Here is a 113,523-nt window from a genome sequence, read left to right on the forward strand (position 1 = left end):
GGATCGCGTGCAAAGCCGGCCGGTGGATGGTTCCGCGAAGCAGTCCGTGGCGATCATTCAGCACCCGGACGTGCGCCGCATGCTGTCGACGATGCGCGGCCTCACGGAAGCATCACGCGCGTTGGCGTATGTCGCCGCGGCTCACTGCGACATCGCGCATCGTCATCCCGACGAAGCCAAACGCGCCGAACACCAGGCGATCTACGAATACCTCGTGCCGATCGTGAAGGGCTGGAGCACGGAGCTGTCGATCGACGTGACGAGCCTTGGCGTGCAGGTGCACGGCGGCATGGGCTTCATCGAAGAAACCGGCGCCGCGCAGTACTATCGCGACGCGCGCATTCTGCCGATCTACGAGGGCACGACCGCGATCCAGGCGAATGACCTGATCGGCCGCAAGACCGTGCGCGACGGCGGCAAGGTCGCGAAGTCGCTGCTGGCCGGCGTGGCTGAAACGATCGAAGCTCTGGGCGCGCAGCAAGGCGCGGCGTTCGATTCGATGAAGAAGTATCTGGCGCAAGGCCATCAGTCGCTGAGCGCTGCTGTTGATTTCGTTGTCGCTAACACGAGGTCCGATCCGAACGCGGTGTTCGCCGGCAGCGTGCCGTATCTGAAGCTGGCGGGCATCGTGTTGGGCGGCTGGCAGATGGCGCGTGCGTTGCTTGTGGCGGCTGAAAAGCGCGCCGAAGATCCGTCGTTCTACGGCGCCAAGATCGCGACGGCTCAGTTCTATGCCGAGCACGTGCTGCCGCTGGCGTCGGCGCTGGAAGCGTCGATCGTCAGCGCGAAGGGCGGTGAGGGTGTGCTGGCTTTGTCGGAAGATCAGTTCTGATGCTTCACTTGGCTCGAGCCATGTAGCGAAAGCTCGTGCATAAAAAACGAACGGCGCCTTATGAGGCGCCGTTCGTTTTTGTCAGGCCGGACCGCTGTAACAGACCGGCGCAACCGCTCGCGAAGCGTTAAGCCAAAACGTTATGCATAAGCCGGACGATGCGCTTCGCCGGTCTCGCCGAGATAGCGATGCACCGACAGATCGTTCGACTGAATCGCCGGCTGCTTGCCCGACATCACGTCGGCCAGCAATTGGCCCGAGCCGCACGACATCGTCCAGCCCAGCGTGCCGTGACCCGTATTCAGGAACAGGTTCGGCACGGGAGTGCGGCCGACGATCGGCGTGCCGTCCGGCGTCATCGGACGCAGGCCGGTCCAGAAAGTGGCCTTCGACGTATCGCCGCCGCCCGGGAACAGATCGTTCACGCACAGTTCCAGCGTTTCGCGGCGCGCCTGGCGCAACGATTTGTCGAAGCCGACGATCTCCGCCATGCCGCCGACGCGAATCCGGTCGTCGAAGCGCGTGATCGCGATCTTGTAGGTTTCGTCGAGCACGGTCGAAATCGGCGCGGACGCTTCGTTGACGATCGGTGCGGTGATCGAATAACCCTTGAGCGGGTAGACCGGAATCTTCACGAGGCCGGACAGGAATTTCGTCGAGTACGAGCCAAGCGCCACGACGAACGAGTCGGCGCGCACCAGTTCATCGCCGCATTGCACGCCGGCGATGCGGTCGCCCGCCATGGCGAGTGCGTCGATCGGCGTGTTGTAGCGGAATTTGACGCCCAGTTGCTCGGCCAGCGCGGCAAGGCGCGTGGTGAACATCTGGCAGTCGCCGGTTTCGTCGCCCGGCAGGCGCAGACCGCCCGTCAGCTTGTGCGAGACCGCGGCGAGCGCCGGTTCGGCTTGCGCGAGCTCGGCCGGAGACAGCAGTTCATACGGCACGTTGGCTTCCTGCAGCACGGCGATATCTTTCGCGGCGCCGTCGAACTGCTGTTGCGTGCGGAATACCTGCAGCGTGCCGCCGGTGCGGCCTTCGTACTGGATGCCGGTTTCGGCGCGCAGCGCTTGCAAACAATCGCGGCTGTATTCGGCGAGGCGGACCATGCGGCCCTTGTTCACCGCATAACGCGACGACGTGCAGTTCTGCAGCATCTGCCACATCCATTGCAACTGGAATTGCGTGCCGTCGAGGCGGATTGCCAGCGGCGCATGCTTCTGGAACATCCACTTGACGGCCTTCAGCGGCACGCCCGGCGCCGCCCACGGCGACGCGTAGCCCGGCGAGATCTGGCCGGCATTGGCAAAGCTGGTTTCGAGCGCCGGACCGGCCTCGCGATCGATCACCGTGACTTCGTGACCGGCGCGTGCCAGGTAATAAGCACTCGTCACTCCGACAACGCCACTGCCCAAAACGACGACTCGCATAGCTGCTCCAGGATATTCAATAAGAGATCTGAGGGCGGCTCGCTCGTCGATTCGTTGGAATTCGTTCGATTAACGAGGTGTAACGCGGATCGCCCAGTGTTAACCGCTATACTATTAACAGTCAGGTAGGTTTTGTTATTGTATTTTCAAGATTTTCAGCAAAAACACTATGCGTACACAGCGCCAACCGGTCCGGGCCCTCGACAAACTCGACCACAAGATCCTGCGGCTCCTGCAACAGGACGGCCGGATGGCGATGAAAGACCTCGCCGAACAGGTCGGGCTGTCGGTTACGCCTTGCATCGAGCGCGTCAAGCGGATGGAGCGCGACGGCGTGATCACCGGCTATCACGCACGTGTGAACCCGGCTGAGTTGGGCGCCGCGCTGCTGGTGTTCGTCGAGATCACGCTCGATCACAAGAGCGGCAACATGTTCGACCAGTTCCGCCGCGAGGTGCAGAAGATCCCAGAGGTGCTGGAGTGCCACCTCGTGTCGGGCGATTTCGACTATCTGATCAAGGCGCGTATCGGCGAAATGGCTGACTACCGCAAACTGCTGGGGGACATCCTGCTGCAACTGCCCGGCGCGGTGCAGTCCAAGAGCTACGTGGTGATGGAAGAGATCAAGGAAACGCTGACGATTGCGGTTGGCGATTAGTTCGCGGGGAAGGTGCGTAGCTGGACTCGACAAACGGCGTAAACACTGTATATTTATACAGGTGTTTTGCGCCGTTTTGTTTTTACGTGCTCCAGCCGTGACCGATTCCGACATCCACTCCGCTAACGAATTTCCGATCGCTCCGCCTGCGCCTCGCAAGGGGCGCGGGGCGGTGACGAACCTGCAAGGCCGTTACGAAGTCGACCAGCGCGAAGTGGTGGACGACGGCTGGCTTTCGTCGCCGGAGGAAGATGGCGAGCCCAAGGTCTTACGCACGCAGGTTTTCGAAGAGCGGGCCAAGACCATTCTCACGCGCAATGCGTCGCCGGATATTCCGTTCAGCGTGTCGCTGAACCCATATCGGGGCTGCGAACATGGCTGTATCTACTGCTTTGCGCGGCCTACACATAGCTATCTGGGGCTGTCGCCCGGTCTCGACTTCGAGAGCCGCATCTACGCGAAGATCAATGCGCCGGAATTGCTCGAGCGAGAGTTGTCGAAGAAGTCCTATGTGCCCGAGCCGATTGCCCTGGGTGTCAATACCGACGCCTGGCAGCCCGCCGAGCGCGATTTGCGGCTTACGCGGCGGGTGATTGAAGTGCTCAGCGAGCGGGGCCATCCATTCGCGGCGATCACCAAATCGTCGCTGATCGAGCGCGATCTCGATCTGCTCGCGCCTATGGCCGCACGCGGGCAGTTCATGGCGGCCATCACGATCACCACGCTGGATGCAGATATCGCGCGCACGCTTGAGCCGCGTGCGGCTACGCCGTCGCGTCGATTGCGCACGATCCGTACGTTGAGCGAGGCGGGCATTCCCGTTGGCGTGAGCATCGCGCCGGTGATTCCGTTCGTCACCGAACCGGACATGGAGCGCGTGCTGGAAGCCTGTGCGGAGGCCGGCGCATGCAATGCGAGCTACATCGTGCTGCGCTTGCCGTGGGAAGTGGCGCCGCTTTTCAAGGATTGGCTCGCGGCGCATTTTCCCGATCGGGCTGACCGGGTGATGAGTCGCGTGCGCGATATGCGGGGCGGGAAGGACTACGACTCGAACTTCTCGACTCGAATGAAGGGAGAAGGATTGTGGGCGGACCTGCTGAAGCAGCGGTTCCAGAAGGCCGTGCGCCGGCTCGGGTTAAATCGGCGCGATCGCGGCATTCTGGATATGTCGCACTTTCGCCGGGTCGAGTCGGTGCGGGCTGAACCGTCGCTGCGCGACAATCCACAGTTGAGGCTTTTTTAGCGCGGCGCGCGGAAGGTCATTGCGACAGCGCTTTGGCGGCTTGGACCTGACCTTCGAAGTAAGTCTGGAACGAGATCGCGAGGCCCGTCATCAGCAGGAACGCACCGATCAGCAGTGAAAAGATCACGATGAAAATGACGGTCCAGCCAGAGCGGCTTTTGCGCTGGCTTTGCGCGTTGAACTGCGCATCCCATTTGTCATCCGGACGCAGGCCATAGACGATCGCAGCCAGAAAGGCGGAGAGCAGCGAAACGGCACCGAAAAACGCCAGCACCCAACCGAGCATCGAGGCGCGCTCGCTTGCCACCACCAGCATGGCACCCGGAATCCCGATCAGCGTGCCGAGCAGATGAGCCCAGCCGTAGATGTCGCGCATGCCATACAGATAGAACCGGTGGGCGCCGAGGCTGCCGAAGAAGAATGCCAGCGCGGCGGTAATTGTCTTGGATCTGAAATGCGAGGAAGTCGAAGCAAGAGTGGACATGTAGGCGAGAACAGAGTGACAAGCGGTCGAAAGGAGCGGGGCGCCGGTGGGCACGGACCGACGCGCATTCTACGCCACGCTGTGTAGAGGCGGTCACGTGATGGGCGAGCGCGGTGGTCGCGCAGGCGGATTGCTGGCGGCGCGAGTCATGCAGCGTAGCGCCGCTTCGGGAACGTGGGCAATGCCGGACGGCGCTGGTCACGCGCCCCCCGCGGCTACGGCTAAGGGTACGGCTACGGCTACGGCGCTGAGTAAGTCACGCGGTAGACCGCGCCGGCATAGTCGTCGCTGATCAGGAGCGAACCATCAGGCATCGGTTGCACGTCGGCTGGGCGGCCCCATACCGCTTCGCCCGGTTGGAGCCAGCCTTCGGCAAAGACTTCCTGACGCGCGTTGCTGCCGTCAGGATTGGTGATCACCCGCACGACGCGGTAACCGACCTTTTTGCTGCGATTCCACGAACCGTGTTCGGCGATAAAAATATTGTCTCGATAGGCGGCCGGAAACATCGAGCCGTTGTAAAAGCGCATGCCGAGCGAGGCAACGTGCGCACCGAGTTTGACAACCGGCGGCGTGAAGGCGCTGCACGGATGGTCTCTGCCGAACTCGGGGTCGGGCGTGTCGCCGCCATGGCAGTACGGAAAGCCGAAGTCCATGCCGACGCGCGGCGCGCGGTTGAGCTTGTCGTCCGGCACGTCGTCGCCCATCAGGTCGCGGCCGTTGTCGGTGAACCACAGCTCATGCGTCACCGGGTGCCACGCGAAGCCGACCGAGTTGCGAATGCCGCGCGCCACGACTTCATAATGGCTGCCGTCCGGGTCCATGCGGCCGATCAGGCCAAAGCGGTCGCGGTCTTTCAGGCAGACGTTGCAGGGCGCGCCCTGTGGCACGTACAGCTTGCCATCCGGCCCGAAAGCGATGAATTTCCAGCCATGATGAGTCTCCGTCGGCAGTGTGTCGGTGACGACGGCCGGCTTGGGCGGATCGTTCAGATGGGTGTCGATCGCGTCGAAGCGTAGAATTTTCGACACTGCGGACACATACAGCGCGCCATCCCGCCACGCCACGCCCGCCGGTGTCTCCAATCCGGAGGCGATCACGTGGCGAGCCGTCACGCGCCCATTCTGCAATTCCAGCGCGTAGACGTGGCCGTCGAGGCTGCCTACATAAAGAATGCCTTTCGGCGAGAGCGCCATGGCTCGCGCGCTGGGTACCGCGTCCGACAGGATCGCGATATGGAAGCCCGGAGGCAGTGTGATGCGCTCGACCGGCAGCGCGGCCAGCGCCGGCAGGGCAGTGGCGGCGAGCAACAACGTTGCGCCAGCGCGCAGGGCCTGAACGCGGATGGTGCTCGAAAAGCTGGCAAGCAGCGCAAAGCCGGCGAATGAAACGAAAAAAAACGCAGGCGTCGGCAGAAGTTTCACGGGCGCTCCGTCAGGTAATTCGGGCGTTTCGGCGTGGTCTGGGCCCCCCGCCTGTATGGCCGGCGCAACCCGGTCACTCAGTTTATCCCGGTAAGTGTTTGTTATGGCGTCGGTTTCCCGCTATAATCGCGTGTTTCAGTCGTTCCGAACCCCGGTTTTCAAGGATTCTAGTATGGTCATCATCCGCTTGGCTCGTGGCGGCTCCAAGAAGCGCCCGTTCTACAACATCGTCGCAACCGATTCGCGTAACCGTCGTGACGGCCGCTTCATCGAACGCGTTGGCTTCTACAACCCGGTCGCTACGAAGGGTGAGTCGCTGCGTATCGCTCAAGACCGCCTGACGTACTGGCAAGGCGTTGGCGCACAACTGTCGCCGACCGTCGAGCGTCTCGTGAAAGAAGCGCAAAAGGCGCAGCCGGCTGCTTAATGGTAGCTAGCATGCGTATCGTCGTCGGTTCGGCCGGCGGCTCGCGCAGCTTGCGTGAGCAGTCCGATGCGCGAGTTTTGCTGAAGCAGACGTCGAAGTTGGCAGCGAGGTTCTCTTATGTCTGGGCGTGATTCCGGTGGTTCTGATCGCGTAAAGGCAAAAGCAGCCGCCCCGCGCGCGAAGACGTCTGGTCAGGCGCCGTTCGGTGCATTCGTCCGCAAGCCGGTCGAGCGGGCCGAAGGCAACGCGAAAGCTGAAGTTGCAAGCGCCGGTTCCAACGCAGCAGGAATGCGCGCGGAAACGGCGGAAAGCTGGCCGGCCGATGCGGTCGAGGTCGGCGCGATCGTCGACGCTTACGGCCTCAAAGGCTGGGTCAAGGTAGCCGCGCACGCGGATGCCGGGCACGGCGGAGACGCGTTGCTAAGCGCGAAGCGCTGGTGGTTGCTGAAAGGCCACGAGCGCAAGTCGGCGCCGTCATTGCAGGCAAAAACGCATAGCGACAGTGTCGTTGCCCATCTGGGCGGCGTAACTGACCGCGATGTGGCACTGGCGCTGCGTGGCACACGCATTTATATCAGCCGCAGCGAATTTCCGGCACTCGAAGCCGATGAATTCTACTGGGTCGACCTGCTCGGCCTGGATGTGGTGAACGTTGCCGGGGTCAACCTCGGCAAGGTTGCAGACATGATCGACAACGGTGCGCACTCGGTGTTGCGCATCGAATACCTGGATACCGACAAAAACGGTAAGCCGGTGACCGGGGAGCGCTTGATCCCGTTCGTCGGCGTCTTTGTCAAAACGGTGGATCAGGCGGCGAAGCAGATCATCGTCGACTGGGAAGCCGATTACTAAATAACTCGCTGACTGGAGAGAGCGATGCAGTTCGATGTCGTGACGCTCTTTCCTGACATGTTTCGTGCGCTGACCGACTGGGGTATCACCAGCCGTGCGGCAAAGCAGGAGCGCTACGGGTTGCGTACGTGGAATCCACGCGATTTCACCACGGACAACTACCGCACAATCGACGATCGTCCCTACGGCGGCGGCCCCGGCATGGTCATGCTGGCCAAGCCTCTGGAAGACGCGATCGGCGCGGCGAAAGCGGCGCAGGCGGAGCAGGGCATCGGCGCGTCGCGCGTCGTGATGATGTCGCCGCAAGGCGCCACGCTGAATCACGATCGCGTTATGCAGTTCGCGGCCGAACCTGGTCTGATTCTGTTGTGCGGGCGCTATGAAGCGATCGATCAGCGTTTGCTCGACCGTGTCGTCGACGAAGAAGTCAGCCTCGGCGACTTCGTGCTGTCCGGCGGCGAATTGCCGGCGATGGCGTTGATGGATGCCGTGGTGCGTCAGTTGCCCGGCGTGCTGAATGACTCGCAATCGGCGGTGCAGGACAGTTTCGTCGACGTACTGTTGGATTGTCCGCATTACACGCGTCCGGAGGAATACAACGGCGTGCGTGTGCCTGATGTGCTGCTCGGCGGCCATCATGCGGAAATCGAAGCGTGGCGTCGGCGTGAGGCCTTGCGCAATACCTTGAACAAGCGGCCCGATCTGATCGTGAAGGCCAGAAAGAATAAGATGTTGAGCCGTGCCGACGAGGCATGGCTTACGAGTCTCGCAAAGGAAGCGTCGAAGGCGTAAAGCCTCGGTCTTTCGAGCGGACATAGGCGGCGCCGCACATGCGTGTACGGCGCCAGATGTGAACCCATCCTCTATCGGGGCCGTAGCCGCGCGCACTAGGCAAACCCTACGCGAGGCAGGTACGAACGCCGACAAGATGGACTTAGGAGTCAGTGATGAATCTGATTGCAATACTCGAGCAGGAAGAAATCGGCCGCGCCCTCGGCGAGAAGACCATCCCCGAATTCGCCCCCGGCGATACGGTGATCGTCAGCGTGAACGTGGTTGAAGGTACGCGTAAGCGTGTTCAGGCTTACGAAGGCGTCGTGATCGCCAAGCGTAACCGTGGCCTGAATTCGTCGTTCATCGTCCGCAAGATTTCGTCGGGCGAAGGCGTCGAGCGTACGTTCCAGACGTACTCGCCGCTGCTGGCAAGCATCGTCGTGAAGCGTCGTGGCGATGTGCGTCGTGCGAAGCTGTACTACCTGCGCGACCGTTCGGGCAAGTCGGCTCGGATCAAGGAAAAGCTGGTCGCAAAGAAAGACCGCGCTGCTCCGGAAGCGTAAAAGCTGTAAGAAAAAGCACCCCTCGCGGGTGCTTTTTTGTTTGCCAGGTCAAAATAGCGGAATGTCCCCTATCCGCTCATTACGAGAGACCCGTTGATCCGCCCCGCCTTTGAGCCTGAAACTCTGCCTGTCGAAGCGACGGGCGCCGATCTGCCACCGGTGGTTGCCGCGCGCCTGACGCCGGATGGTCTGCGTGCGCGTTTCGAGCAGCGTTTGAGTTGGACGCCTGAGCCGATTATCGAAGCACCGTGGCGCGATGCGCACGTCGATCCGCGCGTTGCTGCCGTGCTGGTGCCGCTGGTCGTACGCGACAACGGCCTCACCGTGCTGCTGACCCAACGTGCCGACCATCTGAACGATCACGCCGGCCAGGTGAGCTTTCCCGGCGGCCGTCACGAACCATTCGACGCAGATGCGACCGCCACGGCATTGCGCGAGGCGCAGGAAGAAGTCGGTCTCGATCCGTCGCGCGTTGAAATTCTCGGTGCGTTGCCCGACTATCTGACGGGCACCGGGTTTCGCGTGACGCCCGTGATCGGTCTCGTGCATCCGCCATTCACGTTGAAAGTGGATGCACTTGAAGTCGCCGAAGTCTTCGAAGTGCCGCTTGCTTTTCTGATGGATCCCGCGCATCACGAGGAGCGCGTGTTTCGTTACGAAGGCGGCGAGCGCCGCTTCTTCGCCATGCCCTATCCGCGGGCCGCGTCGGCTGAAGCTGAAGACCGCGAGAGCCAGGTGGGCGGCCATTATTTCATCTGGGGCGCGACGGCGGCGATGCTGCGCAACTTCTATCGCTTTCTCGCAGCGTGAGTCGCGTCGGTCTGTGCACTTGTTGGGTGTTTGTCAACGTCTGCGCTCAGTCGCATCCGACCCTGTGCTATCGTTATAAAACAATCGTAAAAACTCGAAAAGCACGGCGCACCGCATGACTTTTTTCTCCGTATTGCTGGCTCTGATCATTGAACAGGTACGCGCGCTATCGCCGAATAATCCGGTGTCCGCGCTGCTTCAATACCATGCGGAGTCGGCGGCGCACGGATTCGATGCCGGCAAACCCAAGCATGGCCTGCTCGCGTGGCTCGTGGTGGTGGTGCCTTGGACGCTGGCCGTCGCGCTCATCTACTACGTCCTTTATCACATTCACTTTGCGCTGGCTTTCCTGTGGAACGTCGCGGTGCTGTACTTCACGCTCGGCTTCCGGCAGTTCAGCCATTACTTCACCGACATCCACCTCGCGTTGAACAACGACGATGTGCCGCGCGCGCGTGAAATCCTGAATGAATGGACTGGGCTCGACACCGTCGACATGCCCGTCAGCGAGATCGTGCGTCATACGCTGATTCACGCGGTGGTCGCCTCGCATCGGCATGTGTTCGGCGTGTTTTTCTGGTTCCTGATTCCGGTCGGACCGGCTGGCGCGGTGCTGTATCGGATTGCCGAGTATCTGGCGCGCGCGTGGGCTCGGCCGGTGGACGATCGCACCGCGGCGTTTTCGAGCTTCGCGCAGCGTGCCTTCTTCGTGATCGACTGGGTGCCGGCGCGGCTTACGTCGCTGGGCTTTGCGATCGTCGGTAATTTCGAAGACGCGATTTATGCGTGGCGCAACCACGCTCGTCAGTGGCCGGACGCGAACGACGGCGTGTTGCTGGCCGCGGGCAGTGGGGCGCTGGGTGCGCGTCTGAGTGGGCCGCTCGCCGAGCCGTCGAGCCTCGACGCGCTCGCCACGGGCGACGGTGGCCCGATGCAGGTCGGCGACGACTGCACACCGCGCACGCTGCAGTCGGCGGTGGGTCTCGTGTGGCGCGCGGTGGTGCTGTGGATGATTCTGCTGTTGATGCTGACGATTGCCGTCTGGCTCGCCTGATGCAGTTCGCTTAAGTCAGCGCGCGACTAACGCAACGCAGAGAAAAGCCGGGCATTGAACCCGGCTTTTTTATTGCCCACGCCGCGGCGGCTTCGCCGCTTAGCATCTGAGTCCGAGCCACTTCACTGCCTATCAGCCGCACTCGAACCGCCGCACCGTTTGTCGCCCGCGCCCGCTCGCTTCACCGTTCACCTGCACCTCAACCGCTTCACCCATCCCGCGGATCCCGCGCCGTCCCACACTGCCAGCACACCGTGAACTGCGCCTCGAGCGTCTCCCCGCACTGGCGACATTGCCACGAAGGCGAGCCTGCCGCCGGTCCATGCGAAGCCGCATCGATCAGGCGCCGCGCCATCACTTCGTCGCGTTCATCGACGAGCCATAGCTCCGGCGCGCACTGATCCGCCGGAATATCGCCGAGCGCGCCGTTCAGATAACGGTTATGCAACTCGCAAGCGATGCCTGCCGTCTCCAGCACATTGACCCAATGCTGTCCGATGATCAGATTCGGCGCGCGCATCAATTTCATCGTGAGTCCATGGGTTGAAAGCGACGCGCGTTAGCGCACGATCTGGCTGGCTTCGTGCACCAGTTGCGCATACAGGGCATGCCGTTCGCGCCGGATGCGACCATCGGCAACCGCTTCGAGAATCGCGCAGCCCGGCTCCTGCAAATGATGGCAGTTATAGAAGCGGCAGTTCGGCAGCAACGGCCGGAACTCGGGAAACGCGCGCTCGAGCCGGCCCTCGGTCAGATGATGCAGACCGAATTCCTGGAAGCCAGGCGAATCGATCAACGCACCGCCGTCGGCACCAGGCAAAGGGTAGAGTCGCGTGAAGGTCGTGGTATGCCGCCCGCTGTTCAGCGCGGTCGAGATCTCACGTGTGGCGACTTCGGCATTCGGAATCAACAGATTCACCAACGTCGATTTGCCCATGCCGGACTGGCCGAGCAGCAGCGTCGAGTGACCTTGCAGATGCTCGATCAAAGCGGTACGCGCGGCGTCAGGCTGCATCTTGATCGACACTTCGACCACGGTGTAGCCGAGTGCGCGATACGATTCGAGCCGCTTGCGCGCGCCCTCCAGCGCGCCGCTCACGTCGATCTTGTTCAGCACGATCAACGGTTTCAGTTCGTGTGCCTCTGCGGCAACCAGCGCCCGTCCCAGCAGGTCCTCGCTGAAGTGCGGCTCGGTCGCGAGCACGACCAGCAACTGATCGAGGTTCGCGGCAAAGAGTTTCGACTTGTACTGATCCGAGCGATACAGCAGATTGCGCCGCTCGCCGATCTCGACGATCACGCCCTGATCCGCCGAAGTCGGTTCGTAAATCACGCGATCGCCGACCGCCACTTCGCTGCGCTTACCGCGCGGGAAGCACTGGAGCATCGGGCTGCCGTCTTCCGGTGCCACCATGTAGTGGCGCCCATGGGCGGCGATCACAAGCCCGCCTACGCGGGTGCTGGACGGCGCGCGCGGCGCTTTCGGGGAGCGGCCGCTCATGCGTGCCGCAGCAGACGGTCGATCCGCTGCGACGCCGGCGGATGCGAGTAATAGAACGCGGTGTAGAGCGGATCGGGCGTCAAGGTCGACGCGTTGTCCTCATACAGCTTGACGAGCGCATTGACGAGGTCTTGCGCATCGGTCTGCGTGGCGGCGAACGCGTCGGCTTCGAACTCGTGCTTGCGCGAACTGAGGCTGCCGAGCGGCGTGACGAAGAACAGGAACACCGGCAGCGCGAGGAAGAACAGCACCAGCGCGAGGCCGCTATTGCCGCCGATCAGCGACGGCCGCACGCCCAGTCCTTCATAGAACCACACGCATTGCGTCAGCCAGCCGAGCAGGGCGAGCATCACGAGGCTGATTGCGAACGTGACGACCATTCGCTTGATCACGTGACGGCGCTTGAAGTGGCCGAGTTCGTGCGCGAGCACGGCTTCGATCTCGTTGCCCGACAGGCGCGCGAGCAGCGTATCGAAGAACACGATCCGCTTGGCTGCCCCGAAGCCGGTGAAATAGGCGTTGCCGTGCGCCGAACGGCGGCTGCCGTCCATCACAAACAGGCCCTTCGCGGCGAAACCGCAGCGCTGCATCAGCGCTTCGATGCGGCTTTTCAGCGCTTCGTCCTTGAGAGGCTCGAACTTGTTGAAGAGCGGCGCGATAAACGACGGATACAGCACCAGCACGAGCATTTGGAACGCGACCCAGACGACCCACGTCCACAGCCACCACAGGCTGCCGGCCTGGTTCATCAGCCACAGCACGACGAACAGCAGCGGCAAGCCGAACGCAGCGCCGAGCAGCACGCCCTTGAGACGGTCGAGGAAGAAAATACCCTTGCTCATCCGGTTGAAGCCGAAGCGTTGCTCGACCACGAACTGCCGGTAGTACTCGAACGGTAGATCGATCACGCTGGTGATCGCGATCACCGCGGCGACCAGCGCGATCTGGCCGGCATAGCCGCGGCCGAGCCAATCGGAAATCGCCAGATCGAGCGCCTGAACGCCGCCCAGCAGCGTCAGCCCGATCAGGACGGCGGCGCCGACGACAATCTCGATCATCGTCAGCCGTGTGCGCTCGACGGTGTAGTCCGCGGCGCGCTGGTGCGCGGTGAGCGCGATGGTGCCGGCAAACTGGCTCGGCACCTGCTCGCGATGGCCGGCGACGAAGCGGATCTGCCGCGACGCGAGCCACAGTTTGGTGCCGACCATCGCCACGACGGCGACGACGAACAGAACGGTGAAGTACAAGGTAGGCATCCGGGGATTCCGTGGTATCTATGCGAGAATTATATGTTTCTTCCCGCCTGAGGGCGGGGCGATAAGCCGAAACCCGGCCGAAACCCGGCCCAAACCGGCTCAACCCGGCTCAAACCGATCTCATACGAACAATCGCCGCGGCAAGCCTGCTTCCAGCGAAGCCGTTTGCCCGGCCATCAGGGTTGCCTTCATGACTGACATCCTCGCATCCACCGAACAGCCGCCGCTCGTGCGCAGCGACATGAATCTCGTCTGGCTGGACATGGAAATGACCGGGCTCGAACCGGACACCGACCGCATCATCGAAATCGCGGTGGTGGTGACGAATTCGACGCTCGACCGGTTGGTCGAAGGGCCGGTGCTGGCGATTCATCAGAGCGACGAGACGCTCGCCAAAATGGATCAGTGGAACCAGAACACGCATGGCCGCTCGGGCCTGATCGACCGTGTGAAGGCGTCGACGGTGAGCGAAGCCGATGCCACCGAACAGATTCGCGACTTTCTTAGCGCTTATGTGCCGCCGGGCAAATCGCCGATGTGTGGCAATTCGATCTGCCAGGACCGGCGCTTCATGGCGCGCTGGATGCCGGATCTGGAGCGCTTCTTCCACTACCGCAATCTCGACGTCAGCACGCTGAAAGAACTGTGCCGCCGCTGGCAGCCGGCGATCTACAAGGGTTTCCAGAAGCGCGCCATGCATACGGCACTGGCGGACATCCATGAATCGATCGACGAGCTGAAGTATTACCGCGAGCAGTTCCTGATTCCGGCGGCCTCGCAGGTCCCGGAAGCGCCCGCTGCGGAATAACCCGTAAGCGGCCGGTTTAGTTTCAACCCTGCCGAGGCGCGCGCTGCGCGTTCTTCGGCCGGAACGCCTTCACCACGTCGGCGTTCGTCTCCACATACGGGCCGCCGATCAGGTCGATGCAATAGGGTACTGCGGCGAAAATGCCCGGCACTTTCACGGCGCCGCCCGCTTCGGCGTCGCGCAAACCTTCCAGTGTTTCCTTGATCGACTTCGGCTGGCCGGGCAGGTTGATGATCAGCGCCGCGTATTCCGTGGTTTCGCGGATCACCGCTACCTGGCGCGACAGAATCGCGGTCGGCACGAAATTCAGGCTGATTTGCCGCATCTGCTCGCCGAAGCCCGGCATTTCCTTCGTCGCTACCGCGAGAGTCGCTTCCGGCGTCACGTCACGGCGCGACGGGCCGGTGCCGCCGGTGGTCAGCACCAGATCACAGCCGACTTCGTCGACCAGTTCGATCAGCGTCGCGGAAATGGTGGGCGCTTCGTCCTGAATCAGGCGCGTGACCACCTGAAACGGCGACGTCAAGGCGGCGCCGAGCCATTCCTGCAGCGCGGGAATGCCTTTGTCCTCATACACGCCGGTGGATGCACGGTCGCTGATCGACACGAGGCCGATCACGATTTCATCCGGATGCTGACGTGTCACCTTACGCGTCGCGGTCGTCATCGTCGTCTTCCAGAGCGTCTTGCGCATCGGAATCAGTGCCGGCGGACGGACCGTCGGCATTTTTGATCCACTGGAACAGCTCGCGGAAGTAGCGTGGCGGCTTGCTTTGCTGCGCTTCCTTGCGGGCGTTGCGGATTAGCGTGCGGCCCTGCTGTGGATCGGCGTTCGGGTGCTGGCGGATGAAGTCGGTCAGCGCGGCGTCGTCGGCGAGCAGTTTCTCGCGGGTGCGCTCGATCCAGTGCAGCTTGGCCGTTTCCGCCTTGTTGACGCCGTTATAGGTGTCGAGCGCGGTGCGCAGGGCGGCGGTTTCCTCGTCCAGCAGCGAGCGCATGACGCGCCCGACGTACTGCACCTGGCGGCGCTTGCCTTCGTGATCGGTGATGCGGCGCGCTTCGCGCACGGCGTCGTCGAGCTTTTCGGGCATCGGCATGCGCTTGAGCGCGTCTTTGGGCAGGGCGATCAGCGCCGAGCCCAGTTCCTGCAGCTCGTGCATTTCGCGCTTGAGCTGGGACTTGCTGGGACGGTCGTAGCCGTTCTCGTCGACTTCCGGCTCGGCGGATTCGATGGGTTGAATGCGGGTTTTGCGTGTCATACCGATATTGTAGCGTGCCGCGCACCCTGAACCGGCCGTGCTGCTGTGCACAAGGCTTCGCGCACGGGTTTTTGCAAGCGCAGCTAGCACGACAAGTCGACAAAGCTGGAACAATTCCGCGACAACGCAGGCACAACGCAGGCACAACGCAGGCACAACGCAGGCACAACGCAGGCACAACGCCGGGACAACGTCGGGACCAAGCCGGGACTAAGCCGGGACAACGCCGAGGCAAAGCCACAGACCACGCCGTGCAGGGACAACGCCACGGCAAAGCGGCCTCAGCGAATGCCAGGTGCAGCGACGCGTACCTTGCTATGATCGCGGGATGCGTTACCACGCAAATGTGCAGGCAAACTCGCACGCCAATGAGTGTGCAAAATGCGTGCACATGCGTGGCATGGGCGAACACACAGGGCCGCTCGGCCCCGAACAGGACGGCAACGACAATGGCAGCAGACATGGACGTCAAGCAGCGCTTTTTTCCGCATACCCAGGATGAACTGAAGGAAATCGCCTCGGACATCCTTCGTCACGCGAAGTCGCTCGGCGGTACCGACGCGGCGACCGAGATTTCCGAAGGCGACGGCCTGTCCGTCTCCGTGCGGCGCGGCGAAGTCGAGACGATCGAACACAACCGCGACAAGATGGTCGGCGTGACGGTGTTCATCGGCAACAAGCGCGGCAACGCGAGCACCTCGGACTTTTCTTCGCAGGCATTGAAAGATACGGTTGCAGCGGCGTACAACATCGCCCGCTTCACGGCGGAAGACGACTGCGCGGGCCTCGCCGAAGCAGACTTGCTCGAAACCGCGCCGCGCGATCTCGATCTGTATCACCCGTGGAATCTGTCGGCCGACGAAGCGGTGGAAATCGCCCGCCGCTCGGAAGACGCGGCGTTCGCAACCGATCCGCAGATCAAGAACTCGGAAGGCGCGAGCGTCTCGGCGCAGCACTCGCAATTCGTGCTGGCGACTTCACGCGGCTTTCTCGCGGGTTATCCGTATTCGCGCCACTACATCGCCTGTGCGCCGATCGCCGGCAGCGGCCGCAACATGCAGCGCGACGACTGGTACACGTCGACCCGCAGCGCGGCAGACCTCGCCGATCCGGAAGCGGTGGGCCGTTACGCCGCGCAACGGGCGCTGTCGCGCATCGGCGCGCGCGGGCTCGACACGCGCAAGGTGCCGGTGCTGTTCGAAGCGCCGCTCGCCGCCGGCATTCTCGGCGCGTTCGTGCAGGCAACGAGCGGCGGCGCGCTGTACCGTAAGACCTCATTCCTCGTCGATAGCCTCGGCAAGCCGGTGTTCGCGCCGCATGTCCAGGTGGTCGAAGATCCGCACGTCGCGCGTGCAATGGGCAGCGCGCCGTTCGACGAAGAAGGCGTGCGCACTAAACAGCGTTCGGTGGTGAAAGACGGCGTGGTGGAAGGCTACTTCCTGTCTACCTACTCGGCGCGCAAGCTCGGCATGCAGACCACCGGCAATGCCGGCGGCTCGCACAATCTGTCGCTGCGCAGCTCGAAGACGCGTCCGGAAGACGACTTCGAGGAAATGCTGAAGAAGCTCGGCACGGGCCTGTTGCTGACCGAACTGATGGGGCAGGGCGTGAACTACGTGACGGGCGATTATTCGCGCGGCGCGTCGGGCTTCTGGGTCGAGAACGGCAAGATCCAGTATCCGGTCGAGGAAATCACCGTGGCGAGCACGCTGCAGGAGATGTTCCGCCATATCGTCGCGATCGGCGCGGATACGATCACGCGCGGCACCAAGGAAACGGGCTCGGTGTTGATCGAACGGATGACGATCGCGGGGCAGTGAGCGGTTTGGCTAGGCTGCTGCGGACTGCTCGCGGATCGGTAGCCGCCGGATAAGGCGACAAGCGGCAAACGGGCAGCAAGCCGTAAACAGAAACGCCACGCAAGCAACTGCGTGGCGTTTTTTCTTAGTGCGAGCGTTGTGGGCTGGTTGCCAATGTTCGACGCTTTGGATAGAAACATGAAGCCCGAACCCAAAGCCCGAAGGGCAAAGCCCAAGCCGCCGCGCCCTCAAGCGCAGCGCAAAACCTCAACTACCCTTGCGCCTATAAGTCACGAACGCATAGTCGAAGTCATTTGGCGCGTCCGCGCGATGCGTTTCGTGCGCAACTTCTTCCCACTCGTTTTCATCGAGTTCAGGGAACGTGGCGTCGCCGTCGAAGTCGGCGGAAATTTCGGTGATGATCAGCTTGTCCGCCTGACGCAATCCTTCCGCATACAGTTGGGCGCCGCCGATCAGAAACGCCTCCGGCGCCTGATCCTGGGCGGCGAGCTTTAGCGCGTCTTCGAGGGTAGTGGCCGCGTCGCAGCCCTGAAAGCGCCGCGTGGCATCCCGTGTCACGACAATGTTGCGGCGTCCCGGCAACGGCCGGCCGATCGATTCGTGCGTCTTGCGGCCCATGATGATGGGCGCGCCCATCGTGGTGCGCTTGAAGAACGCGAGGTCTTCGGGAAGTCGCCAGGGCAACTGGTTGTCGCGGCCGATCACGCCGTTATTGGCGCGAGCGACGATCAGGGTGAGCGTCGTCATCGAATGGAAAGGGGAACGTAACCACGCTGATTCTACCTGAGGCAGAACACGGCGCCGCTATGTCAGCCGGCGCCGCGTGTCAACGCGCCATGGCGCCGCGCCAGGCGCCCCGTCATTTGTGCGCAGGTCCATCGGCGGCGATCGGTTCAAGCGACGCTTTCTCGTCGGCCGCGCTCAGATCCCGCAACCCGTGCTGACCCATCAGCCGGTATAACGTGACGCGCGAAATATTCAGATCGATCGCCGCCTCATTCAGCCGGTGACGATGCCGCAGCAGCGCCGCTTCGATCGCGCGCTTCTCAGCGGCTTCGCGCGCCTGAGAGAGGCTCATGGTCTGTTGCTCGGTGAACTGGGCGAGGTCGAGGTCGTCGGCGGAAATCAGCTTGTTTTCCGCCATCACGATCGCGCGGCGCACCCGGTTGATCAGTTCGCGCACATTGCCGGGCCAGTTGTAGTTGTACATCGCCTCGATCGCCGACGGCGTAAAGCCACGGATCTTGCGCGCGCTGTCGGTCTTGAACTTATGCATGATGTGATGCGCAAGAATCTCGATGTCCTTGCCGCGGGCGCGCAGCGGCGGCTCGTCGACACGCAGCACGCACAGGCGGTGGAACAGGTCGGCGCGGAAGCGTCCTTCGCGCATCGCGATCTCGAGATCCACATGGGTCGCCGAGATGATTCGCACATCCACCGGGATCGATTCGCGGCCGCCGAGCCGGTCGATTTTGCCTTCCTGCAAGAAGCGCAGCAGGCTCGCCTGGCTTTCCATCGGCAGGTCGCCGATTTCGTCGAGCAGTAAGGTGCCGCCGTCCGCGGCCTCGACCCGGCCGATCTTGCGCTGGTTCGCACCGGTGAACGCGCCGCGTTCGTAACCGAATAGTTCAGACTGCAACAGATGGTGTGGAATCGCGCCACAGTTGATGGCGATGAACGGCGCCTTGCGGCGCGGCGAGCGTTCGTGAATCGCCAGCGCGGTGAGTTCCTTGCCGGTGCCGGATTCACCCGAGATGAATACGCTGGCGTCGGTATTGGCGACTTTGCGGATGGTGCGGAAGAGTTGCTGCATCGCTTCGCAGGTGCCGACCATTTCGTCGTCGTCGGCGGCGGTCGCGGCAGACGGGATCTCATCGGCATCGCACAACGTCACCATGCCGAAAGCATGACTGGCGAGGTAGTCGATCGTGGCGTTGGCCACCGGCGTCTTGACGTAGTCGAAGCAGTAGTGGCGGATCAGCCGCCGCACGCCGGAGTCGGTGAGGCGTTCCGAGGTGGCGAGCGCAATCCAGCCGATCTGCTGTTGACGCAGGCTCGCTTCGAGGCCGCCAAGGTCGCGCAACGCAAAGCTGGCCAGGTCGACGATGCCGGCGCATACCACGTCAGGCTTGAGCAGGCGCGCGACCTCATGCGCCGAGCGGGCTACCATCACGTGCCAGCCGCGGCTCTTCAGATGGGCGGTCAGCGTCTCGTCCGGCGTGCGCGCGACATACAGCAGCGCCCGTTCGGTCTGCGCGTGCGGCAGTCCGGTCTCTTTCGCGGCAGCAGAGGGCTTGTGCAAACGCTCCACAGCGGCCTCCAGAGGGTGCGCCAAAGAGACTTCCGAGGGGCGCCCCACGAGGACTTCCGTTGCTCGAGTCACAGGAACGTCCTGCGTTCGGGCAATCGACAGATGAGCGCCGGAGGGCGGTGTAACGCTGCTCAGATGGGGTGATTCGCGCACGATCAACCTCGTATCGTTGACACGTCAAAAAGTGTAGGGAAAGCGCACGCCGATCACGAAGTTCGGCGTGTCGGGCGTGAGGCCGACAGACACCGAACCGTTGATCGTCAAGTGCTTGTTCACTACGTGATTCAAGCCGAAAGTCAGTGCGGCAGCGGTGGTCTCGCTGCCCGGCACCTTCGAATAGGTTCCGCCTGGCGCCTTGGTCTGCGACTCGGGTTCCAGCGCCATGGTGTACGAAATGCTGGCGGAGTCCTTGTCCGAGAACGCCAGCGCTACGCCGCCGCCGAACTGCACGACGTCGCCGATCTTGACCGTCGCCGGTTCGGTCTGGCCGATGACCGACGAGATGTCCGAGAACGAGCGGGCAATGTTGTAGGTGTACGAGACGCTGCCGAACAGCACGACCGGATCGTAGGTTTTCAACACCGACAGACCCGCCGTGATGTTCCAGAAGCCGGTGCCGGTGGGCAGCTTGGTGGGGGCGACGAGGTTGGTGTTGTCGGCATCGACCTGTTGCAGCTTGATGCCGAACGGCGACGAACCGGTCGGCGCCTTGATGCGTAGGCTGGCGACCAGGTCCGGCAGATTGTTGGTTTCCTTCAGGAACTGGTAGTAGATGCCGAAGTTGACGTCGCCAATGTCGCTCGAATTTGCCGAGGCGTCCGACACCGTATTCGCCGCCCCGCCGGCCCCGCCGACGATGAAGTTGCTATGCCGGTAGATATAGGGCACGTCGACGTCGACGCTGATGCGGTCGGTCAGACCATAGCGCGTGTCGAGGTCGGCCATCACCTGGTGCGACTTGGTTTCGCCGAGGTTGATGTTGCCGAGGAAAATCGCATCGAGCGCGAGGAAGCCGGACAGTTGCAACTGGCGGCGGTCGTAGTAGGTATCGTTGATACCCCAGTCGAGGGTCAGCTTGTGCTCGAACAGCGGCGTGTGCTGCTGGCTCTGCACCACTGCGTCTTCCGATTGCGTGCGCACCGGTTGCGCGGCCTTCTGTGTCTGGCCGACCGCGCCGCTGCCGTCGGTCGCTGCCGGCAGGCCGCCCCCACTGCTGTTTTCAGGCACCGGCGGATTGACCGGCACGCCGGTCGCTGTGCTGCTGCCCGGCGCGGGTGTGCCCGGGTTCACCTGGGCAAGCGGCGGCAGCGGCACAGGCAGGCCGTCTGCGCCGGGTTGCTCGGCGACCGCGGCGTCGCCGCCGGTCGGCTCACCGTAACCCGGTGCGCCGCGGCCGCGCTGCGACATTTCGAGGTTCGTGACCTGCCGTTCGAGTGAAACGATCTGCTTTTGCTGCTCGCTGACGACGCGCATGAGCGTGTTCAGCCGGTCTTCGATCGATTGATCGGCGAGCGCCTGCGCGCTGGCCCCCTGCGATAGCGCAAACAGCATGACGGCAGCTGGAATAGCCGCTAGCGCCATGCGCGGCGCACCGGTCTTTGAGAATCTGATCATTTTTGTTCCCCCGGTATTCTGACTGCGCGTCGCAGGTCTCCTGGTGCGTCGCGCGGTCGTTCTGGTACTACGGTCTCCTTCATGATCGGGTGGCGGCCCGTGTTATCTCCTTACGCTGTTTTGCAGGGCTTGTAGGACGCCGATCTGGCGCAGCATCGAGGCCGACATTTGCTGCGTCTGCAAATGCAGTTGCAACTGGTTGGCGACTTGCTGGTTATTGCCTGCAATCTGCAAGAGTTGGGCAATCATGCCGGCTTGTTGCGCGCTGGCCGGCGCGATGGTTTGGGTGGCGACACCGCTCGGCGTTTGCAGTGCAATCGAAATGCCGCCGTTGGCGAGACTGACGGAGGCTGTCACCGAGCCGTTCGCATTGCTTGCGGCAGCCGACGTTGCGTTGTTATAGGTGCCTCCCGTCAGGCTGCCCGGCGACGCGTCGAAATCGATCAGCGCCTGGTTGGTGCCGAGGTTGCCGTTGCCGGCCACCTGAGTGATCTGCGAGACGCCATTGACGTTGACGTTCTGCCCGCCGCTCGCGCTGGCGTTGTGGTTGGCGCCGCTGCCTCCGGTACCGTTCGGGCCGGTCACGGAGGCCGATGAATTGAACTGGACGCTCGCCTGGTTGAGCGTATTGGTGACGATGGCGAGCGCGCCCGAGGCGACAGCGGTGGCGCCGTTCGGCAGCTGCCATTGCGACAGCAGGTTGATGACGACGCCCGAAATGATGTCTCCAGCAATACCTTTGCCGGTCTGGTTGGCGAGGATGGCGTCGTCGACGGGTTGCAGCTTGAGGGCGCTGACGTCTTCAAACACAGTCGATGGCAGCTCGGCAGCGTGCACGACTGTTGCAAGGCCGCACGTCGTGAAACACAACGCACAGCCAATGGTGAGTAAGTTTCGGTCCATGATGAGTCAGAACAACTCTGCCTTGATCAAACCGTATTCAACAAAGGGAGTCGCTGCCGTGCCGTTTTCCAGCGCACGTTGGCGCAGCTTGAGCGCGAGCGACTCGTTGCCTTGCAAGAGCGGAGAATCCTCCATAAATGGCTTGCCGACGACCGCGAACACGAGGCCGTTCCATTTCTTGACGAAGTCGTCTTCCATGACGATGCGGTTGCCGAGCGCTGGGTCGGCAATGAAGATGCGGCCGTCTTCCGCGTGCTTGACGATCACGAAGTGCTCGTAGCCGTCGCTGTTCATCAGCACGAGCACAGGAATCTGCAGGTGATAGAGCGCTTCGGCGGTGACGCGGAAACCTCGGCCGCGCAGGCCGATCGTTTCGACGAACTTCTTCATGTCAAGCATCGAGAAGCCGTTCTTCACCACCACTTCCGGTGTCGAAAACACCATCATGCGTTGGATCATTTCGGTTTCGGGAATGTCGATGCCGTAGCCGTACTTCAGCAATGTGGCCAGAGCGGCCGAGCCGCAGCTGTAGTCGTAACGCTGCGAAACGATGTGGTTGTAGCGTAGCTCGCGGATCGAACGCACGTTCACGTTGATCGGCACGCCCGCTGCGGCGTTCATGTAAAGGGCACTCTGCGCGTGACCCGTCTGCGATAGCACGAGTCCAGCGAAGAGTGCCAAAAAAAGGCCGCGTGTTTCCCTGCTCACCCCGAACATGGTCTATCCCCCCCACTGCGGAGACAGCCGGTCAGCACGAAGGCTGACCGGTGTCCTCCTGCGATACAGCTTTAATTACTGATGCGACACGCTGGCGACTGCAAGGCCGTTGTGTTGCAGGTTGCCTACACCCGACGCGATATTCACACCGATGTTGCCGTTAGCGTTGGACAGAGCACCTGCGCCGAGCAGTGACGAGCCGGTGAACTGGCCAGTGACACTTGCGTCGGCGGTCTGGCAGTTCTGGTCGCTGGCGATGACTTCGCCACCTTGCATGCTGCCGCCATTGTTACGCCCCCAGCCCGAACCGCTGCTGCTGCTGTCAGTCGTAGCCGATGCTGCCAGGCTGTTGTTTTGCACGTTGCCCACACCCGAGGCCACGTTCACGCCGATATTGCCCGTCGCATTGGCCAGCGCGTTTGCGCCGACGGAAGCAACGAAGTTGAAGTCTCCCACTTTCGCCGAGCCGCTCGACGCTTGAGTCGAGTAGATCTGAGCGCTACCGAACACGGGGCCGACATCCATGTTCGACAGGGCGGCGTCATTGGATTGGGCGTTGTCTACGCCGCTGGCGATGTTGACGCCAATGTTGCCGCTCGCGGTGCCCAGGGCGCCGTCACCGATGCCGGCGGACATCGTCGTCGGCGTTTGGGTGTTGATGTGCTGGGTGATGCTGCCGGAGACATTCACTGTGCCTGCGCTGATGTTGTCATGCGCGCTCCAGCCCCATGCGTTGGCGCTCGCGGAGACGTTGCTGCTCTTGTAGTAGCCGGAAGCGCTTTGTTCCGCAGCTTGTGCGAAGTAGCCGGACGAATGTTCTTGTCCCCATGCGGCCTGGTGGCCCGAAGACTGCTCGGCGAAGTAGCCGCCGTAGTTATCCGAGGAGTGCGTGTTCAGCGCACCGGCGAAGCCGGCCGCTACCCCGCCGAAGATCACGCCATGGCCGCCGCCGAGGCCGGCGATGAAGCCGGCTGCCAGATAGCCGTTCGCGCTGTTGTGGGTGTTGACGTGGTTGCCGCCGGCATACGACCCTTCGACGCCTTGGTTGAAGCCGCTGCTTTCGCCGAAGCTCTGGCCTTGTGCATAAGCTGCAGCCGATTGTTCTTGCGAGCCTTCAGCAAACGAGCCCGCGCTGTACGACGAGTGAACCGCGTAGTTCGAGCCGCTGCCGCTGCCGTTGAACCAGGAATTGGTCGCATCGATGGTGGTGGTCACCTTGCCACTGGTGTAGCTCTGCGGCGGCGTCTTCATGTTGACGCCACTGATGTCTACATTTTGCGTGTTGTTGACGGTGGCGCCGGAACTGCTCGACACGTCTACCTTGCCGCGCAGCGTAATGAAGCCGAATTCGCCGATGTCGGTATAGACGCTCGTTGCCGTAAAGAGCTCAGCCGGGTCGCAGCCGGCCGTGCATTCGGCGTAAGCCGAACCTGCTGCCATCGTCGACAGGACAGCCGCTGCAATGATAGTGCGCTTCATGATGACGCTCCGATAAAGAGTGTGGCTCGTTAGAAAAAGGTGCCCGCCGGGGGACGGAGCACAAAACTGTTTGAACTGACGTTACCTGAGCCGGCTGTCTGGTTGATCTGGACGATCCCACTGACGTTTTTGAGCGCGTCCGTACCGATGGACACCTCGCGTGCGTCGTGGTTACCGCTAGAACTTCCCAGACCGCCGCCCTTGGCGGTCGTAGCGGATAGCACCCCATCCGCTACGATCTCCGCTTCAATCGGCCCAGAACCAATTACGGCGCTGTTCCGCTGAAGATTCCCTACACCCGCCGACTGATTCACTTCGATAAGGCCAGAGGTGTTTGAAAATGCATTACTGCCGATCGTGCTCTTCGCGGCCGCCGCCTTGGCGTTCGTGGCCGCGCCCTGCATGCTGCCGATCAGGTTGAAAGGCGTTTGTCCGTTGGTGATCACGCCTTGATTCGCTTGGGCGTTATCGAGGCCGGAGGTCTCGTTGATGGCCACGACCCCCGTGGCGCCGTTCACCGCGCCGGTACCGATCAGCGACTCGGCGTCGACCAGGGCAGGCAGCGTTTGAGCGTGGGCCGCAAAGCTCGCACAGCCGAGCAATGCCCAGGCGAGCAGGGGCCAGCGCGATTGTTTGCGTGACGGAAGGCGCCTGGCCGGTGCGCGTGAGGTTGTCATTTCATGGCTCCTAGAGCAGCGCCCAAGGGGGCGAGGGCACCGTTGACTGACTGGGCAATCGAGCTGCCGATTCCACCGGCGCCGCCGAAGCTGGCACCCGCGCCGACCGGAACGCTGTTGCCGTTGCCTGCCAGCATGTGTTCGATACTGTTGGCGCCGACCAGCGATGGCATAAAGCCGTTGCCGGTGATGCCGGTGGTGCCGTGCGCGCTGTTCAGGTCGAGATCGCTCGCCATCGAGCCGATCGAGCCATCGAAGGTCGCGGTCGGGAAGGTTTGGACCTGGACCGAGATCGGGTCCTGGTTCTTCGGCACCGGCACGAACGCGTCGCGTGGCGTGATGTCGCGCTCAATGATCAGGTTGCCGCGTTCCGTGTTCGACTGTGCGGCTGCGCCCGTCACGGCGCCGGCAGCGAGCACGCCGAGCAGCGCGGACAGCAGGGCTGCGCAAGGGCGGCGGCTGCTCGGCTTCTGGGTTGTGGCGTTCATGTCAGTTCCTTGCGAGCGGACGATCGGTCGGTGCGGTCTTGAGCAGCGAGCAGTCGTTGCGCTAATTTCTCTGGTAGCTCGTGACGTTGCCTTGTGCGGAGCGGGCGACGTCGACGGGAACCGGCAACTGCGACGGCGGGGCGATTTCGTCCCACAGCGTCACGCCGTTGCCGCCGTTATTGAAGCCGCGCATCATCTGCGGCGTGGCAGCGACCATCAACATGCCGCTGAAGCCGCCGCGCTGGCGGGACAGCGCCTGATCGTCCAGCACGAGATCGTCCACAGGCGCGGCGTCGGCGGGAATGCTCAGCGCGTTGCCGGCCAGATCGCTGCGGGACGTGGCGCTGTCGTTCGTGCTGGCCGCCGTGTTGTCCACCGCAGCGGTGCTCGCCGTATCAGTGGCCGTCGTGTTCGGCGAGGCCACCACTGCGAACGTCGAGCTCGCGAGGGTGGCGGAGCCGGCATCGGCGGTTTCGGCCATCGTGGCGGATTGAGGCAGTGCGAATTCCTGTGCATTGACGCCAGCGGGCAGCACGATCAAAAGCACCGCGGCGGCGCATAGTGCGGCGCAAGGTGCAATGCTGCTCGGGGCGATGCGGAAAAAGAGTCGCATGATGTGTCTCCTTGGTGCACAGCATTTAGCGAAACGTGTGCCATGAGTCGCAATCCGTTGATGCGTCGGGATGTGACCCGCATACCTCGGACTAACACCTGAGAAATCAGACAAAAACGTTTCAGCGCTGAAACGGCAGGCAGAAAATACCTATAATTCGTTAAACCCGACGGTATGAACTACCTTGGGGTGAACGCTAGGAAAAGCGCTTCCACAATGCTTTTATTCATAAGTTGAATAAGTGTTGATCGGCCGCTTGGCCTTGCTGGGAAAGGGGTCCCCGATTAAATTCGCATAATTGTTTTCCAAGTGGCGCGCGTATAGTAAGCTCTCGAAAACAGCTTCAGATTTAAAAAAGCCCGCTAACGGGCCGTCTCAAACACACACGCCGCTTTCTTGGGGATCAGCTGTCCGCACGGAATGGAATGGCCGTTCGGGTTTTGCTCTTTCGCGAATCCCGAACGAGTCAGCGTGTCTGAATTTTGGTTCAGGTGCGTGCGTCATCCTTAACGTTCGTTGACGAGAGGATCTGAATAATGGAACCCGCAACGCGGCAACTGATTTACGTTTCGCGCGATCCGAGCGCGGAGCTGAATACTTGCTTCCATCAGCGCGGCTGGCATGTCGAAGTCGTGGGGTCGGCGCGCGACGTGCGCCGTGCCGTTCGCACTGGAATGGCGGCGGGCGGCTTGCTCGATCTGTCTAGCGAATTTCAGCCACACGAGATCGCCGCGTTCGAGTCCTGCCTGACCATGCCGAACGTCGGCTGGGTCGCGGCCACCACGCCTGGGCAATTGCAGGACGCAGCCTTGCGCCGGCTCGTGCGGGACTATTGTTTCGACTATGTAACGGTGCCTTACTCGGGCGACAGGATCGTCGATTCGGTCGGTCATGCGTACGGCATGATCTCGCTCGGCGAGCCGGCTTCGAACGATGCATCGCAAGGCGCCGAAGGGGAAATGGTCGGCTCGTGCGACGCGATGCTCGCACTGTTCCGTTCGATCCGCAAAGTAGCGATGACCGACGCGCCGGTGTTTATTTCAGGCGAATCGGGCACGGGCAAGGAGTTGACCGCGGTCGCGATCCACGAACGCTCGGCGCGCCGCAATGCCCCCTTTGTGCCGATCAACTGCGGCGCGATTCCGCCGCATCTGTTGCAATCCGAACTATTCGGCTATGAGCGCGGCGCGTTCACCGGCGCCAATCAGCGCAAGATCGGCCGCGTAGAAGCGGCCAACGGCGGCACGCTGTTTCTCGACGAAATCGGCGATCTGCCGCTCGAAAGCCAGGCGAGCCTGCTGCGCTTCCTGCAGGAACGCAAGGTGGAGCGGCTGGGCGGCCACGGTTCGATCGACGTCGACGTGCGCATCATCTCGGCGACTCACGTGGATATGACGGCCGCGATGATCGAAGGACGGTTCCGCTCCGACCTGTATCACCGGCTGTGCGTGCTGCAAATCGACGAACCGCCGTTGCGTGCGCGTGGTAAGGATATCGAACTGCTTGCGCGGCACATGCTGGAGCGTTTCAAGAAAGATGCAAGCCGCCGTCTGCGCGGTTTCGCGCCCGACGCCATCGCAGCGCTGCATAACTACGGCTGGCCGGGCAACGTGCGCGAGTTGATCAATCGCGTGCGGCGCGCCATCGTGATGTCGGAAGGGCGCGCGATCACGGCGCGCGATCTCGAGTTGGCCGAGTATGTAGAGATCGTGCCGGTGTCGCTCGCGCAGGCGCGCGAAGCGGCCGAACGTCAGGCAATCGAGCTTGCGCTCCTGCGTCATCGCGGCCGTCTCGGCGACGCCGCGCATGAACTCGGCATTTCGCGCGTGACGCTGTACCGCCTGCTGTGCTCACACGGCATGCGCCATATGGAAGGCGAACCGCTGGTCACGCCGCACGGCGAGTTGCCGGCCTCGGTGCCGCATCTTTGACGGGTTTTCCAGTCGCTATTTTCTCCGCCGCGCGCCCCGACCGGGCGCCGTCCGGCTGCGCTTGTTAAAATCGGGTTTTCCGCTCAATCTCCGTGGCGCATGCTCTTGACCCAAGGGCGCGCTTCGTCGAAGGAACCCGCATGAAACAATACCTCGACCTCGTCCGCACGATTCTCGACACCGGCACGTGGCAGGAGAACCGCACCGGCATCCGCACCATCAGCATGCCGGGCGCCATGTTGCGCTTCGACCTCCAGCAGGGCTTTCCCGCGGTCACCACAAAAAAGCTGGCGTTCAAGTCGGCGGTGGGCGAACTGGTCGGGTTTCTGCGCGCCTCGCGCAGCGCCGCGGATTTTCGCGATCTGGGCTGTAAGGTGTGGGACGCGAACGCCAATCAGAATCCGCAATGGCTCGCCAATCCATATCGTCAGGGGGCGGACGACCTCGGCGACGTGTACGGCGTGCAATGGCGCCAGTGGCCGGCCTACAAGGTGCTGGACGCAGGCGCGAGCGCGCAACTGGCCGACGCCACGGCGCGTGGCTTCCAGGTGGTGACGGAATTCGAGGAAGACGGCAGCCGCAAAGTGCTGCTGTACAAAGCGATCGACCAGTTGCGGCAGTGTCTCGACACGATCATGCAGAACCCCGCCGACCGGCGAATTTTGTTTCATGCCTGGAACCCCGCCGTGCTGGACCAGATCGCGCTGCCGGCTTGCCACCTGCTTTATCAGTTCCTGCCGAATGTCGCGCGCCGTGAAATTTCGCTGTGTTTGTACATTCGCAGCAACGATGTCGGCCTCGGCACGCCGTTCAATCTGACCGAAGGCGCGGCTTTGCTGCATCTTGTCGGCCGCCTGACGGGTTATACGCCGCGCTGGTTCACGTACTTCATCGGCGACGCGCACATCTACGAGAACCAGCTCGACATGCTGCAGCAACAGCTCACGCGCGAGCCGTATGAAAGCCCCGCCTTCGCGATCTCGGACCGTGTGCCGGACTATGCGAAAACCGGTGTGTATGAGCCGGAATGGCTCGAGAAAATCGAGCCCTCGGACTTCTCGCTGGTCGGCTACCGCCACCATGAGCCGCTCACCGCGCCGATGGCGGTGTGAACGCGATCTGAGCATCGGCTCGCAGCCGGCTCAAAGAAAAACCCCCGCGATGTGAATGCGGGGGTTTTTTCTTGCCGCTTTGCGGCGGTCAAGTTGCAAGCGCTCTTAGCCGGGCACGGGACCCTTAGCCTTTGTGGTGCTCGTCACGGTTGCCGCTGCTCGAATGCTGCTCGTCATGCTGCGGATGCGGTTGAGGACGCGGCTGCTGCGCCTGCTGCGGATGCGGTTCAGGGCGCGGCTGCTGCACCTGCTGCGGGCGCGGCTCAGGACGTGGCTGCTGCACCTGCTGTGGACGTGGTTCAGGGCGTGGCTGCTGTGCCTCTTGCGGACGCGGCTGCTGTGCCTGTTGCGGCTGCGGATGATATTCCTGACGCGGTTGCTGCTCCGCCTGCGGCATCGGTTGCGGCCGCGGCTCCTGCGGCTGGGCGTGTACTTCAGGCGCGCGCTGCGGCTGCGCTTCCGGCTGACGCTGAGCCTGTTGCTGCGGCTCAGGGCGGGCCTCCAGCTGTCGAGCCTGTTGCTGCGGCTCAGGGCGGGTCTCCGGCTGGCGAGTCTGCTCCTGCGGGGCGCCATGCTGCTGCGCCTGTTGGGCCATCGGCGTGTGCGGCTGCGTCCATGCAGGCTCGTGCCGTCCTTCCGCGCCCGGCTGCTGACCCGCTTGCCCCGGCGCGCCGTGCTGCTGCGCGTAAGCGTTCGGGTTGGCGCCGTTCGCTTGCGGCGGATGCGGCACCCCATTGGACGGATGACCCTCTTCGCCGGGTTGCTCGTGCAGGTTGGCCATTTGCGGTGCCATGCCTGGCCGCGCTTGCGGTTCGCCGCCACGCGGCGGTTGCGCGTTGACCGGCGCTTCGCCTGGCCGCTGACCGGCCTGCTGCATGCCGTTAGGCGTACCCGGTGCCCCTGGCGCCGCGCCCGGTGTCCGACCGGCCATATGCGACTGTACGACCCGCACGTTCTGCACCGGCATCACCCCCGGACCACCCGCCATGTGAGCCGGCACCGAGGTTCGCACGATCGGCTCGCCCGCGCCCGGCACCCGTCCGCCGCTCTGCGCAAAGCGTTGCGCGAGACTGTCGTGATACGCAGCCGGCACGGCCGGACTGCGCGTGGCGACGACCGGGCGCGCCATCACGCCGGCCGGCGGCCGGTAGTTCGCGTTACGCAGGCCAGGCCCGAAGCTTTCCTTCACTGGCGCGATCCCCGGACCGCCTGGGTTGATCTGCGCGTTGCGCCACTGTTGCGGATCGACCTTCTGCGCGAAGCGGCCGACCGATTGACCGTGCACGAAGGCCGTCGCCGGCACCGCGGTCACGCCACCCGGCGCGCGATAGTTGATGTACGTGTTGTGGATGTTGGTCACATTCACATTCGTCACGTTGACGTTGCGGTTGTAATTGTTGACGACCGTCGTGTTGTTGACGCGGTTGTAGTAACCCGGGCTCCAGTGGTCGTGACCGCCCCAGTTCGGATGCCACGGCTCGCCCGGGCCCAGCGGAAACCACGCCACACCGGCTGCGACGGCGCCGCCAATCGCCAGACTCACCCCCCAGTTGACTCCACCGCCGCCACCGCCGCCCACGAAGGCGACCAGTGCCGGCGCGTAGACGGGCGGTTCGCTGACTACAACCGGTCCAGGCACCCACGCCCACGAGTCGTCGACGTAAGCCCAGCGGCCATAGTGGTAGGGCGCAAAGCCCCACGGCGCATCGTCGACCCAGGTCCAGCCCCACGGCGCTTGCCATACCCAATGGCCGTCGTGATAAGGCGCCCAGCCGACGGGTGTCGCACGCGGCACCCACACTTCACCGTACTGCGGGCTGCTGCGCCACGTGCCGTTGGCGTCGAGATCCTGATAGCCGGGGATGTCGCGCGACACGTAGCGCGCCGACACCGAGCGGTCTTCCGCCGCGTCGCGGCTCGCCGCCCATTGATCGAAGCCGTCGAGACCGGGTGCGCCGTTATCAGCGACCTGTTGCAGGTTGGTGCCGGCGAAGCGGATCTGCTGGCCGGCCGCGACCGGCACCTGGCCGCTGTCGCCGTATACGGTCGCGCTGCCGCTGCGCACGGTGACGGTGGTGCTGCTGCCGTCCGGCGCGACGTCGACGCGATAGTCGCCGGGTCCGTTCAGGCCGAGCGCCAGATTTGGCGTGTCGATTTCATAGGAGGCGCCGGGCGTCAGCTCGCGCACCCGCGCCGACAAAGTGCCCTGCGCGACCTTCAGCTGCGCACTGTTGTCATCAAGATTGAGGATGTCGAGGCTGGTGGACTGGTCGAGGCGCACCGCGGTCGAGCCGATATGCAGTTCGGAGCGCGCGTTCTGATCGTTCCATAACTGATCGCCGGTGGTGAGCGGGCGATTGATTTGTGCGTACGACCAGTCGGTTGCGCCGGCCGGCTCGGTAGTGACTGCACCGGCTGTGTAGTTCAGACGCGCAACGCGCCCCGGCGGATCGGTGTTCTGCGAGGCGGCGCCCGGCGGCGCCTGTTCGGCTTCCTGCGCAAAGGTGGCTTGCGCCGCGAACAAAAATGCCGCAGCGGCGATCAGCGTGTAGCCGGTAATCCGGCGTTTCGAGTGTTGGGGTGTGGTCACTGTTCTCATAATTTATCTCCGACGGACGCGGCATTTTGCTGCATCCGTGGCCCACTGTACCCGCGAGGATTGTTTCAAGGTCCCCACTTTTGTAAGGCCGCCTCACCAGCGTGTAACAAAAGGTCTCGATAAGGTATTTCGTAAGCTGAATGCGCGGATTCTGTAATCACGTCAGGCGTTAGGTGCGGCTTCAAACGGCCAGAAATGCGTCGAAATGCCGATGACCTGCGGGCGTGATGCGCAAGATGCGCGGCCGCTCGGTACGCTCGACCCAGCCATGCGCCGACCACGAATCGAGCAGCGCGGCGCCGAGCGCGCCGCCTAGGTGCGGACGCCGCTCGCTCCAGTCGGGACAGGTGCAGGCGAAGCGCCGCCGACGGCTTTTCTGGGCGGACATGTCGATGCCCCAATCGGCGAAACGGGCGGCGCCGTCGGCGGTAGCTTCGAGCGACGAGCCGTGCAGCGTCAGCAGGCCGCGTTCGACCAGCCGCGCGAACACCCGCACTGATAGTTCGCCCGCCATGTGGTCATAGCAGGTGCGGGCATAGCGCATGTCGACCGGCACGGTGCGCACCGGACGCGGCACGGCCCGTTGCGGCGCGCTGACCTGCGCGACGTTGGCGAGCGCTTCGATGGATGCGGCGATATCCGCCGAGGCGATCCGGAAATAGCGGTGCCGGCCGCGTACTTCGAGCGCGAGCAAGCCGCCGTCGGTCAGGCGTGCGAGGTGGGCACTGGCTGCCGACGGCGAGAGCCCGGCGATCATCGTCAGCTCGCCGGCCGGGCGGGCGCTGCCGTCCATCAGCGCCCACAGCATCGCGGCGCGGCCGGGGTCGGCGAGCAGCGCACCGATATGGCTCAAGCCTGGGAAGTGGTTTTGTTGGTCTGCGAGGTTCATGGGCATCTGGCGTCTCCGGTTGGCGGCGCGGCAGGGCGCCATGCAGTCCACTGTATCTGGCTGATGTATTCGATGTTTCAGCTTAGCGTGAATCGTGGAATGCAGCGGCTACGAAAATCCGGCGGCCACGGCGGCTAGCGTGTGCTTCGGTGTTTCGGTGCTTCAGTGCTTCAGTGCTTCAGTGCTTCAGTGCTTCGGTGCTTCAGTGCTTCAGTGCTTCAGTGCTTCGGTGCTTCAGTGCTTCAGTGCTTCGGTGCGCAGTGCGTCGCTGCTCCGGTGCTTCGATGTCCTTGGATGCCGCTTCGGAGTCGCGCCCGCCCGCCAGGCTAGAATCGGACTCTGTCCTTGCGGGAACACGCTGTCATGAAATTTCTTCTTGTCGCCGCCGTCACGGTTCTGCTGTTCAGCGCGTGTGCGCAGGGCGGTTCCGGTTCGAGCTCGGGTGCAGGCACGGGCAGCATCACGATGTACGGGACGATCGACGAGGGCATTACGGTCCACAAATAATGCCCAAGGCGGCCGTGCTTGCCTTTTCGGGCGGGTGAGCGTGGCGGCTGGCTGGAATTGATGCATCATTGTCATTTCTGCCATCTGCGACCATGTGACGATCTGGGCATTGCCACTTTCGCCGCCCGAGGCCTACCGATGCCGTCGTCCGCTGCTTCTTCCACCGCTTCTGCCGCTTCTGCCGCTTCCACCGCCTCCACCGCCTCCACCGCTTCGTCCACCGCCCCCACAGCCCCTTCGTCTTTTGCCGCCAGTCAAACGGGCTCCGGCCATTCCGATCCCGACGGCCGGCGTGCCGCACGCGTGCTGGCGGTCTGCCAGGCGCTCTACACCTCATCTGTTTCGATTGATTTAACCTTGACCGGTCTGGTCGGCTACACGCTCGCCGACGACAAGGCGCTCGCGACGCTGCCGTTCTCGCTGATTACAGTCGCCGCCGCGCTAACCACGATCTTTGCGTCGTTCCTGATGGCGCGCATCGGCCGGCGTGCGGGCTTCGTGCTTGGCGCGGGCGTCGGCGCGCTGGGCGGGGCCGTCTCCGTCTGGGCGATCTTTCATCACAGTTTCTGGGTGTTCTGCGCCGGCACGGCGACGGTCGGTGTGTTTCAGGCGTTCGCGCAGTACTACCGGCTGGCGGCCGCGGATGCCGTCGGAATCGAAGGCAAAAGCCGCGCGATTTCGACGGTGCTCACCGGCGGCGTGGTGGCCGCTGTCTGCGGGCCGCTTCTTGCCGCATGGAGCAAGGACTGGCTCGCGCCGGTCGCGTTCGCGGGTTCCTATGCGCTTGTCACCGCCCTCGGGCTCGTATCGATTGTCATGCTGGCGCTGCTGTATCGCGACGCCGCACCGCCCGCGAGCGTGGCCGTGACTCGCGAACCGGCCCGGCCGCTCGGCGAAATCGTCCGGCAGCCGATCTTTGCCGCTGCGCTCGCCAACAATGCGCTTGGCTACGCCGTGATGATGTTCGTGATGACCGCGACGCCGATTGCGGCGGTCGCATGCGGCCACACGATTGGCGACGGCGCGGCGATCATTCAATGGCACCTGGTCGGCATGTTCGCGCCGTCACTGTTTTCCGCACGCTTGATCAAGCGCTTTGGCGTGCTGCCGGTGATCGGTGCGGGAATCGCGCTGTCGGCGCTGTGCGGTGTGTTGGCGTTGCGTTCGACCGATCTGCCGCATTTCTACGCAGCGCTCGCATGTCTTGGCGTGGGTTGGAATTTCATGTTCGTCGGTGGCTCGACGCTGCTCGCGCAATCGTACCGGCCGTCCGAGCGGGCCAAGACGCAGGCAACCAGCGAATTCACGACCTTTGCGTTTTCCGCGCTGGGCTCGCTGTTCGCCGGGCAATTGCTGGCGCGCTTCGGCTGGGCGACGATCAATGCCGCGATCTTTCCGCTGCTCGGGATGGCGGCGTTGGCCACGCTGGGGTATGCGTGGTCGAGTAAGCGGCAAGTCGCGGAGGGGGTGTGCTGATGACTGCACGTCATATCGTTTTCGCGGTCGCTCCTGATCTCGTGCTGCTCGATGCATGCGGGCCGCTCGAAGCGTTCTGGCGCGCAGAGTTGACCGTAGCCGCAGCGGCCGGCGCCGGTGGCGCCTCTGCCGCTTGTCTCGTCGCAGGCGGATTGGTCGGAGTACGCGGATCTGCTGGATCAGGCGGATCAGGCGGATCAAGCGGATCAGGCGGATCAGGCGGATCAGGCGGATCAGGCGGATCAGGCGGACCAGGCGAACCAAGCGGAGCAACCGGCTCAAACAGCAAGCCCGCCGAGCCGATCGCCTATCGCACGACCGTCGCGTCGATCGACGGTGGCGTGCTGCAAACCTTCCCGGGCCTGCCGGTCGTCACGCAACGGCTCGATTCGCTCGACGACCAGCCGATCGACACGCTGATCGTCCCCGGCGTCCCGATCGACGCACACTGCACGTTGCAGCCAGAACTCGTCGCGTGGATCAGACGCCGTGCGCCGCAGGCGCGACGCGTGTGCTCGGTCTGCACGGGCGCCTTCTATCTGGCGGCGGCGGGCCTGCTCGACGGCCGCCGCGCGACCACTCATTGGCGCGACGCGCCGCATCTCGCGCGCCGCTTTCCCAGCGTCCAGGTCGACGCTGACCCGATCTTCATCCGCGACGTAGGCAACGGTGAAGGCGAGAGCGTCGTCTGGACATCGGCGGGCGTGACGGCGGGCATCGATCTGGCGCTGGCGTTGATCGAAGAAGATGTCGGCCACGCGGTCGCGATGCAGGCGGCACGGCGGCTGGTGGTGTTCATGAAGCGACCCGGCGGCCAGTCGCAATTCAGCGCTGCGCTGGCAGCCCAGGCTTCGGCGGGCGGACCGTTCGAGGCGCTGCATAGCTGGATGGCGGCTCATTTGCGCGACGATCTGTCGGTCGAGCGGCTGGCCGAGCGCGCGCAGATGAGTCCGCGGACTTTTGCGCGGCGCTACGTCGACGAGGTCGGCCGCACGCCGGCTAAAACCGTGTCGGCACTGCGTCTGGAGGCGGCCGCGCGGGTGCTGGCGGAGTCGCGCCGGCCGCTCAAGCGGATTGCGCTCGATTGCGGCTTCGGCAGCGAGCAGAACTTGCGACGCGCGTTTGTACGGCGCTTCGGCGTGTTGCCGCTCGAGTATCGGGAGCGTTTCGAGTCCGCCGTCGCGCCGCGGCGCGAGTCGGGTTACGCGGCTACCGAGGCGAGTTGAAGGGGGCGGTTAGCCGGGCGACGGGCAGTAAAGCTAGCAAATCGCATGGACCGGAACGGCGAGTAGAGTGGCAAATCAAGCAGAGCGATCTGCCGGGTAAGGTGGCGCTCGCGATCTGAGCTGCGACCCGAAGTGGCCGATAGCGACCGATAGCGACCGATAGCGACGGAGAGGGTCACTGAGCGAAAGCTCACCGAAAGCATGGTGGCCGTCCAGGCCGAAATTCGGCAAGATAACCCCATCCGACCTGCGACGGCGTCAATATTGCGCTCGTATAATCGCCTCCTTTAAATGCATCCGTTTGACCGGAGTCAAGATGAGCACCCCTGCCTTAGCGCCGCTGGACCGTTCCGAAACCACCTTCCGTTTTCTCGCCGAGCCCAGCTCGGTCAACTTCGGCGGCAAGGTGCATGGCGGTGCCTTGATGAAGTGGATCGACGAGACCGCATACGCGTGCTCGGCGGTGTGGTCGGGGCGCTACTGCGTGACGGTTAGCGTCGGCAACATCCGCTTTCGCCGGCCGATTCTGGTCGGCAACCTGGTCGAACTGCGCGCGCGGGTCGTGGCGACGGGCCGCACCAGCATGCACATCCACGTGTCGGTGCAGGCGGGCGATCCGAAGGGCGGCGAGCTGCTGCAAACCACGGATTGTCTGGTGGTGATGGTGGCTGTCAACGAGAACGGCCACCCGGTGCCGGTGCCGGCGTTCGTGCCGGAAACGGACGAACAGAAGCGCCTCGCCAAGTACGCGATGGACGTGAAGGAAGCGCTCGACGCGATCGTCGAATTGAAGCCGGAAGAAGTGGCGCAGGGAAAGGTTTAAGAAGCGGCGTCTGGTTTTGCGCCGCTCCAGGCGGCATCGGCACGCTTTGCGGGTACGTGTCGTTGTCGCTCGTAAGTGTCATGGACAGGCCGCGCGATCATTGCGTCCGCGCGGCCCGCTATTTCAAATCACGTCAGGCAATCTGCCGAGCCGGCCAACCTCCGGCTGATCCCATCGGCGATCACCCGGCCGAATGCCCGACCATATCCTTCGGCCGCACCCATTCGTCGAACTGCTCTTCGGTGACATAGCCGAGTGCGAGCGCTGACGCCTTCAGCGTCGTGCCTTCCTTGTGCGCCTTCTTCGCGATCTTTGCGGCCTTGTCGTAGCCGATGTGCGGGTTGAGCGCCGTCACCAGCATCAGCGATTCGTTGAGCAGCGTATCGATGCGCTCGCGATTCGGCTCGATGCCCACCGCACAGTTGTCGTTGAAGCTGTGCGCGCCGTCGGCGAGCAGGCGGACCGATTGCAACACGTTGTGCGCGATCATCGGCCGGAACACGTTCAACTCGAAGTTGCCGCTCGCGCCGCCGATATTCACCGCGACGTCGTTGCCGAACACCTGTGCGCACAGCATGGTCAAGGCTTCGGACTGGGTCGGATTGACCTTGCCCGGCATGATCGAGCTGCCGGGTTCGTTCTCCGGAATCGACAGTTCGCCCAGCCCGCAACGCGGGCCGCTCGCGAGCCAGCGGATGTCGTTGGCAATCTTGTTCAGGCTCGCCGCCACCGTCTTCAACGCGCCGTGCGCGAACACCAGCGCATCAGCCCCTGCCATGACTTCGAATTTGTTCGGCGCCGAGACGAACGGCAAGCCGGTCAGCTTGCCGATCGCGGCCGCCACCTTGTCCGCGAATTGCGGGTGCGCGTTCAACCCCGTGCCGACCGCGGTGCCGCCCTGCGCGAGTTCATACAGATGCGGCAGCGCCGATTCCACGTGACGGATGCCGTGATCGAGTTGCGCGACGTAGCCTGAAAACTCCTGACCGAGCGTCAGCGGCGTGGCGTCCTGCAGGTGCGTGCGACCGATCTTGACGATGTCGGCGAAGGCTTTCGCCTTGCCGTCGAGCGTATCGCGCAGCGTCTTCAGCGCGGGCAGCAGATGCTTGACGATCGCATAGGCGGCGGCCACGTGCATGGCTGTCGGAAACACGTCGTTCGACGACTGGCCGCGATTCACGTCGTCGTTCGGATGCACCTTGCGCGCTTCGCCGCGCTCGCCGCCGAGCAGCTCGCTCGCGCGATTCGCGATCACCTCGTTGAGGTTCATGTTGGTCTGCGTGCCGGAGCCGGTTTGCCAGACCGCGAGCGGAAATTCCTCCGGGTGCTTGCCGTCGATGATCTCGTCGGCCGCTTGCATGATCGCCTTCGCCTTGTTCCCGTCGAGCACGCCCAGCCCCTCATTGACTTCGGCGGCGGCGCGCTTGATGACGGCCAGCGCGGTGATCAGTTCGGGCGATTGTTTTTCAGACGAAATGCGGAAATTCTGCAGCGAGCGCTGGGTCTGCGCGCCCCATAGACGAGCGTTCGGTACGGCGATTTCACCGAACGTGTCGCGCTCCATTCGTACGTCTTCAGTCATGGTTCAACTCCGCTTTTCAAAGTTCTGCGTTGACAGGCAATAGGGAGAATAGACCCGTAAGCGCGTTCCGGTAGAAACCCGCCTCCGGATCGAAGATATAGGTGCGGCGCGTGCCGTCTTCGACGTCGGTCCAGACGAGCGGCGAGAGGGGCGCGCCGATCGAGCGCAGATAGGCGAGTTGCGCCGGGTCGGCAAGCGTGACGTGATAGCTGACTTCTGGCGCGATGGCCCGTTCGAAGATCTGCGCGACCTGTTCGGCGAGCGGCGGACTATGGATGACCAGCGTCTGCTCGGTGTTCAGATTGGCCGAACGCGGATCGAGATTCATCGAACCGATCACCAGAATCTTGCGATCGATGACATAGGTCTTGGCGTGCAGGCTGGCTCGCGAGCGAGATCCGGTGAAACCAGCGCGCGGCACCTTCTGCTGCGGTTTGAATTCATACAACTCCACGCCCTGTTGCAGCAGCGGCACGCGGAAGGGGTTATAGCCGGCTTGCACGGCCACCGCGTCGGTTGCGGCGAGCGAGTTGGTCAGTACGGCGATGCGGACGCCCCGATGCGTCAGTTCGCCGGCCGCCTTGACCCCGGACTCGTGCGGGACGAAGTAGGGCGAAATGATCAGAAAATCTTTCTGTGCGTCGTGCATCAGCTCGGTCAGGCGCTGCATCGGCGGGCTGACGTAATCCGGCGACGGGTGCACGATTTTCTCCGGCAGATCCGCCTTGAATTCGGCTGGCGCCCACGTCAATCCGAGTTGGTCCTGAGCAATCTGCGAGGCGAGCGGTGTCGCATTCAGCGGCTTCGCGTTGTACGGATCGGCGTTGGTGCGCCAGTGCTGGCGTAAATCGTCGCGCGTCTGGTCGAGTACTTTCGCATCGAACTTCTGTTTGTTCAGCACCCGCAGCGGATAGGCGATGCTGCTGTTCCAGTAGTCGTCGAAACTGGCGGAGACGTCGGCGACGATCGGACCGGCAGCCAGCACGTCGAGGTCGCGGAACTGCAGCGTTTCGCTGGCGCTGAAATATTCGTCGCCGAGGTTGCGGCCGCCGACGATGGCCAACTGGTTGTCGGTGATCATCGACTTGTTGTGCATGCGGCGCGTGAAATGGCCGATCTGCGTGAACAGGTTCGTGGTGCGTTCGAACACGCCTTCCTGCGCGCTGCCGAACGGATTGAAGACGCGGATCTCGATGTTGTCGTGCGAGTTCAGACCCGCCATCACCTGGTCGATGTCCTTGAAGTTCAGATCGTCGACCAGCATGCGCACTTTCACACCATGGTCGGCCGCGTAGAGCGCGGCGCCGAGCAGCAGCTTGCCGGTGGTGTCCTCATTGGCGATGTAGTACTGCATGTCGAGCGTTTTCGTCGCTGCGCGCGCGAGCGCAATGCGCATCTGCAAGGCGTCGGTGCCGCTCGACAGTACCCGGAAACCGGACTCGTTCGGATGCACGGCTTCGAGCGGTGCGAGGGCCGTGTGAAGCGGTGTTATTTCAGTGACGGGGAGTGCGTGGGTGACCGGGCGGTCGAATGCGGTGGCGGGAGGCTTGGTGGCGCAAGCGGTTAAAAATGCCGCTGCGCAGCACAGCAGGAAGAAATGTCTTGTCGTCCCCCAAAGGGACTTCTTCCGGGGCGTGCTGAACGCGCACTCGCGGTGTAGTGTGGTCTGATTCTGGTTGTGATTTTGATGCCACGACACGCTGTTTCTCCCTTGTTTGCACGCTTCTCGTGACGGCAGCGCGTGTGGCTTGATCACGCTGTCTAGAGATGCATTCTAAGGGGAATCAGGCCGGTGAGCTTTCGTTCTTCCGGGGGATCGTAACGAGGGATGTCAGCGAGGATTGTGGGCCCGCGTGGCGCATTCTATCCGCACGTTAAAGGCGCGCGGATAGATGCCGCTAGTCAAAGCAAAGAGCCTGCGATCCGTGGCGTTCGACGGCTGCTTGATCGTCGCGCGATAACCGGACGATCGTCGTTCGATAGCCGCTTGAGCGTCGCTCGACCCGCCTGAGCGTCGCTCAATGGCCGCTCGAGCGACGCCCGATTACCGCTTGATGGTGATTACCCGCGTTCGGCGGTCAACGCGCGCTCGCCATCCGGATGCGTAGACCCTTTCGCGGGGCGTCCCGCCCAATAACCCGCGAGCAGCGAGCCGGACAGGTTATGCCACACCGAAAACAACGCGCCCGGCAACGCCGCGATCGGCGTGAAATACAGCTTGCCGAGCGTGGCCGCGAGTCCCGAGTTCTGCATGCCCACTTCGATAGCGAGCGTGCGGCAGACGGCTTCGTCGAAGCCGAGCAGACGGCCACCCCAGTAGCCGCCGAGCAAACCGATGCCGTTGTGCAGCACGACACCCAGCATCACCACGAGGCCCACCGACGCGATGCTCTTCTGCGTGCCACCCACCACCGCGCCGATGATCAGCAGAATCGCAACCATCGAGATCAGCGGCAAAATCGGCTCGACCTTGCGCACCGCCTTGTTGAACAACTGGTTGACGACGAGGCCGACCACGATCGGCAACGCGACGATCTGCAGGATGCTCATCAGCATGCCGTGCACGTCGACGGCGATCGATGCGTCCACATAAAGGCGCGTGAGCAGCGGCGTCGCGAACACGCCGACCAGCGTCGACAACGCGCTGATCGTCACCGACAGCGCCACGTCGCCGCGCGCCAGATAGATCATGACGTTCGACGCCGTGCCGCTTGCCACGCTGCCCACCAGCACCATGCCGGCCGTCAGATCAGGGGGCATGCGCAGTGCCTTGGCGATGGCCCACGCGGCGAGCGGCATCACGAGGTAATGCAGCACGATGCCGGCGACCACCGGCGCGGGCCGCGTGAAGACGCGCTGGAAATCGGCCACCGATAGCGTGACGCCCATTGCCAGCATGATGATCGTCAGGAGCGTGGTGACATGCGGCGCAATACTGGTGAACGAGGCGGGCGAGAAGTACGCGGCAATCGAAACGAACACGGCCCAGAGCGGAAATAAACGGGTGACGCGGGCAAGCATGACGGGTGGTCCTTGGTTATGTTTTATAGCGAGAATTGATGGTCGGTCGAGCGGCATGCCGCGAAGCGCGATGCATGCTTGGGGTGCCGCTCACGAGGAGCGGCAGGCTCAGGCGGCGGGTGTCGGGCCGTCGGGGCGGCGCAGGCCTTCGTGAGGAGCGCGAGTGGCGTCACGCGGGTGCGCGCGGTTTTGCCAAAGCACGTATTTTACCGTTCGCGGCACGTTTGCCGGGAAACGATGGTTGCACGTGCAACCAGATGACCTGACAAGGTCGAACCTGGCCGCTGCATCCAACCGCATGCCCGAAAGCGGCCGCACAAAAAAGAAACCCGCGCAGTGCGCGGGTTGAACCCTGTCAGAGGAGTGTCTAGAAGACACTGAATCCTAGCGCGTGGGCGGCGCCTCGCCAACCAATCATCTGTGATTTGCTTAGCTCATGCCGATGGAGCAGACGGCGCGCCGGGCGTGACCGGTACGCGCCGCAAACTCAGCTTGTGAAAGCGCAGCGTCATCAGCAGCGCAACGCTTGCGAGGCCGGCCGCGAGTCCCCACCACAAACCGCGCGCGCCCAGCCCGAAGTGAAAGGCCAGCACGTAACCGGTCGGAAAGCCGATGACCCAATATCCGAACGTCGCGGCGATCATCGGCACGCGTGTGTCCTTCAGACCGCGCAGGCAGCCCGAGCCGACCGTCTGCATGCCGTCGACGATCTGGAAAATGGCGGCCACGCCGAGCAGCGAACTCGCCAACGTAACCGTGGCGGCGTTGGCCGGGTCGTCGAGATGCAGATACAGGCCCACAATCCAGTGCGGCGCGGCGATCAGTACGATGCCCGACAGCGTCATGAAGCCGACGCCGAGCGCGAGCGCAACGAAACCGGCGTGGCGCGCGGCGAGCGGCTGGCCGGCGCCGGACCAGTAGCCGACCCGCACGTTGGCCGCCTGGCCGATCGCGAGCGGCACCATGAAGGCCACCGAGGCGACGTTCAACGCGATCTGATGCGCGGCCAGTTGCGACTCGCCGAGCAGGCCGACCATCAGGCCGGTAGCGAGGAACAGGGTCGACTCGACGCCGTAGGTGATCGCGACCGGCCAGCCGATGCCGAACAGCTCGCCCATCAACGGCACGTTCGGCCGTGTTGCGACGACGAAGTGTTTATAGCGTGGCCGCAGATGCAACAAGGCCATCAGCACGAGCGCGCTCAGCCAGACGGTGATCGAGGTGGCCGCCGCCGAACCGAGAAAGCCGAGGCGGGGCAATCCGTAGACGCCGTGAATCAGCCCGTAATTGAGAAAACCGTTGACGAACACGCTGACGAGCGAGACCCACAGGAGCCGCTTGGCCGCGCCGATGGCCGGCAGGAACGAGCGCATCAGGCCGACGCCGATCAGGCTGCCGAGCGAGCCCCAGCGCAGCACCGCCGCGTATTCGCCGACATTGTGCGCAAGCAGCGCGGGTTCGCCGAACGCCAGCAGGATCGGCGTGGCGAACGACAGCAGAAAGAACGCGGGCACCGACAGCAGTACCGACAGCACGAGGCCGGTCCAGTAGATATGCGGCACGCGGCCTTCGTCCTGCGCGCCGCGCGCATGCGACACGCTCACGCTGACGGAGGTGAGCACGCCCTGCAGCAGCGTGACCACGACGAAGAACAGGTTGGCGCCGAGGCCGCCGGCGGCGAGCGCGTCGGGGCCGAGCGAGCCGAGCAGGATCGTGTCGGTGACGCCCATCGCCATTTGCGACAGTTGCGCGATGGCAAGCGGGGCCGCGAGCCGGGCGGTGTCGGCGGCGTGGCGGGTCAGGGTCGGCGGCCGGGCGGCCACCCGGGTGAAGCCGGATTGAGTCATGGAGCGCTTGGAAGCAGGGGCGACAGCGTGGCGGCGGGCGCAAGCCGAACGGCTCACGGGCGTGCGCGCCGCCGGTGGCGTGATGAAATGCGGAGGCTCACCGAAAGCGTAGGGCGGCTGTCAGCCGATTGTTTGTCTGTCGAAACTGACAGCTTATTGCTTGGGCGCGGGGATGTCGATGGAGGAGGCACGATTTTGGTGCGTGCAGTCCTCCGAGTTTTCGGACTCAACGTCCCGGATGACGAGCCGTTGGCCGTTAGTCTTCGAGTTCTCGGCCGCCAGTCTCCGGTTCAGCGTTTTTTGGCTGCGAATGTGTCCCGAAACCGGCGACCCCGCGCGTCAAGCCTCGTGCACCGCGATTCGCGTATCGCCGAGCAGCACGACCTGACCCGCGCGGATTTTGCAGGTTTTACGCGTTTCGACCCGGCCATCGACGGTCACCGCGCCGTCCGCGACCATCATTTTTGCCGACCCGCCGCTGTCCGCGAGCCCCGTTATCTTCAGGAGATTGTGCAGTTCGACGTAGTCGCCGGTCAGTGTGAAATCGAGGTTGGGCATGGCGTTTGCACCTTGAAGCAAAGGGTTCGCATCATAAGCCAGAAGCTCGCCCTGAATGAAAGTCCCGTGGTGCCGGGCCTCGCTCAGGCAATTGCAAGCAAATGTTATGCAGTTGTCAGAAAGTGAAACGTTCCGTAACACTGGTCGTATGTTGAGAACTTCACTCGTAAAGTGCGGGTCTGTAGGAAAGCCTGCTGGATTTTTCTGGCAACGACAAGACCGGGCGAGGCGCGCGTGAAGCACACATCAAATGCCGCGCCGGATATGACACCCGCGTCACAACAACTTTAGAGAGGATTTAGCCATGACCCAGATTCGTACGCTCCTGATCGGTACCGCCCTGACTGCTTTTGCCGCTACCGCTGCGCTCGCGCAGACCGCACAACCGGCCGCCGGTATGAACGGCCAGGCACAGGTCCAGACCCAAGGCGCCGATGTCGCGCCCGCAGCACCGGCCGCGCAGGGTGTGCAGCCGGTGACGCCGGCGCCGACGCGTCTGACGGCATCGGGCTCGACCGATCCGCTGGTCCAGAAGCGCGACGCCAACGCTCAGGCTAATGCCGAATACAAGGCGTCGAAGAAGGCGTCCAAGGCAGAGTTGAAGGAACAGCAAAAGGCCGCCAAGTCACAGTACAAGGAGCAGGTGCGTGACGCCAAGATCAACCAGAAGGCCGACAAGCAGACCGCCAACAATGAAATGAAGATGAACATGCAAGGCCAGACAGCCGATCAGGACGACGGCGCTGACGTGAAGCATTAAGCCTGAGTTCTGCAGCACCTGACGTGGCGGCCCTCCTCGCCGCCACGCCGAAGAGAAATGGCCCGGAGCGCCCATGCGCCCGGGCCATTTTTTCTGGGCGGTACGGAAAAAAGGGTCGCTTGTCTCTGATAGTTGTATGGATATACAGTATGCGTCGCCGCGCTAACTCCATCTCAGGCCCGAATCCACTGTGCTCTCCGTCGCTGAATCTCCGCCACCGTCCGATTCCGGTACCGACACCGCCGTCTGGCTGGCAAAGCTCAACGACGCGCAACGCGAAGCCGTCGAATACGGCGCCGACAGTGCCAGCGCGCCGCCGGGCGCGCTGCTGGTGATCGCGGGGGCCGGCTCCGGCAAGACCAACACGCTGGCGCACCGGGTCGCCAATCTGGTGGTGAAGGGTGCCGATCCGCGCCGTATCCTGTTGCTGACCTTCTCACGCCGCGCCGCGCTCGAAATGACCCGCCGCGTCACGCGCATCGCCGGTGCGGCGCTCGGTACGCGGGCCGCGCTGGCGCAAGGGCTGACGTGGTCCGGGACCTTCCATAGCGTTGGCGCGCGGCTATTGCGCGAATACGCGGACCTGATCGGCCTCGCGCCCGCCTTCACGATCAACGACCGTGAGGATTCCGCCGACCTGATGAATCTCGTGCGCCACGAGCTCGGTTTGTCGGCGAAAGAGCGGCGCTTTCCAGCCAAGGGCACCTGCTTTGCGATTTACTCGCGCGTGGTGAACACCGGCGCGTCGCTCGCCGATGTGCTCAACAGCGCGTTCCCCTGGTGCCGCGAGTGGGAAGCCGATCTGCGCATGCTGTTCGCCGCGTATGTCGAAGCCAAGCAGAAACAGAGCGTGCTCGACTACGACGACCTGCTGCTCTACTGGTCGCATATGGCCGCGGAGCCGGCGATCGCGGCCGATCTGTCGGCGCGCTTCGATCACGTTCTGGTCGACGAGTATCAGGACACCAACCGCTTGCAGGCGTCGATCCTGCTCGCGCTGAAACCGGATGGCCGCGGCCTGACGGTGGTCGGCGACGACGCCCAGTCGATCTATTCGTTTCGCGGCGCTACCGTGCGCAACATTCTCGACTTCCCGGCGCACTTCAATCCGCCCGCGAGGCAGATCACGCTCGAGCGCAATTACCGCTCAACCGGGCCGATTCTGGCGGCGTCGAATGCGGTGATCGAGCTTGCCAGCGAGCGCTACACGAAGAATCTGTGGACCGACAAGGCCTCGGCGCAGCGTCCGCGTCTGGTGACGGTCGCCGACGAAGCGGATCAGGCGCGCTACATCGTCGAACAGGTGCTCGAAGCGCGCGAGCAGGGCATGAAGCTCAAGTCACAGGCGGTGCTGTTTCGCGCCGCGCATCACAGCGCCGCGCTCGAGATCGAACTGACCCGGCGCAACATTCCGTTCGTGAAGTTCGGCGGCCTGAAGTTTCTCGACTCAGTGCATGTCAAGGATGTGCTCGCTGTGCTGCGCTGGGCGGAGAATCCACGCGACCGAGTCGCTGGTTTTCGCGTTGTGCAATTACTGCCGGGCATCGGTCCCGCCACCGCCGCGAAGGTGCTGGACGAGGTCGTGGCCCGGGCGGCCGGCGGCAATCCGGCCGATATCACCCATAGCGCCGGTGGCGCGCTGGCCGCCTTTGCGCCGCCTGCTCGTGCACAGGAAGACTGGCATCCGTTCGTCAAGCTGATGTCGAGCGTGTACGGTCGCCAGACGCCGTGGCCAGCCGAGTTCGAAATGGTGCGGCGCTGGTACGAGCCGCATCTCGAGCGCAACCATGAGGACGCGGCGATTCGTCATGCGGACGTGCTGCAGATGGAAAGCATCGCGGGCACCTATGCATCGCGCGAGCGTTTCCTGACCGAGTTGACGCTCGATCCGCCCGACGCCACCAGCGACGAATCCGGCGTGCCGCTGATCGACGAGGACTACCTGATCCTGTCCACGATCCATTCGGCGAAAGGGCAGGAGTGGCGCAACGTGTTCGTGCTGAATGGCGTCGACGGTTGCATTCCGTCCGATCTCGGCACCGGCAGCGAAGAGGAAATCGACGAGGAGCGCCGCCTGTTATACGTGGCAATGACACGCGCGAAGGAAGACCTGCATATCGTCGTGCCGCAGCGCTTTTACGTGCACAACCAGACCCATACGGGTGACCGTCACGTATGGGCGTCGCGCACACGGTTCATTCCGGCGCATCTGATGCCCTTGTTCGACGCCTACGCCTGGCCGCGCGTGCCAGTGCCGAGCACGCCGACAGCGGCGGGGCTGGCCGCGGCGGCGCAGGCGAAGATCGAGATTGGGGCGAAGCTCAGGAAGATGTGGGATTGACGCGGCGATACCGGGTTCGGGCGCGATCGAGGCCGCATTTCTTTGGCCTCTTTCCTGACGCCCCGGTGAGCGTTGCGGCCACCCCCGGTTGCAGCTAGCCGCTGCCGGCTGGTTTTAGCGCGACTGCCGTTGTTGTTGCTGTTGCGGCGCCGGACGCGGTGGCACGAAGAAATTGCGCAGCCATGCGGCGAGGCGCGAGAACACGTCATACGGTTCTTCGACGAAAATTTCCGGTTTCAGCAAGCGCAGATATTCCATGATCTGCTGCGCTTCCTGCTTCTGGAACGAGCCGTGCGAAATACCCAGGCGCAACAGGCCACGCAGTTCGCCGAGCTTTTCGCGCGCGATGCTGCCCACACCTGTTTCGCACGCCACTTTGGCTTCGTAGACGCGTTGACGCAGCGATTCCACCAGACGCCAGGCCGGCGTCTGCATGATCTCCTCGAGCGCCTGAATATCCTTTGCCTCGCTCTTGATCTGCGCCGCGAGCGGATCGATCAGCGCGGTGTCGCCTTCTGCTTCCTTGACGATGGCCGCCGCCCAGTCGCGGCACTGCTTGGCGAGCTCTTCCGGCGTCCATTCCGAACGGGCCGCAAAGCCGAAACCGAATTCCCCCGCCTGCCGGATCAGAATCGCCACGACGTCCGGGAATTCCTTGTCCAGCGTACGTTTCGCCCAAGCATACTGGCCACCTTGCAACATCCGCTGAACCGCGTGTTCTGTCAGCGGCACCATGTTGTCGAGCAGCTTGGCGCGCAAAAAGTCCTCAAACGACGGCGTCGCGAACTGCGGATCGAGCTTCAGCGAAACCCGCAGAAAAGCGTCGAAATCCTTGCGCAGCGTCGCAATGGTCTCGTCTTTGAGCGTGAGGGTGATTTGACCCATGTGTTATCCCGTTTGGTCCTGCCGCGCGGCCTCGTCATGTCGCCCGATCGCACCCGGACCCTGTGAGACGCGACGCCAAATGCCGGCGCGGTTGATTCCTGCCTGTTGTCGCGTAATCAGCGGGATGTATCCCGATGAGCGGACCTCGACTTCATATCGGCGGAATTAAGGGAAACTTAAGGGTTAGTGGCTGATTGACGACCGGTTTAGAGGTGGGCGTCGGCGTCGCCCGGTTGAGCGTGGTGCGCAAGCAATACGCGCTCGGCGCCGCTAGTGCGAGGCGGTGCCGGTGCGCAGCGCCTCGCGGCACCGGAGCGACGGCGCCAGACATGCGGCCACTCCGCTGTGCCGATACCGGCCGTTTGCGCTTATTTAAGCACGACGCCTTGCCAGACAAAAAAGACCGTCAGGCCGACCGCTATGGTCAACAGCGGCCGCCGCGTCAGCGCGCTGACCGCGATAGCGGCCAGTGCCCCGACCAGTTGCGGGTTGCGCCAGGTCAATTCGGCGCTGGTGCCGTGCGGCGAGACAGCCATCGGCACGATGATCGCCGTCAGCACTGTCACGGGCACGAAGCCGAGCGCGGTGCGCACGAGCGGCGGAAACACCAGCCGGTCGCCGAGCACGAAGACGGCGGCGCGGATCACCCACGTGATGGCTGCCATGCCGAGGATCAGAACGACGTAGTTCATCGCGATGCCTCCATGGTTTCCTTCGAGATTTTCCGCGGGGCTTCCCGCAGGGGCCCTTGCGAGGCTTCGCGCGAAGCTTCTCGCGAGGATTCGCGATTTCCCCGCGCGCCTCGCCCAAACCGCGGCGACGACAGCAAGACACCGATTGCCACGCCCGCGAACACTGCGCCGAGCAGGCCGAGCTTGTATGGCCACGCCTGCCAGAAGAAGGCTAGCGTGCCCGCGGTGACGGCCGCCGCGATATAGCGCAGCGCGACGAGCTGCGGCACGACGATCGCAATGAAGGTTGCGACCATGGCGAAATCGAGCCCAAGCGACTGCAGACCCGGAAAGGCCGCACCGAACAGCAGGCCGGCGACGGTCCAGAGCTGCCAGTTCAGGTACATCGCCAGACCCGCGCCGAAGAAGTAGTGCGGGCCGACCGTACCGGGCTCCCGATGCCGGTAATGTTCCCACGCGACTGCGAAGACTTCGTCAGTGAGCAGTGCGCCGAGCGCCCAGCGCCAGCGCGCGGACAGATGCGCGACATGCGGCGCGAGCGTCGCGCTATACAGCACGTGACGCAGGTTGACGACGAGCGTGGTCGCCCAGATCACCGCAAAACTCGCGTGGCCGGCGATCAGGCCCAGCGCGATGAATTGCGCGGAGCCGGCGAACACGACAAGCGACATCAGCTGCCCGTGCCATAGATGCAGCGGGCCGGACGCAACCAGGGTGCCGAAGATCACGCCGAAGGGCGCCGCGCCGACCATCATCGGGATAATGTCGCGCGCGCCGGCGGTGAACTCTTTTAAGTGGCCTGAGCTTGAGCGCTGGCCGGGGTTGGAATGGGTCAATCTTGCCTCCTTGATTCGGCAAGCATAGCGAGGGGTGCCGAGTGGGGCTTGTACGTTCTTGCGGTGGGTGCGCAGATGCTGCGGAGGGCGGTGCCCGGTAGACCGGGTTGTTCCAATGTCCGAGGCGGATGGAGGCGTAGCGCGGGGGCCAATCGGAGCGGACCCCTGAGGAGGTCGTCCAGAGATTGCATCGCTGCGTGGGCCGGTTGTGCGGACTGCCGGTGTGGGCACGTATGCTGCGTTTGGGATGGACGAACGGCCGGCCAGGCGCCTCGATAGCGTTGCAATCACACCTCGCAGGCGCCGTCCTGTCGTCCGTGAGCCCCGCGTCAGCTGCCTTGCCAGCGTCCTGGCGGCACGCCGAACATGCGCCGGAAATGGCGCGTGAAATGGCTCTGATCCGTGAAACCGCTGGCAGCGGCGACATCCGTCACGGAGACCCCCGCACGCAACGGTGCAAGCGAGCGTTGCAGGCGCATCTGGTTGCGCCACGCGTGTGGCGGCAGGCCGGTTGCCTGGTTGAAAAGGCGTGCGGCGTGAAAGGGTGACAGTCCCGCTGCCCGCGCGACTTCGGCCAGCGTGACAGCTTCGGCGAGGTCACCGGTCAGGCGCTCCTGCATGGTCGCGACGCGGGCGTCGTCGGTGGCGAGGCGCGACGGTTCCGGCTGCGTTTGCGAATAGCGGAGCAGCAAGGTAGACAAAGCGTCGAGCATGGCGGCCTCGGCGGCAAGCGGATCGTCGCCGGCCTCCAGCAGGCAGTGCGCGCGCGCCAGTCGCTGCGCCAGATCGGGATCGCGGATCACCCCCGGCGCGAACCACGGCAATGCTTGCGGCTTGCCGGCGATTTCGCTGGCGAGATCGTGGATGAAATCCACCGGCGCATACATCACGCGATACCGCCAGCCTGCCTCGACAGCCTTAGAACCGGTGTGCAACTCGCCGGGATTGACGATCGGCACGCTGCCCGCTTCGGCGACATAGTTCGAACCGCGATACCGATACCCCTCGGCGCCCGCGACGATCACCGGAATCGTGTACGCATCGTGCCAATGCGGCGTGAACTCGTGGTCGTGATATTCGGCCGTGAGCAGGTCCGCGCCGGGCAGAAGCGGCGTGCGCCAGTAGCGCGCGGAATCCTGGAAGCGATGGGCGGTCATGGTGGAAGTGCGTGATCCGGTGGTCCGGTGGTCCGGCAATCCGGCAATCCGACGGTCCGGCTGGACCGGTCAGTGTAGCGCGCTGTGGCCGCTGCCGGTGCCGTTACTCATGCGTGCATGCCTTTGCGTAGTGAGTTTTGCCGTAGGACGCCGATTACTTGACCGGGATCGTCGTACCGGCCGGCATCGGCACGGCGCTTACGCTGTTTTTCGCGCTGCCGCTGACGACGCGGTCACTGTAGGTCAGATACACCAGCGTGTTGCGCTTAGCATCGACCACCCGCACCACATGCAATGATTTGAAGATCAGTGACATGCTTACCGAGAACACGTCGGCTTGCTGCTTGAGCGGGCCGGTGATGCGGATCGCGCCAACCTGCCGGCAGGCGATCGACGCCTCTGTTGGATCCTCGGCGATGCCGAGCGTGCCCTTGACCCCGCCCGTGCGCGCCCGCGATACATAGCAGGTCACACCCTGGACCAACGGATCGTCATAGGCTTCGACGACCACGCGGTCAGAGCCGGTAATGCGGAAATTGGTATTGACGCTGCCGACTTCTTCGCTGTGTGCCGGAGGCAGCACCAGGGCGGCAGTGACGACAAGCGCGACGCGCAACAAGATCGGTTTCATGAGATGGCCGGGAATGAGCGTTTGGGTTGGGCGCGGGAGGAGTTGCGCCGATAAAACACCATCCTATAACGGGCTGCCGTCAGAGGGTCAGTGCAAATGCCCTGGGCCATGCGCTACCTTCCGGCGGTACAAGCGATCGTCGTCCGACGCAGGCCACCTGACCCGGTGTTGAAACTGGCCAAGCCAAAACGCCAAGCCAAAACAAAAAGGCCCGCACGAATGCGGGCCTTCTAAATTTTTTGGCTCCTCGACCTGGGCTCGAACCAGGGACCTACGGATTAACAGTCCGGCGCTCTACCGACTGAGCTATCGAGGAACAGCAGTACAACTTGATCTACATAAAAAAGCCCGTATTGGTTAACGGGCTTTTGCAATTCTTGGCTCCTCGACCTGGGCTCGAACCAGGGACCTACGGATTAACAGTCCGGCGCTCTACCGACTGAGCTATCGAGGAACAGCAGTACAACTTGATCTACATAAAAAAGCCCGTATTGGTTAACGGGCTTTTGCAATTCTTGGCTCCTCGACCTGGGCTCGAACCAGGGACCTACGGATTAACAGTCCGGCGCTCTACCGACTGAGCTATCGAGGAACAGAACAACAAACAGCAGAGAAGCGAAATTGTAGGAGGTGACTAAGCGCCTGTCAATACCCTGTGTTCATCTCGATTTGATTCGAATGCAACAGCGGGAGACGGGCCGCGCTACTTAACGTACGAGCAGGGCCAGCTTTTCCTTCACGTCCTTGAATTCGTCGGCTTCCGGCAGCGGCGCCTTGGTCTTGGTGATGCTCGGCCAGTTCTTCGCCAGATCGGCATTCAGCTCGGTGAAGTGCTGCTGGTCGCCCGGCACGTCTTCTTCGGCATAAATGGCGTTCACCGGGCACTCGGCCACGCACACAGCGCAGTCGATGCATTCATCGGGGTCGATCGCGAGGAAGTTGGGACCTTCGCGAAAGCAGTCCACCGGGCACACATCGACGCAGTCGGTATAGCGGCACTTGATGCAGCTTTCGGTCACAACGTGAGTCATTCAGGCAGCTCCTGCATGCGGAATCAGGGAAGGCGAAAACGCCAAAAGCGCTATTGTAACGTAACGTCAAGAGCCGCATACGGCATCGGGCAATGCCTTTTATACGTTTTCGTGATTAGTTTATGGCGTCCGGCGCGGCCGCCCGACCGCGCGCTGAATCCAGGCGCATTCGGGTAACATGCGTCAGGTTGGCGCGCACGGGGCGCGCCGCACGCGCATGGGTTGGCGCGGTTGGTCGAGCCAAGCCTTCCGTTTTTCCTGCAGTCCAGTTCGCGCCATCATGATTATTACTTCGCTGCTCGACACCGATCTGTACAAGTTCACGATGATGCAAGTGGTGTTGCATCACTTTCCCGCGGCGAATGTCGAGTACCGGTTTCGCTGCCGCACGCCGAATGTCGACCTCGTGCCGTATATCGGCGAGATTCGCGATGAAGTGCGCAAGCTGTGCGATCTGCGCTTCACTGACGACGAGCTCGACTACCTGCGGCGCATGCGCTTCATCAAGGGCGACTTCATCGAATTTCTCGCGCTGTTCCATCTGAGCGAGAAATACATTTCGATCGAACCGTCGCCGAAAGGCAATGGCGAAATCGACATCGAGATCAAGGGGCCGTGGCTGCACACGATCCTGTTCGAGATCCCGATGCTCGCGATCGTCAACGAGGTCTACTTCCGCAACACCCAGCAAAAGCCTGATTACAGCGAAGGGCGCGGCCGTCTCGTCGAAAAGATCAAGCTGCTGGGTGCGCGCCCGGAATTCGCCGACTGCAAGATCGCCGACTACGGCACACGGCGCCGCTTCTCGAAGCAATGGCACGAAGAAGTGATCCTCACGCTGAAAGACGGCCTCGGCGAGCAATTCGCCGGCACCAGCAACGTCTTCTATGCGATGAAGCACAGCCTTACGCCGCTCGGCACGATGGCGCATGAATACCTGCAGGCATGTCAGGCGCTCGGTCCGCGGCTGCGCGATTCGCAGATCTTCGGCTTCGAGATGTGGGCGAAGGAGTATCGCGGCGACCTGGGTATTGCCCTGTCGGACGTGTACGGCATGGAGGCGTTCCTGCGCGACTTCGACATGTACTTCTGCAAGCTGTTCGACGGCGCGCGCCACGATTCCGGCGATCCGTTCGACTGGGGCGAGCGCCTGCTCAAGCACTACGAGGCAAACCGCTGCGACCCGCGCACCAAGATCCTCGTGTTCTCCGACGCGCTCGACATTCCGAAGGTGCTGCAACTGTACGAGCGTTTCCGCGGCCGCTGCAAGCTGGCATTCGGCGTAGGAACCAATCTGACAAACGACCTGGGCTACAACCCGTTGCAGATTGTCATCAAGATGGTTCGCTGCAACGGTCAGCCGGTGGCGAAGCTGTCGGATTCGCCGGGCAAGAACATGTGCGAAGACAAGGCCTATCTCGCGTATCTGCGTCAGGTATTCGGCATTGCGCAGCCCGAGGAAGACGCTGCGAAGTAATGTGGCGCCTGCGTGGCTCATGTGCGACTCAGGTGCCGATACCTCGCGGAGATCGCGCTTGCCGCGCGGCCGATACGCGGCCATAGGCCGTTCAGCCAGGGTGTTCGCGGGCAGGGTGGCCGGTATAATTCCCGCCATATCGCACGGCTGTCGACACGAGGATTTCGCATATGGATACATCGATTGCCCGCCGTAACATCCTGGCGCGCATCCGCGCAGCGCAGGGGCGCGAGCCTCAGCCGTCCGCTTCCGAGCGCGAGGCTGCTGCGGATTATCTGGCGCGCCATCCCCAAGGTCCGCGTCCGGAGATGCCGGCCGATCTGACCACGCGCTTCATTGAAGAAGCGCAGAAAATGGCGACCACTGTCGATACGGTCGAGTCACTGAGCGAGGTGCCTGCCGCCGCGCAGCGCTACCTCACCGAACATGCTTTGCCGCTGCAGGCAATTGCATGGCAAACCCTGCAAGATCTGCAATGGGCCGAAGCCGGCCTCACCGTCGAATTCCGCAAGCCTGAAGACGGCGACGTGGTCGGGCTCACCGGCTGCTTCTGTGCGACCGCGGAGACTGGCACCCTCGTTCTGTTGTCCGGGCCGCAAACCTACGCATCGGCAGGTCTGTTGCCGGAAACGCATATTGCGATCGTGCCGGCTTCGCGCATCGTCTCAGGACATGAGGAGGCGTTCGAACTGATCCGCAGCGAACGCGGTGAACTTCCGCGTGCGGTCAATTTCGTCTCCGGGCCATCGCGCACCGGCGATATCGAACAGACTATCGTGCTTGGCGCACATGGGCCGTATCGGGTGCATGTGATCGTCGTACGTGGCGCCTGAGCACGTCGCGCGTTGCTGTCTCCTCGCGGCGCGCACGGCTGCCCGCGGTAACAAGGACTTCAAAGATATGAAACGACATGCCGTATGGTCGAGCATGGTGCTCGCCGCTGCACTGACGCTGGCAGGGTGGCCTCAACTGGCATCGGCGGCTACGCTCGACGGCGCGACTTTGTCGGCGCTGTGGGGCTTGCCGTTTGCGGGCGTGTTGTTGTCGATCGCGGTGTTCCCGCTGGTCGCGCCGGCATTCTGGCATCACCATTTCGGCAAGATAGCGGCAGCGTGGGCGCTGCTGTTCCTGGTGCCGTTTGCGCTTACCTTCGGTACGGGCGTTGCATTCGGCACGCTGGTACATGCTGTGCTCGAAGAATACATTCCGTTCATCGTATTGCTAACGGCGCTCTATACGGTCGCAGGCGGCATCTGTGTGCGCGGCAATCTGCATGGCACGCCGCGGCTGAATACCGCCATTCTCGCCTTGGGCACCTTGTTGGCCAGCATCATGGGTACGACCGGCGCGGCGATGCTGTTGATCCGCCCATTGCTGCGCGCCAACGACAACCGCAAGCATGTCGTTCACGTGGTGGTGTTCTTCATCTTTCTGGTCGCAAACGCGGGTGGCTCGCTGTCGCCGCTCGGCGACCCGCCGCTCTTTCTCGGCTTCCTGCAGGGCGTCAGTTTTTTCTGGACCACCACGCATCTGGCGTTGCCGATGTTGTTCGTCTGCGTCGTGCTGCTGGCCGCGTTCTATGCATTGGACTCGTACTATTTTCATCGACGCGAAGAAGAGCGCTCGCGCTTTCTCGATCCGACGCCGGATACGCCGCCACTGGGCATCGACGGCAAGATCAACTTCGTGCTTCTCGCTGCCGTGATCGCGCTGGTTTTGATGAGCGGACTGTGGAAGTCGGACGTCGTGTTCGACGTCTTCGGTACGCACGTCGCGTTGCAAAATGCCGTGCGCGACGTCGCGCTGATCGGCGTCACCTTGCTCTCGCTGGCGCTGACGCCGCGCGCCGCACGTGCGGGCAATGACTTCAACTGGGCGCCGATCGAAGAGGTCGCCAAACTGTTTGCCGGCATCTTCGTAACGATCGCGCCGGTCATCACGATCCTGCGTGCCGGCGAGGCGGGCGCGTTTGCCGGCATCGTTCATCTGGTCAATCCGTCCGGCCAGCCGCACGACCTGATGTATTTCTGGGCGACCGGCTTGCTATCGTCGTTTCTCGACAATGCGCCGACCTACCTGGTGTTCTTCAACCTCGCCGGCGGCGACGCGCAGACGCTGATGACCACCGGCGCCAGCACGCTCGCGGCGATCTCGGCCGGCGCGGTCTTCATGGGCGCCAACACGTATATCGGCAATGCGCCGAATTTCATGGTGAAAGCGATCGCGGAGTCGCGCGGCATTCGCATGCCGAGCTTTTTCGCGTATCTCGGCTGGTCGGTGGTGGTGCTGATGCCGCTGTTTCTCGTCACCGGCTGGCTGTTTTTCTGACGGCTGGTTTCGTGCTTATCCTGACGCCGAGGCAATTGAACTCGACGTGCTATTCGGAGAATTGCAATGCAGAAGATCCTCGTCGCCCGTCCGATCTTTCCCGATGTGATCGAACGGCTCAAACAGTATTTCGACGTCGACTGGCACCAGGGCGACGTGTTGTCCGCCGAGGAGTTGACGCGCCGTCTCGCGGATAAAGACGGCGCGCTGACCGCGGGCGATCCGGTTGGCGCCGCGGCGCTCGCAGCGGCGCCGCGTCTGCGCGTGGTGTCGAACATGGCGGTGGGCTACAACAACTTCGACATGGCCGCGTTCAACGCGTCGAACGTGCTCGGCACCAATACGCCGGACGTGCTGAACGAATCGACCGCGGATTTCGGCTGGGCGCTGATGATGGCCGCGGCACGCCGCATCGCCGAATCGGAGCACTGGCTGCGCGCAGGCAAATGGCAGAAGTGGAGCTATGACGGCTTTCTCGGCACTGACATCTGCGGCGCGACGCTCGGCGTGATCGGCATGGGCCGGATTGGGCAGGCGCTGGCGCGTCGCGCGAAGGGCTTCAACATGCAGGTGATCTATCACAACCGTTCGCGCGTCGCGCCTGAGATCGAGGCGGAGTTGAACGCGGAATACGCGTCCAAGCAGGACCTGCTGAAACGTGCCGATCACGTGGTGCTCGTTTTGCCGTACACGAAGGAAAACCATCACACGATCGGCGCGGCCGAGCTCGCGCAGATGAAGCCGACCGCAACGCTCACCAACATCGCACGCGGCGGCATCGTTGACGATGCGGCGCTGGTCGAGGCGCTACGCACGAAACAGATCGCCGCAGCGGGCCTGGATGTTTACGAAGGCGAGCCGAATCTGAATCCGGCTCTGCTGAGCGTGCCGAATGTTGTACTGACGCCGCACATCGCCAGCGCGACTGAAGCAACGCGCCGCGCGATGGCGAACCTCGCCGCGGACAATCTGATCGCAGCGCTGGGTGAAGGTCCGCGCGCCGGCCGGCCGCCGAATCCGATCAATCCCGAAGTCATCGGCAAGGCGCGTTCATGACAATGATTCTGGTGGCGGCCGTTGCAGTGCTGGCGGTCGCATTGGTTATCGCGTTGGCATTGCTGATGCGCGGCAACAGTCGCGCTGACGGAAGCGAGCAGTTCGAGATTCTCAGCGAGCGTATCGACGCAGCGGCAGATGCGCAGTCGCATGCTTATGAGCGGCTCGAGCGGCAACTGCGCAATGACATCACCGAGACGGCGCGCGTTTCGCGTACCGAGCAGAGCAGCGGGTTCGCGCACTTTCAGCAAACGCTGGCATCGCAATTCAGCAGTATGACGACAGTGCAGGGCGGGAAGATCGACGGCTTCGCGCAGCAGCTCGACGCGGTGCGTCACAGCCTGCAGCAGCAGGCGCAGCAGGCACGCGATGAGCAAGGGCGCACGCTCAAGCAGTTCGGCGAAACGCTGACCTTGCAACTGGGGCAGCTCACCGAGGCGAACGACCGCCGCTTTGCCGAAGTGCGTACGACCATCGAGCAGCGGCTGAAAGACATCGAGGCGAACAACTCGACCAAGCTTGAAGAAATGCGCCGCACCGTCGACGAAAAACTGCACGCCACGCTCGAACAGCGTTTGGGCGAATCGTTCAAGCTGGTGTCGGATCGGCTGGAACAGGTGCATCGCGGTCTCGGTGAAATGCAGACGCTGGCCGCGGGCGTTGGCGATTTGAAGAAGGTGCTCACCAACGTCAAAACGCGCGGCACATGGGGCGAAGTTCAACTCGAAGCACTGCTCGAACAACTGCTCACCGCGGATCAATACGCGAAGAACGTCGCGACGGTGCCGAAGAGCGCCGATCGCGTCGAATTCGCGATCAAACTGCCGGGCCGCGCGGAGGCGGGTGGTCCTGCCACGCCGGTCTGGTTGCCGATCGACGCCAAGTTTCCGCGCGAAGACTACGAGCGGCTGATCGAGGCTCAGGAACGCGCCGATCCAGTGGCGGTGGAGGAGGCGTCGCGCGCGCTCGAAGCACGGATACGCGCCGAAGCGCGCACGATCGCGGAAAAGTATGTGTCACCGCCGCACACCACTGATTTCGCGCTGCTGTTCCTGCCGACTGAAGGCTTGTACGCGGAAGTCCTGCGTCGGCCGGGTCTGACGGACCTGCTGCAACGCGACTACCGCGTGACGATTGCCGGCCCGACCACGCTGACCGCGTTGCTCAATAGTTTGCAGATGGGTTTCCGCACGCTTGCGATTGAGAAGCGCTCGAGCGAGGTGTGGCAAGTGCTCGGCGCGGTGAAAACGGAGTTCGGGAAGTTCGGTGACGTGCTCGCAAAGACCAAGGCGCAGCTTGAAACCGTTACGCGTTCGATCGAAGCCGCGGAAACACGCACTCGCGTCATGAACCGCAAGCTGCGTGACGTCGAGGCATTGCCGGGCGAAGAGGCGAGCGGGTTGCTCGGCGATGCGCTATCGGGCGTGGATCCTGACGAGCAGTAAAGCTGGATGGGGGCAAATAGGAGACGAACCCGTATGCCGAGCCGGCTCAAACTCAGGAAGCGGCTCCTGCGGCCAATCGTTCCAGCGCGTCGCCCGTCAGGCGCACGACACGCCAATCCGGCATCACTGTCGCGCCCAACTTCTCATAGAAGCTAATGGCCTGCTTGTTCCAGTCGAGCACGGTCCATTCAAAGCGTCCGCACTGTCGCTCGACTGCCAGCGCCGCCAGCCGGGCGAGCATCGCGGCGCCTAGACCGCTGCCGCGTTGCCCTGGTTGCACGTAGACATCTTCGAGATACAGTCCGCGCTTGCCGGCGAAGCTCGAATAATTGTGGAAGAACAGCGCGTAGCCGACGATGCGTCCTTCGTTTTCCGCCACCAGCGCTTCGATTGAGGGCCGCGCGCCGAACAGGGCGTCATGCAAACCGTCTTCGGTCGCGACAAATACGTGCGTGAGGCTTTCGAATTCGGCCAGCTCGTACGTCAGCGCGAAGATTGCGCCCGTATCCTCAGGCGTCGCGACGCGGATCGTCGCGGTCATTACGCTTCTTCCGGCGCGTCGGTCAGCTGGATTTCGATGCCACCAAAGCGCGACGCCACCCAGTTGTACGCGTGGCATGCAATCCACAGCAGAATGAAGCCGAGAATCGCGTTCAGCAGCAGCGCGCTGAACACCGTGCTCAGTTCGACCGAGCCGTAGCGGATGAACGCCACCAGCACGCCGAGCAGCACGATCGGCACCGAGAATGTCAGGTACACGAGGATAAGCGCCTTAGCCGTCTGTCCCGGTGCAATGAACGAGATCTGTTTTTTCATGTAAGTCAAACCCGTGTGTCGTAGTGGTAATGGGTGAAGCTGCAAATCAGGCCACCAATGAGGCTGCAAAAAAGCCGTAACGGAAGCGATCCGTCAGGCGTCAGATGAGGCCGTCGAACAGCATGATATCGACGTGCTCGCCCTCGGCAATATCGGCTTCATCGTGCCCGAGAACGATGAAACAATTTGCTTCGCTCATCGAACTCAACACGCCGGAGCTTTGCGAGCCGGTTGGCGTGACATGCCATTGGCCGGGCGCACCGAGTACCTGCTCGGCCACGCCGCGCTGGTACTCGGTGCGCCCGGCGCGTTTGCGGATGATCTGGCGGCTGGCGGCGCGCAATAGCGGCAGTGCCTGCGGCGTTGCGCCGGACATCAGCAGCAGCGCCTCGCGCACGATCTGGTAGAACGTCACCATCACGGCCACTGGATTGCCCGGCAGGCCAAAGAATAACGCGGGCAGCCCGAGACCCGGATGGTCGCCGGACCAGACGCGGCCAAAAGCGAGCGGCCGGCCCGGACGCATCGCGAGACTCCAGAACGCGACGTCACCGAACGTCTGCAGCAATTGCTTGGTGAAATCCGCCTCGCCGACCGAGACGCCGCCCGAGGTCAACACCACGTCGGCGCTGGCTGCGGCGCTGCGCAATGCGGCTTCGAGCGCGGCGGGTTCGTCGCGCACCACGCCGAGATCGAGCGTATCCATGTTCAGGCGCCGGAGCATCGCAAACAGCGTGTAGCGATTGCTGTCGTACACCGAACCCTGGTCGAGCGGCTCGCCGAGCGAGCGCAATTCATCACCGGTCGAGAAAAATGCGACGCGCAAACGCCGCCGCACGTTGACTTCGCCAATGCCGAGCGAAGCCAGCAGACCGAGGTCCGACGCGCGCATGATGCGGCCGGCGCGCAGCGCGGCATGGCCGCGAGCGAGGTCTTCGCCGGCGCGGCGCCGGTTGGCGCCGGCCCGCACGGCGTTGGCCGCAAAACGAATGGAGGTGGAATCGGCGCTGCGCTCGACAAGCTCCTGCGGCACGACGGTGTCGCAGTCAGCCGGCATGCAGGCGCCCGTCATGACGCGCACGCATTGCGTCGTGCCGACGTGACCCGCGAACGGATGGCCGGCCAGCGCTTTGCCGACAATCGTCAAATCGACCGTAGACTCATTCGCTGCCAATGCCGCGCAATTGAACGCGTAGCCGTCCATGGCCGAGTTGTCGTGCGAAGGGACGTCGATCGGCGAGATGATGTCGGCCGCCAGTACACGGTCGAGCGCATCGCGCAAGGGCACGCGTTCGACCGCCGTGACGGGCGCGGCCCATTGACGGACGATCGACTGGGCGGCCGAAACAGGTAGCGCATGAGGATCGTACTGCGCGACGCAGCGGGAAAATTCGTTAAGCGTGGTCATTAAGGGCTGGACGTCGCGACCGGAGGCGGGCGCGGCTGCTGCCGTGCGGCCGGAGCGGGATTTCAACCGGGGCCTCAGCAACGCTCGAGGTCGGCGAGTTCTTGTAACGAATTGATATTGTAAAACGCGCGCTCGTCGGTAAAGGCGACTTCGACCGTCTTGTGGCGCGCGTACCACGCGCGGACCTTGCGCTCACCGGCTTCCAGAAAGGCTGCCAGGTCGTCTGCGAGACTCGTGCGCAGCAACGCGAACACGGGATGGAGCGAGACGTGGCCTTCGGCGTCGGTGGTCGTGACGGTGGCGATATCCGCCTGATTCGAGTCGAGTGCCTGTGTGAGCCGTTCGGCCAGTTCGGCGGGCAGTCCTGGCGTGTCGCAGGGCGCGCTCAGCAGGTACGCGGTGCCGGCCGCGCGCAGCCCGGCGAGCAGGCCCGCCAGCGGCCCGGGAAAGCCGGGCAGGGTATCGGCTAGCACCTTGGCGCCGAACGGCGCGCCGAGGGTGGTGTAGACGTCAGGATGACGATTGGCGCTGATCAGCAGGGCACCCGCTTGCGGCGCGAGCCGCTTCAGCACATGGGAGGCAAGTGGCTCGCCATGCAGCGTTTGCAGTCCCTTGTCGACGCCGCCCATGCGCATGCCGCGTCCGCCCGCGAGGACCAGACCGGTGATGTGTTCGCGGGTCGGGTTCATGGGCTCGGCCGCTTAGCCGCCGATGTACGACATTTCCACGCGGCGGCCGTCCTGTTCGCGCGGCGCGGCTGCGCTGCTGCCGCGCAATTGCGAATAACGGTCGCCGCGGCCTTGCCAGATTTCGGCGACAGCGGTGGCGATGTCGGCGTCGCTCGCACCGCTGCGCAGCAACGCGCGCAGATCGTGACCGGACGACGCGAACAGGCACAAATACAGCTTGCCCTCGGTCGACAGACGCGCGCGCGTACAACTGCCGCAAAACGCGCGTGTCACGCTCGAGATCACGCCGATCTCTCCGCCGCCGTCCACGTAACCCCAGCGCTGGGCGGTCTCGGCTGGGCTGTGCGCTTCGAGCGGCACGAGTGGGAAATGCTCGGCAATGCGTGTCACGACATCAGCGGAAGGCAGCACTTCGGTCATGTTCCAGCCGTTCGACGTGCCCACGTCCATGTACTCGATAAAGCGCAGCACCGCGCCCGAGCCTTTGAAGTGACGCGCCATTGGCACGATTTCGCTGTCGTTGGTGCCGCGCTTGACGACCATGTTGACCTTCACCGGCGCGAGCCCCACCGCGTGGGCGGCGGCGATCCCGTCCAGCACGTCGGCGACCGCGAAGTCGGCGTCGTTCATACGGCGAAACAGGGTGTCGTCGAGCGCGTCGAGACTCACCGTCACGCGGGTCAGGCCAGCGTCTTTCAGGCTGCGCGCTTTGCGCTCCAGCAGCGAGCCATTGGTGGTCAGCGTCAGATCGAGCGGGCGGCCTTCCGGTGTGGTGAGTTGCGCGAGCCGCTCGATCAGGAATTCCAGATTTTTGCGCAGGAGCGGTTCGCCACCCGTAAGACGGATTTTCTCGACGCCGTGTGCGACGAAGAGCCGCGCAACCCGTTCGATTTCTTCGAAGCTGAGCAGTGCGCTATGCGGCAAGAACGCGTAATCCTTGTCGAACACCGCGCGCGGCATGCAGTAGACGCAGCGGAAGTTGCAGCGATCCGTCACCGAGATGCGCAGATCGCGCAGCGGGCGCGCCAGCGTGTCGTGCAGCGCGCCGCTGGGCGCCTGCACGGGGCCGGAAATGACCGGCACTGCGCTGAGATCGGCAACAGGGATGATGCGTCGGGACATGAATTGCTTCGCGTGATGCTTCGGTTTGGGCTGCTCGGGTGCTGCTTAGGTGCTGCTCGGGTGCCACGATTGATGCTGCGATTGGAACCTAGATCTTCATTCTAGCGGAAATGCATCCGGCGGCTGCCGGCCCCCGGAGGCTGTCCGGGTATACGGGGAGTGGCATACAGCACGCGATCGCGCGACGCCCATAAAACAAAAAGCCCGCCGGTGAGGGCGGGCTTTTTGCATGGCAGCGGTTCGCTTACTGCGGGTGCTTACCGGTTTCCACCATTTGCATCGGCGCGGTTTCGACCGGCGGCAATGCCTTACGCTCGCGACCCACGCGAACCGGCTTGGCCGCTTGCGCAGCAGCTTCTTGCGCGGCGCGCAGCTTGTCGGCGTCGGTGTTCACCCAGACAAGACCGGCTTGTTCCAGCACCGGCTTCAGGGCTTCCGCCGACACACCGGCATTACGCGGTGCTTGCGGCGCAGCTGCAACGGGTGCCGGCTCGACTGCTGCCGGCTCGACCACCGCTTCAACTGCCGGTGCGACCGCTGCAACGACCGGTTGCGCTTCGAAGATATCGGCTTGCCGTGCCGGCTGGGCGGCCGGTGCTTCGACCACTGCCGCCGGGGCTGCGGTTTCTACCGGAGCCGGAGCAGCTTGCGCTTCAACGACCGGAGCAACTGCCGGCGTTTCGACCAGCGCTTCAACCGGGGCTTCAACGCGAGCGACCGGTTCGACGAACGAAACCGTTTCGCTTGCGGCCGGCACAGCTTGCGCTGCTTCGACCGGCGCGGCAACGGCTTGCGCCACCGGCGCTTTCACTGCTTGCTCGACCGCAACGGGGGCCACCGGCGCTTCTGCGACCGGCGCAACCGTTTCCGCCTTCGCAGCCGTCTCGACGGCGACGGCCGGCGTTTCAGTTACAGCGTGCAGTTCGCTGACCACGACGGTTTCCGTCGCAACAGCAGCGACAGCCACTTCCACCGGCTTAACGTCGGTCACTTCGTTGACTTCAGCCTTGTGCTCGACCGGTTGATGCGCGGTGCGCACCGGTGCTTCGTCGGTCACATTGGCGGTGTCGCTTTCGCCTTCCGCGACGTCCGCAGCCAGGTTGCCGTTCACGTCTTCTTCACGCTCACGACGGCCACCACGACGGCCGCGACGGCGACGACGGCGCTCTTCACCTTCACGCGCCACCGCTTCCTGATCGATCGGCGCACCGTTTTCGCCCAAGGCGATCTGGTTTTGCGCCAGTTCTTCCGCCGCTTGCGTTTCGTTTTGCGTCAGTGCATCTGCCGCTTCCGGCTGCGGCTTGCGGCGTTCGCCACGTTCAGCGCGCTCGCCACGCTCACGGCGTTCGCCGCGTTCCTGGCGCTCGCCACGTTCGGCACGCGGTGCGCCGTCGACGGTTTCCGCACGCTCGTTGCCGCGATTGTCGCGGTCACGGTTTTCGCGGCCCTCGCGACCTTCACGCGGCTCACGAGCCTCGCGCGGTTCGCGGCCTTCACGGGCCTCGCGCGGTTCACGCTGCTCACGGTTAGCACGCGGCTCGCGCGATTCACGGGCTTCACGCGGTTCACGACCTTCGCGTGCCTCACGGCCTTCACGCGGTTCGCGTTCCTCGCGACGCTGCGACGGCTGCTGACCTTGAGCCGGACGGCCGCCGGTCGTGCCTTCGGCGCGGCCCGCTGCATCACGGCCGCCTGCGCCGCCACGGCGATTGCGGTTGCGGTCGCCGCCGCGTTCGCCGGTGCGCTCACCGCGCTCCGTGCGTTCGCCGCGTTGCGGACGCGCCTGCTTGTCGGTCGTAGCTGGCGCGACAGGCGCCGGTGCGGCCGGCTGCATGCCGAACAGATTCTTCAACCAGCCGATAAAGCCGCCGCTGGCCGGGGTGACAGCCACCGGAGCCGGGGTTGCCACCGGACGGACCGGTGCACTCGGCGCCGGCTTCTCGGGCGTGATGCCCTTGACCGCCGCTTCCTGCTTCGGCTTCACGTCCTCGACGCGCTTGCTGTAACCGGTTTCCGATTCCAGTTCGCGGGCTGCTTCTTCGGCCATCTTCCACGAGGCGCGCGGCTCGTCGAGGCGTGCATCGTCGTGACGCAGGCGCTCGAGCTTGTAATGCGGCGTGTCGAGGTGCTTGTTCGGGATCAGAACGACGTTGACCTTGAAACGCGATTCGATCTTGTTGATTTCCGCGCGCTTTTCGTTCAGCAGGAAGGCGGTCACTTCGACCGGCACCTGGCAATGGATCGCCGCGGTGTTTTCCTTCATCGCTTCTTCCTGAATGATCCGCAGCACTTGCAGCGCGGACGATTCGGTATCGCGGATGTGGCCCGTGCCGTTACAGCGCGGGCACGTCACGTGGCTGCCTTCCGACAAAGCCGGGCGCAGACGTTGACGCGACAGTTCCATCAGGCCGAAGCGCGAGATCTTGCCCATCTGGACGCGCGCACGGTCGTGCTTCAGCGCGTCTTTCAGGCGTTGCTCGACTTCACGCTGGCTCTTGGCCGATTCCATGTCGATGAAGTCGATCACGATCAGGCCGCCCAGGTCGCGCAGGCGCAGCTGGCGGGCCACTTCGTCGGCAGCTTCGAGGTTGGTGCGTGCCGCCGTTTCCTCGATGTCGGCACCTTTGGTGGCGCGCGCCGAGTTCACGTCGATCGCGACCAGTGCTTCCGTGTGGTCGATCACGATGGCGCCGCCGGAGGGCAGCGGCACTGTGCGCGAGTACGCGGTTTCGATCTGGTGTTCGATCTGGAAGCGCGAGAACAGCGGCACGTCGTCGTGATACCGCTTCACTTTGCTGACATTGTCCGGCATCACAATATCCATGAAGGCGCGGGCCTGGTCATGGATTTCGGTGGTGTCGATCAGGATTTCGCCGATATCCGGCTGGAAATAGTCACGAATCGCGCGGATCACCAGACTCGATTCGAGATAAATCAGCATCGGCTGACCGCTCGAACCGCTTTGCGACGCGGCCTCGATGGCGCGCCACAGTTGCATCAGGTAGTTCAGGTCCCACTGCAGCTCTTCGGCGCTGCGGCCAATACCGGCCGTGCGTGCGATGATGCTCATGCCTTCCGGCAATTGCAGCTGCGCCATGGTTTCGCGCAGTTCCTGACGGTCGTCGCCTTCGATCCGGCGCGACACGCCGCCGCCGCGCGGGTTGTTCGGCATCAGTACCAGATACCGGCCGGCGAGCGAGATGAAGGTGGTGAGGGCTGCGCCCTTGTTGCCGCGTTCTTCCTTTTCGACCTGAACGATCAGTTCCTGACCTTCTTTCAGGGCGTCCTGGATGCGCGCGGAGCGCATGTCGACGCCGTCACGGAAATACTGACGGGCGACTTCCTTGAACGGCAAAAAGCCGTGGCGGTCTTCGCCGTAGTTGACGAAGCACGCTTCGAGCGAAGGCTCGATGCGGGTGATGATGCCCTTGTAAATATTGCCTTTGCGCTGTTCGCGCCCGGCGGTTTCGATGTCGATATCGATGAGTTTTTGCCCATCGACGATGGCAACGCGCAGTTCTTCCTGCTGCGTCGCGTTGAACAACATTCGTTTCATTGAACGGCTCCAGGCGGCTTAGCTAGCCCTCGGCTGCGCGGTTGTCAGTCGCGAGAGCCAGTAGGGCAGCGGCATGCCGCGCCTTATTGTGTTTTCACAAGCACGCTGGAGCGGGAAAAATGGCGGGAGAATTGCCTGAGAGGGCCCGGCCCATTGAAAAATGGGCACGGTGCCGCAGGGCACATGCGAACACGGCTTCAAATAACGACCCGACACGCCGCGGGTTCTGCCAGCAGACCTTCATAAGCCTTTCGTCCACTCGCGCCGGTGCGCCAACTGGGCGCGTGACCGGAGGGCCGGAGGCTGCGGTCATGCCGCAGCGGGAAGTTCGCGCAGTCGGCGCGTCTTTTCTCGCTGGGGGTGTCTCGCCTCATTTTGACGTCGCCATGTCTTGTATTTTCTACAAGACGCCTCGGGCGCACGCCGTATTTTCGCAACCGTCAGCTTCGTACAGCAGGGCGTCAGACCGCCCGATATCGAAGCTGAAAGTTAAATTCTTTTTTACCAAAATTCCGTTACCGTCGAAGCCGACCTTGACCGAACGCGCCTGTGGGCGCCGTCCCTGCCGGGCACTGACTTCGTGCGTGCAACATGTTGCATCTCATTTTCAGGGTGAGCAACCAGACCCCGGCGCAAGTAAAATAACGGTTTATCGCTTGCGCCTGCGCAATCCGCCCGAATTCCGGACACTGCGCCGGCCGCCGCAGACTGCTGGGCAAATTATATTCATAATGAAAGAGTTAGGCAAAATATCCCAGAAATCGGTCGCAAGCGACCAGGTCTCGATGATCGAGATCGACGACAGTGCGGCCGGACAGCGCATTGATAACTTCCTGTTGCGCGTCTGTAAAGGCGTGCCGAAAAGCCATATTTACCGCATCCTGCGTAGCGGGGAAGTGCGTGTCAATAAGGGCCGGATTGACGCGCAGTACCGCCTTGAGCTGGGCGATCTGGTGCGCGTGCCGCCCATTCGCGTCGCTCAACCGAACGAAGCGATCGCCCAGGCGCCGGTGCCGAGCGCCGATTTCAAAATTATTTTTGAAGACGAGCATATGCTCGTCATCGACAAGCCGGCCGGCGTGGCGGTCCACGGTGGCAGCGGTGTCGCGTTCGGCGTGATCGAACAGATGCGCGAAGCGCGGCCGCAGGCGAAATTCCTCGAATTGGTGCATCGGCTGGACCGCGAGACGTCCGGCATCCTGATGCTCGCCAAGAAGCGCTCCGCGCTGGTCAATCTGCACGAGCAGATTCGCGAGAACAAGATGGATAAGCGCTACTATGCGTGCGTCCACGGTGAATGGGCGAGCGACTGGGGCCGCCGCCGCGCGGTCAAGGAGCCGCTGCACAAGTATTTGACCGCGGACGGCGAACGGCGTGTGCGCGTCCAGGCCGATGGCCTCGCGTCGCACACGGTTTTCAATCTGATCGACCGCTGGCCGGAGTACGCGCTGCTCGAGGCGGAACTGAAGACTGGCCGCACGCATCAGATTCGCGTCCATTTGCAGCACCTGGAACTGCCGATTGTCGGCGATGCCAAATACGGCGACTTCGCGCTGAACAAGGCGCTGGCGCGCGCGAACGCGAAGCCTGGCCTGAAGCGCATGTTCCTGCACGCGTACCGTCTTAAGCTGACGCATCCGGCAACCGGCGCACCCGTGCAGTTCGAGGCGCCGCTGCCGGCCGAATGCCGCAGTTTCGTTGCGCAGCTCAATGAATTACGAAATGGGTCAAACCCGGAGACGACACCGCATGGCTAGAGAGCAATTTGACCTGATCGTCTTCGACTGGGACGGTACGCTGATGGATTCGACCGCGCACATCACGCGCAGCATTCAGTCGGCATGCCGGGATCTCGGTCTGCCGGTTCCCGCCGATGAGGCCGCCAGCTACGTGATCGGCCTTGGCTTGCGCGACGCGCTGCAAATCGCCGCGCCCACGCTCGATCCGGCCGATTACCCGCGTCTGGCGGAGCGCTACCGCTTCCACTATCTGGTTAAGGACCAGACCACCGAGCTGTTCGTCGGCGTGCGCGAGATGCTGCAGGAATTGCGCGATCAAGGCTATTTGCTGGCAGTGGCGACCGGCAAGAGCCGCGTCGGGCTGAACCGCGCACTCGATCAATCGCGGCTGACGAGCCTGTTCGACGGCACCCGCTGTGCGGACGAAACCTTCTCGAAACCGCATCCGGCCATGCTGCACGAGCTTACGCGTGAACTGGGGCAGGATCCGGCACGCACGGTGATGGTGGGTGATACGACGCACGATCTGCAAATGGCGATCAATGCGGGCGTGGCGGGCATCGGTGTCACGTACGGCGCGCATCCTGCTGGCTCGCTGACCGCGCTGTCGCCGAAATTCGTTGCGTCGAGCGTCAGCGCGCTGTCTGGCTGGTTGCGAGAGAACGCATGAGTGCGGCTATGACCGAGGCGGGAACGGAGGCTGTTCGCATTTGCGCGTCCGAAGAACTGGTCGACGGCGGCGCGGGCGTGCGGCGCGCAGCCCGCTTCGGCGGCAGCGAGGCCGTGGTATTTTTTGTTCGCTATGATGGCCGTGCATACGGCTATCTGAACCGCTGCGCCCACGTGCCGATGGAGCTCGATTGGTCCGAAGGGCAGTTCTTCGAATCGTCCGGTTTATACTTGATGTGCGCTACACATGGCGCGATTTACGCGCCTGATACGGGCAAATGCGTCGGCGGCCCGTGCCGTGGCGGCCGGTTGCGTCCCATCCAGGTTGACGAGCGGGATACCCCTGAAGGCCGTGCCGTGTTCTGGCTGCCGGACGGCGAACTACGCCCGGCCGCGCCCTGATTTTTCTCCTCTTCGACCTTTCCACTGCACCGCATGTCTGAAAATTTGACTCCCGAACCGAAGGAACCGTCCCTGACAGGCCGCCCCCGCACGCCTGCCGATGAGCCGGGCTGGGAGCGCGCCGCGCTGGAGCGCATCGCGCTTGCGGCAATTACCGAGCAACGCGCGGCACGCCGCTGGAAGATCTTCTTCCGGTTTGTATTCCTGATCGTCTTGCTGCTGGCTGTATGGGGCGCGTTCGATTTCTCCGGTGACAAGGTGACGACCACTGGCCGGCATACGGCCATGATCACGCTTGACGGCGAAATCTCCGCTGATACGAACGCGAACGCGGAAGATATCAACACTGCCCTGGAAAGTGCGTTCGACGATGCGGGTACGGCAGGCGTGATCCTCCGCTGTAATAGCCCGGGCGGCAGTCCGGTGCAGGCGGGCATCATTTATAACGAAATTCGCCGGTTGCGCGCCAAGTATCCGTCGATCCCGTTGTATGTCGTGGTCGGCGACATGTGCGCGTCGGGCGGCTATTACGCGGCCGCGGCGGCCGACAAGATTTACGTGGACAAGGCGAGCATCGTCGGTTCGATTGGCGTGCTGATGGACAGCTTCGGCTTCACGGGGCTGATGGATAAGCTGGGGATCCAGCGCCGCCTGCACACTTCGGGTGAGAACAAGGGCTTTTTTGACCCGTTCTCTCCGGAAACGCCGAAGATGGACGAACATGCGCAGGACATGCTCGATCAGATTCATGCGCAGTTCATTGACGCCGTGCGTGAGGGTCGCGGTAAGCGCCTGCACGAAACGCCGGACATGTTCTCGGGGCTCTTCTGGACCGGTCAGAAGAGTGTCGAACTGGGGCTTGCCGATGGTTTCGGTGACGCGGATTACGTCGCGCGCGACCTCTTCAAGGCGCCGGATATCGTTGACTACACGGTCAAGGAGAGCATTACGGACCGTGTGGCGCGCAAGTTCGGCGCGGCGGTCGGCAGTGGCGCCGTTCACGCGATGGCGCTTGGCGGGAAGATGAGTCTGCGGTGATTCAGTGCGAGTAAAGCCCCGTGCGGTCGCGTGTCGATCGCGCGGGGCTTTTTTGTTTTTTGCCGCTAAACCGCGATTGGCAAGTTGATCAGCTTGAAACGCGGCCGTGATCAGACGGCGAGGATCAGGAAAATTGCCGGCCGCTTGTGCAGATCGATAGCCGGCTTCTTCTTCCAGTCGGCCACGGTGCGGCTGGCGATGGTTTCCGTCTCCAGCGTCAGATCAACGGCGACACAAACTAAAGTCGAAGGCGCGCAGGTTGCCAGCAACGTGTCGAGCAAAGCGCGATTCCGATACGGCGTCTCGATAAAGATCTGCGTTTGCTTACCTTTGCGTGACTGTTGCTCCAGGTCGCGCAGACGCTTGGCCCGTTCGGTGGCGTCGACCGGCAGATAGCCGTGGAACGCAAAACTCTGGCCATTCAGGCCGGAAGCCATCAACGCGAGCAGAATTGAACTGGGTCCGACAAACGGCACAACCTTCACGCCGCGCTCGTGCGCGCGGCGCACCAGCAGGGCGCCCGGATCGGCGACCGCCGGACAGCCGGCTTCGGACACCAAGCCGGCATCCGTGCCCGCCAGCAAAGGTGCGAGCAGTTTGTCGATCTCACCTGCCGGCGTGTTGACGTTCAGTTCGCGAATCTCGATTTCCTGAATCGGCTTTTCAGTGCCGACTTTCTTCAGAAAAGCGCGGGTGGTTTTCGCGTTTTCACCGATGTAATAGTGCAGCGACGCCGCGCGCGCCCGCACCGGCGCGGGCAGGACGGCGTCGAGGGCGTCGGTATCGCCTTCGCCGAGCGTGTTCGGGATCAAATATAAGGTGCCGCTCATGATGCCCCCAGAAGTGGATAACCCACTGCGAGCAACATGCGCGACAGTGCGATCAACGGCAGCCCGACCAGCGCGGTCGGGTCGTCAGAGTGAATGGCTTCGAGCAGCGCGATGCCGAGGCCTTCGGATTTGGCGCTGCCTGCGACGTCGTATGGCGTTTCAGCGCGCAGATAAGCGTCGAGCGCGGCGTCCGGCAGGTCGCGAAATTGCACGCGGGTGATGACGTCGACGGCCTGCGACGCCCCTGAACGGCTGTCGAACAGGCAGAGTGCACTATGAAACAGCACTTCGCGGCCGCGCATTGCCTGCAGCTGGGCGAGTGCCTTGTCATGCGTGCCGGGCTTGCCGATCTGCAGGCCGTCATAGGTGGCAACCTGATCCGAGCCGATGACGAGTGCGGCTTCACCGGCGCCGAGTCCGCCGGCCACCGCACGGGCCTTTGCCTCGGCGAGGCGCAGGGCGGTCACTTCGGGTGTTTCGCCGGCGAGCGGCGTTTCGTCGATCGCCGGCACGACGACATCGAACGGAATACGCAGGCGCTCGAGCAGATCGCGACGATAGGGCGAACTCGACGCCAGGATTAGGCGTGGCGGGCGTTTGAGGGAATCTGGCATGTGCAAGCAACGGCTAGAGAGGCGGGTCGTACGGGGTTGTGCGGGTATCGCACGTGTACGGGCTTAAGTGTTTGACTCGAAAAGACAAAACGGATATGATTTCGGGCTTTTCATCGGTATGCTATTGCACAGGCGGGCCGCTTGCGTGGTAACCCGTGTGGACAACACTGGGCAGCGCATGAGTTCCGCGGGTTACTTTGAATTGCAAACCGATTTACCCCCGGCGAAATCCTTGCCGACGCAGGAGCGCACATGACTCAACATCCTGGCAACCCTGCTGGTCTGTCCGACCCGCACGATATCGATCTGTTCGAATTTGCGCGGAGTGGGCGTCAGGCCGCGGGTGTCGTGCGCGTCTCGCAACTGCCGCGCATGTTAAACGAAGTCCCGGCAGAAGCGCCAGACCGCGATACCGCGTTCACCTGGCAAGCCGAAGGGGCGACGCAGCCGGAATTGCAGGACGACGGCACCGAGGGTCCGCAGCCTTATTTGAGATTGGCGATTCACGGTGCTGCATGGCTCGAATGTCAGCGTTGCATGACGCCGTATCTGCAGGCGTTCAATGTCGATGCAACGTACCGGATCGTCAACACTGAGGCGGAAGCCGAAGAGTTTCCGCTCGACGAGGATGAAGTCGAAGTGATCGTGGGCTCGCGCCAGTTCGATCTCATCGACTTGATCGAAGAAGAGTTGCTGCTTTCCTTGCCGCTCGTGCCCAAGCACGAGGTTTGTCCCGAAGTGCACGAGAGCCTCGTCTCTGGTGTGGCTGGAGCAGAAGGCGAGGGCGACGAGGCTGCGCCGGACGAAGCTGGTGAGGGCGGTGAGCCCGAGCGGCCCAATCCGTTTGCTGCGCTCGAAAGTCTCAAGCGCGGTGAGCCGGGCGACAAGAAGCACTGAACAGTTGCATGGGAGCGCGAAGCGGGCGCATTGGCCATTCGGTCAATGGCGAACACCGGGTCGGGCTGTGTTAGAATTCGGAAAATTTTTAGGAGTTAGTCATGGCAGTTCAACAAAATAAGAAGTCGCCGTCGAAGCGCGGCATGCACCGTTCGCACGATTTCCTGACGGCAGCGCCGCTGGCCGTGGAGCCGAGCACCGGCGAAGTGCATCTGCGTCACCACGTTAGCCCGAACGGCTACTATCGCGGCAAGAAAGTCGTCAAGACGAAGAACGACTAATCGTTTCACTGCGTTGCGCCTCTTGGCGTTTCGCGTGGCGATCGGCTCGCTTGACATTTTCCCGGCTCGGCAAAAAGGCGGCATTCAACTGCCGCTTTTTTGTGTCGATTGCAGTTGGCGCTTTGGCGCTTGCTGCGGTCCCATGCAGGGCGCCTGAAATTCGTCGCACTCCATGACAGTAAAGCTCACGATAGATTGCATGGGAGGCGACCACGGCCCGTCCGTGACCGTTCCCGCTGCCGTCAACTTCGTTCGTTCGCATCCCGATGCTGAGTTGCTGCTCGTCGGCATTGAAAGTGCGATTCGTGCGCAGTTAAAGAAGTTGAAGGCTCAGGACCTGCCGGCGCTGACCGTCGTACCTGCCTCCGAGATCGTCGCCATGGACGATCCGGTCGAAGTCGCGCTGCGCAAGAAAAAAGACTCATCCATGCGCGTGGCGCTGAACCGCGTCAAGGAAGGCGAGGCGCAAGCCTGCATTTCCGCCGGCAACACTGGCGCGCTGATGGCGGTCTCGCGCTACGTGCTGAAAACGCTGTCGGGCATTGAACGCCCGGCCATTGCGTTCGCAATGCCCAATCCCACTGGCTACACGACGATGCTCGACCTGGGCGCCAACGTCGATTGCGAACCGCAGCATCTGCTGCAGTTCGCGGAGATGGGGCACGCGCTCGTGTCCGCGCTCGAGGGCAAGGAGCGGCCCACCATCGGCCTGCTCAACATCGGCGAAGAGGTCATCAAGGGCAACGACACCATCAAACGTGCCGGCGAACTGCTGCGCGCGAGTACACTTAACTTTCACGGTAACGTTGAAGGCAACGACATCTTCAAGGGTACGGTCGACGTAATCGTCTGCGACGGTTTTGTCGGCAACGTCGCGCTGAAGACGTCGGAAGGTCTCGCGCAGATGCTCTCCGATATCATCAAGGAAGAGTTCGGCCGCTCGTGGCTCACCAAGGTGATGGCGGTGCTCGCTTTGCCGGTATTGATGCGTTTCAAGAAACGGGTCGATCATCGGCAATACAACGGCGCCGCGTTGCTGGGCCTGCGTGGGCTGGTGATCAAAAGCCACGGCTCGGCGGATGCCTACGCGTTTGAGTGGGCTATCAAACGCGGGTATGATGCCGTCAAAAACGGCGTGCTGGAACGCCTTGCGCGAGCAATGGAAGAGAATGCAGGTTCTCTCGAACAGGCGGCGCGCGACGCGAGCGGTGCGGGTCAAGCAAGCCCGATCGCAGGCCAGCCGGCCGAGCCCTACGCTGCGCAATCCTCGAAGGCATAATGGCTCAATCGACAATTTATTCCCGCGTGCTGGGCACCGGCAGCTACCTGCCGCCCGGACGCGTCACCAATCAGGATCTGGCTGAACGTCTCGCCAGGCAGGGCGTCGAGACGAGCGACGAATGGATCGTTGCCCGCACGGGCATCCATGCGCGCCACTTCGCCGAACCGGATGTCACCACCAGCGATCTGGCGCTGATCGCCTCCCAGCGCGCGATCGAAGCGGCTGATATCGATCCGCAATCCATTGATCTGATCATCGTTGCGACCTCCACGCCTGACTTTGTGTTTCCGAGTACGGCGTGCCTGTTGCAGAACAAGCTCGGTATCAAGAACCACGGCGCGGCATTCGACGTGCAGGCCGTCTGTTCCGGCTTTGCTTACGCGGTGGCCACGGCTGACAGTTTTATCCGCAGCGGCCAGCATCGCACGGCGCTCGTGATCGGCGCGGAAACCTTCTCGCGCATTCTCGATTTCAAAGACCGCACCACCTGCGTGCTGTTCGGCGACGGCGCGGGCGCGGTGATCCTGCAGGCGTCCGAAGAGCCGGGCGTGCTGGCGAGCGCTTTGCACGCCGACGGCAGCCATTCGAACATTCTCTGCACGCCGGGCAATGTGAACGGCGGCGTGATCGAGGGCAGCGCGTTCCTGCACATGGACGGGCAGGCTGTGTTCAAACTCGCGGTCAATGTGCTCGAAAAGGTCGCGATCGAGGCACTCGCAAAAGCGGATCTGTCGGCCGAGCAGATTGACTGGCTGATTCCGCATCAGGCCAATATCCGCATCATGCAAAGCACCTGCCGTAAGCTCGGCTTGCCGCAGGAACGCATGGTCGTCACGGTGGGCGAGCACGGCAATACGTCGGCTGCGTCCATTCCGCTCGCATTCGACGTCGCGGTGCGCGACGGCCGCATCAAGCGCGGCCAGAACGTGCTGATCGAAGGCGTCGGCGGCGGCTTCACCTGGGGCGCGTCGGTTATCCGCTACTGATAGCGGCGACGTTATGGCGAGCGCTCTTTGCAGCGCTCGACTACGCTTGAGCGCGCTTGCCATCAACCGGGCGCGCCACCCACATCTGACAACATCGATTTTGGGGACGATATGAAATTTGCGTTCGTTTTTCCTGGGCAGGGCTCGCAGTCGGTCGGCATGCTCAACGCATTCGCCGACCACGCGGTCGTGCGTGAGACGGTTCAGGAAGCCTCCGATGCGCTCAATCAGGACCTCGGCAAGCTGATCGCCGAAGGCCCCGTCGACGATCTGAACCTCACCACCAATACCCAGCCGGTCATGCTGACCGCCGCGTATGCGATTTACCGCGCGTGGCAGCAGGCGGGCGGCCCGAAGCCGGCCATCGTCGCCGGTCATAGCCTCGGCGAATACACCGCGCTGGTCGCGGCAGGCGCGATCGCGTTTCGCGATGCTGTGCCGCTCGTGCGTTTTCGCGCGCAAGCTATGCAAACAGCAGTGCCGGTCGGCGTTGGCGGCATGGCGGCGATTCTCGGCCTCGATGACGACACGGTGCGTGCGGTTTGCGCCGAAGCGTCGGTCGCGGGCGTCGTCGAAGCGGTGAATTTCAATGCGCCGGCGCAAGTCGTGATCGCCGGTCACAAGGCGGCAGTCGAAAAGGCTTGCGAAGTCGCGAAGGCGAAGGGCGCAAAGCGTGCGTTGCCGCTGCCGGTGTCGGCGCCGTTCCATTCGTCGCTGCTCAAGCCGGCGTCGGATCAATTGCGCGAGTATCTGGCGAGCGTCGACGTGCAGGTGCCGTCGATTCCGGTCATCAACAACGTCGACGTCGCGGCGGTCAACGAGCCGGCGAAGATCAAGGACGCGCTGGTGCGTCAGGCAGCAGGTCCGGTGCGTTGGGTCGAAAGCGTGCAGGCGATGGCGGCGCAAGGCGTCACGCATGTGATCGAATGCGGTCCTGGCAAGGTCCTCGCGGGTTTGACGAAGCGCATCGACGGCGATCTGGTTGGCGCCTCGGTGTTCGATCCGGCTTCGCTCGAAGAAACGCTCAAGCTCGTGACGGCGGGCTGAGCGCCGCTTCATAGGGCGCAAGCAGGGCGCAAGCTGGACATCAAGAATCAATCAGCCCTCCGAAAGGGCATCCGGACTGACAGATGGAAAAGACTCTCGACAAGCAAATCGCAATTGTGACGGGCGCGTCGCGCGGCATTGGCCGTGCGATCGCGATGGAACTGGCGCGCCAGGGCGCGACGGTGATCGGCACGGCAACCAGCGAAAGCGGCGCGGCAGCGATCAGCGAAGCCTTTAACGCGGCTGGCGTGAACGGCCGCGGCACAGTACTCAACGTGAACGACGCTGCGGCAGCCGAAGCGCTGATCGACGGCACCGTGAAGGAATTCGGCGCGCTGCACGTGCTGGTGAACAACGCCGGTATCACGCAAGACCAGCTCGCGATGCGCATGAAGGACGACGACTGGGACGCGGTGATCGACACCAATCTCAAGTCGGTTTTCCGTCTATCACGGGCGGTGCTGCGTCCGATGATGAAGGCGAAGGGCGGCCGTATCATCAACATCACGTCCGTAGTCGGCTCGGCCGGCAACCCGGGGCAGGTCAACTATGCAGCCGCGAAAGCGGGCGTAGCAGGCATGACGCGCGCACTGGCACGCGAGATCGGCAGCCGCGGTATCACCGTGAATTGCGTCGCGCCGGGCTTCATCGATACCGACATGACCAAGACCTTGCCGGAAGAGCAGCAAACCGCACTGAAGACGCAGATTCCGCTTGGCCGTCTCGGCAGCCCGGACGATATCGCGCACGCTGTAGCTTTCCTGGCGTCACCTCAAGCAGGCTATATCACCGGCACGACATTGCATGTGAACGGTGGGATGTACATGTCGTAACCAATTTCGGGTACTATCCGCGCCTTGATGCGTTTGCAAAAGCGTAAGGCGCATGCCTTGACAGGAACCCGATGCGCCGCTTTTTTGCCGGGTCAAACCTGATAAAATGCGCGCACCTGTATTTTTGAACTTCTTTTCCCTTGGAGGGGTAATGGACAATATCGAACAGCGCGTTAAGAAGATCGTCGCAGAACAACTGGGCGTTGCAGAAGCTGAGATCAAGAACGAAGCTTCGTTCGTGAACGACCTCGGCGCCGACTCGCTCGACACCGTTGAACTCGTGATGGCCCTCGAAGACGAATTCGGCATGGAAATTCCGGATGAAGAAGCCGAGAAGATCACCACCGTTCAGCAAGCGATCGACTACGCTCGCGCGAACGTCAAGGCCTAAAGTCATTCGCGCCTGCGTTTCTGCGTTGGCGGCGTATGACGCCCTGCCGTGTCGGTTTCCGACGCCAGCAGGGCTGGCGCTTTTTGCCGTGCAGGAGCCAGCGATGTTGACAGCGCAATTTTTCGCGCGATTGCCGACTTTCAAGAAAACGCCGGGCCGCCCCAAGTTTTCTTGCCCCCCTCGGGGGGGCCTGGTGCGTAGCACCGGGTGTAGGGGCGGTTAACAGCCACAGGGCATACAGGGCAGGTTCCTGTGGCTGCTGTGGCTTTTGCTTTTGTCATCTATGAAAAAGGGGTTACCGTGAGCCGCCGTCGTGTTGTTGTTACAGGCCTGGGGCTGATTTCGCCTGTTGGCAATAATGTTGCCGACGGCTGGGCCAATCTGGTCGCCGGCAAGTCGGGTATTGCCAATATCACGAAGTTCGATGCGTCGAACTTTTCGACTCGTTTCGCCGGTGAGGTGAAGGGCTTCAATATCGAGGACTACATCCCCGGTAAGGAAGCGCGCCACATGGATACGTTCATCCATTACGGCGTCGCGGCCGGCATCCAGGCGATGCAGGACAGCGGCCTCGAAGTCACCGATGAGAATTCGGAGCGCATCGGCGTGGTGGTCGGTTCGGGCATCGGCGGCTTGCCGATGATCGAGGCGACGCAAACCGAGCTGCTCAATCGCGGCCCGCGTCGTATTTCGCCGTTCTTCGTGCCGGCATCGATCATCAACATGATCTCCGGCCATCTGTCGATCAAGTTCGGCATCAAGGGTCCGAATCTCGCCATCGTTACCGCGTGTACGACGGGTTTGCACTGTATCGGCGAGGCTTCGCGCCTGATCGAATACGGCGACGCCGACGTGATGATCGCCGGCGGTGCCGAATCGACCGTGTCGCCGCTCGGCGTCGGCGGCTTTGCGGCGGCGCGTGCGCTGTCGCAACGCAATGACGATCCGGCAACGGCGAGCCGTCCGTGGGACAAGGACCGCGACGGTTTCGTGCTGGGCGAGGGCGCCGGCGTGATGGTGCTCGAAGAGTACGAACACGCGAAGGCACGCGGCGCGAAGATTTACGCCGAAATCAGCGGTTACGGGATGAGCGGGGACGCCTATCACATGACCGCTCCGCTGGAAGATGGCGACGGCGCGCGCCGCTGCATGCTGGCCGCCATGAAGAACGCGGGCATCAATTCGGATCAGGTGAATTACCTGAATGCGCACGGCACGTCCACGCCGCTCGGCGACCTGGCTGAAACCACCGGCATCAAGCGCGCTTTCGGCGACCACGCCAAAGACATGGTCGTGAATTCGACCAAGTCAATGACAGGTCACCTGTTGGGCGGTGCCGGCGGTCTGGAGTCCGTGTTCACCGTGCTCGCCGTGCATCATCAGGTGTCGCCGCCGACGATCAACATCTTCAATCAGGATCCGGCCTGCGATCTTGATTACTGCGCCAACACCGCGCGGGAGATGAAGATCGACGTCGCGCTGAAGAACTCGTTCGGGTTCGGCGGCACGAACGGCACGCTGGTCTTCAAGCGCGCCTGATCCCCTGATCGTTTGGTGATACGCCAGTCGAAAACGCCGGCTTGTCCGGCGGTTTCCCTCGAATCGGCAACGCCCGGCGGAGCGCCGCAACGGATTACGTTGCGGCGCTCCGCCGCCATGCGCGCCGCTTCGGGGGTGTTCATCCTGATTGCGACGTTGGCCGCCTATGCCTGTTTCGCGTCGCATCTGGGCACCTGGCAGGCGGCTCCGTTGACGCTTGGCGTGTGGGCGCTGCTGACACTCTGTGCGTTAAAACATGAGCATGCGCAGCCCGTCGCGCTGAAAATCGACCCGGACGGATTGTCTGCCTGGAACCGGGCGGGCGGTTTGCTGGCGCAGGGCCGCATTGCCGGCTGTTCGCAATGGAGCGGTCGCCTGCTCGTTCTGGCGCTGGTGCCGGACCATGGGCGCTCCCGCACGCTACTTCTTGCCGCTGACGCGCTTCCAGCGCCCGTTTTCCGGGAGCTCGCCGTGCTGGGCCGGCGTGGCGCCGGTGCGTGACTGTAACGACTGTAACCGCTGTTACCGGAGTAACGTGCCGCGATGATGGGGACGCTACAATGGTCCCCCGCCATGCGCCCAATAGTTAACGGATTTATCAGGTGAGCGAAAAAGAAATTGATCAGGTGCTGGTCGAGCGCGTCCAGAAGGGCGACAAGGCCGCGTTCGAGCTTCTGGTCTCCAAATACCACCGTAAGATTCTCCGGCTGATCTCCCGTCTGGTGCGGGACCCGGCCGAAGTGGAAGACGTCGCCCAGGACGCCTTTATCAAGGCGTATCGGGCGTTGCCGCAGTTTCGCGGGGAATCGGCCTTTTATACGTGGTTGTACCGGATTGCGGTCAATACGGCAAAGAACTACCTTGCGACCCAAGGGCGGCGCGCACCGACATCGACCGAAGCAGATGCTGAAGAAGCTGAAACTTTCTCGGACGCCGACCAACTAAGGGATATCAACACGCCTGAGTCGATGTTGATGAGCAAGCAGATCGCTGAGACGGTCAATGCTGCGATGGCGGTTTTACCGGAAGAGTTGCGCACCGCCATTACTCTTCGTGAAATTGAAGGTTTGAGTTACGAGGAAATCGCTGAGATGATGGGGTGCCCAATTGGCACAGTCAGATCACGAATTTTCCGTGCTCGCGAAGCCATTGCGGCAAAATTGCGTCCGTTGCTTGACACACCTGAAGGCAAGCGCTGGTAAACACCAGCCCGCCGGGCGGGGCGCGGGTGCAATATCTGGATTAGTGGTGTCACTACGGGGTATTTGTAAGATGGGGAGCATCATGGGGTCGGTCTCGATGCAATCGCAAGCCAGCTCGCGCGGCGAGCGTCTGTCCGCTTTTGTCGACGGCGAATTATTCGGCGAAGAGCATCTGAACACGTTTGTGTCCGAGCTGGACGGCGACGATCGTGCCGCCTGGTCGTGCTATCACCTGATCGGCGACGCCCTGCGTTCTGACGATCTGGCGGTCAGCCCGGCGGCGAGCAGCGCGTTCCTGAGCGGTTTTGCTGCACGTTTCGACAACGAGCCGCACGTGCTCGCGCCTGCTGCAATGCCGGTTGCGCGTCGTTTGCTGGCGCTGCGTCGCCGCGTTATGCCGGCCTTTGCTGTTGCCGCTGCTGCCGCTACGCTGACGTGGATCGTCGTGCCGCAACTGCAAGGCGTGCCGGGTGGCCCCGGCATCGCGCAAGTCGCGTCGCTCCAGTCGCATGGCGATTCGCTGCAACGCGTGGCCATGGCGTCGGTGCCCGCCGCTACGCTCCAGCCGGTCGCGCAAGACGCCAACATCATTCGTGACGCCAGTCTCGATCAGTATCTGGAAGCTCACCAGCAATTCGCGCAACAACCGGTCATGCCGGGCTCGATGCCGCTGATTCGCGCTGCCGCAGTTTCTACGCAAGGCCAATAGTTTGATGCAGACTCCGCGGTTGAATAAAACGACTATCTGGGGGCGGCTGCCGGCATTTCTGTTCTGCGCAGCCGTATTGTTGTCCGCTACACCGCGGGTCTTTGCACAAACCGACGATCCGCTCGTCGCCCGTCGCACGGCCGCGGAGCTGCTCGATCGAATCCATCAGGCCGCCCAGCAGCAGAACTACGAAGGCGCGTTCGTGTATCAGCGCGGCAATTTCGTTCAGACGTCGCAGATCGCACACTACGCGACCCGCACTGACGGCGAATACGAGCAACTCGAAAGCCTCGACGGCAAGCCGCGCAAAATGCTTCGCCACAACGAAGATCTCTACACGTTCGTGCCAGAGCGGCATCTGTGCGTGGTCGAGAAGCGCCAGAACAAAGATTCATTCCCTGCGCTGCTGGCTGTAAGCGGCGAGCAGGTGCTGTCTGTGTACGAGCCGAAGCTGCTCGGCGACGACCGCGTCGCGGGTGTTGACAGTCAGGTGATCGAGCTCGACCCGAAAGACGCATACCGCTTTGCTTACAAGCTGTGGGCCGACAAGAAGACTGGCCTGCTGCTGCGTGCGCAGACGCTTGACCCGAACGGCCAGGTGCTCGAGCAGTTGTCGTTTTCGCAGATTCGCATTGGTGTGCCGGTCGACAAGACCGCCATTGTCAACGGCATTCGTAATACGACAGGTTGGACCGTAGTGCGTCCGCCGGTCGAGCCGGTCGATATGGCTGCGCAAGGCTGGCAGATCACACCGACGGTGCCGGGCTTCCGCAAGATTCGCGAACTGCGCCGCCCAATGGCCGCGCGCGACGCGGGCCAGCCGACCATTCCGGTCGATCAGGCAGTATTCTCTGACGGCCTCGCGGCCATTTCGGTGTTTGTCGAGCCGGTCGAGAACAACACCCGCAAGGAAGGTGCGGGCAGCAGCGGCGCCACACACGTGTTGGTCAAGCGGCGCGGCGACTTCTGGATTACTCTGCTTGGTGAAGTGCCCCAGACCACATTGCAGCAATTTGCGTCTGCCATAGAATATAAAGCTCCGAAGTAATCCTCCGAATCACTCGAATCCCTCGGCTTGCTACGATATGACGACTTTCTCGGTGCGCAAATTCCTCGCGGCCGCGGTGGTAGCGGCGTGTTTGCCGCTCGTGCCGCACACGGCGTCGGCGGCTCCCGCAGCCAATCTGCCCGACTTCACTGACCTCGTCGACAAGGTCGGCCCAGCAGTCGTCAACATTCGCACGACCACGCGCGTGTCAAACAGCGGTGCTCGTGGTGGATTGCCGCCAGGTATGGACGACGGCGACATGTCGGAGTTTTTCCGGCGCTTCTTCGGCATCCCGTTGCCGCAGTCGCCGCAATCGCCGGGTACGCCGCGCGGTGGCGATAATGGTGGGAGCGGTAGCGGCGGCAACCAGGACTCGCCGGATAATAGCGATTCCGAACAGAATAGCGGCGTCGGTTCAGGCTTCATCCTGTCGGCGGATGGCTACGTGATGACCAACGCGCACGTGGTCGATGACGCGGACACCATTTACGTCACGCTCACCGACAAGCGCGAATTCAAGGCGAAGCTGATCGGCGTAGACGATCGGACCGATGTTGCCGTCGTGAAGATTAGCGCTGCCAATTTGCCGACCATCACGATCGGCGACTCGAACAAGGTGCGTGTAGGCGAGTGGGTGGTCGCGATCGGTTCGCCGTTCGGTCTCGAGAACACGGTGACGGCCGGTATCGTCAGCGCCAAGGGGCGTGATACGGGCGACTACCTGCCGTTCATCCAGACCGACGTGGCCGTCAATCCGGGTAACTCGGGCGGCCCGCTGATCAATATGCAGGGCGAAGTGATCGGCATCAACTCGCAGATCTACAGTCGTACTGGCGGTTTCATGGGCATCTCGTTCGCCATTCCGATCGACGAGGCAATGCGCGTGGCCGATCAGCTGAAGGCCTCGGGTAAGGTCGTGCGCGGTCGGATCGCGGTGGCGATCGGCGAAGTGACGAAGGACGTGGCCGACTCGCTCGGTCTGCCGAAGGCGCAGGGTGCGCTGGTCAGTAGCGTCGAACCGGGCGGTCCTGCGGACAAGGCTGGCGTGCAGCCGGGCGACATCATCCTGAAGTTCAACGGTCATTCGGTCGACACGGCAACGGACTTGCCGCGCATGGTCGGCGATACGAAGCCGGGCACCAAGTCGACTATTACGATCTGGCGCAAGGGTCAGACGCGCGATCTGCCGGTCACGATTGCCGAGATGCAGCCGGACAAGACTGCCAAGGCGGACGAGAAGAAGGCGCCGGTGCCGAAGCAGCGCGCCACGAACGTGCTGGGTCTTGCCGTTAGCGATATCCCTGCTGACCAGATGAAGGCGCTGAAACTGCATAACGGCGTGCAGATCGACGCAGTAGACGGCCCGGCCGTGCGCGTCGGGCTGCAAAAGGGCGACATCGTCCTGCGGGTGGGCGATACCGATATCACGAGCGCGAAGCAGTTCGACGACCTGACCTCGCACCTCGACCCGCAGAAGATGGTCGCGCTGCTGGTCCGTCGTGGCGAGAACACGCAGTTCGTGCCGATTCGCCCGCGCAGCGCGCAGAAGTGAAGAAGGTGGCGCCGCTCACGCTCTACGGGCGCGCATGGTGCCACTTGTGCGACGACATGCGTGCCGCGCTCGAGCCTTTGCTGGTTGAATTCGGCGCGCAGGTACTCGTGGTCGACATCGACACCGATCCCTTGCTGGAAGCGCGTTATAACGAACTGGTGCCGGTTCTGGTCTGCGACGGCGTCGAACTGTGTCACTACCACCTTGACGCGGAGCGGGTTCGTGCCGCGCTCGCCGCACGCTTCGTGGCGGCGTATCCGGGGTCCAGTTAAGGGCCCAAAAACCGGCGCGAACGTGCGCTGTTCACACCCCGTTTCACGTCTCTCCTGTCGACCAGAGCTGGCGCTTCAGCGCTTACTCTGGTCCCGTGCAGGATAGTTGCTGAGCCGTCTTTTCCACCCGAGCCTCGCAAGATGCGCCGGGCGATAGCCTTTTCGGCTAAAATAGATAGGTTTTTCACCTACTTACAAGGCGTGCTCCGCTATTGTCCGAGCGCGCCTTTTTCGCTTGATCGGTACTGAATGGATCATATTCGTAACTTCTCGATCATTGCGCACATCGACCATGGCAAGTCGACGCTCGCCGATCGCATCATCCAGATTTGCGGCGGCCTGTCCGACCGTGAGATGGAATCTCAAGTGCTCGACTCGATGGATCTCGAGCGCGAGCGCGGCATCACCATCAAGGCACAAACCGCCGCACTGACGTACAAGGCCCGCGACGGGCAGATCTATAACCTGAACATGATCGACACGCCGGGCCACGTCGACTTCTCGTACGAAGTCAGCCGCTCGCTGTCCGCATGCGAAGGCGCGTTGCTGGTCGTCGACGCGAGCCAGGGCGTGGAAGCGCAAACCGTGGCCAACTGCTACACGGCGATCGAACTCGGCGTCGACGTGATTCCGGTGCTCAACAAGATCGACCTGCCGGCCGCGAATCCCGAGAACGCAATCGAAGAAATCGAAGACGTGATCGGCATCGACGCAACGGATGCTACGCATTGCAGCGCGAAGACCGGCCTGGGCGTGGAAGACGTGATCGAGGCGCTGATTGCCAAAGTGCCGCCGCCGAAGGGTGATCCGGAAGCGCCGTTGCAGGCGCTGATCATCGACTCGTGGTTCGACAACTACGTCGGCGTCGTGATGCTGGTGCGTCTGAAGAACGGCACGCTGCGTCCGAAAGACAAGATCCGCATGATGGCGACCGGCGCGCAGTACCCGGTCGAACATATCGGCGTGTTCACACCTAAGTCGAAGAATCTCGAGTCGTTGTCGGCGGGGCAGGTGGGCTTCATCATCGCCGGCATCAAGGAATTGGCCGCCGCCAAGGTGGGCGACACCGTCACGCTGGTGAACCGTCCGGCTGCCGAGCCACTGCCGGGCTTCAAGGAAGTGAAGCCGCAGGTGTTCGCCGGTCTCTATCCGGTTGAAGCGAACCAGTACGACGCGCTGCGTGATTCGCTGGAAAAGCTGAAGCTGAACGACGCCTCGCTGCAGTACGAGCCGGAAGTCTCGCAGGCGCTCGGCTTCGGTTTCCGTTGCGGCTTCCTCGGGCTGCTGCACATGGAGATCGTGCAGGAACGTCTTGAACGCGAGTTCGACATGGACCTGATCACCACGGCGCCGACCGTGGTGTACGAAGTCCTGCAGCGCGATGGCACGACCATCATGGTCGAAAATCCGGCCAAGATGCCGGAGCCTTCGAAGATCGAAGAAGTACGCGAGCCGATCGTCACCGTGAATCTGTACATGCCGCAAGAGTACGTCGGCGCCGTGATCACGCTGTGTACGAACAAGCGTGGCAACCAGATCAACATGCAGTATCGCGGCCGCCAGGTGCAACTGACCTACGAAATCCCAATGGGCGAAGTCGTGCTCGATTTCTTCGATCGTCTGAAGTCGATCTCGCGCGGTTACGCGTCGATGGATTACGAGTTCAAGGAATATCGCGCGGCGGATGTCGTGAAGGTCGACATGCTGATCAACGGCGACAAGGTGGATGCATTGTCCGTGATCGTGCACCGTTCGCAGAGCCAGTATCGCGGCCGCGAAGTGGCGGCGAAGATGCGCGAGCTGATCCCGCGTCAAATGTACGACGTTGCGATTCAGGCCACCATCGGCTCGAACATTATTGCGCGCGAGAACATTAAAGCCTTGCGTAAGAACGTGCTGGCAAAATGCTACGGCGGCGATATTAGTCGTAAGAAGAAGCTGCTGGAAAAGCAAAAGGCAGGCAAGAAGCGAATGAAGCAGGTCGGGTCCGTCGAGATTCCGCAAGAGGCTTTCCTCGCGATTCTGCGTGTCGAAGACAAATAAGACGAACAACGGAACCCTATGAATTTTGCGCTGATTCTTTTTGTGCTCGTCATTTTGACGGGCGTCGCATGGGTCGCAGACAAACTGGTTTTCATGCCGCAACGGCGCCGCGCGGCGGATGCTGTGGTCGCGGAGTTCGACCGCCAGCAGGCACGCGTCGGCGAGCGTTTCGCCGACGAAAACGCGGCGCAAACACGCGCCCGTCTGCGTGACGACAAGCTGCGTCAGCCGTGGTGGCTCGAGTATTCGGCGAGCTTTTTCCCGGTGATTCTGGTGGTGTTCGTGGTGCGCTCGTTTGTGGTCGAGCCGTTCAAGATTCCTTCAGGCTCGATGGTGCCGACGCTGCTGGTGGGCGACTTCATCCTCGTCAATAAATTTAACTACGGCATCCGTCTGCCGATCACCAACACGAAGATCACCGAAGGCCGTCCGCTCGAGCGCGGCGACGTGGTGGTGTTCCGTTACCCGAAAGACGAATCGGTCGACTACATCAAGCGCGTGATTGGCCTGCCGGGCGACACCGTTGCTTATCAGGACAAGCAACTGACGATCAACGGTAAGCCGGTGCCGGAAACGGCGCTGCCCGACTATCTCGATGAAGAGCGTCTCGGCTACGCGAAGCAGTTCGAAGAAGATCTCGACGGCCGCAAGAACGCGATTCTGAACAATCCCGCAGTGCCACCGTTCATCGTTGGCGCGGAAGATTATCCGTATCGCGATAACTGCACGTACAACGCACGCGGCGTGATCTGCAAAGTGCCGCCGGGCAATTACTTCATGATGGGCGACAACCGCGATAACAGCGCGGATAGCCGTTACTGGGGTTTTGCGCCGGATAAGAATGTCGTCGGCCGCGCGTTTTTCATCTGGATGAACTTCAGCGATCTGAAACGCATCGGCTCATTCCACTGAGCACGCATGCCTTGATTGCACGACACGCCGCGCAGGTGGCCCACACTTAGGTCACATCAGTCGCGGCGTGTTATCACGCTACTTTAAGAATCCGCGGTAACGTCGCTTCACCACGCTTTTTCCGCTGGCCGTCCCGCGTTTTCGCCGGGGCAGGCGCCCGCGTTATACTCTGCCCATGCCCCTATCTCCGTTGGAAAGCCGTCTGCGCTACGAATTTCGCAATGCGGAATTGTTGCGCCAGGCTTTAACGCACCGCAGTCATAGTTCCACGCACAACGAACGGCTCGAGTTTCTCGGCGACTCCGTTCTAAATTGCGCGGTGGCTGCGCTTTTGTTCCAACGTTTCGGCAAATTGGACGAAGGCGATCTGTCGCGCGTCCGCGCCAATCTGGTCAAACAGCAGTCGCTTTACGAAATCGCTCAGGCCCTCAATATCTCCGAAGGCCTCCGTCTTGGTGAGGGTGAGCTGCGCAGCGGCGGCTTCCGCCGCCCGTCGATCCTTGCTGACACGCTGGAAGCCGTGCTGGGCGCGGTGTTCCTCGACGGCGGGTTCGATGCCGCCCAAACGGTCATCAAGCGTCTTTACGTGCCGATCCTCGATCACATCGACCCGCGCACGCTCGGCAAAGACGCCAAGACACTGCTGCAGGAATATCTGCAGGGTCACAAGATCGCGTTGCCGACGTACACGGTCGTCGCGACGCATGGTGCAGCGCACAATCAGCAATTTGAAGTCGAATGCACGGTGCCGAAGCTGGACGTCAAAGTGTCCGGTTCCGGCGCGAGCCGTCGCGCGGCCGAGCAGGCCGCGGCCAAGAAGGCGCTCGATGAGGTGATGGCCGCCGCGCCCGCCGTGGTCGCCAAGTCCAAGCGCTCGAAAGGCGCCCGCGCGGCGAAGAATGCCGAGCCGGAGATCGTGCCCGGTGTGACCGGCGTGCAGGCCGCGCTCGATTTGCGCAGCCCGGATCGCAAGAATGAACGCGGCGCCGGGCGCGGTGAGGCTCGCACCGTGGCAGCAGCAGAGTCCGCAGCCGAACGTCCGACCCTGACGGCGACATCCGCGCCGCTGGCAGTGATTCGCGCCGCGCACGTCGAATACAGCGGACAGGACAAGTCGGAGCGCGCGGATAGGGCGGAGAGAGCCGACAAAGCCGACAAAGCAGCGACGGACAAGTCAGCCGAAAAGCTGGACGCCAAATCGGCTGAAGTCAGATCCGACGGCGCCAAGCCCGCGGACGCCACGCCCGTGGACGCAAAACCTGCAGAAGCGAAGCCGGCCGACGCCAAACCGGAAGCCTCCACCGTCCGCATCGCCGACAAACACCGCAGCCGGGAAACCACCCCCGGTGCAGCCGTGCCCACGCCCGGCGTGCCGGCACCTGTCGAACACGAACCCGGCGTAGCCGACGCGGTGCAAATCCGCGTCGCCGATGCGGGCCATTGATTGCCATCGGCGCGTCATTCCTCGCGCGCCGATCTGAACTTGCCGTAGCCCGAATATGAACGCTCCCACTCCCACTGGTTTTCGCTGCGGCATGGTCGCGATCGTCGGCCGCCCGAACGTCGGCAAATCCACGCTGATGAACGCGCTGGTCGGCCAGAAAGTCAGTATCACGTCGCGCAAGGCGCAGACCACGCGCCACCGCATCACCGGCATTCATACGCTTGAAGACGCGCAGTACATCTTCGTCGACACGCCGGGTTTCCAGACCAAGCACAGTGGCGCACTGAATCGTTCGCTCAACCGCGCGGTGACGTCCACGCTGAGTTCGGTCGACGCGATCCTGTTCGTGATCGAAGCCGGCCGCTTCGGCCCGGATGACCAGAAGGTGCTCGATCTGATTCCGCCGTCGGTGCCCACGCTGCTGATCGCGAACAAGCTCGATCGCGTGTCGGATAAGGACTCGCTGTTTCCGTTCATGCAGCAGGTGAGCGCGCTGCGCCAGTTCAACGAGATCGTGCCGCTGTCGGCGAAGAATCCGGACGACATCAAGCGTTTGATGGCGACGATCAAGCCGTTCCTGCCGGAAGGCGCGCCGATCTACGGCGAAGACGACCTGACCGATCGTAGCGAGCGTTTTCTTGCCGCCGAAATCCTGCGCGAAAAAGTGTTCCGCTGGACTGGCGACGAACTGCCGTACACAAGCACCGTACTGATCGACAAGTTCGAAACCGAAGGGCGTCTGCGGCGCATTTTCGCGACCATTTTGGTGGAGCGCGATACGCAAAAAGCGATGATCATCGGCCAGAAGGGCGCCAAGCTAAAGCAGATCAGCACTGAAGCGCGCCTCGATATGGAAAAACTGTTCGACGGCCCGGTGTATCTGGAAACCTTCATCAAGGTGAAGAGCGGCTGGGCGGACAACGAAGCCGGGCTCCGTGCGTATGGGTACGAATGACGCGTGGATGACGCTGAATTCCGACGCTGACCCGGACGACTCGGCGCCGGCAGCGCCGGCACGCGAGCCGTCCAAACCCGCTCGCAGTACCAAAAAATCCTCATCGAGCGCCAGAAGCGCTCAGGGTGCTCAAAGCGGTGCTCAAAGCGCCGAAGGCGAGCCGAGCAAAGCGCCGGCGCGCCGCGCACCGCGCACCTCCGCTTCCGATTACCGGATCGCGGAGCAACCCGCTTTCGTCCTGCACAGCTATCCGTACCGTGAGACCAGTCTGATCATCGACGTGCTGTCGCGAGATCACGGCCGTCTCGCGCTCGTCGCAAAGGGTGCGAAACGTCCGCACTCCGCTTTGCGCGGCGTGCTGCAGACTTTCCAGCCGCTTGCGTTGTCATGGTCCGGCAAATCCGAAGTGCGTACGCTGACCGGCGCCGAATGGGTCGGCGGCATGTTGCCTTTAGCGGGCGGCGCGCTGCTCTGCGGTTTCTATGTCAATGAACTGCTGGTCAAATTCTGCGCACGCGAAGACCCGCATCCGCAACTGTTCCATCACTACGTCGTCACGATGACGCGCCTCGCGCATGACGAACCGCCCGTGCAGGTGCTGCGTTCTTTCGAACGTGTGCTGCTGCGGGAAACCGGTTATGCGATGGCGCTCGATCGCACCGTTGCGCGCAAAGCGGTGCAGGCCGAAGGCCGCTACGTGTTCGACCCGGAGCGCGGCGTGCGCGACGCATCCGACGATCTGCCCGCGCAATGGCCGGTGATCGTCGGACAAACCTTGCTCGATATGGAAAAGGACGATTACCATCGAGCGCAGACGGTGGCGCAAAGCAAAACGCTGATGCGCTTTCTGCTCAACACTTACCTTGGCGGCACGCCGCTCGCGACGCGCCAGATACTGATCGACTTGCAGAACTTATGAGCTTCTTTCTTACGTCGCCGAATGTGATTGACCTGGGCGTGAACATCGATCACGTCGCTACGCTGCGCAACGCGCGCGGTACCTCTTACCCCGATCCGATTCGTGCCGCGTTAATGGCTGAAGAAGCCGGCGCTGACGTGATCACGCTGCATTTGCGTGAGGACCGCCGCCATATCGTCGATGCGGACGTGCGCAAGCTGCGGCCGCTGTTGAAAACGCGCATGAATCTGGAGTGCGCGGTCACGCAGGAGATGCTCGACATCGCGTGTGAGGTGCAGCCGCACGACACTTGCCTCGTGCCGGAAAAGCGCCAGGAACTGACGACTGAAGGTGGCCTCGACGTCGCCGGCCAGTTCGAAGCCGTGCGCGCCGCATGCAAGCAACTCGCCGAAGCGAACTCGCGCGTGTCGCTCTTCATCGATCCGGACGAGACGCAAATCCGCGCCGCACACGAGGCTGGCGCACCGGTGATTGAGCTGCACACGGGCCGCTATGCTGAAGCGCACGATCCCGCCGAGCAGCAGCGCGAATATGAGCGCGTGGTGCGTGCCGTCGAGTTCGGCGCAACGCTCGGCATCAAGGTCAACGCGGGTCACGGCCTGCACTACACCAACGTTCAGCAGATCGCCGCGATCGAAGGCATCGTCGAGCTGAATATCGGGCACGCGATCGTCGCGCATGCGATCTTCGCCGGCTGGGACAACGCCGTGCGCGAGATGAAGGCGATTATGGTCGCTGCGCGTCTCGGCGCAAGCGCGTAATACCGCGGCGCCGAACATGACGATCTACGGCATCGGTACGGACATCGTTCAGGTCAGCCGCATAGCCGCGGTGATGACACGCACCAACGGCCGCTTCGCCGAGAAGGTGCTTGGCCCGGACGAGCTGCGCGTTTATCACGCGCGCCACGCGCGTTCGGCGGCGCGTGGACTCGCATTTCTCGCCACGCGGTTCTCGGCCAAAGAAGCATTCTCGAAAGCGATCGGCCTTGGCATGCGCTGGCCGATGACCTGGCGCGCGCTGCAAACGCTCAACAAGCCGAGCGGCGAGCCGATGGTGGCCGCTTCGGGCGAGCTGGCCGAATGGCTCGACGCGCGCGGCATCACGGCGCGCGTGACGATCAGTGACGAACGCGATTACGCCGTGTCGTTCGTGATCGCCGAAACGGGCGAGGTGGCGCGAGGGACGGACTCCCCGCACGCGCCCGCCCGCGACGAATAAAAAAATATCCTGAACGCGGCGCACGTCGGCCGCGTCTCTCTTTGCACCAGGCTTTTTTCCAGCGGAATTCAATGAAAACCACTCCCGGACCGGTCATGCTCGACGTGGTCGGCAAAACGCTGAACAACGACGATAAACGCCGCCTTTCCCATCCGATGACCGGCGGCGTGATCCTGTTCGCGCGCCATTACGAGAGCCGCGCGCAATTGATCGCGCTGACCGATTCGATCCGCGCGATTCGAGACGATTTGCTGATTGCCGTCGACCACGAAGGCGGCCGCGTACAGCGCTTTCGCACCGACGGCTTCACGGTGCTGCCGGCGATGGGCAAGCTTGGCACGCTGTGGGACAGCGACGTGCTGCACGCCACCAAGGTGACGACCGCGGTCGGCTATATCCTCGCGGCCGAATTGCGCGCGTGCGGCATCGACATGAGTTTTACGCCGGTGCTCGATCTGAATTATGGCCAGTCGCAGGTGATCGGCGATCGCTCGTTCCATCGCGATCCGCGCGTCGTGGCCTTGCTGGCCAAGAGCCTTAATCACGGCCTCGCATTGGCCGGCATGAGCAATTGCGGCAAGCATTTTCCGGGGCACGGCTTCGCGCACGCGGACTCGCACGTTGCGATGCCAGTCGACGACCGTTCGCTCGACGAGATTCTGCGCGAGGACGTGGCGCCGTACGACTGGCTCGGTGTGTCGCTTGGGGCCGTGCTGCCCGCACATGTGGTTTATCCACAGGTCGACTCAAAGCCGGCGGGCTTTTCGCGTGTCTGGCTGCAGGACATCCTGCGAAAGAAATTGCGCTTCGAGGGCGCGGTCTTCAGCGACGATCTCTCGATGGAAGCCGCGCGCCAGGGCGGTACGCTGACGGAAGGCGCGAGCGCCGCGCTGGAGGCCGGTTGCGACATGGTGCTGATCTGCAATCAGCCGGACGAAGCAGAAAAGGTGCTGGACGCGCTGCGCTTCAAGCCGTCGAAGGAGTCGCAGCAGCGGCTTAAGCGCATGCGCCCGCGTGGCAAGGCGCTGAAGTGGAGCAAACTGGTTGCCGAGCCGCAGTATCTGCAGGCGCAGGCCTTGTTACGCAGCGCGTTTGCATGAGCAACCGGTAGCAACCGGGTAATAGCGGATCAGCGACTCAAGCGTTTGCATCGAGCAAAAAAACGGCGCCTTTTTCAGGCGCCGTTTTCTATTCAAGCCTGGCCTGCCGTGAAGACGGCCTCACCCGGTCAGTTCAACCGCATCCGTTGCAGCTTGTTGTACAGCGTCTTCGGACTGATCCCTAGCAGCGATGCCGCGCGATGGCGTGTGCCGCCGACTGCATCGAGCGTCGCGCGGATGAGCATTTCCTCGACGTCCGCGAGTGGCGTGCCGACGGTGACCTGCACGCGGCTGCCGTTCAGATCGCGCCCGTTCGCCGAGCCTGCCTCATCGGCACGCAGCGTTTCCAGCACGTCGCCCGACGCGTGATACGCCCGGCGCACGCGATCCTGTAACTCGCGCACATTGCCCGGCCACTCGTACGAAAGACACTCGCGCAAGAAGTTTGGCCCGATCTGCTTGGCCGCTTCCGACGTGCCGCGCGCGGTCGCCTCGTGATTCAGTTCATCGACGACGGCCTGCGCGATCAGCGCCGGATCGTCGCCGCGCTCGCGTAAAGGCGGCAGTGTTATCGCGGCCGCTTCGAGACGCAGCGCGAGGTCTTCGTGCAGGCTGCCGTCGGCGACCGCCACGCGTGGGTTTTTGCGCGTCGAGGCGATTAGCCGGAAGTCTGTCGCTACCTGATTCGTGCCGCCGACCCGCATGAAGGTCTGCGAGTCGAGGGCGCGCAGCAGTGCTTCCTGCTGAGCGCGCGGCAGTTCGGCGATTTCGTCGATGAACAGCGTGCCGCCGCTGGCCTGCTCAAACAGGCCCTGCTCGCGCTGCTCGGCACCGCTGAACGCGCCGCGTTCGTGGCCGAATAGCAGGCTGTCGAGCGAGCGATGCGCCGCGGCGCTGCCTGCGCTCCGGCAATCGAAGGTGACGAACGGTCCTTTGCGGCGCCGGCTCATGCCGTGCAGCGTGCGCGCGGCGATCTGCTTGCCCGTGCCGGCTTCGCCGGAAATCAGCACGGCCGCTTCGGTGGGCGCGATATGTTCGATCGTGTCGTACACATGCTGGAGCGCACCGCTGCGGCCCAGTAACGAGCCGAAACGACCGAGTTGACGCAGCGACGCGCGCAGCGTCTGGACTTCTTCGGTCAGCTCGTACGGACGCGGAATCCGGGCGAGCAGACTACGCAAGCGCGGGATATTGACCGGTTTGAGCAGGTAGTCCCAAATGCCGTGCCGCAGACCCTCGATCGCGCTCTCGACCGTTGCGTTGCCAGTCATCACGATCACAGGCAAGGCGCCGCCGGGCGGGTGCGCGGGCAGGTGCTGCAGCACATCGAGCCCGCTGCCGTCCGGCAGGTTCAGGTCGACCAGCACGACGTCAGGAATGAAGCGCGTCAGCGCCGCCCGGGCCTCCGCGATGGTGGTCGCGGTGTCGACGGAGAAGCCGTCGGCGGCGAGGATGGCGGACAGGCCTGACAGGCTATTGGGATCGTCTTCAACAATCAGGGCATGTGGCATGGCGAGCGCTATTTTTTAGATGGACGGAATACCCGATAAGCCGCGCTGGTACTCTGGCACGCGACACGGGCGCGATGGCTGGCCGGTACTGCCGGTCGAACGCCGTACCGCGCGGGCAGTGCCTGCCGCGGCGGCGGGACAGCCGCGGGCCAATTGGCATGGACGCAGCGCAGGTCGTGGAACACGACGTGCACGCGGAACTCGGGCGATTCGACTCACGTAGTTCTGGTCCTTTGCTTTTCATTGGATACCTGCCCCCAAGCGATGTAACGCGTAGGGGCGCGCACCTATATTTCCTTCATTCGACCGGTCAGTCGACCGGTCAGAAATCCCGGTTGCTGTCGAAGAAGCGTCGTACCTCAAGCTCCGCTTGCTCGCGAGTCCTACCGTAACGCTCCTGGATCAGCCCGGTCAGCTTGTCGACGCGGCCTTCCGCCTTGGTCAGCTCGTCGTCAGTCAATTCACCCCATGCTGTCTTGGCCCTACCGACCATTTGCTTCCACTTGCCTTCAGCGATGTCATTGTTCATAGCGCATCTCCGGAGTTGGGAAATAAAGCCTTATCGGCCTGTACCCAGCAGAAGCATGGACTGTGCCAAAGTCAATTACTTAAGCTTATCAATGGTTTGTTTCACGCAAGGCGGGAAGGCAAGCGCAACGGACAGGCATTTTTGAGAAGCGGCCGGTAAAGATTTCCACAACCATACACGGTGGCGCAAAAAAGAAAAAGCGCCCAAAGCGGGCGCTTTTTTGCCATTTATTTTTCGCTGCGCCGGACTTGCTCCGGTGCAGGATTCAGGCTGCAGTCGCTTAGGCGCGGCTGCGGTACTCGTGCGTACGCGTGTCGATTTCGATCTTGTCGCCGATGTTGCAGAAGAGCGGCACTTGCAGTTCGAAACCGGTGGTCAGCTTGGCGTTCTTCAACACCTTGCCCGACGACGTATCGCCCTTGACTGCCGGTTCCGTGTAGATGATTTCACGGACCAGCGTGGTCGGCAGTTCGACCGAGATGGCTTTCTCGTTGTAGAACACGACTTCGCAAGCCATGCCGTCTTCGAGGTAATGGAGGGCGTCGCCCATCATTTCGCCTTCGACTTCGAACTGGTTGTAGTCAGCGTCCATGAACACGTACATCGGGTCAGCGAAGTACGAGTACGTGACTTCCTTGCGCTCCAGCACGACGACGTCGAACTTGTCGTCTGCCTTGTACACGCTTTCCATGCCTGCGCCGGTCAGCAGGTTCTTGAACTTCATCTTGACGACGGCGGAGTTGCGGCCCGATTTGTTGTATTCGGCCTTTTGCACGACCATCGCGTCTGCGCCGATCATTACTACGTTGCCGGTGCGGAGTTCCTGTGCGGTCTTCATAAAACTGTCCTGTACGAAATAAGTAGCTTCAACTTTTGCTCAACGGCATACGGCGCAAGCGGCTTCGTTGCTCCTCGCACCAGGCGCGGCGCCGCTTGGGAGCGGCACCTGCCGGGGCGATGCGTGGAGCGCGGCCGCTTTGCCGCGATGACCCGCGGTGAGGCTGCAAATCTGCAACCCCTGCAATCCGTTACCTGCTTTTACCCTGTTCGGGCGTGATCACGAGTGGCGCCGATCGACAGGATGCGTCCCTTTTTTGGCATTGCGCAACTCCACTACCAAGCTGAGGGCGGGTCATGCATCTTTCGATGCCGGGTTCGCCGAGACCAAGCGGATTGGCCTGCTGGGTTTGCCTCGCGAGTCGGTCTGGTCAGTCAGTCTGCGAATTTGCCAGATGAGCGCCAGATGAGTTTGCAAGGCGAGTTTGCAAGACGAGATTACAAGGACTACTCGCTGCGATCGGGCCGCGCTTGCGTCGTCGGCCGTTGGATAACCGCTTATTTTAACTGAGTTTTTGCGAACAAGGCCAGATTTCCGGCGAGGTCGCCTACTTGGGCCAGTTCGCCGGCCCATTCGGCCGCGCGCTGCTTCAGCGTCGCACGGTGGCGCTGGAATTCCGCCCAGTCTGGCCGGCCGGCGCCGTTCCATGCGTGCCAGAAGCGCGCGAGGGCGTCCCGCGCGTCGCTGGGTAGGGTACGGGCGTAGTGGGCGAGCGCGGCGTCGAGCTTCGGCAGATGGGCGTCGTCGGCTTGGGGGTAGATGTGCCAGACAAAGGGTTTGGCGGCCCATTGGGCGCGTACGAACGAATCTTCGCCGCGCACGAAGTTGATGTCGCTGGCCCACAGCAGCGTGTCGTAACCCGGTTGCTCCGTAAAGGCGAGCGCGTGGACGCTGAGACCGCCGCGCTCGGCGTGCGAACCGGCGGCGAGCGAAGGCAGGCCGAAAAAGCGCGCGACCGCACCCGAAATGCGGCCTTCCGGTACCAGCAGAACGACCGGTTCGGCGCTGTCGCGCCATTGTTCGAGCAGGCTGTCGACGGCAGGGTTTTCGTAGGCGAACAATGAGACGACCGTGGCCGCAGCGTGTGGCGGCGCGCGGCCGGTGGTTTTCAGCCACCACGCTGCGCGCGCCGGTTGCGACGCCTCGAAGGCCATGCGCGCGGTGTCGAGATACCGTTCCTTCAGTACGCCGCCGGTGCCGGGGCCGAGTCCCGGGAAAAAGAAAGTCTTGGTCAGCGGGTAGCGTGGATGCGGCGATGGCCGCAGATGGAAATCCGCCACCCAGTCTTCGGCGCTGAGATATTCGAGGTTGAACCAGACCGGCGCGGGCTCGCGCCGCGCCATCGCGGCGACGTAGATCGGCGGCAACTCGCAGGCGAATGCCTCGATCACGACGTCAGCCACTTCGAGCGTATCGCCTGCGTGGGCCGGCTCGTGCCAGTGTTCGATGACGATGCCGTCGACCGCCTGGCGCGCGCGATCCAGCGCGAGCGATGGGCACAATTTCTGGAACGCATGCAGGTCGTCGACGAACACGCGCACCTGCCAACCGTGCTCGCTCGCCAGTTGGCGCGCGAGGCGCCAGCACACGCCGATGTCGCCGAAATTGTCGATTACCGCGCAAAAGATATCGCAGGCGATCGCTGTGGGTGCGGCGACGGGTTGTTCGGAAGACGGCGTGGCGGAGGACATAGTGGCGTGGGGTCGCAGAGTGGAACGGGTGGCGTGATTGGGTTCTGCAAGGGCCTTGCTGTCGGGCGATGCAATCAGGTTCAGCCGCTGGCGTGCGCCGCTCTATTGCGCCATTCGAGGCAACAGGGTTCGACCGCGCGCGGAATGCTCTAAACTGGCGATTCTAAAGCACTCATCCGCGGTTCCGCGCCAGGTGACCACTGGGTGACCACTCAGCGCGCAGCGCGCGGGCAGAGGCTTCGCGACACTGTCCCAGCCAACCGATTCTGCATGACCGAACCCGAAGCAACCGACGTTTTCGAGCCGAAGAAAGTGCTCGCCCAATTGCCGCATCTGCCCGGCGTCTATCGCTATTACGATACGCAGGGCGCCGTGCTTTACGTGGGCAAGGCGCGCGATCTCAAGAAGCGCGTCTCGAGCTACTTCACAAAGACGCAACTGTCGCCGCGTATCGCGATGATGGTGACGCGCATCGCGCGCATCGAGACGACCGTCACGCGTTCCGAGGCCGAAGCGCTGCTGCTTGAAAACAATCTGATCAAGGCGCTGGCGCCGCGTTACAACATTCTGTTTCGCGATGACAAGTCGTATCCCTATCTCAAGCTGACCGGCCACAAGTTTCCGCGCATGGCGTATTACCGCGGCTCGGTGGATCGCAAGAACCAGTACTTCGGTCCGTTCCCGAGTGCGTGGGCGGTGCGCGAGAGCATCCAGATCCTGCAGCGCGTGTTCCAGTTGCGCACGTGTGAAGATTCCGTGTTCAACAACCGCACCCGGCCGTGTCTGCTGCATCAGATCGGCCGCTGCACGGCGCCGTGCGTCGCGGCGATTAGCGAAGAGGATTACGCACGCGATGTCGCCAATGCGTCGCGCTTTCTGCTCGGCCGGCAGGGCGAGGTGATGAAGGAGCTCGAGCAGAAAATGCACGCGTTCGCGAGCGAGCTGAAGTTCGAGCAGGCCGCAGCGGTGCGCAATCAGATGAGTTCGCTGTCGACGGTGCTGCATCAGCAGGCGATCGAAGTCGGCGGCGATAGCGACGTGGATATTCTCGCGGTCGTCGCGCTCGGCGGGCGCGTGTGCGTGAATCTCGCGATGGTGCGCGGCGGACGGCATCTGGGCGATAAGGCGTATTTTCCGGCGCATGTGGAAAGCGCCTTGACGGTCGGCGAGGGCGGGCTTGAAGACGGCGGCGACGATGAGTTGTCGGTCGATGTCGCGGGCGGCGCAGCTTCTGTATCTGACGGGGCCGCAACTGGGGCGAACGCATCGTCCGATGCAACCGACGCCCTTGCAATCGCTGCGGAGATGCCGTCCGAAGAGGAGGGTGACGAGGCAGACGCTGCTGTCGATGCGGAAGATGAAGAGGATGATGCGGCCGACTCCGACTCCGACTCCGACTCCGAGTCTGAAGCCGAACCTTCGGCGCCACGCAAAGGCCGTGCGACCTCTGGCGGCATCGAATCTGAAGTCCTGGAGGCGTTCATCGCGCAGCACTACATCGGCAATCGCGTCCCGCCGGTGCTCGTGGTCAGCCACGCACCGGCCACGCGCGAACTGGTCGACGTGCTGATCGAACAGGCTGGCCACAAGGTGACGGTGCTGCGCCAGCCGCAAGGTCAACGGCGCGCATGGCTTGCGATGGCCGAGCAGAATGCGCGGCTCGCGCTCGCGCGCCTGCTCTCGGAACAAGGCTCGCAGCAGGCCCGCACGCGCGCGCTCACCGACACGCTCGGCATGGAGTGCGACGACCTCGCGCATCTGCGTATCGAGTGCTTCGACATCAGCCACACGATGGGCGAGGCGACGCAGGCGTCGTGCGTGGTGTATCACCATCACAAGATGCAGTCGTCCGAATACCGCCGCTACAACATCACCGGCATCACTCCGGGCGACGACTACGCGGCGATGCGTCAGGTGCTCACGCGCCGCTACGAAAAGATGGTCGCGCAAGCGGCTGCGAACGCCGCCGACGAAGCCGCCGAATTGCAAACCGACGCGGCCGCGGACTCGTCGCTCGCAGCGGATGCCGCGGAGCCGGCCGCGGCTGGCGGCATCCTGCCGACCATCGTGTTGATCGACGGCGGCAAGGGGCAGGTCGAAATCGCGCGCCAGGTGTTCACCGAACTGGGTCTGGATACTGGCATGCTGGTCGGTGTCGCGAAGGGCGAGGGACGCAAGGTCGGTCTGGAAACCTTGATTTTCGCGGACGGCCGCGCGGCGCTCGAACTCGGCAAGGAGAGCGCGGCGCTGATGCTGGTCGCGCAAATCCGTGACGAGGCGCACCGTTTCGCCATCACCGGCATGCGCGCAAAGCGCGGCAAGACACGCCAGACTTCGCGACTCGAAGAGCTCGAAGGGGTGGGTGCGAAGCGGCGTCAGCGGCTGTTGGCGCGCTTCGGCGGCCTGCGTGGGGTGGTCGCGGCAAGCGTCGAGGATCTGGCGAGCGTCGAAGGGATTTCGCAGGCGCTGGCCGAGCAGATCTACCGGCAGTTGCACTGATCGCGGTAGGCCACTCTGCCAGAGTACCGACAAGACACCCATCAAAAAGCGACCAGGAAGTGCCTGGCAAGTGGTCGATAGGAGGCGGACAGGCGACGCACGATCTGCCGGCGGGCGGCTGATAAGCAGTGCTCCGGCATTGCGCGTGCCAGGCCCCGCGCGCCGCTTTGCTTGTGGCAGGCCTTGTGACACGGCACAATTGCATCTCCCTTGTCAGACGCTGCGCCTGCCCATGCCGTTTAATTTTCCGATTTTCCTGACTTGGCTGCGGATCGTCCTGATTCCGCTCGTCGTCGGCGTGTTTTATTTGCCCGACATGATGATGAGCCCGGCACACCGCAATCTGGCGGCCGCGACGATCTTCATTCTGGCGGCGCTCACCGACTGGTTCGACGGCTTTCTGGCCCGCAAATGGAATCAGACCTCGGCGTTTGGCGCGTTTCTCGATCCGGTCGCCGACAAGCTGATGGTGACAGCAGCGTTGCTGGTGCTCGTGCAACTCGCGCGGATCGATTCGGCGATTGCGCTGGTCATCGTCGGGCGCGAGATCGCGATTTCGGCGCTGCGCGAATGGATGGCGCAGATCGGCGCATCGAAGAGCGTCGCGGTGAATTCGCTCGGCAAGTTCAAGACCGTGTGCCAGATGGTCGCGATTCCAATGCTGCTGTTCTACGGGCCGTTGCCGTTCGGCGGCGGTGTCACTGTCGATACGCGTGTGTGGGGCTTGTGGCTGATCTATCTGGCCGCGTTCCTGACGATCTGGTCGATGCTCTATTACATGAAACTCGCATGGCCACAGATCCGCGAGCGGGGTGGCGTTGCCTGATCGGAACGATTGAGACGCAACGCCCGAGCAGCTGAAGCGTGTCCGAACGTCGCTGAAGCGTGAGTGAAAGTTTTTTCAGTAAAGACATTCGCAAAAGGGGTTGACACGTTTCGGTCGTTTCTCCATAATCTCGTTTCTCCGATGCACGCAGTTTGAAGCGCGGTGGCAGTAAGAGAGTAGTTGCAGTAACAAGGCAGCAGTTAGCAGCGCAAAAGCAGCACAATGCGGGAGTAGCTCAGTTGGTAGAGCGCAACCTTGCCAAGGTTGAGGTCGCGAGTTCGAGCCTCGTCTCCCGCTCCAATTTTTGAAGCAGCGCGTTGTTTGGCGAAGTAAAAGTGCAAGGCGTTGTGAAGTAGGGCAATGCGGGAGTAGCTCAGTTGGTAGAGCGCAACCTTGCCAAGGTTGAGGTCGCGAGTTCGAGCCTCGTCTCCCGCTCCATACATAAGGGGAAGCAACGCTTCCCTTTTTGTTTGGTGGGCCGGTCCTTACGGTTGCTCACCAGACAAATCTGAGAATCTGCAGCTAGGTTCCAATCCGCTTGCGGCGCGATAGCAAAGCGGTTATGCAGCGGCCTGCAAAGCCGTTTAGGCCGGTTCGACTCCGGCTCGCGCCTCCAGTAGTTGAAGTAAAGAAAAGCCCCGACTTGTCGGGGCTTTTCTTTTTTGCGGCATCGTCGCTGATGCTCACTCTAAGCGTTTCGGCGCGCGGCTACGCGTTCCAGCACCTAGGCTCTCGCAACCCTCCGCGCATTTGAGGCGGCGAGCAGACAGTTGTGCATGCTCGCTCGTCACCAATTCAAAAAACAATCGCCGACTTGATCGATCGAAGTGCCGCGCTGTTCAGGAGGTAGTAGCTGTCTTGTGGCGTCCCGCCGCCGAGCGGCGCGAGCTGTAACGTCGTGCCGTCCTTGATCAGGTAGCCCGCATAGATACCGCCGTTGCTCTGATAGTAGACACGGTAGTCGGTCGTCGCCGAGGCCAGCGCCGTGTTGGCGACCCATGCGCGCATTCCGGCGAGCGTCACGATCTGTCCATCGCTGATCTGATAGGTCTTGCCGTCTGTCGTGCTCGCATACGGAAAGAAATTTTCGAGCGTCGAAATCGTGGCGGAGCACGGTGTCGGATTGGTCCCAGTCGTGGCGGGTGCGAGGCAGTCGTATGTGAAGGCCTCGTCGCCGACCGTGTGCCTGACGACTTTGATGTAGGCCGCACCCGTTTGCCAACTGGCCTGCTGGTTGTACAGCGATTGCCCGTTCAATGTATTCGTCAGAACGCCAACGGCGCTGTTCGTGAACAGTTCGGCGGGAGAGGCAGAAATCAGGCCGCTTAGTGGCACGACGCTGTAGCTGGTGCCAAGCAACGTGCGGAGCACTGTTTCACCGTCTGACGCCAGATAATCTATCTGGACATTCGCGCCCGAGTAGCTGATCCGGGCTTGCGGCGGAGACGCGGAGATATAGACGACGCCGTTGACGAGTAAGCGTGGCGCCGCGATTGCCGGAACCTGCAGTGCGGACGACACGGACGTGTATGTTTCGGTCATCGGCTGCGGCCCATTTGCAGGGCTCCGGGCGACGCTCGAGTCCTCGGTATAGAAGACACTGCTTGGGCTGACCGTCAGTGCGCCAGTCGACGATGTGCTAATCGACAGATCGGCGCTCAGATAGTGCATGCCGCCGTTTGCCGCGAGCGCGACACTTTCGTAGCTCTTTTGCGCGTCGCTCAGATTCGAACTGGCTGCTGTCGATCCCGAACTACCTGACGAGCCACCGCCACACGCAGATAAAATAAGTGCGGCACTCATGGCCAACATGAAATGTCGATTTACCAATCGCTTTTTATTTTCTTTCATTTCTAATTTTTTATCTTTCAGTTTTTGTTGCACTGAATTAAAAGCCATGAATAACGCATTGACCGTTAGCAGCCCGTTGCTAATCATGTACAGTATCCCATGCTATTTCGCGTATTCGGAAACATTGTTAGATATGCGATTCGACGGTTCTTGATGTTTTCCAGGGCGCGAAAGCACGGGGCAGGGCAAACCCGCTGTTAATACAAAATTTCGACCAATGAAAAAAACCATAACCGCTGCTGTGCTGTGTGCCATTGGGTTGCCACTGCTGGCGATCGCGCAATCGGCACCGGCGCCTGCCATTAAAGGCGGGGATTCGTGGACCTACGTCAACACCTTTGAGAAAGCGCCTTCAACGTGGCGCCAGTCGCACGACGAGGTGACGGTCTTGCGCGCAACCGCGTCCCACATCTACTACACATCGAAGCAGTCTGGCTCGACCCAGGCGCCGAGTGAGGTGATAGCAGGCGCCGACTGGAGTCGCGAACGGAACGTGAATGGCGCGGACGTGGTCGTCAATCGGCCGTTCGTTTTCCCGCTATCGCCGGGCAAAACCTGGACCGTGGAATATACGGAACAGCATCCGAACAAGGCCTTCGCTTCGCAGAAGTGGAGCAGCCAATATCGGGTGGTGGATACTGAAACCGTCGAGGTGCCGGCGGGGAAATTTCAGGCGATTAAAATCGAAGCGGAGGGCGAATGGGTTGCGCAGATGGAGCCGACGCAGACCATCACTCAAGCCGTGCAGACGCAGCAAGGCGATACCGCCATGATCACTCATGCACAGAAAACGGGCCCCGTCCAGGTGACCGGACGCACCTATAAAGCGTTCTGGTATGTGCCTGAGATCGGCCGCTGGGTGAAGTCAGTGGAAGAATATTACGGCAGTAATGGCGTGCGCAACGAGCGCTATACAGGCGAACTGGAGTCGTTCAAAAGAAGCACCGAATGATTGGAATACGCGCGATTAAACTGTCTAATTTTGCTGCGTAAGAAAAATAGCCCCGAACGCCGGGGCTATTTTTCTATTCCTTGTTTACTGCAAAACTGGTCAGGCATGCGTATTCCAAACCTCGAACGCCGCTCCTTCCTCCTGCGCCTGATTTACGCGCTATGCCTTTGCGGCGCCACGTGGACACATCTGCAAGTGGCCCTGGTTCACGGACTATCGTGGGACTACGGCGGCGCGGCGCCGCTGACGCGAATCTACTGGACATCGCTGCTCTTCATCGATCCGCTAACCGCTTTGCTACTGCTGTTGAGTCCGGGAGCAGGGCTGATCCTCTGCGTCGCTGTCATCGTGACCGACGTGGTGCACAATTCATGGTTCGCGCTGCATCATCCGATTCGCACGGACCTGTACCTTTCGCAGATCGTCTTCCTGCTGTTCGTCGCGTTCACGGTGCGGACCGCCTGGCGAGGGGCTGTGAGCCGGTCCGCCGCGCTGCGCGCCGCAGATTGAATTTGCCTGATTGCCGCTTTGCGCAATTGCCCGTCCACACGAGGCTGCATGTACCTACAACTCACCGGCACCAACGTCCGTCTGCTCGGCTCGATGCATCTGTTTCCGGCGACGAGCCGCAGAACGCCGCCATGGATCGCTGAAGCGTACGACTGGGCCGAATCGCTGGTGTTCGAATCCGATCCGCCGACGATCCTGCCGTTTCTGAAGGCTCCGCCGCAGGGCGGTGCTGATCAACTGCGGCCCTTGCTATCCGCCGATGCCTGGCGTCAGCTACAAGCTGTGTGGCCCGCGGAGAGCCCGTTGGCGCCGCTCGTCGAACTGCGTCCGTGGGCCGCGCTGATCGTCGCGCCGACGCTGTTCCAGCAAGTCGTCGAAGGCGTCGAGCCGCGCATGCTGCGCTCGGCGCTGACGCAAGCCAAACCGTACCAGTATCTCGAGACGGCGCAGGAAGTGGCGGCGTCGCTCGAATCGATTCCGCTCGAAGCAGTTGGCACCGCGCTTGGCATGCTGATGTCCGATCTCGATGAACCGCAGCGCACGCTCGAGCGAATGCACACTGCCTGGCTGCATGGCGATTTGCAGGCCGTGCACCAGATCGCCGTCGAGTCGCCGATGTTCAATCTGCCCGGCATCCGCCACGCCATTCTCGATACGCGCAATCGCGCGTGGGCGGAGCGTGTGACGGAACTGACCGGGCGGCCGGAGCGGACGTTGGTGGTTGTCGGCGCGTTGCATTTATGTGGTCCCGGAAACCTGATCGAATGTCTTGCGCGACCCGTCGAGCCGGTTTTTAAAAGCGCCTAGCAGGTTTGCCGGCGGCCGGCCGCCAAGGTATTGGCGTGGCATAGCCTGAGGCCTCGAGGCGCGGCATAATTCCCTTCTACCGCCGCCCATGCAGGCGTACCTCTTTTGAAGATTTTCCATGACTGAACCGCAGCAAACCGCCGCCACGCGACTGGCGCAACTCGAATGGCGCTGGAAAGCGTTCGACGACCTCACGACCGCCGAAGTTTATGCGATGTTGGCTGCTCGCAGCGCGGTGTTCGTCGTCGAGCAGAACTGCGTGTATGGCGATATCGACGGGCTCGATTCAGATGCCTGGCATCTGTTTGCCTTTGGCCCGAGCGACGTATTCAACAACAAGCGCCCGCCGCTCGCGGGCTATCTGCGCGTGCTGCTGCCGGATGCCAACGACACCGATATCCGCATCGGCCGCGTACTGACAACAGCGGAATTCCGTGGCATCGGCCTCGGTAACGCGATGCTCGAACGCTCGCTCGCGCATATCCGGATGCAGTGGCCAGGTACGCCAATCCGTTTGCATGCGCAGGCGCATCTGCAAGGCTTCTACGGCGCATTCGGCTTTACGCCGGTGTCGGAGATTCACGAAGAGGACGGCATCCCGCACGTGTGGATGCGTTCTGCCTAAGCCAGACCGCAAAGCGGCTCGGCGTGTGCACGCCGAGCGCTGGGAACTTCGACTTCAATACCTTCGAAATGTGCCGGCCTCGGCGCGTGGCGCGCCGGCCGGCTTTAAGCGCGGCGACTTCAATAGAACTGAAAATTTCAGCGGTGGCCGCTCGCAGGCGCCGTCGCGGCCCGCGCCAGGTCTGGCTTCGCCTTTGCGCGCCGCTCGCCGCGCAGACGACCGCGTGCCGACAGTCGCATCCAGTGACGCAACGCCACCAGCGCGCCGATCACGCTCATCATCGAGCCCGGAATCCACAGCAACAGGCCGCCGATCTGCTGATCGCGCATCGGGCTCAGCCACGTGAAGGCGCGGCCGCAGATCGAGTAGATCGGATACAGCTCGTGCGGCGTAAAGAAGATAAACGCGCCGAGCATGATCTGCGGCGGAATCGCGGCGATCACGACCAGTACGCGCTTGCCGGGCGACAAACGCGCCGGCGGCGCGGGCCGCGGATCGAGCACGAGCCACCAGAACAGCAGGCCGTCGATCACCATGCTCCAGTTCATCACGCGATAGAGCCGCCAGTCGAGCATCGCCACGAAATGAATCGGTGACATCAGCCAGAAGTAGATCAGCCCGACGAACAACGTGACCGCAACCACCGGATGCATCACCACGTCGAGCAGCTTGCGTACTACCGGGGTCTCGAGCGCAGGCCGCACGAAGCGCTGCCGCCAGCTGAATGGAATGCCCGCGCGTAACGCGGCGCCCGGATAAGAGAGCGCGATAAAAAACGGCCCGAGGTGATGCAGCACCAGATGCTGCGCACGATGCATGAAGAACTCATGCTCGAAGAAATAATCGAGGCGTGTGTGCAGCGCGACGTACAACGCGACCAGCCCGAACCAGAAGGAAATGCGCCGGAGAATCGACACCTTCGCCTTGTGTGCGCCGCGCACGAAAAGGATCGCCGGTACCAGCAAGGCGATGACGACGGTCGGCGAAAACTCCCAGGGGTCGAGCCAGTAGAGCAGGTTCATCGCAGGGCGTTACTTGGTCTGGGCGGGCGACTTGACGGCGAACGGCGTATCGAGCGTTTCGCCGTCGGAGAACTTCAGCGTCAGATGCACGGTGTCGCCCGGCGCGACCTTGTGCTTCGCGTCTTCGAGCATCACGTGATAGCCACCCGGCGCGATTGCGACCTGGCCGTGAGCGGGCACCGTCAGCTTGTCGACCATCACCATCTTTTGCGTGGAGCCGTTCGACACGCTTTGATGCAGCATCGCGTCGCCGTAGTCATTGCTCGAAATATCGACGAGGTCGACCGGCTTGTCGCTCGCGTTCACCAGCGTCACGTAGCCGGCGGCGGGGAGGTTGTTCGGCAGCCAGCGCACCCACGCGTCTTTGACGCTGATCGCGTTAGCACCCGCGGCAAGCGCGGCCGTTGTGAAACCGAATGAGAGGGCGAGGGTGCAGCTCAGTGCGGCGAACGTTTTGATCTTGATCGACATGGATGAATTGGGGAAAGGTCAGGAACGGTCATCAATGATACGGCGCAGGTCTTGCGCGATCGCGTCGGGAGTATCGTGATCAGTGGCGAGCAGCCGCGCGTGGCCTTGCTGATCGAACACATAGACGGCCGAGCTATGGGTGACTTCGTAGTTGCCGTTGGGGTCGCGCTTTTCCATTTGATAGGCGACCCGGTAACGCTTGGCGAGCGACTCGATCTGCCAGTCGGTGCCGGTCAGGCCTTCGGCGTGTTGTGAGTCGAAGGCGCCGACGTAGTCATGCAAGGCTTTGGGCGTGTCGCGTGCCGGATCGACGGTGATGAACAGGATGCGCACTTTTTGCGCGTCCGGGCCGAGTTTGCCGAGAACCTGCATCAGGCGCCCCATCGTTTCAGGGCAGACGTCCGGACAATGCGTATAGCCAAAGTAGACGAGCGACGTGCGGCCTTTAAACGAATCACCGGTTACGGCGCGGCCATCGTCGCCGGTCAGCGTGAAATCGAGATCCGGCAAGTGGCCGGTCACGTTGGTCAATTGGAACGGCGCGGCGGGATGGGTGCAGCCGGTTAGCGCACCGAGCACGCCCACCATGACGGTTAGCGCGAAGAGGCGGCCGGACCACGGCCGGCGTAGCGGCAAGGGGTTCGGCTGCGGGTTTCGGGACGAGATGATCGGGAACAAAGCAGGGTTCAATGACTCGATTGAAGAGCGACGCGTGACGCTGGCCGAGAATGGACGCGGCGTGGTTCGTGCACAGCGCGCGGCGCGTCATAGTGTGCAAATATGGTTGTCACTGCAATGGTCTGCGTGGCTGCGACTGTATCGCAAAATCTCGGATGACGTCGCACAGCACCCGCGGGCGCATGGTTTGCGAGGCAATTTGACGCAGGCGGTTGAAAGCTCGCTGAAACCGAATCGTTCTCTTTTTGAACGCAATCGTGAGGTGCATCGGCCGTGCCGCCCGGCCAGGCTTGTGTCCCGGCTTACTTTCTCGAAAAATTGACGGATGCGCGGTAAGATGCGCACACTTTTCCGGCCACAGAAGGCTGAAAGGCAAAATTAACCGATGCAAGCACTTCCGGCTGTTCTGTCTCCTGGTGAGACGGCATTTTTCTTCGACTTCGACGGCACGCTGGTCGAACTCGCGCCCACGCCGGATGGCGTGCTGGTGCAACCGCGCGTGATCGGGCTGCTGACTGAGTTGCGCAGTCTCACGAACGGCGCGGTCGCGATCGTGTCGGGCCGCGGCATCGACAGTATCGACGGTTTTCTCGGCATGCCCGATCTGCCGATCGCCGGTCTGCATGGCGCCGAGCGGCGCGACGCAAACGGCGACACGCAGCGCATCGGCTTTCATGACGCGCGACTGTTGCGCATGGAGCAGGTGCTCGCGCAGGTCGTCAACGAACATCCCGGCATGCTGCTCGAGATCAAAGGCGCGGCGCTGGCGCTGCACTACCGGAACGCACCCGATCGCGAGCCGGTGGCGCGCGAGGCGACCGAGCGGCTGGTTGCCGATTACCCCGGCTCGTATGTGTTGCAGCCGGGCAAGATGGTCTACGAAATCAAACCGAAGGATGTCGACAAGGGCCGCGCGATGCGCGCATTCCTGGAAGAGCCGCCGTTCGTCGGCCGCACGCCGGTGTTTGCCGGCGACGATCTGACCGACGAGAAAGGCTTTGCCGTCGTCAATGAGCACAGCGGCCTGTCGATCAAGGTGGGCGCGGGCGACACGACGGCGCATACGCGTGTCGAGTCGGTCACGGCGTTGCTCGACTGGCTGGAATCGATTGTCGCGGCCGCGCGCGGAGCGTGATGGTGACGCCGTATCGCCCAACGACCATGACTTACTGCATTGGGAATCGCGCTTCATGAGCCGACTGATCATCGTATCGAACCGGGTTGCGCCGATCTCTGAGGGCGGCCCGGCGGCGGGCGGTCTGGCGGTCGGTGTGTACGACGCGCTGAAGGAAACCGGCGGCATGTGGTTCGGCTGGAGCGGCGACGTACTCAGCTCTGGCCAGCCCCAGATCAAGGTGGAAGAGCGCGGACCGGTGACCTTCGCGACCATCGCGCTGATGCGCCGCGATTACGACCAGTACTACCGCGGTTTCTCGAACGCCACGCTGTGGCCCGCGTTCCACTACCGCGCCGATCTGCTGCAATACGATCGGCACGACTTCGAAGGCTATTGCCGCGTCAATGCGTGGCTCGCCCAGCAACTCGTGCCGCTATTGCGCGAAGACGACGTGATCTGGGTCCACGACTATCACCTGATTCCGTTCGCCCAGGCGTTGCGCGCAGCCGGCGTGAAAAATCGCATTGGCTTCTTTTTGCATATTCCGTTTCCGGCTTCGCAGGTGTTGCTGGCGGTGCCGCCGCATCGCGAACTGGTCGAAGCGCTCTGTTCGTTCGATCTGCTCGGTTTTCAGACTGCGCCGGATTTGCGGGCGTTCTGTGACTACATCGTCAACGAGGCGAACGGCACGGTCGACGTATCGGCCAGCGGCCCGCTGACCGTCCATGCGTTCGGCCGCACCTTGCGCGCGGCGGCTTATCCGATCGGTGTTTATCCGGACGAAATCGCCGAACTTGCGCAAGCGGGCGAGCGCGGCAAGCCGGTGCGCACGATGAAGACGGCGCTGCATTCGCGCAAGCTGATCATGAGCGTGGACCGCCTCGATTATTCGAAGGGGCTGGTTGAGCGCTTCCGCGCGTTCGAGCGTCTGCTGGAACATTTCACCGCGCAACGCAACAAGGTCTCGTTCCTGCAAATTGCTCCGCCGACACGCGCTGACATGCACGCGTATCAGGACATCCGCTTGCAGCTTGAAGGAGAGTCGGGGCGCATCAATGGCCGCTTTGCCGAACTGGACTGGACGCCGATCCTGTACATCCATAAGCAGTACGAGCGCTCGGTGCTCGCCGCGCTGTTTCGCACGGCGCATGTCGGTTACGTCACGCCGTTGCGCGACGGCATGAACCTTGTCGCCAAGGAGTACGTGTCGGCGCAGGATCCGGAGAATCCTGGCGTGCTCGTGCTGTCACGCTTTGCCGGCGCCGCGCAGGAACTGGATGGCGCGTTGATCGTGAATCCGGTCGATATCGACGGAATGGCCGAAGCGCTCGCGAGAGCGTTGGAGATGCCGCTTGCGGAGCGTCAGGCGCGTCATCGCGACATGATGGTGCAACTGCGCGAGAACAACGTGTCGGTGTGGCGCGATAATTTCATGCGCGATCTTCAGAGCGTGGATGGTGCGAAGAGCACCAGAACCGTGAAGGTGCGCGCTGGATCGGGTAAGAAAGCGGTGCGCGAAACCACGGTTGGATAGACGGCTGTCAGGCCCGATTTCAGCTTGCCGGAAAACAGAAAAGCCGCTCGAAAGCGGCTTTTCTGTTTGTTGCTGAGTGTGTTGCTGAGGTAGCAGAGGGCGGCGCGTTGCTTAGACCACGTGCTGCTCGTCCACCTTTTTACCGCCGATATGCAGCGTGGTGCCCTTACCGTACTGCTTCGAGAGCAGATCGCGATACAGGCCCGGCCGCTGGCGCAATTCTTCCGGACTGCCGTCGTCGATGACCTTGCCGGCGCTCATCACGATGATCCGGTCGAAGTTGTTCAGCGTCGACAGCCGGTGCGCGATCGCGATCACCGTGCGGCCCACCATCAGCCGGTCGAGCGCCTTCTGGATCGCTTCTTCCGATGCGCTGTCGAGTGCCGAGGTGGCTTCGTCGAGCAGCAGGATCGGCGCGTTCTTCAGAATCGCCCGCGCAATCGCGATGCGCTGGCGCTGTCCGCCGGACAGCTTCACGCCACGGTCGCCGACGATGGTGTCATAGCCTTCCGGCATGGCTTCGATGAAATCGCTGCAGCGGGCTTCGCGCGCAGCGGCGAGCACTTCTTCCCGGCTCGCTTCAGGGCGGCCGTAAGCGATGTTCTCGTACACCGTGCGATGGAACAGCGAGATATCCTGCGGCACCAGCGCAATGGTATGGCGCAGGCTGTCCTGGGTGATCGTGGCGATGTCCTGGCCGTCGATCTTGATGGCACCGCCCTGCGTCTCATAGAAACGCTGCAGCAACGCCAGCACGGTGGATTTGCCCGCGCCTGACTTACCGATCAGACCGACCCGCTGGCCCGGCACGATATGCAGATCGAAGTGATCGAGAATCGGCCGGCGGCGCGGGTAGGCGAACGTCACGCTTTCGAAATCGACCCGGCCGCCTTGCGGCACGAGCTCGGTGGCGCCGTCGCGGTCCGGCATGCCGTGCGGCTCGAGCAGGGTGCGAACAGCTTCCGCAAGCCGCGCGACGTGCTGCGTGACGTCGACCAGCGCCACGGCCAGATCACGCGTGCCGTGCAGGATCGTGAAGCCGAGCGAGCTGACCAGCACGATGTCGCCGGAGGTCGCACGGCCTTGATCCCACAGCCACAGCGCCCAGCCCAGCAAGCCCGCCGACAGCAACGCGGTGATCACCGCATGCAGCAGGCGCAGCTTTTCCAGATACAGCAGGCTTTGCTGGCGCGCTTCCATTTCCGCTTTGACCGTCGCGCCGAAACGCTGCTGTTCGCGAAACGTCATGCCGAAGGCGCGCACGAGGCCCATGTTGCTGATCACGTCGACCAGTTCACCGTCCACCGACGCTGCTTTTGTCGCGAAATGGTGATGCCGCGCCGAGCCACGCCCGGCAAGTTTGTAAAGCACGACCGACAGAATGGCCGAGCACAGCATCAGGCCGCCCGCCATCAGCGGATTCACGGCGGTGATCATGACGATCGCGCCGAGCACCGCGATACACGGCGGCAGCACGTTCCAGGCGGTGGTGTTTTCGGCGGTGTAGACCGCGTTCGAGGTTGCCGTGATGCGGCTCGCCAGCATGCCTGGCTGTTTCTCCGAGTAGTAAGTGGGCGAGTGGCCGCTTAAATACTGGAACAGGTCGCGCCGCAAGTCGCCGGTGACGGCCACGAACGTATGCGCGGCAACCCAGCCGCCGACCCGCCACAGCATGTTGTCGGCGGCGATCAGGCCGACCAGGATGGCGAACGCGCCCCACAGCGGACCGGGGTGATGCCGGCCTTCGCCGAGCACGTCGATCAGATGCTTGATCGCGTATTGCGAAGCGAGCGCACAGCCCACGGCCGCAAACACGCTGCACAGGACGATCGCATGCGCGAGCGGATGGCGGCGAATAAAGCGGAAAAGAAACGCAAGCGGCCTGTGCGCATAGCTCGCGAGCTTTGCGTTCTGGGCATTACGCTGGGCGATGGTTAAGTGTTCCAATTGATCGTAAGGTCGGTGTGTTTCAGGTTGTTCATGCAAGCCATGGGCCACAGCAAAAGCGTTCGCTGCGAAGCCGATGCTTCGCATTGTAAACATGCAAAAGCGATTGCGCCCTGTGTATCCGGGCGATGGCGCGACTGATTTCGCGATAGACGACCGCGACCTACTGTTGCTCGACCCACCGGTGGAGCAGTGGTTCATGCAGGCTGCGGAATATTTCGGGATATAATTACAAATTGCATTCAACCGCGGTGCGGCATTTCTTCAATACCTGCCGGCAAAGTTGACACGGGAGCTTACAGCGGCCGCCTTCGGGGTCAGCGCTGCAAGCCAGTTGCTACTGTAGAACTGTCTTATAAAACAAGGGTTTGTAAAGTGTTTCGCCTTTGTAACAACGTAAAGACTTTGAAATGTTGCGGTGCAGCGAGGTGCCCGGCACCGATAATGCGTGCTCTGTTGAGCCACCGAAATTTCTGACAGTTTGTCAACGCAGGTGGCATGTGTGCGTTTACCGGCACATGCGCAGACAGCGAAATGCTGAACTGGGCTCACTACCCAAGCGATCCATCGCAGGATTTCTCGAAAGAATCAGGCCCGCGCCGGCATATCCGGCCAGACTGCCCTGGCGAGCAAGCGAGTCGCTTTTACCAAACGCAGTACTTTTGCCTGATTTTTTACGAGGAGTTCTTCATTATGCGAATCGCTCAAATCGCTCCCTTGCACGAGGCGGTTCCTCCGAAGCTTTACGGCGGTACGGAACGCGTGGTGTCCTACCTGACCGAAGCGCTGGTTGAACAGGGCCATGACGTCACGCTTTTCGCAAGCGGCGATTCGCAAACCTCGGCGAAACTCGAAGCGTTCTGGCCGCAGGCGCTGCGCCTCGACCCGACCATCCGCGACGTGATGGCGCCGCACATGCTGCTGCTCGAAGAAGTTCGCCGCCGCGCAGACGAATTCGACGTGCTGCATTTCCACATCGATTACTACCCGTTCTCGCTGTTCGCCCGCCAGCCGGTGCCGTTCCTGACCACGCTTCACGGCCGTCTCGATCTGCCGGAACTGCAACCGGTCTTCAACACGTTCAGCGACGTGCCGGTGGTGTCGATTTCGGACAACCAACGCATCCCGCTGCAACAGGCGAACTGGCTGCAAACCGTCTATCACGGTCTGCCGGAAAACGTGCTCACGCCGATCAAGGACGTCGAGCCGGGCTACCTCGCATTCCTTGGCCGCGTCTCGCCGGAGAAGGGTCTCGACCGTGCGATCCGCATCGCCGGCCAGGCAGGCATGAAGCTCAAGGTCGCCGCCAAGATCGACAAGGCCGATCGTGCCTATTACGAAGAAGTGATCAAGCCGCTGATGGCGCTCCCGCACGTCGAATACATTGGCGAAATCGGCGAAGCCGAAAAGCGTGAGTTCCTCGGCAACGCGCATGCACTGGTGTTCCCGATCGACTGGCCGGAGCCCTTCGGTCTGGTGATGATCGAAGCAATGGCTTGCGGGACGCCGGTGATCGCGTTCAACCGTGGTTCGGTGCCAGAAGTGATCGAAAACGGCGTGTCGGGTTTCGTCGTCGAAGACGAAATCAGCGCGGTCGCCGCAGTGAAGCGTCTGCACACGCTGCCGCGCACCGGAGTGCGCAAGGCATTCGAAGCGCGCTTCTCGTCGAAGGTCATGGCGAAGAACTACGTTGCCACCTACGAAGAGCTGCTGCGTCAGAAGCATCGTACGGTGCTGCGCGAAGTCAACGCCGGCTAAGCACCGTCAGTCAAGGCAGTCAGGCCGGCTTGCCGGAGCGCTTTTGGTGCTTTTGGCTCGGCGCCCCCGGCTAGGCGCCCCCGGCGATCAGATGGTCCGGCTCCCCCCCAGCAACGCCCCGCGTGCATCTCGCCCGCGGGGCGTTGTTGCATACGCGCCGCGTTTTTGCCGGTGTGCGTCAGAAAGTGCGGTTTTGAGACCGGCAAGCATGAGCCTGTCTCGGTAATATCCCTATAATGGCCGTGCCGCAAATTTGGCTGCGGCGCCGCCGACGACAGGAGGATGCTTTGGCGAGAACGAAAGAGACGCGTGCGAACGCGGCGCCCGGCGCCGGAACGATTTTCGCGTTGCGCGCCATCGGTCTCGTGCTCCTCGCTCGCTGGCTTTTTTCGATGGCGCAGATGGATCTGAGCGCGTCGCTGTCGGCGATGGTGTCCTCGCCGTGGGCGTGCATCAACCTGGTGTTCCTGTTCCTGCTGATCTTCCTGCCGGGTGCGCGCGCCGTGGCTGAGCGTCCCTTGCATCCGCTGCCGCAATGGCTGCGGCAGTCGTTGCGCCTGTTTGCTTTCCTTGGATTCCTGTTTGCGGTCTGGTCGGTCGGTGCGTTTGCAGCGAGCGCCGGCTGGCGGCGCGCCGC

107 protein-coding genes, 6 tRNA genes and 1 pseudogene (1 of these 114 only partly in view) are annotated in these 113,523 nt (G+C 62.7%); 64 read left to right on the plus strand and 50 right to left on the minus strand.

Features of this window, described 5'->3' with window-relative positions; translation table 11 throughout:
- Nucleotides 1–832, plus strand: an 832-nt coding sequence (locus HHL24_RS11745) for an acyl-CoA dehydrogenase (RefSeq protein WP_169485651.1), incomplete at its 5' end; no start/stop codon positions are given.
- A gap of 140 nt (nt 833–972) precedes the next feature.
- Here the strand turns inward: HHL24_RS11745 and HHL24_RS11750 are convergent.
- Nucleotides 973–2,259, minus strand: a complete 1,287-nt coding sequence (locus HHL24_RS11750) for a D-amino acid dehydrogenase (RefSeq protein ID WP_169485652.1) — start codon at nt 2,257–2,259, stop codon at nt 973–975.
- Nucleotides 2,260–2,428: 169 nt separating this feature from the next.
- Here HHL24_RS11750 and HHL24_RS11755 point away from each other — a divergent pair, with 169 nt between their 5' ends.
- Both HHL24_RS11755 and HHL24_RS11760 read left to right on the plus strand, forming a co-directional pair.
- Nucleotides 2,429–2,917, plus strand: a complete 489-nt coding sequence (locus tag HHL24_RS11755; protein ID WP_007180908.1) for an Lrp/AsnC ligand binding domain-containing protein — start codon at nt 2,429–2,431, stop codon at nt 2,915–2,917.
- Between the two features lie 97 nt (nt 2,918–3,014).
- Nucleotides 3,015–4,160 carry a PA0069 family radical SAM protein gene (locus tag HHL24_RS11760; RefSeq protein ID WP_169485653.1) on the plus strand — a complete coding sequence of 382 codons (1,146 nt, stop codon included), beginning with the start codon at nt 3,015–3,017 and terminating at the stop codon, nt 4,158–4,160.
- A 16-nt stretch (nt 4,161–4,176) separates the two neighbouring features.
- On the opposite strand, the gene HHL24_RS11765 is transcribed toward HHL24_RS11760, so the two are convergent.
- Together HHL24_RS11765 and HHL24_RS11770 are read right to left on the minus strand one after the other, a co-directional pair.
- On the minus strand, nt 4,177–4,644 hold the full coding sequence (locus HHL24_RS11765) for an NINE protein (protein ID WP_169485654.1): 468 nt from the start codon (nt 4,642–4,644) through the stop codon (nt 4,177–4,179).
- A gap of 239 nt (nt 4,645–4,883) precedes the next feature.
- Nucleotides 4,884–6,014 (minus strand): PQQ-dependent sugar dehydrogenase, encoded by a 1,131-nt coding sequence (locus HHL24_RS11770; protein WP_407947497.1) that lies wholly within the window; start codon nt 6,012–6,014, stop codon nt 4,884–4,886.
- A gap of 226 nt (nt 6,015–6,240) precedes the next feature.
- Between HHL24_RS11770 and rpsP the strand changes: the two genes are divergently transcribed.
- From rpsP to HHL24_RS11800, 6 genes are all read left to right on the plus strand, one after another.
- Nucleotides 6,241–6,495: a 30S ribosomal protein S16 gene (gene rpsP, locus HHL24_RS11775; protein ID WP_006050280.1), complete on the plus strand. Its 255-nt coding sequence runs from the start codon at nt 6,241–6,243 to the stop codon at nt 6,493–6,495.
- A 117-nt stretch (nt 6,496–6,612) separates the two neighbouring features.
- Complete coding sequence (gene rimM / locus HHL24_RS11780) at nt 6,613–7,347, plus strand: ribosome maturation factor RimM (RefSeq protein ID WP_169485656.1); 735 nt, start codon at nt 6,613–6,615, stop codon at nt 7,345–7,347.
- Between the two features lie 24 nt (nt 7,348–7,371).
- Entirely contained in the window at nt 7,372–8,139 is a 768-nt protein-coding gene (gene trmD / locus HHL24_RS11785; protein ID WP_169485657.1) for a tRNA (guanosine(37)-N1)-methyltransferase TrmD, read from the plus strand.
- Between the two features lie 155 nt (nt 8,140–8,294).
- Nucleotides 8,295–8,684, plus strand: a complete 390-nt coding sequence (gene rplS, locus HHL24_RS11790) for a 50S ribosomal protein L19 (protein ID WP_012433948.1) — start codon at nt 8,295–8,297, stop codon at nt 8,682–8,684.
- A 93-nt stretch (nt 8,685–8,777) separates the two neighbouring features.
- Nucleotides 8,778–9,494: a CoA pyrophosphatase gene (locus HHL24_RS11795; RefSeq protein ID WP_169485658.1), complete on the plus strand. Its 717-nt coding sequence runs from the start codon at nt 8,778–8,780 to the stop codon at nt 9,492–9,494.
- Nucleotides 9,495–9,609: 115 nt separating this feature from the next.
- Nucleotides 9,610–10,548, plus strand: coding sequence for a CobD/CbiB family protein (locus tag HHL24_RS11800; RefSeq protein WP_169485659.1), 939 nt, complete (start codon nt 9,610–9,612; stop codon nt 10,546–10,548).
- 208 nt (nt 10,549–10,756) lie between these two features.
- Here the strand turns inward: HHL24_RS11800 and HHL24_RS11805 are convergent, their stop codons facing one another.
- The 3 genes from HHL24_RS11805 to HHL24_RS11815 are packed head-to-tail and all read right to left on the minus strand — an operon-like array spanning nt 10,757 to nt 13,305.
- Nucleotides 10,757–11,077 carry a putative signal transducing protein gene (locus tag HHL24_RS11805; protein ID WP_169485660.1) on the minus strand — a complete coding sequence of 107 codons (321 nt, stop codon included), beginning with the start codon at nt 11,075–11,077 and terminating at the stop codon, nt 10,757–10,759.
- Nucleotides 11,078–11,107: 30 nt separating this feature from the next.
- A complete protein-coding gene (rsgA, locus tag HHL24_RS11810) occupies nt 11,108–12,049 on the minus strand; it encodes a ribosome small subunit-dependent GTPase A (RefSeq protein WP_169485661.1) in 942 nt (313 codons plus the stop codon).
- Nucleotides 12,046–13,305: a M48 family metallopeptidase gene (locus tag HHL24_RS11815; protein WP_169485662.1), complete on the minus strand. Its 1,260-nt coding sequence runs from the start codon at nt 13,303–13,305 to the stop codon at nt 12,046–12,048. Before HHL24_RS11815 ends, rsgA begins: the two co-directional genes overlap by 4 nt.
- A 190-nt stretch (nt 13,306–13,495) precedes the next feature.
- Between HHL24_RS11815 and orn the strand changes: the two genes are divergently transcribed.
- Nucleotides 13,496–14,113 (plus strand): oligoribonuclease, encoded by a 618-nt coding sequence (gene orn / locus HHL24_RS11820; RefSeq protein ID WP_169485663.1) that lies wholly within the window; start codon nt 13,496–13,498, stop codon nt 14,111–14,113.
- A 22-nt stretch (nt 14,114–14,135) separates the two neighbouring features.
- Here orn and mog read toward each other — a convergent pair whose 3' ends face one another.
- Both mog and yjgA read right to left on the minus strand, forming a co-directional pair.
- The gene (mog, locus tag HHL24_RS11825; protein WP_169485664.1) at nt 14,136–14,780 is read right to left on the minus strand and encodes a molybdopterin adenylyltransferase; all 645 of its coding nucleotides are present in this window, start codon (nt 14,778–14,780) and stop codon (nt 14,136–14,138) included.
- Nucleotides 14,761–15,372 (minus strand): ribosome biogenesis factor YjgA, encoded by a 612-nt coding sequence (yjgA, locus tag HHL24_RS11830; RefSeq protein WP_169485665.1) that lies wholly within the window; start codon nt 15,370–15,372, stop codon nt 14,761–14,763. Before yjgA ends, mog begins: the two co-directional genes overlap by 20 nt.
- Nucleotides 15,373–15,821: 449 nt before the next feature.
- On the opposite strand from yjgA, the gene pmbA reads away from it, so the two are divergent.
- Entirely contained in the window at nt 15,822–17,192 is a 1,371-nt protein-coding gene (gene pmbA / locus HHL24_RS11835; RefSeq protein ID WP_169485666.1) for a metalloprotease PmbA, read from the plus strand.
- 246 nt (nt 17,193–17,438) lie between these two features.
- Here the strand turns inward: pmbA and HHL24_RS11840 are convergent, their stop codons facing one another.
- From HHL24_RS11840 to HHL24_RS11880, 9 genes are all read right to left on the minus strand, one after another.
- Complete coding sequence (locus tag HHL24_RS11840) at nt 17,439–17,939, minus strand: dihydrofolate reductase (RefSeq protein ID WP_169485667.1); 501 nt, start codon at nt 17,937–17,939, stop codon at nt 17,439–17,441.
- Nucleotides 17,940–18,051: 112 nt separating this feature from the next.
- The gene (locus HHL24_RS11845; RefSeq protein WP_407947498.1) at nt 18,052–19,494 is read right to left on the minus strand and encodes a sigma-54 dependent transcriptional regulator; all 1,443 of its coding nucleotides are present in this window, start codon (nt 19,492–19,494) and stop codon (nt 18,052–18,054) included.
- Between the two features lie 186 nt (nt 19,495–19,680).
- Nucleotides 19,681–21,117: a hypothetical protein gene (locus HHL24_RS11850; protein WP_230417419.1), complete on the minus strand. Its 1,437-nt coding sequence runs from the start codon at nt 21,115–21,117 to the stop codon at nt 19,681–19,683.
- A 102-nt stretch (nt 21,118–21,219) separates the two neighbouring features.
- Nucleotides 21,220–22,020: a peptidase C39 gene (locus tag HHL24_RS11855; RefSeq protein WP_169485668.1), complete on the minus strand. Its 801-nt coding sequence runs from the start codon at nt 22,018–22,020 to the stop codon at nt 21,220–21,222.
- A 6-nt stretch (nt 22,021–22,026) separates the two neighbouring features.
- Entirely contained in the window at nt 22,027–22,641 is a 615-nt protein-coding gene (locus HHL24_RS11860; protein ID WP_230417427.1) for a C39 family peptidase, read from the minus strand.
- Between the two features lie 171 nt (nt 22,642–22,812).
- The gene (locus HHL24_RS11865) at nt 22,813–24,216 is read right to left on the minus strand and encodes a hypothetical protein (protein WP_169485670.1); all 1,404 of its coding nucleotides are present in this window, start codon (nt 24,214–24,216) and stop codon (nt 22,813–22,815) included.
- Nucleotides 24,217–24,245: 29 nt separating this feature from the next.
- A complete protein-coding gene (locus HHL24_RS11870; RefSeq protein ID WP_169485671.1) occupies nt 24,246–24,893 on the minus strand; it encodes a hypothetical protein in 648 nt (215 codons plus the stop codon).
- Complete coding sequence (locus HHL24_RS11875) at nt 24,890–25,381, minus strand: hypothetical protein (RefSeq protein WP_169485672.1); 492 nt, start codon at nt 25,379–25,381, stop codon at nt 24,890–24,892. The genes HHL24_RS11870 and HHL24_RS11875 overlap by 4 nt, the downstream gene beginning before the upstream one ends.
- 61 nt (nt 25,382–25,442) lie before the next feature.
- Nucleotides 25,443–25,994, minus strand: coding sequence for a hypothetical protein (locus HHL24_RS11880; RefSeq protein WP_169485673.1), 552 nt, complete (start codon nt 25,992–25,994; stop codon nt 25,443–25,445).
- 536 nt (nt 25,995–26,530) lie between these two features.
- Here HHL24_RS11880 and HHL24_RS11885 point away from each other — a divergent pair.
- Together HHL24_RS11885 and HHL24_RS11890 are read left to right on the plus strand one after the other, a co-directional pair.
- Nucleotides 26,531–27,925 (plus strand): sigma-54 dependent transcriptional regulator, encoded by a 1,395-nt coding sequence (locus HHL24_RS11885; RefSeq protein WP_169485674.1) that lies wholly within the window; start codon nt 26,531–26,533, stop codon nt 27,923–27,925.
- A gap of 140 nt (nt 27,926–28,065) precedes the next feature.
- Nucleotides 28,066–29,037: a thymidylate synthase gene (locus HHL24_RS11890; RefSeq protein WP_169485675.1), complete on the plus strand. Its 972-nt coding sequence runs from the start codon at nt 28,066–28,068 to the stop codon at nt 29,035–29,037.
- A 124-nt stretch (nt 29,038–29,161) separates the two neighbouring features.
- On the opposite strand, the gene HHL24_RS11895 is transcribed toward HHL24_RS11890, so the two are convergent.
- Both HHL24_RS11895 and HHL24_RS11900 read right to left on the minus strand, forming a co-directional pair.
- Nucleotides 29,162–31,636, minus strand: coding sequence for a DUF6600 domain-containing protein (locus HHL24_RS11895; RefSeq protein ID WP_169485676.1), 2,475 nt, complete (start codon nt 31,634–31,636; stop codon nt 29,162–29,164).
- A gap of 181 nt (nt 31,637–31,817) precedes the next feature.
- Nucleotides 31,818–32,531, minus strand: coding sequence for an ArsR/SmtB family transcription factor (locus tag HHL24_RS11900; RefSeq protein WP_407947495.1), 714 nt, complete (start codon nt 32,529–32,531; stop codon nt 31,818–31,820).
- A 357-nt stretch (nt 32,532–32,888) separates the two neighbouring features.
- On the opposite strand from HHL24_RS11900, the gene HHL24_RS11905 reads away from it, so the two are divergent.
- The 4 genes from HHL24_RS11905 to HHL24_RS11920 all read left to right on the plus strand — a co-directional run bounded on the left by HHL24_RS11905 (nt 32,889) and on the right by HHL24_RS11920 (nt 36,557).
- Nucleotides 32,889–33,032, plus strand: a complete 144-nt coding sequence (locus tag HHL24_RS11905) for a hypothetical protein (protein WP_169485678.1) — start codon at nt 32,889–32,891, stop codon at nt 33,030–33,032.
- A gap of 138 nt (nt 33,033–33,170) precedes the next feature.
- A complete protein-coding gene (locus tag HHL24_RS11910) occupies nt 33,171–34,508 on the plus strand; it encodes an MFS transporter (protein WP_230417420.1) in 1,338 nt (445 codons plus the stop codon).
- Nucleotides 34,508–35,734: a GlxA family transcriptional regulator gene (locus HHL24_RS11915; RefSeq protein WP_169485680.1), complete on the plus strand. Its 1,227-nt coding sequence runs from the start codon at nt 34,508–34,510 to the stop codon at nt 35,732–35,734. The genes HHL24_RS11910 and HHL24_RS11915 overlap by 1 nt, the downstream gene beginning before the upstream one ends.
- A gap of 316 nt (nt 35,735–36,050) precedes the next feature.
- Nucleotides 36,051–36,557: an acyl-CoA thioesterase gene (locus HHL24_RS11920; RefSeq protein ID WP_028199238.1), complete on the plus strand. Its 507-nt coding sequence runs from the start codon at nt 36,051–36,053 to the stop codon at nt 36,555–36,557.
- A 181-nt stretch (nt 36,558–36,738) separates the two neighbouring features.
- Here HHL24_RS11920 and fumC read toward each other — a convergent pair whose 3' ends face one another.
- From fumC to HHL24_RS11945, 5 genes are all read right to left on the minus strand, one after another.
- Nucleotides 36,739–38,139 (minus strand): class II fumarate hydratase, encoded by a 1,401-nt coding sequence (fumC, locus tag HHL24_RS11925; RefSeq protein ID WP_169485681.1) that lies wholly within the window; start codon nt 38,137–38,139, stop codon nt 36,739–36,741.
- A gap of 16 nt (nt 38,140–38,155) precedes the next feature.
- Nucleotides 38,156–39,838 (minus strand): phospholipase D family protein, encoded by a 1,683-nt coding sequence (locus HHL24_RS11930; RefSeq protein ID WP_407947496.1) that lies wholly within the window; start codon nt 39,836–39,838, stop codon nt 38,156–38,158.
- A gap of 362 nt (nt 39,839–40,200) precedes the next feature.
- A complete protein-coding gene (panS, locus tag HHL24_RS11935; RefSeq protein WP_169485682.1) occupies nt 40,201–41,160 on the minus strand; it encodes a ketopantoate/pantoate/pantothenate transporter PanS in 960 nt (319 codons plus the stop codon).
- A 434-nt stretch (nt 41,161–41,594) separates the two neighbouring features.
- Complete coding sequence (locus HHL24_RS11940; protein ID WP_169485683.1) at nt 41,595–43,007, minus strand: MATE family efflux transporter; 1,413 nt, start codon at nt 43,005–43,007, stop codon at nt 41,595–41,597.
- A 339-nt stretch (nt 43,008–43,346) separates the two neighbouring features.
- Nucleotides 43,347–43,565, minus strand: a complete 219-nt coding sequence (locus HHL24_RS11945; RefSeq protein WP_011489423.1) for an RNA-binding S4 domain-containing protein — start codon at nt 43,563–43,565, stop codon at nt 43,347–43,349.
- Nucleotides 43,566–43,869: 304 nt separating this feature from the next.
- Between HHL24_RS11945 and HHL24_RS11950 the strand changes: the two genes are divergently transcribed.
- Entirely contained in the window at nt 43,870–44,325 is a 456-nt protein-coding gene (locus HHL24_RS11950) for a hypothetical protein (RefSeq protein ID WP_169485684.1), read from the plus strand.
- A gap of 190 nt (nt 44,326–44,515) precedes the next feature.
- Nucleotides 44,516–46,666 carry an ATP-dependent helicase gene (locus HHL24_RS11955; RefSeq protein WP_169485685.1) on the plus strand — a complete coding sequence of 717 codons (2,151 nt, stop codon included), beginning with the start codon at nt 44,516–44,518 and terminating at the stop codon, nt 46,664–46,666.
- A 114-nt stretch (nt 46,667–46,780) separates the two neighbouring features.
- Here HHL24_RS11955 and HHL24_RS11960 read toward each other — a convergent pair whose 3' ends face one another.
- The 9 genes and pseudogenes from HHL24_RS11960 to fdxA form a co-directional block, all read right to left on the minus strand.
- Nucleotides 46,781–47,551: a DUF4088 family protein gene (locus HHL24_RS11960; RefSeq protein WP_169485686.1), complete on the minus strand. Its 771-nt coding sequence runs from the start codon at nt 47,549–47,551 to the stop codon at nt 46,781–46,783.
- 368 nt (nt 47,552–47,919) lie between these two features.
- Complete coding sequence (locus HHL24_RS11965) at nt 47,920–48,243, minus strand: AzlD domain-containing protein (RefSeq protein ID WP_169485687.1); 324 nt, start codon at nt 48,241–48,243, stop codon at nt 47,920–47,922.
- An 80-nt stretch (nt 48,244–48,323) separates the two neighbouring features.
- Nucleotides 48,324–49,079, minus strand: a pseudogene (locus tag HHL24_RS11970) (AzlC family ABC transporter permease); the annotation flags it as partial.
- A 329-nt stretch (nt 49,080–49,408) separates the two neighbouring features.
- Complete coding sequence (locus HHL24_RS11975) at nt 49,409–50,236, minus strand: helix-turn-helix transcriptional regulator (RefSeq protein ID WP_169485688.1); 828 nt, start codon at nt 50,234–50,236, stop codon at nt 49,409–49,411.
- A gap of 154 nt (nt 50,237–50,390) precedes the next feature.
- Entirely contained in the window at nt 50,391–50,867 is a 477-nt protein-coding gene (locus tag HHL24_RS11980) for a CreA family protein (RefSeq protein ID WP_169485689.1), read from the minus strand.
- A gap of 240 nt (nt 50,868–51,107) precedes the next feature.
- Nucleotides 51,108–51,183, minus strand: a tRNA-Asn gene (locus HHL24_RS11985).
- Nucleotides 51,184–51,245: 62 nt separating this feature from the next.
- Nucleotides 51,246–51,321 (minus strand) — tRNA-Asn (locus HHL24_RS11990).
- 62 nt (nt 51,322–51,383) lie between these two features.
- A tRNA-Asn gene (locus tag HHL24_RS11995) sits at nt 51,384–51,459 on the minus strand.
- A gap of 115 nt (nt 51,460–51,574) precedes the next feature.
- Nucleotides 51,575–51,898 carry a ferredoxin FdxA gene (fdxA, locus tag HHL24_RS12000; RefSeq protein ID WP_054036179.1) on the minus strand — a complete coding sequence of 108 codons (324 nt, stop codon included), beginning with the start codon at nt 51,896–51,898 and terminating at the stop codon, nt 51,575–51,577.
- Nucleotides 51,899–52,178: 280 nt separating this feature from the next.
- Between fdxA and pncB the strand changes: the two genes are divergently transcribed.
- The 5 genes from pncB (at nt 52,179) to HHL24_RS12025 (ending at nt 58,204) form a co-directional block, all read left to right on the plus strand.
- Entirely contained in the window at nt 52,179–53,375 is a 1,197-nt protein-coding gene (pncB, locus tag HHL24_RS12005; protein WP_169485690.1) for a nicotinate phosphoribosyltransferase, read from the plus strand.
- Nucleotides 53,376–53,545: 170 nt separating this feature from the next.
- The gene (locus HHL24_RS12010) at nt 53,546–54,208 is read left to right on the plus strand and encodes a LutC/YkgG family protein (RefSeq protein ID WP_169485691.1); all 663 of its coding nucleotides are present in this window, start codon (nt 53,546–53,548) and stop codon (nt 54,206–54,208) included.
- A gap of 67 nt (nt 54,209–54,275) precedes the next feature.
- Entirely contained in the window at nt 54,276–55,703 is a 1,428-nt protein-coding gene (locus HHL24_RS12015; protein WP_169485692.1) for a sodium:proton antiporter, read from the plus strand.
- Between the two features lie 66 nt (nt 55,704–55,769).
- Nucleotides 55,770–56,759, plus strand: a complete 990-nt coding sequence (locus tag HHL24_RS12020) for a 2-hydroxyacid dehydrogenase (protein WP_169485693.1) — start codon at nt 55,770–55,772, stop codon at nt 56,757–56,759.
- Nucleotides 56,756–58,204 (plus strand): DNA recombination protein RmuC, encoded by a 1,449-nt coding sequence (locus HHL24_RS12025; RefSeq protein WP_169485694.1) that lies wholly within the window; start codon nt 56,756–56,758, stop codon nt 58,202–58,204. Before HHL24_RS12020 ends, HHL24_RS12025 begins: the two co-directional genes overlap by 4 nt.
- Nucleotides 58,205–58,256: 52 nt before the next feature.
- Here the strand turns inward: HHL24_RS12025 and HHL24_RS12030 are convergent, their stop codons facing one another.
- The 6 genes from HHL24_RS12030 to HHL24_RS12055 all read right to left on the minus strand — a co-directional run bounded on the left by HHL24_RS12030 (nt 58,257) and on the right by HHL24_RS12055 (nt 65,795).
- Nucleotides 58,257–58,745 carry a GNAT family N-acetyltransferase gene (locus HHL24_RS12030; protein WP_169485695.1) on the minus strand — a complete coding sequence of 163 codons (489 nt, stop codon included), beginning with the start codon at nt 58,743–58,745 and terminating at the stop codon, nt 58,257–58,259.
- A complete protein-coding gene (locus tag HHL24_RS12035) occupies nt 58,745–59,020 on the minus strand; it encodes a hypothetical protein (RefSeq protein ID WP_054036190.1) in 276 nt (91 codons plus the stop codon). Before HHL24_RS12035 ends, HHL24_RS12030 begins: the two co-directional genes overlap by 1 nt.
- Nucleotides 59,021–59,120: 100 nt before the next feature.
- Entirely contained in the window at nt 59,121–60,428 is a 1,308-nt protein-coding gene (moeA, locus tag HHL24_RS12040; protein ID WP_169485696.1) for a molybdopterin molybdotransferase MoeA, read from the minus strand.
- A gap of 74 nt (nt 60,429–60,502) precedes the next feature.
- Nucleotides 60,503–61,117, minus strand: a complete 615-nt coding sequence (gene mobA / locus HHL24_RS12045; protein ID WP_169485697.1) for a molybdenum cofactor guanylyltransferase MobA — start codon at nt 61,115–61,117, stop codon at nt 60,503–60,505.
- Nucleotides 61,118–61,129: 12 nt separating this feature from the next.
- Nucleotides 61,130–62,239 (minus strand): GTP 3',8-cyclase MoaA, encoded by a 1,110-nt coding sequence (gene moaA, locus HHL24_RS12050; RefSeq protein ID WP_169485698.1) that lies wholly within the window; start codon nt 62,237–62,239, stop codon nt 61,130–61,132.
- A 244-nt stretch (nt 62,240–62,483) separates the two neighbouring features.
- Entirely contained in the window at nt 62,484–65,795 is a 3,312-nt protein-coding gene (locus HHL24_RS12055; RefSeq protein ID WP_169485699.1) for an Rne/Rng family ribonuclease, read from the minus strand.
- Between the two features lie 731 nt (nt 65,796–66,526).
- Here HHL24_RS12055 and HHL24_RS12060 point away from each other — a divergent pair.
- The 4 genes from HHL24_RS12060 to HHL24_RS12075 are packed head-to-tail and all read left to right on the plus strand — an operon-like array spanning nt 66,527 to nt 69,643.
- Nucleotides 66,527–67,552 (plus strand): RluA family pseudouridine synthase, encoded by a 1,026-nt coding sequence (locus HHL24_RS12060; protein ID WP_169485700.1) that lies wholly within the window; start codon nt 66,527–66,529, stop codon nt 67,550–67,552.
- Nucleotides 67,545–68,204 (plus strand): HAD-IIIA family hydrolase, encoded by a 660-nt coding sequence (locus tag HHL24_RS12065; protein WP_169485701.1) that lies wholly within the window; start codon nt 67,545–67,547, stop codon nt 68,202–68,204. The genes HHL24_RS12060 and HHL24_RS12065 overlap by 8 nt, the downstream gene beginning before the upstream one ends.
- A complete protein-coding gene (locus HHL24_RS12070; RefSeq protein WP_169485702.1) occupies nt 68,201–68,605 on the plus strand; it encodes a Rieske (2Fe-2S) protein in 405 nt (134 codons plus the stop codon). The genes HHL24_RS12065 and HHL24_RS12070 overlap by 4 nt, the downstream gene beginning before the upstream one ends.
- Before the next feature lie 33 nt (nt 68,606–68,638).
- Nucleotides 68,639–69,643 carry a S49 family peptidase gene (locus HHL24_RS12075; protein WP_169485703.1) on the plus strand — a complete coding sequence of 335 codons (1,005 nt, stop codon included), beginning with the start codon at nt 68,639–68,641 and terminating at the stop codon, nt 69,641–69,643.
- A 110-nt stretch (nt 69,644–69,753) separates the two neighbouring features.
- Here the strand turns inward: HHL24_RS12075 and HHL24_RS12080 are convergent, their stop codons facing one another.
- The gene (locus tag HHL24_RS12080; protein ID WP_169485704.1) at nt 69,754–70,473 is read right to left on the minus strand and encodes an SAM-dependent methyltransferase; all 720 of its coding nucleotides are present in this window, start codon (nt 70,471–70,473) and stop codon (nt 69,754–69,756) included.
- On the minus strand, nt 70,470–71,087 hold the full coding sequence (locus HHL24_RS12085; RefSeq protein ID WP_169485705.1) for a Maf-like protein: 618 nt from the start codon (nt 71,085–71,087) through the stop codon (nt 70,470–70,472). The genes HHL24_RS12080 and HHL24_RS12085 overlap by 4 nt, the downstream gene beginning before the upstream one ends.
- A 252-nt stretch (nt 71,088–71,339) precedes the next feature.
- Between HHL24_RS12085 and HHL24_RS12090 the strand changes: the two genes are divergently transcribed.
- From HHL24_RS12090 to nagZ, 22 genes are all read left to right on the plus strand, one after another.
- Complete coding sequence (locus tag HHL24_RS12090; protein ID WP_169485706.1) at nt 71,340–71,984, plus strand: DUF177 domain-containing protein; 645 nt, start codon at nt 71,340–71,342, stop codon at nt 71,982–71,984.
- Between the two features lie 101 nt (nt 71,985–72,085).
- Entirely contained in the window at nt 72,086–72,265 is a 180-nt protein-coding gene (gene rpmF, locus HHL24_RS12095; RefSeq protein ID WP_006051932.1) for a 50S ribosomal protein L32, read from the plus strand.
- A gap of 172 nt (nt 72,266–72,437) precedes the next feature.
- A complete protein-coding gene (plsX, locus tag HHL24_RS12100; protein ID WP_169485707.1) occupies nt 72,438–73,544 on the plus strand; it encodes a phosphate acyltransferase PlsX in 1,107 nt (368 codons plus the stop codon).
- A complete protein-coding gene (locus HHL24_RS12105; RefSeq protein ID WP_169485708.1) occupies nt 73,544–74,533 on the plus strand; it encodes a beta-ketoacyl-ACP synthase III in 990 nt (329 codons plus the stop codon). Before plsX ends, HHL24_RS12105 begins: the two co-directional genes overlap by 1 nt.
- A 111-nt stretch (nt 74,534–74,644) precedes the next feature.
- Entirely contained in the window at nt 74,645–75,580 is a 936-nt protein-coding gene (fabD, locus tag HHL24_RS12110) for an ACP S-malonyltransferase (protein WP_169485709.1), read from the plus strand.
- An 83-nt stretch (nt 75,581–75,663) separates the two neighbouring features.
- Nucleotides 75,664–76,413, plus strand: coding sequence for a 3-oxoacyl-ACP reductase FabG (fabG, locus tag HHL24_RS12115; RefSeq protein ID WP_169485710.1), 750 nt, complete (start codon nt 75,664–75,666; stop codon nt 76,411–76,413).
- A 151-nt stretch (nt 76,414–76,564) separates the two neighbouring features.
- Nucleotides 76,565–76,804: an acyl carrier protein gene (gene acpP / locus HHL24_RS12120; protein WP_004197638.1), complete on the plus strand. Its 240-nt coding sequence runs from the start codon at nt 76,565–76,567 to the stop codon at nt 76,802–76,804.
- Nucleotides 76,805–77,104: 300 nt separating this feature from the next.
- A complete protein-coding gene (gene fabF, locus HHL24_RS12125; RefSeq protein ID WP_169485711.1) occupies nt 77,105–78,343 on the plus strand; it encodes a beta-ketoacyl-ACP synthase II in 1,239 nt (412 codons plus the stop codon).
- Between the two features lie 117 nt (nt 78,344–78,460).
- Nucleotides 78,461–78,844 (plus strand): protein YgfX, encoded by a 384-nt coding sequence (locus tag HHL24_RS12130; protein ID WP_169485712.1) that lies wholly within the window; start codon nt 78,461–78,463, stop codon nt 78,842–78,844.
- 101 nt (nt 78,845–78,945) lie between these two features.
- Nucleotides 78,946–79,545 (plus strand): RNA polymerase sigma factor RpoE, encoded by a 600-nt coding sequence (gene rpoE, locus HHL24_RS12135; protein ID WP_006051939.1) that lies wholly within the window; start codon nt 78,946–78,948, stop codon nt 79,543–79,545.
- 82 nt (nt 79,546–79,627) lie between these two features.
- A complete protein-coding gene (locus HHL24_RS12140; RefSeq protein WP_169485713.1) occupies nt 79,628–80,254 on the plus strand; it encodes a sigma-E factor negative regulatory protein in 627 nt (208 codons plus the stop codon).
- A 4-nt stretch (nt 80,255–80,258) separates the two neighbouring features.
- Complete coding sequence (locus tag HHL24_RS12145) at nt 80,259–81,302, plus strand: MucB/RseB C-terminal domain-containing protein (RefSeq protein WP_169485810.1); 1,044 nt, start codon at nt 80,259–80,261, stop codon at nt 81,300–81,302.
- A 37-nt stretch (nt 81,303–81,339) separates the two neighbouring features.
- Nucleotides 81,340–82,854 (plus strand): DegQ family serine endoprotease, encoded by a 1,515-nt coding sequence (locus tag HHL24_RS12150; protein WP_169485714.1) that lies wholly within the window; start codon nt 81,340–81,342, stop codon nt 82,852–82,854.
- Nucleotides 82,851–83,126, plus strand: coding sequence for a glutaredoxin family protein (locus tag HHL24_RS12155; RefSeq protein WP_169485715.1), 276 nt, complete (start codon nt 82,851–82,853; stop codon nt 83,124–83,126). Before HHL24_RS12150 ends, HHL24_RS12155 begins: the two co-directional genes overlap by 4 nt.
- A 249-nt stretch (nt 83,127–83,375) precedes the next feature.
- The gene (lepA, locus tag HHL24_RS12160) at nt 83,376–85,169 is read left to right on the plus strand and encodes a translation elongation factor 4 (RefSeq protein WP_169485716.1); all 1,794 of its coding nucleotides are present in this window, start codon (nt 83,376–83,378) and stop codon (nt 85,167–85,169) included.
- 18 nt (nt 85,170–85,187) lie between these two features.
- Nucleotides 85,188–86,081, plus strand: coding sequence for a signal peptidase I (gene lepB, locus HHL24_RS12165; protein ID WP_169485717.1), 894 nt, complete (start codon nt 85,188–85,190; stop codon nt 86,079–86,081).
- Between the two features lie 175 nt (nt 86,082–86,256).
- The gene (rnc, locus tag HHL24_RS12170) at nt 86,257–87,525 is read left to right on the plus strand and encodes a ribonuclease III (protein WP_169485718.1); all 1,269 of its coding nucleotides are present in this window, start codon (nt 86,257–86,259) and stop codon (nt 87,523–87,525) included.
- A 55-nt stretch (nt 87,526–87,580) separates the two neighbouring features.
- Nucleotides 87,581–88,480 (plus strand): GTPase Era, encoded by a 900-nt coding sequence (era, locus tag HHL24_RS12175; protein WP_206002824.1) that lies wholly within the window; start codon nt 87,581–87,583, stop codon nt 88,478–88,480.
- A complete protein-coding gene (gene recO, locus HHL24_RS12180) occupies nt 88,467–89,399 on the plus strand; it encodes a DNA repair protein RecO (protein ID WP_169485719.1) in 933 nt (310 codons plus the stop codon). Before era ends, recO begins: the two co-directional genes overlap by 14 nt.
- Entirely contained in the window at nt 89,396–90,160 is a 765-nt protein-coding gene (gene pdxJ, locus HHL24_RS12185; protein WP_120303336.1) for a pyridoxine 5'-phosphate synthase, read from the plus strand. The genes recO and pdxJ overlap by 4 nt, the downstream gene beginning before the upstream one ends.
- 16 nt (nt 90,161–90,176) lie before the next feature.
- The gene (gene acpS / locus HHL24_RS12190) at nt 90,177–90,620 is read left to right on the plus strand and encodes a holo-ACP synthase (RefSeq protein ID WP_169485720.1); all 444 of its coding nucleotides are present in this window, start codon (nt 90,177–90,179) and stop codon (nt 90,618–90,620) included.
- A gap of 71 nt (nt 90,621–90,691) precedes the next feature.
- Nucleotides 90,692–91,720, plus strand: coding sequence for a beta-N-acetylhexosaminidase (gene nagZ, locus HHL24_RS12195; RefSeq protein WP_169485721.1), 1,029 nt, complete (start codon nt 90,692–90,694; stop codon nt 91,718–91,720).
- A 128-nt stretch (nt 91,721–91,848) separates the two neighbouring features.
- Here the strand turns inward: nagZ and HHL24_RS12200 are convergent, their stop codons facing one another.
- The 4 genes from HHL24_RS12200 to earP all read right to left on the minus strand — a co-directional run bounded on the left by HHL24_RS12200 (nt 91,849) and on the right by earP (nt 96,289).
- Complete coding sequence (locus HHL24_RS12200; RefSeq protein ID WP_169485722.1) at nt 91,849–93,231, minus strand: sigma-54-dependent transcriptional regulator; 1,383 nt, start codon at nt 93,229–93,231, stop codon at nt 91,849–91,851.
- A gap of 322 nt (nt 93,232–93,553) precedes the next feature.
- Nucleotides 93,554–93,760: a CsbD family protein gene (locus HHL24_RS12205; protein ID WP_169485723.1), complete on the minus strand. Its 207-nt coding sequence runs from the start codon at nt 93,758–93,760 to the stop codon at nt 93,554–93,556.
- A 280-nt stretch (nt 93,761–94,040) separates the two neighbouring features.
- Nucleotides 94,041–94,598, minus strand: coding sequence for an elongation factor P (gene efp / locus HHL24_RS12210; RefSeq protein WP_074764902.1), 558 nt, complete (start codon nt 94,596–94,598; stop codon nt 94,041–94,043).
- A 497-nt stretch (nt 94,599–95,095) separates the two neighbouring features.
- On the minus strand, nt 95,096–96,289 hold the full coding sequence (gene earP, locus HHL24_RS12215) for an elongation factor P maturation arginine rhamnosyltransferase EarP (RefSeq protein WP_169485724.1): 1,194 nt from the start codon (nt 96,287–96,289) through the stop codon (nt 95,096–95,098).
- A 270-nt stretch (nt 96,290–96,559) separates the two neighbouring features.
- Here earP and uvrC point away from each other — a divergent pair, with 270 nt between their 5' ends.
- From uvrC to HHL24_RS12240, 5 genes are all read left to right on the plus strand, one after another.
- A complete protein-coding gene (uvrC, locus tag HHL24_RS12220) occupies nt 96,560–98,788 on the plus strand; it encodes an excinuclease ABC subunit UvrC (RefSeq protein ID WP_169485725.1) in 2,229 nt (742 codons plus the stop codon).
- 232 nt (nt 98,789–99,020) lie between these two features.
- Nucleotides 99,021–99,614, plus strand: a complete 594-nt coding sequence (gene pgsA, locus HHL24_RS12225) for a CDP-diacylglycerol--glycerol-3-phosphate 3-phosphatidyltransferase (RefSeq protein ID WP_169485726.1) — start codon at nt 99,021–99,023, stop codon at nt 99,612–99,614.
- 224 nt (nt 99,615–99,838) lie between these two features.
- A tRNA-Gly gene (locus HHL24_RS12230) sits at nt 99,839–99,914 on the plus strand.
- Between the two features lie 62 nt (nt 99,915–99,976).
- Nucleotides 99,977–100,052, plus strand: a tRNA-Gly gene (locus HHL24_RS12235).
- Nucleotides 100,053–100,156: 104 nt separating this feature from the next.
- Nucleotides 100,157–100,230, plus strand: a tRNA-Cys gene (locus tag HHL24_RS12240).
- A gap of 179 nt (nt 100,231–100,409) precedes the next feature.
- Here the strand turns inward: HHL24_RS12240 and HHL24_RS12245 are convergent.
- Nucleotides 100,410–101,426 carry a hypothetical protein gene (locus HHL24_RS12245; protein ID WP_230417422.1) on the minus strand — a complete coding sequence of 339 codons (1,017 nt, stop codon included), beginning with the start codon at nt 101,424–101,426 and terminating at the stop codon, nt 100,410–100,412.
- 256 nt (nt 101,427–101,682) lie between these two features.
- Between HHL24_RS12245 and HHL24_RS12250 the strand changes: the two genes are divergently transcribed.
- The 4 genes from HHL24_RS12250 (at nt 101,683) to HHL24_RS12265 (ending at nt 104,359) form a co-directional block, all read left to right on the plus strand.
- On the plus strand, nt 101,683–102,417 hold the full coding sequence (locus HHL24_RS12250; RefSeq protein WP_169485728.1) for a hypothetical protein: 735 nt from the start codon (nt 101,683–101,685) through the stop codon (nt 102,415–102,417).
- Nucleotides 102,418–102,927, plus strand: coding sequence for a hypothetical protein (locus HHL24_RS12255; protein WP_206002825.1), 510 nt, complete (start codon nt 102,418–102,420; stop codon nt 102,925–102,927).
- A 48-nt stretch (nt 102,928–102,975) separates the two neighbouring features.
- Nucleotides 102,976–103,734: a TraB/GumN family protein gene (locus HHL24_RS12260; RefSeq protein WP_169485729.1), complete on the plus strand. Its 759-nt coding sequence runs from the start codon at nt 102,976–102,978 to the stop codon at nt 103,732–103,734.
- 118 nt (nt 103,735–103,852) lie between these two features.
- Nucleotides 103,853–104,359, plus strand: a complete 507-nt coding sequence (locus tag HHL24_RS12265) for a GNAT family N-acetyltransferase (RefSeq protein WP_169485730.1) — start codon at nt 103,853–103,855, stop codon at nt 104,357–104,359.
- 137 nt (nt 104,360–104,496) lie between these two features.
- Here the strand turns inward: HHL24_RS12265 and HHL24_RS12270 are convergent, their stop codons facing one another.
- Genes HHL24_RS12270 through HHL24_RS12280 form a run of 3 tightly spaced genes read right to left on the minus strand, consistent with a single transcriptional unit; the run spans nt 104,497 to nt 106,440 of the window.
- Nucleotides 104,497–105,381: a cytochrome c oxidase assembly protein gene (locus tag HHL24_RS12270; RefSeq protein WP_169485731.1), complete on the minus strand. Its 885-nt coding sequence runs from the start codon at nt 105,379–105,381 to the stop codon at nt 104,497–104,499.
- Nucleotides 105,382–105,390: 9 nt separating this feature from the next.
- Nucleotides 105,391–105,852 carry a copper chaperone PCu(A)C gene (locus HHL24_RS12275; protein ID WP_169485732.1) on the minus strand — a complete coding sequence of 154 codons (462 nt, stop codon included), beginning with the start codon at nt 105,850–105,852 and terminating at the stop codon, nt 105,391–105,393.
- Between the two features lie 18 nt (nt 105,853–105,870).
- Nucleotides 105,871–106,440, minus strand: coding sequence for an SCO family protein (locus HHL24_RS12280; RefSeq protein WP_169485733.1), 570 nt, complete (start codon nt 106,438–106,440; stop codon nt 105,871–105,873).
- Here HHL24_RS12280 and HHL24_RS12285 point away from each other — a divergent pair.
- From HHL24_RS12285 to otsA, 3 genes are all read left to right on the plus strand, one after another.
- Complete coding sequence (locus HHL24_RS12285; protein WP_169485734.1) at nt 106,439–106,852, plus strand: hypothetical protein; 414 nt, start codon at nt 106,439–106,441, stop codon at nt 106,850–106,852. The two genes, HHL24_RS12280 and HHL24_RS12285, sit on opposite strands and share 2 nt — an antisense overlap.
- Nucleotides 106,853–106,915: 63 nt before the next feature.
- Nucleotides 106,916–107,665, plus strand: coding sequence for a trehalose-phosphatase (gene otsB, locus HHL24_RS12290; protein ID WP_169485735.1), 750 nt, complete (start codon nt 106,916–106,918; stop codon nt 107,663–107,665).
- A gap of 55 nt (nt 107,666–107,720) precedes the next feature.
- Complete coding sequence (gene otsA, locus HHL24_RS12295; protein ID WP_169485736.1) at nt 107,721–109,181, plus strand: alpha,alpha-trehalose-phosphate synthase (UDP-forming); 1,461 nt, start codon at nt 107,721–107,723, stop codon at nt 109,179–109,181.
- Between the two features lie 111 nt (nt 109,182–109,292).
- Here the strand turns inward: otsA and HHL24_RS12300 are convergent, their stop codons facing one another.
- The gene (locus HHL24_RS12300) at nt 109,293–111,128 is read right to left on the minus strand and encodes an ABC transporter ATP-binding protein (protein ID WP_169485737.1); all 1,836 of its coding nucleotides are present in this window, start codon (nt 111,126–111,128) and stop codon (nt 109,293–109,295) included.
- Between the two features lie 693 nt (nt 111,129–111,821).
- Here HHL24_RS12300 and HHL24_RS12305 point away from each other — a divergent pair.
- On the plus strand, nt 111,822–112,886 hold the full coding sequence (locus tag HHL24_RS12305; RefSeq protein WP_169485738.1) for a glycosyltransferase family 4 protein: 1,065 nt from the start codon (nt 111,822–111,824) through the stop codon (nt 112,884–112,886).
- Between the two features lie 287 nt (nt 112,887–113,173).
- Nucleotides 113,174–113,523 carry the beginning of a hypothetical protein gene (locus tag HHL24_RS12310; RefSeq protein WP_169485739.1) on the plus strand. It continues 496 nt past the right edge of the window, so 350 of the gene's 846 nt are visible here — the first part of the coding sequence; the start codon lies at nt 113,174–113,176; its stop codon lies off the right edge, out of view.

This window comes from Paraburkholderia polaris (assembly GCF_012927345.1).
GTDB lineage: Bacteria > Pseudomonadota > Gammaproteobacteria > Burkholderiales > Burkholderiaceae > Paraburkholderia > Paraburkholderia polaris.

Excerpts from the sequence above, each read along its gene's own strand:
- HHL24_RS11750 (WP_169485652.1), bottom strand. The coding sequence starts at position 2,259 with ATGCGAGTCGTCGTTTTGGGCAGTGGCGTTGTCGGAGTGACGAGTGCT.
- HHL24_RS11755 (WP_007180908.1), top strand. The coding sequence starts at position 2,429 with ATGCGTACACAGCGCCAACCGGTCCGGGCCCTCGACAAACTCGACCAC.
- HHL24_RS11765 (WP_169485654.1), bottom strand. The coding sequence starts at position 4,644 with ATGTCCACTCTTGCTTCGACTTCCTCGCATTTCAGATCCAAGACAATT.
- rpsP (WP_006050280.1), top strand. The coding sequence starts at position 6,241 with ATGGTCATCATCCGCTTGGCTCGTGGCGGCTCCAAGAAGCGCCCGTTC.
- rimM (WP_169485656.1), top strand. The coding sequence starts at position 6,613 with ATGTCTGGGCGTGATTCCGGTGGTTCTGATCGCGTAAAGGCAAAAGCA.
- trmD (WP_169485657.1), top strand. The coding sequence starts at position 7,372 with ATGCAGTTCGATGTCGTGACGCTCTTTCCTGACATGTTTCGTGCGCTG.
- rplS (WP_012433948.1), top strand. The coding sequence starts at position 8,295 with ATGAATCTGATTGCAATACTCGAGCAGGAAGAAATCGGCCGCGCCCTC.
- HHL24_RS11800 (WP_169485659.1), top strand. The coding sequence starts at position 9,610 with ATGACTTTTTTCTCCGTATTGCTGGCTCTGATCATTGAACAGGTACGC.
- HHL24_RS11805 (WP_169485660.1), bottom strand. The coding sequence starts at position 11,077 with ATGAAATTGATGCGCGCGCCGAATCTGATCATCGGACAGCATTGGGTC.
- rsgA (WP_169485661.1), bottom strand. The coding sequence starts at position 12,049 with ATGAGCGGCCGCTCCCCGAAAGCGCCGCGCGCGCCGTCCAGCACCCGC.
- HHL24_RS11815 (WP_169485662.1), bottom strand. The coding sequence starts at position 13,305 with ATGCCTACCTTGTACTTCACCGTTCTGTTCGTCGTCGCCGTCGTGGCG.
- orn (WP_169485663.1), top strand. The coding sequence starts at position 13,496 with ATGACTGACATCCTCGCATCCACCGAACAGCCGCCGCTCGTGCGCAGC.
- mog (WP_169485664.1), bottom strand. The coding sequence starts at position 14,780 with ATGACGACCGCGACGCGTAAGGTGACACGTCAGCATCCGGATGAAATC.
- yjgA (WP_169485665.1), bottom strand. The coding sequence starts at position 15,372 with ATGACACGCAAAACCCGCATTCAACCCATCGAATCCGCCGAGCCGGAA.
- pmbA (WP_169485666.1), top strand. The coding sequence starts at position 15,822 with ATGGCAGCAGACATGGACGTCAAGCAGCGCTTTTTTCCGCATACCCAG.
- HHL24_RS11840 (WP_169485667.1), bottom strand. The coding sequence starts at position 17,939 with ATGACGACGCTCACCCTGATCGTCGCTCGCGCCAATAACGGCGTGATC.
- HHL24_RS11850 (WP_230417419.1), bottom strand. The coding sequence starts at position 21,117 with ATGATCAGATTCTCAAAGACCGGTGCGCCGCGCATGGCGCTAGCGGCT.
- HHL24_RS11855 (WP_169485668.1), bottom strand. The coding sequence starts at position 22,020 with ATGGACCGAAACTTACTCACCATTGGCTGTGCGTTGTGTTTCACGACG.
- HHL24_RS11860 (WP_230417427.1), bottom strand. The coding sequence starts at position 22,641 with ATGAACGCCGCAGCGGGCGTGCCGATCAACGTGAACGTGCGTTCGATC.
- HHL24_RS11865 (WP_169485670.1), bottom strand. The coding sequence starts at position 24,216 with ATGAAGCGCACTATCATTGCAGCGGCTGTCCTGTCGACGATGGCAGCA.
- HHL24_RS11870 (WP_169485671.1), bottom strand. The coding sequence starts at position 24,893 with ATGACAACCTCACGCGCACCGGCCAGGCGCCTTCCGTCACGCAAACAA.
- HHL24_RS11875 (WP_169485672.1), bottom strand. The coding sequence starts at position 25,381 with ATGAACGCCACAACCCAGAAGCCGAGCAGCCGCCGCCCTTGCGCAGCC.
- HHL24_RS11880 (WP_169485673.1), bottom strand. The coding sequence starts at position 25,994 with ATGCGACTCTTTTTCCGCATCGCCCCGAGCAGCATTGCACCTTGCGCC.
- HHL24_RS11885 (WP_169485674.1), top strand. The coding sequence starts at position 26,531 with ATGGAACCCGCAACGCGGCAACTGATTTACGTTTCGCGCGATCCGAGC.
- HHL24_RS11890 (WP_169485675.1), top strand. The coding sequence starts at position 28,066 with ATGAAACAATACCTCGACCTCGTCCGCACGATTCTCGACACCGGCACG.
- HHL24_RS11895 (WP_169485676.1), bottom strand. The coding sequence starts at position 31,636 with ATGAGAACAGTGACCACACCCCAACACTCGAAACGCCGGATTACCGGC.
- HHL24_RS11900 (WP_407947495.1), bottom strand. The coding sequence starts at position 32,531 with ATGCCCATGAACCTCGCAGACCAACAAAACCACTTCCCAGGCTTGAGC.
- HHL24_RS11905 (WP_169485678.1), top strand. The coding sequence starts at position 32,889 with ATGAAATTTCTTCTTGTCGCCGCCGTCACGGTTCTGCTGTTCAGCGCG.
- HHL24_RS11910 (WP_230417420.1), top strand. The coding sequence starts at position 33,171 with ATGCCGTCGTCCGCTGCTTCTTCCACCGCTTCTGCCGCTTCTGCCGCT.
- HHL24_RS11915 (WP_169485680.1), top strand. The coding sequence starts at position 34,508 with ATGACTGCACGTCATATCGTTTTCGCGGTCGCTCCTGATCTCGTGCTG.
- HHL24_RS11920 (WP_028199238.1), top strand. The coding sequence starts at position 36,051 with ATGAGCACCCCTGCCTTAGCGCCGCTGGACCGTTCCGAAACCACCTTC.
- fumC (WP_169485681.1), bottom strand. The coding sequence starts at position 38,139 with ATGACTGAAGACGTACGAATGGAGCGCGACACGTTCGGTGAAATCGCC.
- panS (WP_169485682.1), bottom strand. The coding sequence starts at position 41,160 with ATGCTTGCCCGCGTCACCCGTTTATTTCCGCTCTGGGCCGTGTTCGTT.
- HHL24_RS11940 (WP_169485683.1), bottom strand. The coding sequence starts at position 43,007 with ATGACTCAATCCGGCTTCACCCGGGTGGCCGCCCGGCCGCCGACCCTG.
- HHL24_RS11945 (WP_011489423.1), bottom strand. The coding sequence starts at position 43,565 with ATGCCCAACCTCGATTTCACACTGACCGGCGACTACGTCGAACTGCAC.
- HHL24_RS11950 (WP_169485684.1), top strand. The coding sequence starts at position 43,870 with ATGACCCAGATTCGTACGCTCCTGATCGGTACCGCCCTGACTGCTTTT.
- HHL24_RS11960 (WP_169485686.1), bottom strand. The coding sequence starts at position 47,551 with ATGGGTCAAATCACCCTCACGCTCAAAGACGAGACCATTGCGACGCTG.
- HHL24_RS11965 (WP_169485687.1), bottom strand. The coding sequence starts at position 48,243 with ATGAACTACGTCGTTCTGATCCTCGGCATGGCAGCCATCACGTGGGTG.
- HHL24_RS11975 (WP_169485688.1), bottom strand. The coding sequence starts at position 50,236 with ATGACCGCCCATCGCTTCCAGGATTCCGCGCGCTACTGGCGCACGCCG.
- HHL24_RS11980 (WP_169485689.1), bottom strand. The coding sequence starts at position 50,867 with ATGAAACCGATCTTGTTGCGCGTCGCGCTTGTCGTCACTGCCGCCCTG.
- fdxA (WP_054036179.1), bottom strand. The coding sequence starts at position 51,898 with ATGACTCACGTTGTGACCGAAAGCTGCATCAAGTGCCGCTATACCGAC.
- pncB (WP_169485690.1), top strand. The coding sequence starts at position 52,179 with ATGATTATTACTTCGCTGCTCGACACCGATCTGTACAAGTTCACGATG.
- HHL24_RS12010 (WP_169485691.1), top strand. The coding sequence starts at position 53,546 with ATGGATACATCGATTGCCCGCCGTAACATCCTGGCGCGCATCCGCGCA.
- HHL24_RS12015 (WP_169485692.1), top strand. The coding sequence starts at position 54,276 with ATGAAACGACATGCCGTATGGTCGAGCATGGTGCTCGCCGCTGCACTG.
- HHL24_RS12020 (WP_169485693.1), top strand. The coding sequence starts at position 55,770 with ATGCAGAAGATCCTCGTCGCCCGTCCGATCTTTCCCGATGTGATCGAA.
- HHL24_RS12025 (WP_169485694.1), top strand. The coding sequence starts at position 56,756 with ATGACAATGATTCTGGTGGCGGCCGTTGCAGTGCTGGCGGTCGCATTG.
- HHL24_RS12030 (WP_169485695.1), bottom strand. The coding sequence starts at position 58,745 with ATGACCGCGACGATCCGCGTCGCGACGCCTGAGGATACGGGCGCAATC.
- HHL24_RS12035 (WP_054036190.1), bottom strand. The coding sequence starts at position 59,020 with ATGAAAAAACAGATCTCGTTCATTGCACCGGGACAGACGGCTAAGGCG.
- moeA (WP_169485696.1), bottom strand. The coding sequence starts at position 60,428 with ATGACCACGCTTAACGAATTTTCCCGCTGCGTCGCGCAGTACGATCCT.
- mobA (WP_169485697.1), bottom strand. The coding sequence starts at position 61,117 with ATGAACCCGACCCGCGAACACATCACCGGTCTGGTCCTCGCGGGCGGA.
- moaA (WP_169485698.1), bottom strand. The coding sequence starts at position 62,239 with ATGTCCCGACGCATCATCCCTGTTGCCGATCTCAGCGCAGTGCCGGTC.
- HHL24_RS12055 (WP_169485699.1), bottom strand. The coding sequence starts at position 65,795 with ATGAAACGAATGTTGTTCAACGCGACGCAGCAGGAAGAACTGCGCGTT.
- HHL24_RS12060 (WP_169485700.1), top strand. The coding sequence starts at position 66,527 with ATGAAAGAGTTAGGCAAAATATCCCAGAAATCGGTCGCAAGCGACCAG.
- HHL24_RS12065 (WP_169485701.1), top strand. The coding sequence starts at position 67,545 with ATGGCTAGAGAGCAATTTGACCTGATCGTCTTCGACTGGGACGGTACG.
- HHL24_RS12070 (WP_169485702.1), top strand. The coding sequence starts at position 68,201 with ATGAGTGCGGCTATGACCGAGGCGGGAACGGAGGCTGTTCGCATTTGC.
- HHL24_RS12075 (WP_169485703.1), top strand. The coding sequence starts at position 68,639 with ATGTCTGAAAATTTGACTCCCGAACCGAAGGAACCGTCCCTGACAGGC.
- HHL24_RS12080 (WP_169485704.1), bottom strand. The coding sequence starts at position 70,473 with ATGAGCGGCACCTTATATTTGATCCCGAACACGCTCGGCGAAGGCGAT.
- HHL24_RS12085 (WP_169485705.1), bottom strand. The coding sequence starts at position 71,087 with ATGCCAGATTCCCTCAAACGCCCGCCACGCCTAATCCTGGCGTCGAGT.
- HHL24_RS12090 (WP_169485706.1), top strand. The coding sequence starts at position 71,340 with ATGACTCAACATCCTGGCAACCCTGCTGGTCTGTCCGACCCGCACGAT.
- rpmF (WP_006051932.1), top strand. The coding sequence starts at position 72,086 with ATGGCAGTTCAACAAAATAAGAAGTCGCCGTCGAAGCGCGGCATGCAC.
- plsX (WP_169485707.1), top strand. The coding sequence starts at position 72,438 with ATGACAGTAAAGCTCACGATAGATTGCATGGGAGGCGACCACGGCCCG.
- HHL24_RS12105 (WP_169485708.1), top strand. The coding sequence starts at position 73,544 with ATGGCTCAATCGACAATTTATTCCCGCGTGCTGGGCACCGGCAGCTAC.
- fabD (WP_169485709.1), top strand. The coding sequence starts at position 74,645 with ATGAAATTTGCGTTCGTTTTTCCTGGGCAGGGCTCGCAGTCGGTCGGC.
- fabG (WP_169485710.1), top strand. The coding sequence starts at position 75,664 with ATGGAAAAGACTCTCGACAAGCAAATCGCAATTGTGACGGGCGCGTCG.
- acpP (WP_004197638.1), top strand. The coding sequence starts at position 76,565 with ATGGACAATATCGAACAGCGCGTTAAGAAGATCGTCGCAGAACAACTG.
- HHL24_RS12130 (WP_169485712.1), top strand. The coding sequence starts at position 78,461 with ATGCGCGCCGCTTCGGGGGTGTTCATCCTGATTGCGACGTTGGCCGCC.
- HHL24_RS12140 (WP_169485713.1), top strand. The coding sequence starts at position 79,628 with ATGGGGTCGGTCTCGATGCAATCGCAAGCCAGCTCGCGCGGCGAGCGT.
- HHL24_RS12145 (WP_169485810.1), top strand. The coding sequence starts at position 80,259 with ATGCAGACTCCGCGGTTGAATAAAACGACTATCTGGGGGCGGCTGCCG.
- HHL24_RS12150 (WP_169485714.1), top strand. The coding sequence starts at position 81,340 with ATGACGACTTTCTCGGTGCGCAAATTCCTCGCGGCCGCGGTGGTAGCG.
- lepA (WP_169485716.1), top strand. The coding sequence starts at position 83,376 with ATGGATCATATTCGTAACTTCTCGATCATTGCGCACATCGACCATGGC.
- lepB (WP_169485717.1), top strand. The coding sequence starts at position 85,188 with ATGAATTTTGCGCTGATTCTTTTTGTGCTCGTCATTTTGACGGGCGTC.
- rnc (WP_169485718.1), top strand. The coding sequence starts at position 86,257 with ATGCCCCTATCTCCGTTGGAAAGCCGTCTGCGCTACGAATTTCGCAAT.
- era (WP_206002824.1), top strand. The coding sequence starts at position 87,581 with ATGAACGCTCCCACTCCCACTGGTTTTCGCTGCGGCATGGTCGCGATC.
- recO (WP_169485719.1), top strand. The coding sequence starts at position 88,467 with ATGGGTACGAATGACGCGTGGATGACGCTGAATTCCGACGCTGACCCG.
- pdxJ (WP_120303336.1), top strand. The coding sequence starts at position 89,396 with ATGAGCTTCTTTCTTACGTCGCCGAATGTGATTGACCTGGGCGTGAAC.
- acpS (WP_169485720.1), top strand. The coding sequence starts at position 90,177 with ATGACGATCTACGGCATCGGTACGGACATCGTTCAGGTCAGCCGCATA.
- nagZ (WP_169485721.1), top strand. The coding sequence starts at position 90,692 with ATGAAAACCACTCCCGGACCGGTCATGCTCGACGTGGTCGGCAAAACG.
- HHL24_RS12200 (WP_169485722.1), bottom strand. The coding sequence starts at position 93,231 with ATGCCACATGCCCTGATTGTTGAAGACGATCCCAATAGCCTGTCAGGC.
- HHL24_RS12205 (WP_169485723.1), bottom strand. The coding sequence starts at position 93,760 with ATGAACAATGACATCGCTGAAGGCAAGTGGAAGCAAATGGTCGGTAGG.
- efp (WP_074764902.1), bottom strand. The coding sequence starts at position 94,598 with ATGAAGACCGCACAGGAACTCCGCACCGGCAACGTAGTAATGATCGGC.
- earP (WP_169485724.1), bottom strand. The coding sequence starts at position 96,289 with ATGTCCTCCGCCACGCCGTCTTCCGAACAACCCGTCGCCGCACCCACA.
- uvrC (WP_169485725.1), top strand. The coding sequence starts at position 96,560 with ATGACCGAACCCGAAGCAACCGACGTTTTCGAGCCGAAGAAAGTGCTC.
- pgsA (WP_169485726.1), top strand. The coding sequence starts at position 99,021 with ATGCCGTTTAATTTTCCGATTTTCCTGACTTGGCTGCGGATCGTCCTG.
- HHL24_RS12245 (WP_230417422.1), bottom strand. The coding sequence starts at position 101,426 with ATGTTGGCCATGAGTGCCGCACTTATTTTATCTGCGTGTGGCGGTGGC.
- HHL24_RS12250 (WP_169485728.1), top strand. The coding sequence starts at position 101,683 with ATGAAAAAAACCATAACCGCTGCTGTGCTGTGTGCCATTGGGTTGCCA.
- HHL24_RS12260 (WP_169485729.1), top strand. The coding sequence starts at position 102,976 with ATGTACCTACAACTCACCGGCACCAACGTCCGTCTGCTCGGCTCGATG.
- HHL24_RS12265 (WP_169485730.1), top strand. The coding sequence starts at position 103,853 with ATGACTGAACCGCAGCAAACCGCCGCCACGCGACTGGCGCAACTCGAA.
- HHL24_RS12270 (WP_169485731.1), bottom strand. The coding sequence starts at position 105,381 with ATGAACCTGCTCTACTGGCTCGACCCCTGGGAGTTTTCGCCGACCGTC.
- HHL24_RS12275 (WP_169485732.1), bottom strand. The coding sequence starts at position 105,852 with ATGTCGATCAAGATCAAAACGTTCGCCGCACTGAGCTGCACCCTCGCC.
- HHL24_RS12285 (WP_169485734.1), top strand. The coding sequence starts at position 106,439 with ATGACGGTTAGCGCGAAGAGGCGGCCGGACCACGGCCGGCGTAGCGGC.
- HHL24_RS12280 (WP_169485733.1), bottom strand. The coding sequence starts at position 106,440 with ATGGTGGGCGTGCTCGGTGCGCTAACCGGCTGCACCCATCCCGCCGCG.
- otsB (WP_169485735.1), top strand. The coding sequence starts at position 106,916 with ATGCAAGCACTTCCGGCTGTTCTGTCTCCTGGTGAGACGGCATTTTTC.
- otsA (WP_169485736.1), top strand. The coding sequence starts at position 107,721 with ATGAGCCGACTGATCATCGTATCGAACCGGGTTGCGCCGATCTCTGAG.
- HHL24_RS12305 (WP_169485738.1), top strand. The coding sequence starts at position 111,822 with ATGCGAATCGCTCAAATCGCTCCCTTGCACGAGGCGGTTCCTCCGAAG.